86 protein-coding genes and 4 tRNA genes are annotated in these 111,699 nt (G+C 63.5%); 34 read left to right on the forward strand and 56 right to left on the reverse strand.

What is annotated here, in order from left to right; all coding sequences use genetic code 11:
* Positions 1 to 195: 195 nt before the first annotated feature.
* On the reverse strand, positions 196 to 1,260 hold the full coding sequence (gene rlmM, locus ACIPZB_RS24585; protein ID WP_400643119.1) for a 23S rRNA (cytidine(2498)-2'-O)-methyltransferase RlmM: 1,065 nt from the start codon (positions 1,258 to 1,260) through the stop codon (positions 196 to 198).
* A gap of 220 nt (positions 1,261 to 1,480) precedes the next feature.
* On the opposite strand from rlmM, the gene acnA reads away from it, so the two are divergent.
* Both acnA and ACIPZB_RS24595 read left to right on the forward strand, forming a co-directional pair.
* Positions 1,481 to 4,222, forward strand: a complete 2,742-nt coding sequence (gene acnA / locus ACIPZB_RS24590; RefSeq protein ID WP_400643120.1) for an aconitate hydratase AcnA — start codon at positions 1,481 to 1,483, stop codon at positions 4,220 to 4,222.
* A gap of 111 nt (positions 4,223 to 4,333) precedes the next feature.
* Entirely contained in the window at positions 4,334 to 5,899 is a 1,566-nt protein-coding gene (locus ACIPZB_RS24595) for a PAS domain-containing methyl-accepting chemotaxis protein (RefSeq protein ID WP_008097173.1), read from the forward strand.
* 202 nt (positions 5,900 to 6,101) lie between these two features.
* Here the strand turns inward: ACIPZB_RS24595 and ACIPZB_RS24600 are convergent, their stop codons facing one another.
* The 5 genes from ACIPZB_RS24600 to ACIPZB_RS24620 form a co-directional block, all read right to left on the reverse strand.
* On the reverse strand, positions 6,102 to 6,986 hold the full coding sequence (locus tag ACIPZB_RS24600; RefSeq protein ID WP_400643121.1) for a pseudouridine synthase: 885 nt from the start codon (positions 6,984 to 6,986) through the stop codon (positions 6,102 to 6,104).
* Positions 6,987 to 7,016: 30 nt separating this feature from the next.
* The gene (locus tag ACIPZB_RS24605; protein WP_400643122.1) at positions 7,017 to 7,346 is read right to left on the reverse strand and encodes a transcriptional regulator; all 330 of its coding nucleotides are present in this window, start codon (positions 7,344 to 7,346) and stop codon (positions 7,017 to 7,019) included.
* Positions 7,347 to 7,411: 65 nt separating this feature from the next.
* The gene (locus ACIPZB_RS24610; RefSeq protein ID WP_400643123.1) at positions 7,412 to 7,843 is read right to left on the reverse strand and encodes a D-Ala-D-Ala carboxypeptidase family metallohydrolase; all 432 of its coding nucleotides are present in this window, start codon (positions 7,841 to 7,843) and stop codon (positions 7,412 to 7,414) included.
* Between the two features lie 108 nt (positions 7,844 to 7,951).
* Positions 7,952 to 8,191: a glutaredoxin family protein gene (locus tag ACIPZB_RS24615; RefSeq protein ID WP_008097177.1), complete on the reverse strand. Its 240-nt coding sequence runs from the start codon at positions 8,189 to 8,191 to the stop codon at positions 7,952 to 7,954.
* A 73-nt stretch (positions 8,192 to 8,264) separates the two neighbouring features.
* Complete coding sequence (locus tag ACIPZB_RS24620) at positions 8,265 to 9,473, reverse strand: ammonium transporter (protein WP_400643124.1); 1,209 nt, start codon at positions 9,471 to 9,473, stop codon at positions 8,265 to 8,267.
* 324 nt (positions 9,474 to 9,797) lie between these two features.
* On the opposite strand from ACIPZB_RS24620, the gene ACIPZB_RS24625 reads away from it, so the two are divergent.
* From ACIPZB_RS24625 to ACIPZB_RS24650, 6 genes are all read left to right on the forward strand, one after another.
* A complete protein-coding gene (locus ACIPZB_RS24625) occupies positions 9,798 to 10,112 on the forward strand; it encodes a YqjD family protein (RefSeq protein WP_008097180.1) in 315 nt (104 codons plus the stop codon).
* Between the two features lie 9 nt (positions 10,113 to 10,121).
* Positions 10,122 to 10,496: a phage holin family protein gene (locus tag ACIPZB_RS24630; RefSeq protein ID WP_400643125.1), complete on the forward strand. Its 375-nt coding sequence runs from the start codon at positions 10,122 to 10,124 to the stop codon at positions 10,494 to 10,496.
* Positions 10,493 to 10,822, forward strand: coding sequence for a hypothetical protein (locus ACIPZB_RS24635; protein WP_008097183.1), 330 nt, complete (start codon positions 10,493 to 10,495; stop codon positions 10,820 to 10,822). The genes ACIPZB_RS24630 and ACIPZB_RS24635 overlap by 4 nt, the downstream gene beginning before the upstream one ends.
* Before the next feature lie 99 nt (positions 10,823 to 10,921).
* Positions 10,922 to 12,253, forward strand: coding sequence for a deoxyguanosinetriphosphate triphosphohydrolase (locus tag ACIPZB_RS24640; RefSeq protein WP_400643126.1), 1,332 nt, complete (start codon positions 10,922 to 10,924; stop codon positions 12,251 to 12,253).
* A 279-nt stretch (positions 12,254 to 12,532) separates the two neighbouring features.
* Positions 12,533 to 13,153 carry a response regulator transcription factor gene (locus tag ACIPZB_RS24645; protein ID WP_008097187.1) on the forward strand — a complete coding sequence of 207 codons (621 nt, stop codon included), beginning with the start codon at positions 12,533 to 12,535 and terminating at the stop codon, positions 13,151 to 13,153.
* 8 nt (positions 13,154 to 13,161) lie between these two features.
* Positions 13,162 to 16,761 (forward strand): transporter substrate-binding domain-containing protein, encoded by a 3,600-nt coding sequence (locus ACIPZB_RS24650; protein ID WP_400643127.1) that lies wholly within the window; start codon positions 13,162 to 13,164, stop codon positions 16,759 to 16,761.
* Positions 16,762 to 16,799: 38 nt separating this feature from the next.
* Here ACIPZB_RS24650 and ACIPZB_RS24655 read toward each other — a convergent pair whose 3' ends face one another.
* On the reverse strand, positions 16,800 to 17,144 hold the full coding sequence (locus ACIPZB_RS24655) for a YggL family protein (RefSeq protein WP_008097195.1): 345 nt from the start codon (positions 17,142 to 17,144) through the stop codon (positions 16,800 to 16,802).
* Positions 17,145 to 17,334: 190 nt separating this feature from the next.
* Here ACIPZB_RS24655 and dacB point away from each other — a divergent pair, with 190 nt between their 5' ends.
* Positions 17,335 to 18,798 (forward strand): D-alanyl-D-alanine carboxypeptidase/D-alanyl-D-alanine-endopeptidase, encoded by a 1,464-nt coding sequence (gene dacB, locus ACIPZB_RS24660; protein ID WP_400643128.1) that lies wholly within the window; start codon positions 17,335 to 17,337, stop codon positions 18,796 to 18,798.
* A 125-nt stretch (positions 18,799 to 18,923) separates the two neighbouring features.
* Here the strand turns inward: dacB and ACIPZB_RS24665 are convergent, their stop codons facing one another.
* Positions 18,924 to 21,341 carry a diguanylate cyclase gene (locus ACIPZB_RS24665; protein ID WP_400643129.1) on the reverse strand — a complete coding sequence of 806 codons (2,418 nt, stop codon included), beginning with the start codon at positions 21,339 to 21,341 and terminating at the stop codon, positions 18,924 to 18,926.
* Positions 21,342 to 21,434: 93 nt separating this feature from the next.
* A complete protein-coding gene (gene rlmKL, locus ACIPZB_RS24670) occupies positions 21,435 to 23,627 on the reverse strand; it encodes a bifunctional 23S rRNA (guanine(2069)-N(7))-methyltransferase RlmK/23S rRNA (guanine(2445)-N(2))-methyltransferase RlmL (RefSeq protein ID WP_400643130.1) in 2,193 nt (730 codons plus the stop codon).
* Between the two features lie 563 nt (positions 23,628 to 24,190).
* Here rlmKL and rmf point away from each other — a divergent pair.
* Positions 24,191 to 24,406: a ribosome modulation factor gene (gene rmf / locus ACIPZB_RS24675; RefSeq protein WP_003248687.1), complete on the forward strand. Its 216-nt coding sequence runs from the start codon at positions 24,191 to 24,193 to the stop codon at positions 24,404 to 24,406.
* Positions 24,407 to 24,503: 97 nt separating this feature from the next.
* Here rmf and ACIPZB_RS24680 read toward each other — a convergent pair whose 3' ends face one another.
* Positions 24,504 to 25,529: a quinone-dependent dihydroorotate dehydrogenase gene (locus ACIPZB_RS24680; RefSeq protein ID WP_400643131.1), complete on the reverse strand. Its 1,026-nt coding sequence runs from the start codon at positions 25,527 to 25,529 to the stop codon at positions 24,504 to 24,506.
* Positions 25,530 to 25,656: 127 nt separating this feature from the next.
* Here ACIPZB_RS24680 and ACIPZB_RS24685 point away from each other — a divergent pair, with 127 nt between their 5' ends.
* The 5 genes from ACIPZB_RS24685 (at position 25,657) to cobA (ending at position 31,316) form a co-directional block, all read left to right on the forward strand.
* Positions 25,657 to 26,859 carry a CmpA/NrtA family ABC transporter substrate-binding protein gene (locus tag ACIPZB_RS24685; RefSeq protein ID WP_400643132.1) on the forward strand — a complete coding sequence of 401 codons (1,203 nt, stop codon included), beginning with the start codon at positions 25,657 to 25,659 and terminating at the stop codon, positions 26,857 to 26,859.
* Positions 26,860 to 26,870: 11 nt separating this feature from the next.
* Positions 26,871 to 27,446: an ANTAR domain-containing response regulator gene (locus ACIPZB_RS24690; RefSeq protein WP_400643133.1), complete on the forward strand. Its 576-nt coding sequence runs from the start codon at positions 26,871 to 26,873 to the stop codon at positions 27,444 to 27,446.
* Between the two features lie 209 nt (positions 27,447 to 27,655).
* A complete protein-coding gene (locus ACIPZB_RS24695; protein ID WP_400643134.1) occupies positions 27,656 to 28,867 on the forward strand; it encodes a nitrate/nitrite transporter in 1,212 nt (403 codons plus the stop codon).
* Between the two features lie 9 nt (positions 28,868 to 28,876).
* The gene (locus ACIPZB_RS24700; RefSeq protein ID WP_400643135.1) at positions 28,877 to 30,544 is read left to right on the forward strand and encodes a protein kinase; all 1,668 of its coding nucleotides are present in this window, start codon (positions 28,877 to 28,879) and stop codon (positions 30,542 to 30,544) included.
* Between the two features lie 28 nt (positions 30,545 to 30,572).
* Positions 30,573 to 31,316 (forward strand): uroporphyrinogen-III C-methyltransferase, encoded by a 744-nt coding sequence (gene cobA, locus ACIPZB_RS24705; protein WP_400643136.1) that lies wholly within the window; start codon positions 30,573 to 30,575, stop codon positions 31,314 to 31,316.
* Between the two features lie 183 nt (positions 31,317 to 31,499).
* Here cobA and ACIPZB_RS24710 read toward each other — a convergent pair whose 3' ends face one another.
* From ACIPZB_RS24710 to ppsA, 8 genes are all read right to left on the reverse strand, one after another.
* A complete protein-coding gene (locus ACIPZB_RS24710; protein WP_400643137.1) occupies positions 31,500 to 32,537 on the reverse strand; it encodes an OmpA family protein in 1,038 nt (345 codons plus the stop codon).
* Between the two features lie 110 nt (positions 32,538 to 32,647).
* Positions 32,648 to 33,214: an RNA polymerase sigma factor SigX gene (sigX, locus tag ACIPZB_RS24715; protein ID WP_008090893.1), complete on the reverse strand. Its 567-nt coding sequence runs from the start codon at positions 33,212 to 33,214 to the stop codon at positions 32,648 to 32,650.
* Positions 33,215 to 33,327: 113 nt separating this feature from the next.
* Positions 33,328 to 34,152, reverse strand: a complete 825-nt coding sequence (locus tag ACIPZB_RS24720; protein WP_400643138.1) for a mechanosensitive ion channel domain-containing protein — start codon at positions 34,150 to 34,152, stop codon at positions 33,328 to 33,330.
* A 2-nt stretch (positions 34,153 to 34,154) separates the two neighbouring features.
* Positions 34,155 to 34,406, reverse strand: coding sequence for a CrfX protein (locus ACIPZB_RS24725; RefSeq protein ID WP_317659016.1), 252 nt, complete (start codon positions 34,404 to 34,406; stop codon positions 34,155 to 34,157).
* Between the two features lie 165 nt (positions 34,407 to 34,571).
* On the reverse strand, positions 34,572 to 35,567 hold the full coding sequence (locus tag ACIPZB_RS24730; protein ID WP_400643139.1) for a zinc transporter ZntB: 996 nt from the start codon (positions 35,565 to 35,567) through the stop codon (positions 34,572 to 34,574).
* A 27-nt stretch (positions 35,568 to 35,594) separates the two neighbouring features.
* A complete protein-coding gene (gene rraA / locus ACIPZB_RS24735; protein WP_400643140.1) occupies positions 35,595 to 36,086 on the reverse strand; it encodes a ribonuclease E activity regulator RraA in 492 nt (163 codons plus the stop codon).
* A 211-nt stretch (positions 36,087 to 36,297) separates the two neighbouring features.
* The gene (locus tag ACIPZB_RS24740; protein WP_400643141.1) at positions 36,298 to 37,290 is read right to left on the reverse strand and encodes an alpha/beta fold hydrolase; all 993 of its coding nucleotides are present in this window, start codon (positions 37,288 to 37,290) and stop codon (positions 36,298 to 36,300) included.
* A 91-nt stretch (positions 37,291 to 37,381) separates the two neighbouring features.
* Entirely contained in the window at positions 37,382 to 39,757 is a 2,376-nt protein-coding gene (gene ppsA / locus ACIPZB_RS24745; protein ID WP_400643142.1) for a phosphoenolpyruvate synthase, read from the reverse strand.
* A gap of 178 nt (positions 39,758 to 39,935) precedes the next feature.
* Here ppsA and ACIPZB_RS24750 point away from each other — a divergent pair, with 178 nt between their 5' ends.
* The gene (locus ACIPZB_RS24750) at positions 39,936 to 40,754 is read left to right on the forward strand and encodes a pyruvate, water dikinase regulatory protein (protein WP_008100827.1); all 819 of its coding nucleotides are present in this window, start codon (positions 39,936 to 39,938) and stop codon (positions 40,752 to 40,754) included.
* 177 nt (positions 40,755 to 40,931) lie between these two features.
* On the opposite strand, the gene ACIPZB_RS24755 is transcribed toward ACIPZB_RS24750, so the two are convergent.
* Positions 40,932 to 45,797: an NAD-glutamate dehydrogenase gene (locus tag ACIPZB_RS24755; RefSeq protein WP_400643143.1), complete on the reverse strand. Its 4,866-nt coding sequence runs from the start codon at positions 45,795 to 45,797 to the stop codon at positions 40,932 to 40,934.
* A gap of 245 nt (positions 45,798 to 46,042) precedes the next feature.
* On the opposite strand from ACIPZB_RS24755, the gene ACIPZB_RS24760 reads away from it, so the two are divergent.
* From ACIPZB_RS24760 to lhgO, 3 genes are all read left to right on the forward strand, one after another.
* A complete protein-coding gene (locus tag ACIPZB_RS24760; protein ID WP_400643144.1) occupies positions 46,043 to 46,396 on the forward strand; it encodes a hypothetical protein in 354 nt (117 codons plus the stop codon).
* Between the two features lie 200 nt (positions 46,397 to 46,596).
* Complete coding sequence (locus ACIPZB_RS24765; protein ID WP_008092794.1) at positions 46,597 to 47,304, forward strand: FadR/GntR family transcriptional regulator; 708 nt, start codon at positions 46,597 to 46,599, stop codon at positions 47,302 to 47,304.
* 101 nt (positions 47,305 to 47,405) lie between these two features.
* Entirely contained in the window at positions 47,406 to 48,644 is a 1,239-nt protein-coding gene (gene lhgO / locus ACIPZB_RS24770; RefSeq protein WP_400643145.1) for an L-2-hydroxyglutarate oxidase, read from the forward strand.
* 64 nt (positions 48,645 to 48,708) lie between these two features.
* Here lhgO and ACIPZB_RS24775 read toward each other — a convergent pair whose 3' ends face one another.
* On the reverse strand, positions 48,709 to 49,992 hold the full coding sequence (locus ACIPZB_RS24775; RefSeq protein WP_400643146.1) for a DUF2235 domain-containing protein: 1,284 nt from the start codon (positions 49,990 to 49,992) through the stop codon (positions 48,709 to 48,711).
* A 186-nt stretch (positions 49,993 to 50,178) separates the two neighbouring features.
* Between ACIPZB_RS24775 and ACIPZB_RS24780 the strand changes: the two genes are divergently transcribed.
* Genes ACIPZB_RS24780 through ACIPZB_RS24805 form a run of 6 tightly spaced genes read left to right on the forward strand, consistent with a single transcriptional unit; the run spans position 50,179 to position 56,990 of the window.
* The gene (locus ACIPZB_RS24780) at positions 50,179 to 51,138 is read left to right on the forward strand and encodes a MoxR family ATPase (protein ID WP_008092799.1); all 960 of its coding nucleotides are present in this window, start codon (positions 50,179 to 50,181) and stop codon (positions 51,136 to 51,138) included.
* 4 nt (positions 51,139 to 51,142) lie between these two features.
* Positions 51,143 to 52,087, forward strand: coding sequence for a DUF58 domain-containing protein (locus tag ACIPZB_RS24785; protein WP_400643147.1), 945 nt, complete (start codon positions 51,143 to 51,145; stop codon positions 52,085 to 52,087).
* The gene (locus tag ACIPZB_RS24790; RefSeq protein ID WP_008092803.1) at positions 52,084 to 52,578 is read left to right on the forward strand and encodes a DUF4381 domain-containing protein; all 495 of its coding nucleotides are present in this window, start codon (positions 52,084 to 52,086) and stop codon (positions 52,576 to 52,578) included. Before ACIPZB_RS24785 ends, ACIPZB_RS24790 begins: the two co-directional genes overlap by 4 nt.
* On the forward strand, positions 52,571 to 53,647 hold the full coding sequence (locus ACIPZB_RS24795) for a vWA domain-containing protein (RefSeq protein ID WP_400643148.1): 1,077 nt from the start codon (positions 52,571 to 52,573) through the stop codon (positions 53,645 to 53,647). Before ACIPZB_RS24790 ends, ACIPZB_RS24795 begins: the two co-directional genes overlap by 8 nt.
* The gene (locus ACIPZB_RS24800) at positions 53,644 to 55,368 is read left to right on the forward strand and encodes a tetratricopeptide repeat protein (RefSeq protein ID WP_400643149.1); all 1,725 of its coding nucleotides are present in this window, start codon (positions 53,644 to 53,646) and stop codon (positions 55,366 to 55,368) included. Before ACIPZB_RS24795 ends, ACIPZB_RS24800 begins: the two co-directional genes overlap by 4 nt.
* A complete protein-coding gene (locus ACIPZB_RS24805; RefSeq protein WP_400643150.1) occupies positions 55,365 to 56,990 on the forward strand; it encodes a BatD family protein in 1,626 nt (541 codons plus the stop codon). The genes ACIPZB_RS24800 and ACIPZB_RS24805 overlap by 4 nt, the downstream gene beginning before the upstream one ends.
* A gap of 92 nt (positions 56,991 to 57,082) precedes the next feature.
* On the opposite strand, the gene ACIPZB_RS24810 is transcribed toward ACIPZB_RS24805, so the two are convergent.
* Genes ACIPZB_RS24810 through ACIPZB_RS24825 form a run of 4 tightly spaced genes read right to left on the reverse strand, consistent with a single transcriptional unit; the run spans position 57,083 to position 63,372 of the window.
* Entirely contained in the window at positions 57,083 to 57,502 is a 420-nt protein-coding gene (locus ACIPZB_RS24810) for a hypothetical protein (RefSeq protein WP_400643151.1), read from the reverse strand.
* Between the two features lie 60 nt (positions 57,503 to 57,562).
* Entirely contained in the window at positions 57,563 to 58,561 is a 999-nt protein-coding gene (locus ACIPZB_RS24815; protein WP_400643152.1) for a DUF6396 domain-containing protein, read from the reverse strand.
* A 2-nt stretch (positions 58,562 to 58,563) separates the two neighbouring features.
* Positions 58,564 to 60,483 (reverse strand): phosphatidylserine/phosphatidylglycerophosphate/cardiolipin synthase family protein, encoded by a 1,920-nt coding sequence (locus ACIPZB_RS24820; protein ID WP_400643153.1) that lies wholly within the window; start codon positions 60,481 to 60,483, stop codon positions 58,564 to 58,566.
* 12 nt (positions 60,484 to 60,495) lie between these two features.
* Entirely contained in the window at positions 60,496 to 63,372 is a 2,877-nt protein-coding gene (locus ACIPZB_RS24825) for a type VI secretion system Vgr family protein (protein WP_400643154.1), read from the reverse strand.
* A 537-nt stretch (positions 63,373 to 63,909) separates the two neighbouring features.
* Between ACIPZB_RS24825 and ACIPZB_RS24830 the strand changes: the two genes are divergently transcribed.
* From ACIPZB_RS24830 to ACIPZB_RS24840, 3 genes are read left to right on the forward strand one after another with little or no spacing between them, the layout of a single operon-like run.
* Positions 63,910 to 65,148, forward strand: coding sequence for an exonuclease SbcCD subunit D C-terminal domain-containing protein (locus tag ACIPZB_RS24830; RefSeq protein ID WP_400643155.1), 1,239 nt, complete (start codon positions 63,910 to 63,912; stop codon positions 65,146 to 65,148).
* The gene (locus ACIPZB_RS24835) at positions 65,145 to 68,789 is read left to right on the forward strand and encodes an AAA family ATPase (RefSeq protein WP_400643156.1); all 3,645 of its coding nucleotides are present in this window, start codon (positions 65,145 to 65,147) and stop codon (positions 68,787 to 68,789) included. The genes ACIPZB_RS24830 and ACIPZB_RS24835 overlap by 4 nt, the downstream gene beginning before the upstream one ends.
* Positions 68,786 to 69,379, forward strand: coding sequence for a glutathione S-transferase (locus ACIPZB_RS24840; RefSeq protein WP_400643157.1), 594 nt, complete (start codon positions 68,786 to 68,788; stop codon positions 69,377 to 69,379). Before ACIPZB_RS24835 ends, ACIPZB_RS24840 begins: the two co-directional genes overlap by 4 nt.
* A gap of 119 nt (positions 69,380 to 69,498) precedes the next feature.
* Here the strand turns inward: ACIPZB_RS24840 and ACIPZB_RS24845 are convergent, their stop codons facing one another.
* The 11 genes from ACIPZB_RS24845 to ACIPZB_RS24895 all read right to left on the reverse strand — a co-directional run bounded on the left by ACIPZB_RS24845 (position 69,499) and on the right by ACIPZB_RS24895 (position 81,568).
* Positions 69,499 to 69,678, reverse strand: a complete 180-nt coding sequence (locus ACIPZB_RS24845) for a hypothetical protein (RefSeq protein WP_008090046.1) — start codon at positions 69,676 to 69,678, stop codon at positions 69,499 to 69,501.
* 123 nt (positions 69,679 to 69,801) lie between these two features.
* A complete protein-coding gene (locus tag ACIPZB_RS24850) occupies positions 69,802 to 70,932 on the reverse strand; it encodes a lactonase family protein (protein WP_400643158.1) in 1,131 nt (376 codons plus the stop codon).
* Complete coding sequence (locus ACIPZB_RS24855; protein ID WP_400643159.1) at positions 70,898 to 71,188, reverse strand: DUF5629 family protein; 291 nt, start codon at positions 71,186 to 71,188, stop codon at positions 70,898 to 70,900. Before ACIPZB_RS24855 ends, ACIPZB_RS24850 begins: the two co-directional genes overlap by 35 nt.
* Before the next feature lie 155 nt (positions 71,189 to 71,343).
* On the reverse strand, positions 71,344 to 73,719 hold the full coding sequence (locus tag ACIPZB_RS24860; protein WP_400643185.1) for an RND family transporter: 2,376 nt from the start codon (positions 73,717 to 73,719) through the stop codon (positions 71,344 to 71,346).
* Between the two features lie 20 nt (positions 73,720 to 73,739).
* Complete coding sequence (locus tag ACIPZB_RS24865) at positions 73,740 to 74,780, reverse strand: YCF48-related protein (RefSeq protein WP_400643160.1); 1,041 nt, start codon at positions 74,778 to 74,780, stop codon at positions 73,740 to 73,742.
* A gap of 279 nt (positions 74,781 to 75,059) precedes the next feature.
* A complete protein-coding gene (pepN, locus tag ACIPZB_RS24870) occupies positions 75,060 to 77,717 on the reverse strand; it encodes an aminopeptidase N (protein WP_400643161.1) in 2,658 nt (885 codons plus the stop codon).
* A 13-nt stretch (positions 77,718 to 77,730) separates the two neighbouring features.
* The gene (locus ACIPZB_RS24875) at positions 77,731 to 78,561 is read right to left on the reverse strand and encodes a DUF2797 domain-containing protein (protein ID WP_400643162.1); all 831 of its coding nucleotides are present in this window, start codon (positions 78,559 to 78,561) and stop codon (positions 77,731 to 77,733) included.
* Positions 78,558 to 78,818, reverse strand: a complete 261-nt coding sequence (locus ACIPZB_RS24880; protein WP_008090060.1) for a YeaC family protein — start codon at positions 78,816 to 78,818, stop codon at positions 78,558 to 78,560. Before ACIPZB_RS24880 ends, ACIPZB_RS24875 begins: the two co-directional genes overlap by 4 nt.
* A 13-nt stretch (positions 78,819 to 78,831) precedes the next feature.
* Entirely contained in the window at positions 78,832 to 79,710 is an 879-nt protein-coding gene (locus tag ACIPZB_RS24885) for a rhomboid family intramembrane serine protease (RefSeq protein ID WP_400643163.1), read from the reverse strand.
* Positions 79,707 to 80,678 (reverse strand): metallophosphoesterase, encoded by a 972-nt coding sequence (locus tag ACIPZB_RS24890; protein ID WP_008090065.1) that lies wholly within the window; start codon positions 80,676 to 80,678, stop codon positions 79,707 to 79,709. The genes ACIPZB_RS24885 and ACIPZB_RS24890 overlap by 4 nt, the downstream gene beginning before the upstream one ends.
* Positions 80,678 to 81,568 (reverse strand): NAD(+) kinase, encoded by an 891-nt coding sequence (locus tag ACIPZB_RS24895; RefSeq protein ID WP_008090067.1) that lies wholly within the window; start codon positions 81,566 to 81,568, stop codon positions 80,678 to 80,680. Before ACIPZB_RS24895 ends, ACIPZB_RS24890 begins: the two co-directional genes overlap by 1 nt.
* A 44-nt stretch (positions 81,569 to 81,612) precedes the next feature.
* Between ACIPZB_RS24895 and ACIPZB_RS24900 the strand changes: the two genes are divergently transcribed.
* Both ACIPZB_RS24900 and ACIPZB_RS24905 read left to right on the forward strand, forming a co-directional pair.
* Entirely contained in the window at positions 81,613 to 82,596 is a 984-nt protein-coding gene (locus tag ACIPZB_RS24900) for a DUF1853 family protein (RefSeq protein WP_400643164.1), read from the forward strand.
* 227 nt (positions 82,597 to 82,823) lie between these two features.
* On the forward strand, positions 82,824 to 83,369 hold the full coding sequence (locus tag ACIPZB_RS24905) for a cytochrome b (protein WP_400643165.1): 546 nt from the start codon (positions 82,824 to 82,826) through the stop codon (positions 83,367 to 83,369).
* On the opposite strand, the gene ACIPZB_RS24910 is transcribed toward ACIPZB_RS24905, so the two are convergent.
* Both ACIPZB_RS24910 and ACIPZB_RS24915 read right to left on the reverse strand, forming a co-directional pair.
* On the reverse strand, positions 83,360 to 84,259 hold the full coding sequence (locus tag ACIPZB_RS24910) for a 1-aminocyclopropane-1-carboxylate deaminase/D-cysteine desulfhydrase (RefSeq protein WP_400643166.1): 900 nt from the start codon (positions 84,257 to 84,259) through the stop codon (positions 83,360 to 83,362). The two genes, ACIPZB_RS24905 and ACIPZB_RS24910, sit on opposite strands and share 10 nt — an antisense overlap.
* 173 nt (positions 84,260 to 84,432) lie before the next feature.
* Positions 84,433 to 86,469: an FAD-dependent oxidoreductase gene (locus ACIPZB_RS24915; RefSeq protein WP_400643167.1), complete on the reverse strand. Its 2,037-nt coding sequence runs from the start codon at positions 86,467 to 86,469 to the stop codon at positions 84,433 to 84,435.
* Between the two features lie 184 nt (positions 86,470 to 86,653).
* Here ACIPZB_RS24915 and ACIPZB_RS24920 point away from each other — a divergent pair, with 184 nt between their 5' ends.
* Positions 86,654 to 87,772 carry a nitrilase-related carbon-nitrogen hydrolase gene (locus tag ACIPZB_RS24920; RefSeq protein WP_400643168.1) on the forward strand — a complete coding sequence of 373 codons (1,119 nt, stop codon included), beginning with the start codon at positions 86,654 to 86,656 and terminating at the stop codon, positions 87,770 to 87,772.
* A 4-nt stretch (positions 87,773 to 87,776) separates the two neighbouring features.
* Complete coding sequence (locus ACIPZB_RS24925; RefSeq protein ID WP_400643169.1) at positions 87,777 to 88,817, forward strand: AraC family transcriptional regulator; 1,041 nt, start codon at positions 87,777 to 87,779, stop codon at positions 88,815 to 88,817.
* A gap of 298 nt (positions 88,818 to 89,115) precedes the next feature.
* Here ACIPZB_RS24925 and ACIPZB_RS24930 read toward each other — a convergent pair whose 3' ends face one another.
* From ACIPZB_RS24930 to ACIPZB_RS24940, 3 genes are all read right to left on the reverse strand, one after another.
* Complete coding sequence (locus ACIPZB_RS24930) at positions 89,116 to 90,486, reverse strand: MFS transporter (RefSeq protein WP_400643170.1); 1,371 nt, start codon at positions 90,484 to 90,486, stop codon at positions 89,116 to 89,118.
* A gap of 85 nt (positions 90,487 to 90,571) precedes the next feature.
* Positions 90,572 to 92,155: an aldehyde dehydrogenase (NADP(+)) gene (locus ACIPZB_RS24935; RefSeq protein WP_400643171.1), complete on the reverse strand. Its 1,584-nt coding sequence runs from the start codon at positions 92,153 to 92,155 to the stop codon at positions 90,572 to 90,574.
* A 100-nt stretch (positions 92,156 to 92,255) separates the two neighbouring features.
* The gene (locus ACIPZB_RS24940) at positions 92,256 to 93,200 is read right to left on the reverse strand and encodes a LysR family transcriptional regulator (RefSeq protein WP_400643172.1); all 945 of its coding nucleotides are present in this window, start codon (positions 93,198 to 93,200) and stop codon (positions 92,256 to 92,258) included.
* 115 nt (positions 93,201 to 93,315) lie between these two features.
* On the opposite strand from ACIPZB_RS24940, the gene ACIPZB_RS24945 reads away from it, so the two are divergent.
* Together ACIPZB_RS24945 and ACIPZB_RS24950 are read left to right on the forward strand one after the other, a co-directional pair.
* Positions 93,316 to 94,497 (forward strand): fumarylacetoacetate hydrolase family protein, encoded by a 1,182-nt coding sequence (locus ACIPZB_RS24945; RefSeq protein ID WP_400643173.1) that lies wholly within the window; start codon positions 93,316 to 93,318, stop codon positions 94,495 to 94,497.
* A 30-nt stretch (positions 94,498 to 94,527) separates the two neighbouring features.
* Complete coding sequence (locus tag ACIPZB_RS24950) at positions 94,528 to 96,315, forward strand: IlvD/Edd family dehydratase (protein ID WP_400643174.1); 1,788 nt, start codon at positions 94,528 to 94,530, stop codon at positions 96,313 to 96,315.
* Positions 96,316 to 96,405: 90 nt separating this feature from the next.
* On the opposite strand, the gene ACIPZB_RS24955 is transcribed toward ACIPZB_RS24950, so the two are convergent.
* The 16 genes from ACIPZB_RS24955 to ACIPZB_RS25030 form a co-directional block, all read right to left on the reverse strand.
* Entirely contained in the window at positions 96,406 to 97,227 is an 822-nt protein-coding gene (locus ACIPZB_RS24955) for a DUF2242 domain-containing protein (protein ID WP_400643175.1), read from the reverse strand.
* A 189-nt stretch (positions 97,228 to 97,416) separates the two neighbouring features.
* Positions 97,417 to 97,493: transfer RNA gene (locus ACIPZB_RS24960), tRNA-Asp, on the reverse strand.
* Positions 97,494 to 97,634: 141 nt separating this feature from the next.
* A tRNA-Asp gene (locus tag ACIPZB_RS24965) sits at positions 97,635 to 97,711 on the reverse strand.
* A 99-nt stretch (positions 97,712 to 97,810) separates the two neighbouring features.
* A tRNA-Asp gene (locus tag ACIPZB_RS24970) sits at positions 97,811 to 97,887 on the reverse strand.
* Between the two features lie 80 nt (positions 97,888 to 97,967).
* Positions 97,968 to 98,043: transfer RNA gene (locus ACIPZB_RS24975), tRNA-Val, on the reverse strand.
* A gap of 195 nt (positions 98,044 to 98,238) precedes the next feature.
* On the reverse strand, positions 98,239 to 99,012 hold the full coding sequence (locus ACIPZB_RS24980) for an SDR family oxidoreductase (protein ID WP_008090136.1): 774 nt from the start codon (positions 99,010 to 99,012) through the stop codon (positions 98,239 to 98,241).
* The gene (locus ACIPZB_RS24985; RefSeq protein WP_400643176.1) at positions 99,009 to 100,220 is read right to left on the reverse strand and encodes an O-succinylhomoserine sulfhydrylase; all 1,212 of its coding nucleotides are present in this window, start codon (positions 100,218 to 100,220) and stop codon (positions 99,009 to 99,011) included. The genes ACIPZB_RS24980 and ACIPZB_RS24985 overlap by 4 nt, the downstream gene beginning before the upstream one ends.
* 15 nt (positions 100,221 to 100,235) lie before the next feature.
* Entirely contained in the window at positions 100,236 to 101,741 is a 1,506-nt protein-coding gene (purF, locus tag ACIPZB_RS24990) for an amidophosphoribosyltransferase (protein ID WP_400643177.1), read from the reverse strand.
* Between the two features lie 42 nt (positions 101,742 to 101,783).
* On the reverse strand, positions 101,784 to 102,341 hold the full coding sequence (locus tag ACIPZB_RS24995) for a CvpA family protein (RefSeq protein ID WP_008090143.1): 558 nt from the start codon (positions 102,339 to 102,341) through the stop codon (positions 101,784 to 101,786).
* 183 nt (positions 102,342 to 102,524) lie between these two features.
* The gene (locus ACIPZB_RS25000) at positions 102,525 to 103,196 is read right to left on the reverse strand and encodes an SPOR domain-containing protein (protein ID WP_400643178.1); all 672 of its coding nucleotides are present in this window, start codon (positions 103,194 to 103,196) and stop codon (positions 102,525 to 102,527) included.
* 4 nt (positions 103,197 to 103,200) lie between these two features.
* Positions 103,201 to 104,487, reverse strand: coding sequence for a bifunctional tetrahydrofolate synthase/dihydrofolate synthase (folC, locus tag ACIPZB_RS25005; RefSeq protein WP_400643179.1), 1,287 nt, complete (start codon positions 104,485 to 104,487; stop codon positions 103,201 to 103,203).
* A complete protein-coding gene (gene accD, locus ACIPZB_RS25010; protein WP_400643180.1) occupies positions 104,487 to 105,380 on the reverse strand; it encodes an acetyl-CoA carboxylase, carboxyltransferase subunit beta in 894 nt (297 codons plus the stop codon). Before accD ends, folC begins: the two co-directional genes overlap by 1 nt.
* A 223-nt stretch (positions 105,381 to 105,603) precedes the next feature.
* Positions 105,604 to 106,224 (reverse strand): phosphoribosylanthranilate isomerase, encoded by a 621-nt coding sequence (locus ACIPZB_RS25015; protein ID WP_400643181.1) that lies wholly within the window; start codon positions 106,222 to 106,224, stop codon positions 105,604 to 105,606.
* Positions 106,225 to 106,284: 60 nt separating this feature from the next.
* Positions 106,285 to 107,145: a tRNA pseudouridine(38-40) synthase TruA gene (gene truA, locus ACIPZB_RS25020; RefSeq protein ID WP_400643182.1), complete on the reverse strand. Its 861-nt coding sequence runs from the start codon at positions 107,143 to 107,145 to the stop codon at positions 106,285 to 106,287.
* 90 nt (positions 107,146 to 107,235) lie between these two features.
* A complete protein-coding gene (locus tag ACIPZB_RS25025) occupies positions 107,236 to 109,923 on the reverse strand; it encodes a FimV/HubP family polar landmark protein (protein ID WP_400643183.1) in 2,688 nt (895 codons plus the stop codon).
* 71 nt (positions 109,924 to 109,994) lie between these two features.
* Positions 109,995 to 110,999 (reverse strand): aspartate-semialdehyde dehydrogenase, encoded by a 1,005-nt coding sequence (locus ACIPZB_RS25030; RefSeq protein ID WP_400643184.1) that lies wholly within the window; start codon positions 110,997 to 110,999, stop codon positions 109,995 to 109,997.
* Between the last annotated feature and the right edge of the window lie 700 nt (positions 111,000 to 111,699).

Raw genomic sequence — 111,699 nt, forward strand, 5'->3', positions numbered from 1 at the left:
GAGGACCGCGCTGCAGGCCCCATCCTGGGGCCCAGCGCTTGACGGGCATCCATGCCCGTCACCTCCCTCCGCAAGACCTCCGCTCGGCCTCCTGAAGTCGCAATTGGCGGCGCCTGAACTACCGCGCGCTTAGAAGCAGAAGCAGAAGCAGAAGCAAAGGCAAAGGCAAAGGCAAAGGCAAAGGCAACCGGCGTGCTATCGAGGTTTCAAGTCCAGCCTGCGCAGATGGCAAGTCACTTCCTCACGGTCGTGATACAGCTGCTTGCAGGCGATCGACACCTTGACCTTGCGCGCCTTGAACGTCGCTTCCATCCGATCCAGCAAACGCCTCACTTCGGCATATCGCTGCTTCATCGGCAACTTGAGGTTGACCACCGCCTCACGACACAGCCCCTCGCCCAGCCAAGTCTCGATCAACGCGGTGGTACGCGCCGGCTTCTCGACGATGTCGCACACCATCCAGTCCACCGGCTGCTTCGGCTGCCAGGTGAACCCGTCCGCCATCAGATGCTGGACCAGACCAGTGTCCATCAGACTTTCCGCCATCGGCCCGTTGTCGATGGCAGTGACCAGCATCCCGCGACGCACCAGCTGGTAAGTCCAGCCACCTGGCGAGGCACCCAGGTCGACGCCCGTCATGTCATCGCCCAGGCGCTGCTCCCAGTGCTCCCGCGGGATGAACTGGTGCCAGGCCTCTTCCAGCTTGAGCGTCGAGCGGCTGGGCGCCTCGCGCGGAAACTTCAGGCGCGGAATCCCCATCGGCCACAGCGCGCTGTTGTTCGCCTCGGCCATACCCACGAACACCCGCCGCCCACTGATGAAAGTCAGCAGCAGACGCGGCCGGCTGACGTCATCGACCAGACGCCCAGCCTTTTCCAGCGCCTTGCGCAGCGGCACCTCGAACTTGCGGCAGAAGGTCGACAACTCCTTGCCGTCGTTGCTGTCCAGCACTTCCAGCCACAGGCTGCCAAATACCGGCAACCCGGCCAGGTGCTCGAGCAGCACGCTGATGCGATCGCTCTCCGGCAGTTCGATGTAGCAGCCACGCGCCCACTGCCGCGGGAAGATCAGTTGGGCGAAGCGCAGCTGCGCCATCAACCGTTCGGCACCTTCGGCTTCGGCACAGACGAACTCGGCGCAAGCGCTGTGCGCCTTGCCTTTGGCATAGCCAGCAACCCCCAGGCGGGCGGCCTGCTCGCTGATCTCGGCGCAGACCTCACCCTCGAAACCGGGCCGGCAATGCATGAACAGGGTATTCATTTCTCACTCCACTACGGCTGGCGCACCACGGGCGCCGGCAGGGCGGCGATGATAAAGGAAGTTCGGAACCTGCGACACGCCCCGCCGGTCCAGAAAAGGGTCAGGGGTACCAAAGCGGTCTAACCTGACCTTTCAGCCAGGTCCGTGCCGTGCGGACCGAAACAGAGCGGTGACACCGGCCAACAGCACAGGCCGGGCACCGGTGCAGAAGGAGTTGGCAATGCCCTCGCTCGATAGCCTGAACACCCTCAAGACCTTGAAGGTAGCTGGCCACACCTACCATTACTACAGCCTCGCCGAGGCCGCACAACAGCTTGGCGACCTGCAGCGCCTGCCCATGTCGCTCAAGGTACTGCTGGAAAACCTGCTGCGCTGGGAAGACGGTGAAACCGTCGTCGGCGACGACCTGCGTGCCCTCGCCGGCTGGCTGCAGGAGCGCCGTTCCGATCGCGAGATCCAGTACCGCCCGGCGCGGGTACTGATGCAAGACTTCACCGGCGTGCCGGCGGTGGTCGACCTGGCCGCCATGCGCGCCGCCATGGCCAAGGCCGGTGGCGACCCACAGCGGATCAACCCACTGTCGCCGGTGGACCTGGTGATCGACCACTCGGTGATGGTCGACCGTTATGCCACGCCCCAGGCGTTCAGCGAGAACGTCGACATCGAGATGCAACGCAATGGCGAACGCTACGCCTTCCTGCGCTGGGGCCAGGACGCGTTCGACAACTTCCGCGTGGTACCACCTGGTACCGGCATCTGCCACCAGGTCAACCTGGAATACCTCGGGCGCACGGTCTGGACCCGTGAAGCGGATGGTCGCACCTACGCCTTCCCCGACACCCTGGTCGGCACCGACTCGCACACCACCATGATCAACGGCCTGGGCGTGCTCGGCTGGGGGGTAGGCGGCATTGAGGCGGAAGCCGCGATGCTCGGCCAGCCGGTGTCGATGCTGATCCCGGAGGTGATCGGTTTCAAGCTCACCGGCAAGCTGCGCGAAGGCATCACCGCCACCGACCTGGTGCTGACCGTGACGCAGATGCTGCGCAAGAAAGGCGTGGTCGGCAAGTTCGTCGAATTCTACGGTGACGGCCTGGCCGACCTGCCCCTGGCCGACCGTGCCACGCTCGCCAACATGGCGCCCGAGTATGGCGCCACCTGTGGCTTCTTCCCGGTCGATGAGGTCACCCTCGATTACCTGCGCCTGTCGGGCCGACCGAGCGAGGCGGTGCAACTGGTCGAGCAATACTGCAAGGCCCAGGGCCTGTGGCGCCTGCCCGGGCAGGAGCCGCTGTTCAGCGACACCCTGGCGCTGGACATGAATGAAGTCGAAGCCAGCCTGGCCGGGCCGAAACGGCCACAGGACCGGGTCGCCCTGGGTCAGGTCCGGCAGGCTTTCGACCACTTCATCGAACTGCAACCCAAGCCACTGGCCAAAGAGGTAGGCCGCCTGGAAAGCGAGGGCGGCGGCGGCGTGGCGGTGGGCAATGCCGACCAGGCCGGCGAGGTCGACTACAGCCACCAGGGCCAGACCTACACCCTGCGCGATGGCGCCGTGGTGATCGCAGCGATCACCTCATGCACCAACACCTCCAACCCCAGCGTGATGATGGCGGCCGGTCTGGTGGCGAAAAAAGCCTTGGAAAAAGGCCTGCAACGCAAACCATGGGTGAAGAGCTCTCTGGCACCCGGCTCCAAGGTCGTAACCGACTACTACAACGCCGCAGGGCTCACCGCCTACCTCGACGAGCTCGGCTTCGACCTGGTCGGTTACGGCTGCACCACCTGCATCGGCAACTCAGGCCCACTGGACGAGGCCATCGAGAAGGCCATCGCCAGCGCCGACCTCACGGTCGCCTCGGTGCTATCGGGTAACCGCAACTTCGAAGGCCGCGTGCATCCGCTGGTCAAGACCAACTGGCTGGCCTCGCCGCCGCTGGTGGTGGCCTATGCCCTGGCTGGCAGCGTACGCATCGATCTGACCTGCGACCCACTGGGCACCGGCAAGGATGGCCAACCGGTCTACCTGCGCGACATCTGGCCCAGCCAGCAGGAAATCGCCGCTGCCGTGGCCCAGGTCGACACTGCGATGTTCCACAAGGAGTACGCCGAGGTATTCGCCGGCGACGCCCAATGGCAGGCCATCGAAGTGCCACAAGCGGCCACCTATGTATGGCAGGACGATTCCACTTATATCCAGCATCCACCGTTCTTCGACGAAATCAGCGGCCCGCTGCCTGAGATCAAGGACATCCAGGGCGCACGCATCCTTGCCCTGCTCGGCGACTCGGTGACCACCGACCACATCTCCCCGGCCGGCAACATCAAGGCTGACAGCCCGGCCGGTCGCTACCTGCGCGGCAAGGGCGTGGAGCCGCGCGACTTCAACTCCTACGGTTCACGGCGCGGCAACCATGAGGTGATGATGCGCGGCACCTTCGCCAACATCCGCATCCGCAACGAGATGCTTGCGGGAGAAGAAGGCGGCAATACCCTGCATGTGCCCACGGGCGAGAAGTTGTCGATCTATGACGCCGCCATGCGCTACCAGGCCGAGGGCACTGCATTGGTGGTGATCGCCGGCCAGGAATATGGCACCGGCTCCAGCCGCGACTGGGCGGCCAAGGGCACCAACCTGCTGGGGGTCAAGGCGGTGCTGGCGGAGAGTTTCGAGCGCATCCACCGCTCCAACCTGGTGGGCATGGGCGTGCTGCCCCTGCAGTTCAAGGCTGGGCACGACCGCAAGCAGTTGGGGCTGACCGGCAAGGAGCAGATCGACGTACTGGGACTCGCTGACGCGCCTATCAAACCTGGCATGACCCTGCCCCTGCGCATCACCCGAGAGGATGGACAACAGCAACAGATCGAGGTGCTGTGCCGGATCGATACGCTCAATGAAGTGGAGTACTTCAAGGCGGGCGGCATTCTGCACTACGTGCTGCGCCAACTGATCGCGAGCTAGAGCGGTTGGGGCCGCCCTGCGGCCCCTTCCCCCCTGCGCCTGGCAAATATTCATTCAATAAAACCACCGGCCTGCCGATACCCATCGAAAGCCTTGCGGATTACTCGACCCATGCGTAACAACCAGCCGATTACCCAACGGGAACGGACCTTCCCTGCACAACAGCGGTTGATCTCCACCACCAACGCCAAGGGTGTGATCACCTACTGCAACGATGCCTTTATCGATATCAGCGGTTTCTCCCGCGAGGAGCTGACCGGTGCGCCACACAACCTGGTGCGCCACCCCGATGTACCGTCGGCGGTTTTTGCCCATATGTGGCAAACCCTCAAGCAAGGCTTGCCGTGGATGGGCATCGTCAAGAACCGCTGCAAATCCGGCGACCATTACTGGGTCAACGCTTACGTCACGCCGATTTTCGACAACAACCAGGTGGTCGGTTTCGAGTCGGTGCGGGTCAAGCCCAGCGCCGAGCAGATCCGCCGCGCCGAAGCGCTGTACCAACGCATCAACCAGGGCAAGACCGCGATCCCACGCCGTGACACATGGCTGCCGGTGCTGCAGGACTGGTTGCCGTTCATCCTGGTCAGCCAGGTCGGTTTCCTGATTGGCAACTGGCTGGGTCACTCCTGGGGCTTCGCGCTGGCCGCTGCCCTGTCGGTGCCACTCGGCCTGCTGGGCCTGGGCTGGCAGCAACGGGGCCTCAAGCGCTTGCTGCGTCTGGCCGAACAGACCACCTCCGACCCGCTGATCGCGCAGATGTTCACCGACAGCCGTGGCGTCCAGGCACGCCTGGAAATGGCCATGCTCAGCCAGGATGCGCGCCTGAAAACCTGCCTGACCCGCCTGCAGGACAGCGCCGAACACCTGAGCGACCAAGCACGCCAGTCCGATGACCTGGCCCACAAGAGTTCTTCGGGGCTTGAGCGCCAGCGGGTGGAGACCGAACAGGTCGCCACCGCCGTCAATCAGATGGCCGCCACCACCCAGGAAGTGGCCAACCATGTGCAGCGCACCGCTGACGCCACCCAGGAAGCCAACCGTTTGACTGCCCAGGGCCGACAGATCGCCGGGGAAACCCGCGACGCCATCGAGCGCCTGTCGAGCGCGGTGGGCGAAACCGGCGCGACCGTGACTCAGCTGGCCAAGGACAGCGACGAGATCGGCGGCGTGGTGGATGTGATCAAGGGGATCGCCGACCAGACCAACCTGCTGGCATTGAACGCTGCCATCGAGGCAGCCCGTGCCGGCGAAATGGGGCGTGGTTTTGCAGTGGTCGCCGATGAAGTGCGTCAACTGGCCCAGCGTACCGCCGAGTCCACCGGGCAGATCCACGGCCTGATTGCCAAACTGCAGCAAACCGCCAACAACGCCGTGCAGACCATGGAAAGCGGTCACCGCCAGGCCCAGGAAGGTGTCGAACGGGTCATGCAGGCCGACCAGGCACTGGTCGGCATCAGTGAGGCAGTGGCCAACATCACCGACATGGCCACCCAGATTGCTGCGGCTACCGAAGAACAGACCGCCGTGGCGGACGAGATCAGCCGCAACATCAGCACCATCGCCCAACTGGCCGACCAGACCGCCGAACAGGCGCAGCATTCGGCGTTGCTCAGTGAAGCGCTGAGCACCACGGCAGGCGGACAGTACTCGCTGGTGGAGCGCTTCAACCGCTAAGCTCGCGTGGCCCCATCGCCGGCAAGCCGGCTCCCACAGGTACAGCGCTGATCCCAAGAGCGCTGGTACCTCTGTGGGAGATAAAGCGCTGATCTCAAAGGCACTGATATCTCTGTGGGAGATACAGCGCTGATCTCAAAGGCACTGATATCTCTGTGGGAGCCGGCTTGCCGGCGATAGGGCCAGCACAGACTGCAAACGCCTACCAATCCAGCGTCAGACGGCTTTCAAAGTAACGCTCTTCGCCCGTCAACGGGTCGCTGAAGCGCAAGCTGTGCGCCAACAGCTTCAATGGCCGCTGATAATCGTCGTCTTCCTTGAGCAGCTCGGGATAGAACGGATCATTGCAGATGCCCGCCCCCAAGGCCGCCATGTGCACCCGCAACTGGTGGGTCTTGCCGGTCACCGGCGACAGGCCGTAGCGCCACAGCTCACCGTGCTTCTCCAGCACTTCGGCGTAGGTTTCGCTGTTGTCCGCCCCTTCCACCTCATGCATGCGGAAAAACGGCTCGCCATGCACCAGCCGACTTTTGTGAACCAAGGGAAAATCCCGTTGGGGCATGGCTGCGGCGATGGCCTGGTAGCGTTTGTCGATACGCCGCTCCGGGAACAGCCGCTGGTAGGCGCTGCGGGTTTGCGGGTTGGCTGAAAACAGCACCAAGCCTGCCGTATGCCGGTCGATCCGGTGCAGCGGCACCAGGTGCGGGTTATCAAGGCGGCGGATCAAGCGCCGCAGCAAGGTCTGCTCGACATACTCGCCGGTAGGTGTGACCGGCAAAAAATGCGGTTTGTCGGCCACCACCAGATGCTCGTCCACATGCAGGATGGTTTCCTCCACCGGGATCGGCCGCTCGTTGACCACCTCACGAAAATAATGCAACCGCATGCCGCGGCGGTAAGGCAGATCGGCAGCGACCGCCTGCCCTTCGGCGTCGAGCACACGGCCACGGGCAAAGCGGTCGAGCCATTGATCGCGGCCAATGGCCTTGAAGTGGTCGCACAGGCAATCGAGCACCGTGGCCCAGTTGCCAGGTGGCAGGCACACCGTGCTGGCTTGCTGACGGGCGGGGTCGAAAGGGCTGGACATGGCGGGACTCGAGTCGATCAAAGCCGGGCATTATCCCCCAAGCCCGGCAGCGCAACCAGCCTCGCCCCCTTGCTCGCTGCGTTCTTTCAGCCAGCGCAACACCTGCACGGGCTCCCAGCGGCCGGGGTCATAAAGCGCATACAGCAAGCCCTGGTAACCCACCACGTCCAGCCCGCGGTGGTAGCCGGCGCGTTGGAACAAGGCTTCAATCTCGGCGAAGCAGGTATTGAAGTGGACCTTGCCAAACGGCGTTCGGTCATCAGTAACCAGGCCTTCAAGGCGTAATTCCAGCACAGCGTCACACACCCGCTCTACCGGCATGCGGTTGACGCTGTACTTGAGTTGCTCGACGTTGAGCATGGATTCACCTCGATACTGTATTTATATACAGCATACGAATATCCCGCTGGTGCCGTCAATGCGGTTCATTGCAGCCCCGGCAGATAGCCGGTGCCTTTGCGAATGGTCAGCACCTGTCGCCGGGGCGCGGCATGCGCCACCGACAAGTGCACCCACTGGTCGAACTCGAGGATCAGTTGGTCGAAGGAAACGGCGCTTTCGCTGACGCGGCGCGCGACGTCGCGCGGGGTCAGCTTGACTACCGTGAAATCAGCCGCCAAGCCCTGCAAATGCTGGCTTATCGGCGAGCCGCCTAGACGCGCGTTGACTGCGGCACTGCGGTAGCCGCTGGAGATGATGATCGGCGCGTCGAACAGCTCGCGCACCTGTTCCAGCGCACTGCACAGCAACTGCAGATTGGCGCGCGCCTCAGGTGGCGGGGTGTTGTCGAGCCCTTCCCTGGCGGCGAGCTGCGAAGCGATCATTTCATTGAGCGTGAAATGGGGAGTGATGAGCATGGTTGAGCTCCTGATGACCCATGAGAAATGCCGGCGTCAGCGCGCCGGCACTCGATCATCGCGACGCAGCATTCCTCATGGCGCAGGGATGAAGCTCCACAAACGTCATCACTGCGCGAGAAACGCCACCACCTGTTCGGCATCGAACGGCCAGTGCAGCTCGGCACTCGTATCGCTACGACGTAACACCGGGATGATCAGGCCATAGCGCTCGAAAAGCGCCTCGTTATCGGCGATGTCGACCAGCTCGACCAGCAAGCCATGTTCGACAAATGGCATCAACACGGCTTCAGCCACTTCGCACAAGTGGCAGCCGACGGTGCCGAAGAGTTGGCATTCAGGCAGCATGGAGTAAGGCTCGGTTGGGATTGGAGAGATACCTATTCTAGGTCCGTCCCGCCCCCTGTGCACCTTGCCTCGCTCAATCCTGGCTGGTGGCCCCGATGCGGTGCAGCGACAGGTCAGCGCCCTGGAACTCCTGCTCATGGCTCAAGCGCAGCCCCAGCACGCTACGGATCAGGCCATACACGCCAAAGCCGCCCACCAGTGCGACCAGCACCCCAGCCAGGCTGCCGATTAGCTGACTGATCAGGCTGACACCCCCCATGCCACCCAGGACAGACTGCCCAAAGATGCCGCAGGCAATGCCGCCCCACAGCCCGCACAGCCCATGCAGCGGCCAGACACCCAGCACATCGTCGATCTTCCAGCGGTTCTGCGCAGCGGTGAAGCTCCACACGAACAGCACACCCGCCACCAGCCCGGTTGCCAGCGCACCGATCGGATGCATCAGGTCGGAGCCAGCGCAGATCGCCACCAGCCCGGCCAGCGGTCCATTGTGCAAGAAGCCCGGATCGTTTCGACCGGCCAGCAAGGCCGCCAAGGTGCCGCCGACCATGGCCATCAGCGAGTTGATCGCCACCAGGCCACTGACACCCTGCAGCGTCTGGGCACTCATCACGTTGAAGCCGAACCAGCCGATGATCAGGATCCACGAACCCAGCGCCAGGAACGGAATGCTCGACGGCGCAAACGCCACCAAGCGCCCCTCACGATAGCGTCCGCGCCGCGCACCCAGCAGCGACACCGCCGCCAGCGCCAGCCAGCCGCCCATGGCATGCACCACCACGGAACCTGCAAAGTCATGGAACGGCGCACCGAAGCGCGCCTGCAGCCAACCCTGGATACCCAGGTTGCCATTCCACACCACACCTTCGAAGAACGGGTAGATGAACGCCACGATCAACGCCGTGGCGCACAGCTGCGGGAGGAAGCGGGCCCGCTCGGCGATGCCTCCCGAAATGATCGCCGGGATCGCGGCAGCGAAGGTCAGCAGGAAGAAGCACTTGACCAGGGCATAGCCATGCTCCGCCGCCAGTTGCGCCGCCGGGTGCAGAAAGCTCACACCGTAGGCGATCCAGTAGCCGATGAAGAAATACACCAATGCCGAGATGGCGAAATCGCTGAGGATCTTCGACAAGGCATTGACCTGGTTCTTGTGGCGTACCGTGCCCACTTCGAGGAACGCGAAACCGGCATGCATGGCCAGCACCAAAATGGCGCCCATGAGGATGAACAGGGTGTTGGAACCGTGGACCAGTGAGTCCATTGCGCTGTGCATGTTTTCCATGAAAGAGGCAGACCTGCTGAAAAAGGCACCAGGACAGTTCAAGAACCTGCATCCATGCACCGAATCGGTGCCAGCTCCCTGCCCTGTTTTGCCCAACCGGGCGAAGCCTGCGTGGTTTTTTCTTGGGTTTGTCGAGGATTGGGTTAAGGTTTATCGGTATCCGCCGGGCGTGCTTGCCCTGGATCGGCGCACGGCCCGGGGCGAAGCCCCAGGTTGTGGCACGTTCCTTTGAGCAAGGCTTAGCAAGGCCCATACCAGCGCTACAGTGAACCTTCCGCGCACCGGCAAGCTCGAATGTTCAACACACCACACAGGGAGAGCCCCATGGCCAGCAAATCGGCAAAGACTGCACAAGACATACTGATGGCTGACTTCCAGGCCTTGGTCCGTGATACCGAGAAACTGCTGGCCGACACCGCCAACCTGGCAGGCGATCAGGCCGACGAACTGCGCGAGCAGATTCACGAGCGCCTGACCCAAGCCCGCGAAACACTGCAACTGACCCAGGATTCGGTGAGAGAACGCGGCCAGGCGGCGCTGGGCAGCGCCGAGCAATACGTCCAGGAAAACCCTTGGCAGGCGATTGGCATCGCCGCCGGTGTCGGCTTGTTGATCGGCCTGCTAGCCAATCGACGCTGAGGAGCCCCTATGGAGAATGACGCCATTGCCAGCGGCGCTTCGGGCAAGCGCCTGGGCGCAGCACTGCTGGGGCTGCTGCACAGCCACATCGAGCTGTTCGGCATCGAGTTGCAGGAGCAGAAGGCACGCACCCTGAGCTTGCTGCTGTTCGCAGGGCTGGCGCTGGTGTTCGCGCTGCTCTTGCTCACGGCCTTGTCGGGCCTGCTGCTGGTACTGCTGTGGGACAGCTACCGCCTGGCCGGCATCGTCGGCCTGTGCGTGTTCTATGGCATCGCCGCACTGTATTGCGCGCTACGGCTGAAGGCTGCGGTGTTCGACGAGTCGTCGCCCTTCGGCGCCACCCTCGAAGAACTTGCCAAGGACCGGGAGCGCCTGTTGCCATGAGCCTGCCTGAGCTGCCGAACACCCGAAACCCAAGGGAGCTGCGCAAGGCGCTGCTGCGCTTGCGCATGGAGATGCATCGCCAGGAAATCCGCCACGAATCGGGACAGTTGCTGCAACCGCTGCAGCGGCTGCGCGGCATGGGCGGGTCGCTGCACGAAGGGCTGGGCATCAAGCACGCCCCCCTCTGGGGCATTGGCGCCGTCGTGGCGCTGGGTTTCCTGACCGGCAAGGGCGTACGCAGCGGGAACCTGAGCCGCCTGGTGCGTTTGGGCAGCAGCCTGCTGCCGCTGATACGCCTCTACTTGCAAGCAGGGCGACGCCCCTGATCGTGGGTACCGCTGCCTCGGTAGCGGTGCCCCCCTGCCCCTTGCGCCGCCCCGCCTGACGCAGGATGCTATGCCCTTCGATCGACAGGAGACCGAGCCTTGGACTGGCATACCCTGCTCACCCGCGAACGTCTGGGCAAAGCCCTGTACAGCCCCGAGGAACTGGGGCGCAGCCCCTTCCACAAGGACCACGACCGGATCATCTTCTCAGGCGCATTTCGCCGCCTGGGGCGCAAGACCCAGGTCCATCCCGTTTCCAGCAACGACCATATCCACACACGCCTGACACACTCCCTGGAGGTCAGTTGCGTAGGCCGTTCTCTGGGGATGCGCGTGGGCGAAACACTGCGTGACAGCCTGCCTGTCTGGTGCGCTCCCAGCGATCTGGGCATGATCGTGCAGTCCGCCTGCCTGGCCCACGACATCGGCAACCCGCCGTTCGGCCACTCCGGTGAAGACGCCATCCGCCACTGGTTCCAGCAGGCCGCTGGACGTGGCTGGCTGGATGACATGAGCGACGACGAGCGCGGCGACTTTCTCAATTTCGAAGGCAATGCTCAAGGTTTTCGCGTACTGACCCAGCTTGAATATCACCAGTTCGACGGTGGCACCCGGCTGACCTACGCCACCCTTGGCACCTACCTGAAGTACCCGTGGACAGCACGGCACGCCGATGCCCTGGGCTACAAGAAGCACAAGTTCGGCTGCTACCAGAGCGAGCTGCCGCTGCTGGAACAGATCACCCGCAAACTGGGCCTGCCACTGCTGGAGCCGCAGCGTTGGGCTCGCCACCCGCTGGTGTACCTGATGGAGGCCGCGGACGACATCTGCTATGGGTTGATCGACCTGGAAGACGGCTTGGAGATGGGGCTGCTGGACTACGCCGAAGTCGAAGCACTGCTGCTTGACCTGGTCGGCGATGACCTGCCCGAAACCTATCGCCAGCTCGGGCCTTCGGACTCGCGGCGACGCAAACTGGCGATTCTGCGCGGCAAGGCCATCGAGCACCTGACCAACGCCGCCGCGCATGCTTTCGTCGAGCAACAGCAAGCACTGCTTGCCGGGCAGTTGAGCGGCGATCTGGTCGAGCACATGCACGGTCCGGCCAAGCGTTGCGTGCTGCAGGCCAAGGACATGGCGCGCAACAAGATCTTCCAGGATAAACGCAAGACGCTGCACGAGATTGGTGCCTACACCACCCTGGAAATCCTGCTCAACACGTTCTGCGCTGCCGCCCTCGAACAGCACGGCGGGCGCACGCCTTCGTTCAAGAGCCGGCGTGTCCTGGACCTGATCGGCAGTAATGCTCCCAGTCCGCATGACTCGCTGTACAGGTCCTTTCTGCGCATGATCGACTTCATCGCCGGGATGACCGACAGCTATGCAAGCGAAATGGCGCGGGAAATGACCGGACGGTCCAGCCCGACCTGAACTTGTGCGATGCCGCCTGGCGCAAACCAGCCAGCGGCATCTTTGTAGGACGCTTCCTACAATTGACGTTTAATCATTAAACATGCATGACGAGAACAACCCAACAGCCCCTAGAACTGCAGTGACAGAGAATCAATTTATTACACTTCGTAGCGTTAATTGATTTCTCTTGTAGGCAATTTCCCATAAGAACCTATTCGCCTCTCCTCGCACCCCCGGCGACTTGCAACTAGGTTAAGGTGCGCCCTGCCTTCGTCATCTGCCGCAGGGAACGTGAACATGTACACCGTATTCATAGTCGATGACCATCCAGTCATTCGCCTGGCTGTCCGTATGTTGCTCGAGAACCAGAACTACAAGATCGTTGGCGAATCAGACAATGGCGTCGATGCCATGCAGATGATTCGCGAAACCCTCCCAGACCTGGTGATTCTCGACATCAGCATTCCCAGGCTGGACGGCCTGGAGGTGCTCTCGCGCTTTCAGGCCATGGCCCTACCCTCCAAGGTGCTTGTTCTCACTGCGCAATCACCGGCACTGTTCGCCTTACGCTGCATGCACTCGGGAGCCGCAGGGTATGTGTGCAAACAAGAAGATCTGAGTGAACTGCTCAGTGCGATAAAAGCCGTACTTGCCGGATACAACTACTTCCCAAGCCAGGCCGTTCACCACGACCACGAAACAGCGGAAGCCGACCTCAGGCTGTTCCGCCAGGTCAATGATCGCGAACTCATGGTGCTGCAACTTTTTGCCCAAGGAAGAAGCAACAAGGAAATTGCTTCAGGCATGTTCTTGAGCAACAAGACTGTCAGCACCTACAAGAAACGCCTGATGCAGAAATTGCAGGTCGACACCTTGGTCGACCTCATAGAAATGGCCAAACGCAACGCACTGGTCTGAGGTAGCCGATGGCGCGATTCATTGGCATCCTGTTCGCCTGCCTGGCATTGGCTGCTGGCCGAACCCAAGCCTTGGAACAAGAGGCCGCGCCTTACTCCCTACTGGCCCGCTCTCCGGCTGCAGCGGTACGCCTGCAGCTGACACCGGCGCAACAGCAATGGCTGAGGGGAAGACAACAGCTCACGCTGGGTACATCAGCGCCTGATTACCCACCCTTCGATATCACCAGTGGAGGGCGCGACTACCAAGGCCTGACCGCCGAGTATGCCAACCTGATCGGCAAGGCCTTGCAGCTGCCGATCCAAGTGCTGCGCTACGCCAGCCGGCAAGAGGCAGTGGCTGCGCTCAAACGGGGCGATATCGACCTGCTCGGCAGTTCCAACGGTTATGAAGCCGCGACTGATGGCCTGGCGCTTTCGCACCCTTATGCCATCGACCAGCCGGTATTGGTCACCCGCGAGGATGAACACCGAGCACTCGGTCCCGACATGAACGGCATGCGCCTGGGCATGCTCTACCATTACCTGCCCATCCAGGACATTCTTGCCGCTTATCCAAAGGCTGAACTGCTGGCCTTCGGCTCCTCGTCCCAGGCCCTGAATGCCGTCGCTTTCGGGCAAGCCGACGTGTTCCTTGGCGATACCCTGTCTACCCACTATCAGCTCAACCGCGGCCACCTGCCACGCTTGCGCATGGCCAGTTTTGGCGAGCACGAAAGCGTTGGTTTCGGCTTCGCCATCCGGGCTCAGGATACGTTGCTCATCGAGTTGGTGAACGCCGCTATCGACCACCAACCTAGTGCCGTGCGCACCAGCCTGTTCAAGCGCTGGAGTGCCGGCGGCGAGCAGCTGTTGAGCAGTCGCAAACTGCACCTAACGGCGGTAGAAGCCCGATGGTTGCAGGAGCACCCGATCATGCAGGTGGCCATCGACGAGACAGCCGCCCCACTGTCCTATTTCGACGCCACGGGCCATTTCCGTGGGATAACCGCCGACCTGCTGGAGCTGATTCGCCTGCGCACTGGCCTGCGTTTCGAAGTGCAGCGCGCCAACGGTGTCGCCGACATGGTTGCTCGCCTTGAAGACGGGCGCGTGGACATGATTGCCGCCCTGGCTGTCGATGGCATGCGCGAAGAGCGCCTGCACCTGAGCCGGCCCTACCTCGAGAGCCCTCACGTGCTGGTGACCCGTAAGCAAGACACTGAGTACGCGTCGCTTGAGCAACTGCGTGGACGCCGTATCGCAATTACCCGCTACAGCGCCATGGCCGAGTTGCTGGCAAGCCACTATCCGCAAACCGGCTGGATCGAGACCGAAAGCCCCTTTTACTCCATGGCCTTGTTGAGCAGTGGCGCCGTCGATGCCGTAATCACCACGCTGATCGATGCCAACCACGCCCTGGCAGGCAACGCCGATCTGGTCATTCGCCGCACGGTTGGTAGTGAACCGGCGAATTTCGCCATGGCCACCACCGCCCAGGCCACCGCACTCGCCTCGATCCTGGAAAAGGCCTTGCTGAGCATCTCGCCGGAAGAGATGGGCGGCATCAATAACCGTTGGCGAGACTTCAGCCTGCATGACGACAACAATTGGGAAGAGTTTCGCCGCCTGGCCTTGCAAGTATTGCTGGGCACCAGCCTGCTGCTGGTGGCGCTAATCTGGAACGCCCGCTTGCGGCGCCAGATCAAGCAGCGCCAACGTGCCGAACGTGCCCTCAGCGATCAGCTGGAGTTCATGGGGGCGCTACTCAACGGCACGCCCCATCCCATGTACGTGCGTGATCGTGACGGTTGCCTGCAAAGCTGCAACGCCAGCTACCTGGAGGCGGTTCAGGCAAGCCTTGACGAGGTGCTGGGCAAACGCCTGGAAGACAGCCTGTTCGCCCCTGCGGAGCATACCCGGCAGATCCAGGCCGACTACCTGCAGGTCATGGCCGCAGGTGTGCCGTTGGTGGTGGACCGACCGCTGCGACTAAAGGAGCAGGAGATCACCATCTACCACTGGATCCTGCCTTACCGCGACTCGTTGGGTGAAGTGCAGGGCATCATCGGCGGCTGGATCGACATCAGCGAACGTCGCAAACTGGTCCAGGAACTTCGCGAGGCCAAGCAGCAGGCCGATGACGCCAACCGGGCCAAGAGCACCTTCCTGGCGACCATCAGTCACGAGATCCGCACCCCGATGAATGCGGTGATCGGCATGCTCGAACTGGCAGTGAAACGTGCCCATCAGGGCCAGGTTGACCTTACTTCGCTGGAGGTCGCCCACCATTCGGCGAAAGACCTGCTGGGGCTGATGGGCGATATCCTGGATATCGTGCGCATTGAGTCCGGCCATCTGAGCCTTTCACCGGAACCGGTCGAAGTGGCGGCACTGGTCGAGTCAGTGGGCCGCATCTTCGAAGGCCAGGCCCGGCAGAAAGGCCTGGCGCTGGAGGTCATCATCAGCCCTGGCGCCCGCTGCCATGCCCTGCTCGACCCCCTGCGCTTCAAGCAGATCCTGTCCAATCTGGTCAGCAATGCCATCAAGTTCACCGAGCATGGCCATGTGCGCATCTGCCTGAGCCTGCGCGACGCCAACCCAACGGCCACCGCAAGCCTGGCGCTTGAAGTGCGCGACAGCGGCATCGGCATTCATGACGATGACCTGCAGCGCCTGTTCAACCCCTTCGTCCAGGCCAACCCGCACAGCCAGGGAGCCCGCGCAGGCACAGGGCTGGGCTTGGCCATCTGCCGCAGCCTGTGCGAAATGATGGGTGGCAGGTTGAGTATCAAGAGCCTGCCGGATTTCGGTACCCAGGTTCGTCTGATCCTGCCACTGCATTGCGTCGGTGCGCCGCCACTGTCGCCACGAGTGGAAGAAGATGTCGACGTCCCGGACCCGCAACTGAATGTGCTGGTGATCGATGACCATCCAGCCAACCTGTTGTTGATGGCACAGCAGCTGGCCTACCTGGGCCTTAGCCAGACCACTGCCAGTGACGGCCGCGAAGGCCTCGAAAAATGGCGTGAAGGGCTGTTCGATGTACTGGTACTCGATTGCAACATGCCGCACATGAACGGCTATCAGCTCGCCGCCGCAGTTCGTGCCGAAGAGCGCCGCAGCAAGCGCCCACGCTGTGTGATTCTCGGCTACACCGCCAATGCCCAGCCAGAAGCCAGGCAGAAATGCTTGAGCGTCGGCATGGACGACTGCCTGCTCAAACCCATCAGCCTGCGCACACTCAGCCAGCGCCTGGCCGCCATTGTCCGACGCGAGCAGCAGGCAGTCATACCGCTGCCGTTCGACCTGCGGGGCCTGCGCAGCATCGTGGGAGACAACCTGGACGAGCGTGATCGGTTGCTCACAGCCTTGCACCAGAGCCTGCAAGAGGACTTGGCCGAACTGATGGCCCTGAACCCCGACAAAGAGGCCATTGCCCTTCGCGAGCAGGCGCACAAAATCCTCAGCGCGGCTCGAATGCTGGAAGCACGGGGCATGATGGCGGCCTGCGAGGCCATTAACGAAGAGAATCTGTCGCTGCCGCAGATGAAGCTGCGTCGGCAGGCATTGGCACGGCATATGCGCCGCATGGAGAAAGCCCTGGCCAAGGAGCTGGCCAGGGCTTGATCGAGCGCCGTCCGTGTGGACGGCCACTCAAGCGTGCATCAGGAAGCCGAGTTGATCGGCTTCTCTGGATACCAGGCATCCAGCAACGGGCTGACTTCGATCGAGGTCAGTTCGCTGCGGCCCTTGAGCCAGGCTTCGACGCTGGCGCGCTGCTCTTCGCTGACCGAACCACGCTTGGCCGAGCAGACCAGGCCGAAGTCATCGCCGCCGACATAATCCAGGCCATTGGCATCCATGGCTTCTGCCAGGAAAGCGTCGAGGAAGGCATCGATGGCTTCGTCAGACAGATCTTCCTTGAAACCCAGGTTCAGTTCGAAACCCAGCTCCTGGAATTCATCCACGCACAGCTTCTTGCGCAGACGACGGGAACGGTTGGTAGCCATGAAACAATCCTCTTGAGTAATTACGCGCGGCACTTTAACAGTTTCCGTGGTGCAACGGCGCTTTTCCGTCGAACGTGGCGCAATGAGCGCTGCGGTTGGGGCATAATGCGCACTATATTTCGTCCTGGGGGCCATCACCTCTTACAGCCCCCATTGTCATTTTCCCTCGTCCGTAGGGTATTAATCTCATATGATCAAAACGCTTCGTCCCCTCGTTCTCGCCGGCCTGCTGCTGCCGTTCGCATTGCCCAGCCAGGCCGCGACCGTCAATACCACCCTGCCACCCAAGGTGCAGCAGGCACTCAAGGCCAACAAGCTGCAGGACACTGCACTGTCCCTGGTCATGCTGCCACTGAACGGCCCCGGCACGGCCACCGTGTTCAACGCCGACGTGTCGGTCAACCCCGCTTCGACCATGAAACTGGTCACGACCTACGCCGCCCTCGAACTGCTCGGCCCGACCTTCCAGTGGAAGACCGAGTTTTACACCGACGGCACCCTGAGTAACGGCGTACTCAACGGCAACCTTTACCTCAAAGGGGGGGGCGACCCGAAGCTGAACATGGAGAAACTCTGGCTGCTGATGCGTGACCTGCGCGCCAACGGCGTGCGCACCGTTACCGGCGACCTGGTGCTGGATCGCAGCCATTTCGTGCAACCCAACCTGCCGCAGTTCAATGACGATGGCGGTGACGTCAACAAGCCGTTCCTGGTCAAGCCCGACTCCTTGCTGGTCAATCTCAAGGCCCTGCGCTTTGTCGCCCGCAACGACGGCGGCAAGGTAACCGTCGCCGTCGAGCCACCGATCGCCAGCATTCGCATCGACAACCAGGTCAAGGCCGTTGCCTCCAAGCAATGCAAGGGCGACGTGCGCTACAACCCGGTCGCCCAACCCGATGGCATCAGTGTGGTGGTCAGCGGTCAACTGGGCGACGGCTGCAATTCGCAGACCTACCTTTCGCTGCTCGATCACTCGACCTACGCCGCCGGCGCCGTGCGGGCGATCTGGAACGAACTGGGAGGCAGCATCCAGGGCCGTGACCGGGTCGAGAACGTGCCCAAGAGCGCCCGCCTGCTGGCCCGGGCCTTCTCGCCAGACCTGGTGGAAGTGATCCGCGACATCAACAAGTACAGCAACAACACCATGGCCCAGCAGCTGTTCCTGAGCCTTGGCGCACAGTTCCGTACGGACGCCGATGGTGACGACGCCCGCGCCGCCCAGCGCGTGGTGCGTCAGTGGCTGGCGAAGAAAGGCATCACTGCCCCGCACCTGGTGATGGAGAACGGTTCGGGCCTGTCGCGCGCGGAACGGGTCAGTACCCGTGAGATGGCAGCGCTGTTGCAGGCGGCGTGGAACAGCCCATACTCGGCCGAGTTCATCAGCTCGATGCCGCTGGTGGGCATGGACGGCACCATGCGCAAGCGCCTCAAGCGCACCGCCATGACCGGTGAGGGCCATATCAAGACCGGTACCTTGAACACCGTGCGCGCCATTGCCGGCTTCAGCCGTGACAGCAATGGCAATACCTGGGCGGTGGCGGCGATCCTCAACGATCCGAAGCCGTGGGGGGCTTCGCAGGTGCTGGATCAGGTGTTGCTGGACCTTTATCGCCAGCCGCAGGCGGGCAATAGCACGGTCTCTGCAGCGCCCTGATTTCTCTGGCGGCCTCATCGCCGGCAAGCCGGCTCCCACAGAAGCCCTGCTGCTGATTTCAGCGCAGTACCTGTGGGAGCCGGCTTGCCGGCGATGAGGCCGCAACTGACACCGAGGCGCTCAACTCAGCTCAGCTCCCCTTCCACCCGATCCCGCCCCGCCTGCTTGGCGGCATACACCCCTGCATCCGCGCGCAACAACAAGGCATCGGCGCCCTCCCCCGGCCGCCACCCCGCCACGCCAAAACTGGCGGTCACCTTGCCCACCCCCTCCACCGGCACACTGCGCACCCCCTGCCACAACTCCATGGCCAACACCTGCGCCTGCTCGGCATTGCTGCCTGGGCACAGCACCATGAACTCTTCACCCCCCAACCGACAGAACACATCGGTACGGCGCAAGCGCTGGCCAATGCGCTGGCACAAGCTGCGCAGCACATGATCACCCACCGCATGGCCAAACTGGTCGTTGATGCGCTTGAAGTGATCGATGTCGAGCATGATCACCGCCAGGTCCTGATCTTCGCGCTGGGCACGGTCCAGCTCGACCTTGATCCGCTCCTGGAAGTAACGGCGGTTGTGGATACCGGTGAGCGCATCGGTGACCGACAGGGTGCGCAGGTCTTCTTCCACGCCCTTGAGGTCGGAGATGTCAGTCAGGTAGCCATGCCATAGGGTGCAGCCCTCCTCCCCCACCTCCGGCGTCGCCTCACCGCGCACCCAGCGCAACCCGGCACGCGGCAGGCAGACGCGGTACTCCTCACGCCACGGCGTCAGGTGCTCGGCCGAGTAGCGGACCGAGCGGCGCACACGCTCCAGGTCTTCGGGATGAATACGCTCGAACACCGCCGTGGCGTCTTCTCGCAGCAGTTGCAGGTCGACTTCGTAGATATCGAAGAGCCCTTCACTGGCATACGGGAAACAGGAGTGGCCATCGGCATCCAACCGATACTGATAGATGCCCCCTGGCACTTCCGCACTGAGCTTTTCCAATAGCCGATCACGCAGTGCCAGCGCTTCATGCACCCGGCGTCGCTCGGTGACATCGATGCAGATCGCGAGATATCCGACCCACAGCCCCTGCTCGTCGAGCACAGCGGTGACCAGCATGTTGGCCAGCAGTTGGCTACCGTCCTTGCGCACCAGGGTCCACTCGCTGGGCTCGGCGCCACCCTCCTGCAGGGTATCGGCGAACATGGCCTGGCCACCGGCAATAGGACGACCGTAGCGCAGGCTCAGTGCATGGGCACGCTGGTTGAGTTCTTCAGGCAATACCAGGTTTTCCAGCCGAAGCTGCCCAACCGCCTCGGCGGCCAAATAGCCCAGCATGCGTTCGGCACCGGCATTGAAGGTACTGACCACGCCCTTGAGGCTGGTTGCAATGATGGCCACCTGGGTAGCGGCGTCGAGCACGCTGCGCAACTGGTTGTGGGTTTCGCGCAGCGACTGCTCGCTGACGCGCAGCTCCGAAGTGCGCTGTTCGACCAACCTCAAGGCCCGCTGCCGTTGACTGAACAGGTTGTAGAGCAAGGCACTGAGCAACAGGCTCAGCAAGCCACCCAGAAACCCCACCGCCAATGCTGCCGAGGAGCGATTGCCCTGCATGAACACCTGGCTCGGGCGGATATCGATCTGATAGTGGTGGTCGGCCAGGTGCAGCAACTGGCTGCTCACCAGCGCCAAGGATGCCGGCGGGTTCTGCGAGTCGAACAACACTTCACGGCCATCGCGCCCGCTGGAGTCGACGATGCGCACCACCAGGTTGTCCTCGCCGGTCGTCGGCAATCCATCGCTGATCAGTTGACTCAGGTTCAGCAACGCCATGACGTAGCCGACGGGGGCGCCTGGGGCCTCGCTATCGGGCTCCTTATCAGGCTCCTTGTCATAGAACACCGGCGCGACCATCAACAGCCCGCGACTGTAGCCCGCTGCGACATTGATCATGTCCAACGGCTCGGACACCGCCATGCTGCCAGGCAGCAGGGCTCGCTTGAGGGCCTGCTCACGTGCCGGCTGGCTGCGCAGGTCCAGCCCGTAGGGTTGCCCCTGCCGCTGGATGGCCTGGGTGTAGAGCACCGGGAAGTAATGGTCGCGAGGCGGCGCCGCCTGCCAGTTGCCCTGGCCATCCTGATCGCGGATTTCGTATGCCTGCCCCAGCCTGGCGCTGGCCTGGCGTTCGAACTCGCGACGCTGGGCATGCTCGACCCGCGGCGCCCAGGAGTAGGCCTGGGTGCGCCGCAACAAGGGTTGGGCGTAACCGTCGAATTCGCGGGGGGTAATTTCGTTTGAGAAACTGAAGAAACGCCGCAGACCATCGAGGCGCTGTTCCTGGTCGTCGAAGCGTTCGGCGATACGGCTATAGCGCTCGCTGGCCAGCAGCTCGAAGCGCTGGCGCAGTTGCTGCTTGTAGAAGGCCTGCGTGGCCAGTGCCAGGCCGGCCGACAGCAAGCCGCCAGCCACCAGCGCCACCAGCGCCACCGCCCAGGCGGCCATCGCCTCTCGGCACAGGCCCAGCACCTTCGCACGCACGCCATACTTCGACATAGATCGATCTCGTCACGTCAGCGTCCTGCGATTGTCTGGCCCTGTGCTGAGTTATAGCTATTGGCCATTAGCTATGCAATATCGCCTCTCGTATCAACGCAATTGCAGGCGCCAGGCCCGGTGAATGCGGCTGTTGCGGGCGAAGTCCGGGTCCAGGGTCTGAGCGCTGATTTCTTCCACCACATACCGCGCAGCCAGGTGCTCGTCGAGCTGGAACTTACGGAAGTTGTTGGAGAAATACAGCGCGCCACCGGGCGCCAGGCGCGCCATGGCCAGGTCGAGCAATTGCACGTGGTCGCGCTGTACGTCGAACACGCCTTCCATGCGCTTGGAGTTGGAGAAGGTCGGCGGGTCGATGAAGATCAGGTCATAGCTGTCGCGGTTGCCCTCCAGCCAGGCCATGACATCGCTCTGCTCGAGGCGGTTGCGCTCGGAGAAGCCGTTCAGCGCCAGGTTGCGACGTGCCCAGTCCAGGTAGGTCTTCGACAAGTCGACGCTGGTGGTGCTGCGCGCGCCACCCTTGGCGGCATGCACGGTGGCCGTGGCGGTGTAGCAGAACAGGTTGAGGAAGCGCTTGCCCTCGGCCTCGCGCTGGATGCGCATGCGCATTGGGCGGTGATCAAGGAACAGCCCGGTATCGAGGTAGTCGGTGAGGTTCACCAGCAACTTCACGCCGCCTTCCTTGACCTCCAGGAAACGCCCCTCGGTGGCCTGGCGCTCGTATTGACGAGTGCCGCTCTGCCGCTCGCGGCGCTTGAGCACCACGCGCTGCGGATCGATGCCCAGTGCCTGAGGAATCGCCGCCAGGGCGTCGAGCAGGCGCGCCTGGGCCTTTTCCGGGTCGACCGAACGCGGCGCGGCGTATTCCTGCACGTGCACCCATTCCTGATAGAGATCGACCGCCAGGGCGTACTCGGGCATGTCGGCATCGTACAGGCGGTAGCAGTCGACCTGTTCACGGCGTGCCCACTTGCCCAGCTGCTTGAGGTTCTTCTGCAGACGGTTGGCGAACATCTGCGCGCCTTCGGACAAGCGTGCCGGCTCGCTGGCCACCGCCAGCGGACGGCCGGATTCGCCGTTGTCGCTCTGGGCCTCGCGGCGCTCGCCAGTGACGAACTGGTCCGGTTGCACCTTGAACAGCAGCAGCTTGCAGGGCAGCGCGCCGTTCCAGAATGCGTATTGCTTGTGGCTGCGCAGGCCCATGCGCTTGCCCAGTTCCGGGGCACCGGTGAATACCGCCGCTTCCCAGCCCATGCACGCCTGACGCAGGCGCTCGCCGAGATTCTGGTAGAGGTACAGCAAGCTGGCCTCGTCGCCCAGGCGCTCGCCATACGGCGGGTTGCTGATGACCAGGCCTTTCTGGTTCTGGTCTGGACGCGGCTCGAAGCTGGCGACTTCGCCCTGGTAGATCTTGATCCAGTCACCGAGGCCTGCGCGCTCGACGTTGTTGCGCCCCGGCTGGATCAGCCGCGGGTCGGCTTCGTAGCCGCGAATCCACAGCGGCGGCTTGGCCAGCCCCGCCTGGGCACGGGCCTGCCCTTCCTCATGGACCTTGCGCCAGGTGGCCGGGACATGGCCGAGCCAGGCGCTGAAGCCCCAGCGCTCGCGCTTGAGGTTGGGGGCGATGTCGGCAGCGATCATCGCCGCTTCGACCAGGAAGGTACCCACACCACACATCGGGTCGGCCAACGCGCCGCCCTCGGCGGCGATGCGTGGCCAGCCGGCGCGGATCAGCACCGCCGCTGCCAGGTTTTCCTTCAGCGGCGCGGCGCCTTGCTGCAGGCGGTAACCACGCTGGTGCAAGCTGTGGCCGGAGAGGTCAAGGGACAGAATCGCCTCGCCCCGGTCCAGGCGCAGGTGTACCCGCACGTCCGGATCGACCTTCTCCACCGACGGGCGCAGGCCCTCACGGTTGCGCAGCTTGTCGACGATCGCATCCTTGACCTTGAGGGCGCCGAAGTGGGTGTTGTCGATGCCCGAACCATGGCCGCTGAACTCCACCGCCAAGGTGCCGTCGGCCGCCAGGTGGTCGGCCCAGTCGACCGCGTTCACGCCGTCGTACAGGTCGTCGGCGTTTTTCATGGAGAAGCGCTTGAGCACCAGCAACACGCGGTTGGCCAAACGCGACCAGAGGCACAGGCGGTAGGCGGTTTCCATGTCGGCGGTGCCGCGAATGGCCGAGGTGTGCTCACGCACTTCGTCCAGACCGAGGCCCTTGGCCTCTTCGGCAAGCAGGCCTTCCAGGCCTTTGGGGCAGGTGAGATAGAGTTCGAAACGGTCCGACATGAGGATTCCAGCGCCTTGGGCTATTTGACTGACGAGGCGACGCATCGCTTCGCCGATGTTTGCCCGAACGCCCTTCCAGCAAGCGTTCGAGTGGCCTTCGCCGACTGCATCAACGCAGTCGGCTGGCCAGGCCGCCTGATCGATCTGCTGCTCGCCGGCTGGCAAAAACAGCTTAGATCATCAGGCAGTACGAATAATTTCTATCGATGTGGGGGCCGATGTGACCCTTCGTCGCATTACTAAATATTTCTTTCATCACTGCGCCACGCTGGCGAAATGACGTCAAGGATCAGCAAACGCCGATCATAGCGGGCTCAAGGCCAAACAAGGTTGAGTCGCATTTATTTACTTATCCCTTCACCCTAGGAAACGTTACGTGCTTATGACAAATCGATCATTCACACCGTGACCCGCATTCGTTAGAACTGGTCTTAGGCCGCTTCGCAATGAGGCGGCACCTTCAGCCCGCCACGCCGGCAGCGGGCGCACACCGGCAGAAAGACTCTGCCCGGCCTCGGAGAGGCCGACGGGACATTACAGTCAACAAGTGAGGGCAACACCCTATGAGAAGACTTAAGCGTGATCCGTTGGAAAGAGCATATTCACGTGGCTACCAATACGGGGTCACCGGCAAATCCCGCGAACTTTGCCCCTTCAATCTTCCTTCAGTTCGCCAAGCCTGGATTAACGGCTGGCGCGAAGGTCGCGGTGATAACTGGGACGGAATGACTGGCACCGCTGGCATCCATAGACTCAACGAAAATCACGCCGTTGGCTGATCGAGGACACTGAATTCGAGTTACCATGCACGCCCCATCCGGGCGGCGGGCTACGGCCCAGGGGCCCCTAGATGGGGCCCTTTTTTATGGCTGCGTTTTACACCCGTGGCATGGCAGCGATGGCATCCACCGCTTCACGAATCAGCGCCGGCCCCTTGTAGATGAAGCCCGAGTAAATCTGCACCAGGCTCGCCCCAGCAGCGATTTTCTGTGCCGCATGCTGCCCTTCGGTGATGCCGCCGGCGGCGATGATCGGCATTTTGCCCCCCAGCTCGGCCGACAGCACCTTGACGATATGGGTGCTCTTCTCCAGCACCGGCGCGCCCGACAAGCCACCCGCTTCACCACCATGCGGCAGGCTTTCGACGCCTTCACGGCCCATCGTGGTGTTAGTGGCGATCACCGCATCCATACCCGATTCCAGCAGCGTTGCCGCCACCAGCGCGGTTTCTTCATCGCTCATGTCCGGCGCGATCTTGATCGCCAGCGGCACACGCTTGCCATGCTCGCCGGCCAACTGTTCACGGCGCTCGGCCAGCGCATCGAGCAGTTGCTTGAGCGAATCGCCGAACTGAAGGCTGCGCAGGCCCGGGGTATTCGGCGAGCTGATGTTGACGGTGATGTAACTGGCCTCGGTGTACACCTTGTTCAGGCAGATCAGGTAATCGTCGACCGCGCGCTCGACCGGGGTGTCGAAGTTCTTGCCGATGTTGATGCCCAGCACGCCGTCATAACGCGCCGCACGCACCCGCTGCAGCAGATGATCGACGCCCAGGTTGTTGAAGCCCATGCGGTTGATGATCGCTGTCGCTTCCGGCAGGCGGAACAAGCGCGGCTTGGGATTGCCCGGTTGCGGGCGCGGCGTCACGGTGCCGATCTCGACGAAACCGAAGCCCAGCTGGGCAAAGCCATCGATGGCCGCGCCATTCTTGTCCAGGCCCGCGGCCAGGCCCACCGGGTTGGCGAAGTTCAAACCCATCACCGTCACCGGCAACGCCGCTGGCTGCTTGCACAACGCGCCGTTGAGCCCGAGGCGGCCACCGGCGCCGATCAGGTCCAGGGACAGGTCATGGGAGGTTTCCGGGGAAAGCTTGAACAGCAGCTGGCGGGCCAGGGTATACATGGGCGGGCAAGACTCGGGGTGAGTGAGGGGGCGATTATAGCCAGCACGCGCTCGCCATGACAGGGCCTTGGCACATGCGTTGCAACATCGCCTGCACACTGCCTATTCAGTACAGGCGAGGATCTTCGTGAATACATCAGCCCTGGCATGGGTCAACGGCAGCGACACGCCGGAGAAACCCAGCCTCGACATCGGCTTCATGGCCCTGACCGACTGCGCATCGGTGGTGGTTGCCGCTACCCAAGGCTTCGCCCAGCAACACGGCCTGACCTTGAACCTCAAGCGCCAGGGCTCATGGGCTGGCTTGCGCGACAAGCTGGCCAGTGGCGAACTGGATGCCGCCCATTGCCTGTACGGCCTGGTCTACGCGGTGCACCTGGGCATCGGCGGCGTACCGACCAACGACATGGCCGTGCTCATGGGCCTGAACCAGAATGCCCAGGCACTCAACCTGTCCCCGGCCCTGCAGCGCAAAGGCGTGACCAGCCCTGAGGCACTGGCACGCCTGGTGCACCAGCATGGCGCACGCCTGACCTTCGCCCAGACCTTCCCCACCGGCACCCATGCCATGTGGTTGTACTACTGGCTGGCCAGCCAGGGCATTCACCCCTTGCACGATGTCGACAGCGTGGTGGTGCCACCCGCCCAGATGGCAGCGCACATCCAGGCCGGCCGCATCGACGGTTTCTGCGTCGGCGAACCCTGGGCCGCCGCGGCGGTGGCGCAGGGCCAGGGATTCACCCTGGCCACCAGCCAGTCGATCTGGCCCGATCACCCAGAGAAGGTGCTGGCCTGTGCCCGCACATTCGTCGAACAGTACCCCAACAGCGCCCGGGCACTGGTCAAGGCTGTCCTCGCCGCCAGCCGCTTCATCGAGCAGAGCCAGGAGAACCGCCGCAGCACCGCGCAGCTGCTTGGTGGCCGCGCTTACCTGGATACCCCCGTGGAAAACATCGAACCGCGTTTGCTCGGCACCTACCAGGACGGCCTCGGCAACCAGTGGCAGGACACACACCCCCTGCACCTGTTCGACCAGGGCCGCGCCAACCTGCCCTACCTGTCGGACGGCATGTGGTTCATGACCCAGTTCCGCCGCTGGGGCTTGCTGCGCGAAGACCCCGACTACCTCGGCGTGGCCCGCGAGGTCCAGCAACTGGCGCTGTACCGCGACGCCGCCGAAGCGCTCGGCGTGCCCTGCCAAGCCAAGCCCATGCGCAGCAGCCTGCTGATCGACGGCAGCCGCTGGGACGGCAGCGACCCGCACGGCTATGCCCGCAGCTTTCGCCTGCATGCCCTGGGCGATGCGGCCTGCACCCGCGTCGGTTTATGAGGGCCATCACCATGCTGCGCATCTTGCTGATCGACGATACCCAGAAGAAGATCGGCCGCCTCAAGGCGGCATTGAGCGAAGCCGGCTTCGAAGTGATCGAAGCGCCAGACCTGACCATCGACCTGCCCGCCTGCGTCGAAACGGTGCGGCCGGACGTGGTGCTGATCGATACCGAGTCACCCGACCGCGATGTGATGGAACAAGTGGTGATGGTCAGTCGCGACCAGCCACGGCCCATCGTGCTGTTTACCGACGAGCATGACCCGGGGGTGATGCGCCAGGCGATCCAGGCAGGCGTCAGCGCGTACATCGTCGAAGGCATTCACGCCGCCAGGCTGCAGCCGATCCTCGATGTCGCCATGGCCCGCTTCGAGAGCGACCAGGCCCTCAAGGCCCAGCTACTGGCGCGCGACCAGCAAATGGCCGAGCGCAAGCGCATCGAACAGGCCAAGGGTTTGCTGATGAAAATGAAGGATTGCAACGAAGAACAGGCCTACACCCTGATGCGTCGCCAGGCCATGAGCCGGCAGCAGAAGCTGATCCAGGTGGCCGAACAGATCATTGCCATGCACGAGATGCTGGGCTAGGGGCTGCAGGCCCTATCGCCGGCAAGCCGACTCCCACAAGAGCCAGTGCAGATCGATGAGTTGGCCCATCTCTTGCTGAAGATAATCCATCGGTAGCCAACGGCGGTTGCCCCTCGTAATCCCGACAAAGACGTCGCTCTCCCCTCCACGCCAGTGGACCGGGTAGCGGCGTCTTTTTGTTTCCGTTGCATTGCCGAGTGAGGTGTTCGATGAGTACCAGCTTCTGGAAATCCGGGCATGTGCCCACGCTGTTCGCCGCGTTCCTGTATTTCGACCTGAGCTTCATGGTCTGGTACCTGCTTGGCCCCCTGGCGGTGCAGATTGCCACCGACCTGCAGCTCAGCACTCAACAACGCGGCTTGATGGTGGCCACGCCGATTCTCGCGGGTGCCGTGCTGCGCTTTGTCATGGGTCTGCTGGTGGACCGGCTTTCACCCAAGACAGCCGGGCTGATCGGCCAGGTAATCGTCATCGTTGCGCTGGCCGGCGCCTGGTACCTGGGCGTGCACAGTTATGAGCAAGCGCTGCTGCTTGGCGTCTTCCTGGGCATCGCCGGCGCTTCGTTTGCCGTGTCCCTGCCGCTCGCCTCGCAATGGTATCCGCCTCAGCACCAAGGCAAAGCCATGGGCATCGCCGGCGCGGGCAACTCCGGCACCGTCTTCGCGGCCCTGCTAGCCCCGGTGCTGGCCGCAGCGTTCGGCTGGAACAACGTGTTCGGCTTTGCCGTGATCCCGCTGCTGCTGACCCTGATGCTGTTCGCCCTGCTCGCGCGCAATGCCCCGCAGCGGCCCAAACCCAAAGCCATGGCCGATTACCTCAAGGCCCTGGGAGACCGGGACAGCTGGTGGTTCATGTTCTTCTACAGCGTCACCTTTGGCGGCTTCATCGGCCTGGCCAGCGCCCTGCCCGGCTACTTCAGCGATCAGTACGGCCTGAGCCCGATCACCGCCGGCTACTACACCGCCGCCTGCGTCTTCGCCGGCAGCCTGATGCGCCCGCTCGGCGGCGCTCTGGCCGACCGCTTTGGCGGTATCCGCACCCTGCTGGGGATGTACAGCGTAGCGGCCATCTGCATCGCCGCCGTCGGTTTCAACTTGCCGAGCGCCGCCGCTGCCCTGGCCCTGTTCGTCAGCGCCATGCTCGGCCTGGGCGCCGGTAACGGCGCGGTGTTCCAACTGGTGCCGCAGCGCTTTCGCCAGGAAATCGGGGTGATGACCGGGTTGATTGGTATGGCCGGTGGCATCGGTGGTTTCCTGCTCGCGGCGGGCCTTGGCACCATCAAGCAACATACCGGTGACTATCAGATGGGTCTGTGGTTGTTCGCCAGCCTCGGCCTGCTGGCCTGGTTCGGGTTGCACGGGGTCAAGCAGCGCTGGCGCACCACCTGGGGCTCGGCAGCGGTTACCGCGGCACGGGTCTGAGGCACGTCGATGAGCCTGCAGCTGAGTTTCGCCCAAGCCAGCGCCACCGGCCCGCGCGAGGAGAACCAGGATGCCCTGCGCCTGGTGACGCCGGCGCCGGAACTTGCCGCCAGCAAAGGCTACCTGTTCGCCCTCGCCGACGGCGTCAGCCAGTGCGCCGACGGCGGCCTGGCAGCCCGCGCCAGCCTGCAGGCGCTGGCCATGGACTACTACGCCACACCTGCCACCTGGGGCGTGGCGCAAGCCCTGGATCGCCTGTTGCTGGCCCAGAATCGCTGGCTGCGCGCCCAGGGCAGCCAGCCGCTGCTGACCACCCTCAGCGCCCTGGTGCTGCGTGGGCGCCGCTTCACCCTGGCGCATGTCGGTGACTGCCGCGTTTACCGCTGGCACAACGACCGTCTGCAGTGCCTGAGCGAGGACCATGTGTGGGACCAGCCCGGCATGCAGCACGTGCTCAAACGCGCGCTGGGACTGGACCAGCACCTGCTGGTCGATTACCTGGACGGCGAGCTGCAGGCGGGCGAGTGCTACCTGCTGCTCAGCGATGGCGTCTGGGCCAGCCTGGGCGACCCGCACATCCAGGCCGTGCTGCGTGATCAGCCCGACCTGCAGCGGGCTGCCGACACTCTGGTTGCCAGCGCCCACCTCAATGGCAGCCAGGACAATGCCAGCGCCTTGTTGTTGCGGGTCGAGCAATTGGGCCCGGCCAACCTGGGCGACACCTTGGTGCAGCTGCAGCAGTGGCCACTGCCCGGCCCGCTGCGCGAGGGCCAGGCGCTGGATGGCTGGCAGGTCGACACGCGCCTGTCACACAGCCGCCAGTCGCTCCTTTACCGGGTCCGCGACAGCCAAGGCCAGCCGTGGCTGCTGAAGACTTTGCCCGCAGAACGTGAGCATGAGCCGGGTGCGGCCCAAGCCTTGTTGCTCGAAGAATGGTTCCTGCGGCGGGTCGCCGGTCGCCACTTCCCCGAGCTGCATGCGGCCAACCAGCGCCAGCACCTTTACTACGTCATGCGTGAACACAGCGGGCACACCCTCGCCGCCCAGCTCAGCGAACACGGCCCACTGCCTCTGGCCCAATGGCTGGAGGTGGCGCGCCAACTGCTGCAGGCCGTCGGTGTGCTGCACCGCCGCAACCTGCTGCACCGCGACATCAAGCCGGAGAATCTGCACCTGGGCGAAGACGGTCAGTTGCGCCTGCTGGACTTCGGCCTGGCGTACTGCCCGGGGCTGTCCACCGAGACACTGCACACGCTGCCCGGCACGCCCTCGTATCTTGCGCCAGAAGCCTTCGAAGGCCAGTCGCCAAGCCCCCGACAAGACCTCTATGCGGCGGGTGTAACGCTCTATCAGCTACTGACAGGGCATTACCCCTACGGTGAAGTCGAAGCATTCCAGCGCCCTCGCTTTGGCCAGCCGGTGAATGCCTCGCGCTACCGGCCCGACCTGCCGGAGTGGCTTCAACACAATCTGCAACAAGCCGTGGCAGCCGACCCCGCACAGCGCTTCGAAACCGCCGAGCAATGGTTGCTGTTGCTCGAACGCGGCGACCGCCAGGCGCCTGCCAGCCACCCTCGACCGCTGCTCGAACGTGAGCCGCTCAAGGTCTGGCGCACCTTGGCCCTGTTGTCTCTGTTACTCAACCTGATTCTGCTGTTCAGCCTGCTCAAGGGCTGAACAGCCCATGCCGATGAGGAAAATCCTGATGAACGCGAAAGTCTGGCTGGTCGGTGCGGGCCCCGGTGATCCTGAATTGCTGACCCTGAAGGCCGTGCGCGCCTTGCTGCAGGCGCAGGTGGTGATGATCGACGACCTGGTCAACCCCGCAGTACTGGAGCACTGCCCCCAAGCCCAGGTGATTGCCGTGGGCAAGCGTGGTGGCTGCCGTTCCACGCCCCAGGCCTTCATCCAGCGCCTGATGCTGCGCCATGCGCGGCAGGGGCGCTGCGTAGTGCGGCTCAAGGGTGGGGACCCCTGCATCTTCGGCCGTGGCGGTGAAGAGGCGGCGTGGCTACAGGGGCATGGCATCGAGGTGGAGGTGGTCAACGGCATCACCGCCGGCCTGGCTGGGGCGACCCAGTGCGGCATCTCGCTGACCTCACGTGGAGTCAGCCGCGGGGTGACACTGGTCACCGCGCACACGCAGGATGACAGCGAGCTGAACTGGGCCGCGTTGGCCCAGGGCGGGACCACGTTGGTGGTGTACATGGGCGTGGCGCGGTTGGCGCAGATCCGCCAAGGGCTGCTGGAGGGCGGCATGGCGCCGGGGACACCGGTGGCGATGATCGAAAATGCGTCGCTGCAAGCGCTGCGCGAATGCAGGAGCGATGTGCGAGCGATGCTGGAGGATGCACGGGCGTTTGGATTGCGCAGCCCGGCGATTCTGGTGATTGGCGAGGTGGTAGCTGGGGAGCTGAGGGGGCTTGAGGGGATGGCTGCTGCCGGATAATGCTTCGGCTGCTCGGGCCCTATCGCCGGCAAGCCGGCTCCCACAGGGACACCACAAGCCTTGAGAGGTGTGGGATACCTGTGGGAGCCGGCTTGCCGGCGATAGGGCCCGAGCAGGTGCACTAAATCGCAGGCAAAGAAAAACCCGGCCGAGGCCGGGTTTTTCATTGAAGCTTCAGACCAATTACTTGGACTGGGCTTCTACCTGAGCTTCAACGCGACGGTTGACAGCACGGCCTTCTTCGGTGGCGTTGTCGGCAACCGGACGGGTTTCGCCGTAGCCAACCGAGTCAACACGGGTGGATTCCACGCCGTACTGCTGGGTCAGAACCTGCTTGACAGCATTGGCACGACGCTCGGACAGCTTCTGGTTGTAAGCGTCTGGGCCGACGGAGTCAGTGTGACCTTCAACCACGGTGGTGGTTTGTGGGTACTGCTTCATGAAGTCAGCCAGGTTCTTGATGTCGCCGTAGCTGTTAGGCTTGACGACCGACTTGTCGAAGTCGAACTTGACGTCCAGCTCAACGCGAACGACTTCGGCAACAGCCGGGCAGCCATCGGCGTCAACGGTAACGTTGGCCGGGGTGTCTGGGCACTTGTCGACGTTGTCGCACACGCCATCGTTGTCGCTGTCGGAGCAGACTTCAGCAACTGGAGCCGGAGCAGCAGCAACTTTGCCACCGCTGCCACCGAAGTTCAGACCGACACCAACGGACGGGCCCCACTCGGTGTTGCCGTTGTCGATGTTGTACATGGCTTCAACGCCAGCACGGGCGAAGAACATGTCGGTGATGTACCACTTGGCGCCAGCGCCAACGTTGGCGAAGGTGGAGTGGTCGCGGCCGCTACGAGTGGCCTGGCCCAGGCTCTCGTGAGCGAAACCAGCGGAGACGTACGGACGCACTGCATCGCCTACGGTACCGAGGTGGTAGGTAGCGTCGAGCTTGGCTTTGGAACCTTTGATGTCTTTGTTGAAGACTTCGCCACGAGCGTTGTGAGTCTCGTTGTAGCCCAGGTCCAGGGAAACGTCGTCAGTCAGGAAGTAACCGAGGCGAACACCAGGATTGGTGCCGTCGTTCTTGAAGTTACGCTCGCTGTCGTAGTACTGCTTGGTAACGTTGCCTTCGATTTCGACAGCGCCTTGGCCTTGAGCCAGAACGCCAAACGAAGTAGCGGCTACGAGCGAGCCAATGGCCAAGCCCAAGGTGTTTTTCAATTTCATCCGTTAAATCCCCATCTGGTGATAGTTAAGCAGTCCCACCAACATCCGGGGGACAACTCGACGGCAAGTCTAGCAGAACTCGCCGGTAGGTTAGAGATATTTACAAGTGACTAAGTTTCATCAAGGCCTGAAAATTTCTCTCTAAGCTTGTCTAGCGCGCGCTTGTAGCGCATTTTCGTAGCGCTCAAGCCCATGTGCATGATATCGGCGATTTCCTGAAATTCCAGCTCTGCGACAAATCGAAGCACCAGAATTTCACGGTCAATCGGGTTCACATGCACCAGCCATTTGTCCAACCCGCCCTTTTCTTCCGGTTTCGGTGCCTTGTCTTCAGACGCCTCTTCAACAGGGTCAAGACTCAGGGCATCCATCAACCGGCGTTTACGACGCTCCTTGCGGTATTGGGTAATGCACTCGTTGTAGGTGATGCTGTAGAGCCAGGTCTTGAACTTGGACTTACCCTCGAAGTTCTTCAGCCCGTACAGCACCTTCAGCATCACTTCCTGACAGACATCGTCAGCATCCCGGTCGTTCCCCAAGTAACGCGCACAGACGTTGAACAGGGTCCGCTGGTAGCGCCGCATGAGTTCCTCATAGGCGCGGGTAACGTGATACAGCTCCTCATGCGAACGCGACACCAACTCCTCGTCGGTGAGCTCGCGGGGGTCATAACGCATAGGCGGCGAATGAACTTTATTCAAAACGGATCTGGCCGACAGTCAGGTCAATGTCGCCGCAGGGCCCCGTGGACCCATTTTCGCGGCGGCATACATTAACAGCTTTTGTGCGGTTAGCGGCTATTGACACGCTGCTCAAGCAACACACGGTTGGCAAGAGACACCAATTCGCCATCATCGGTCAACAGCGTCGTCTTCACCGTACCGATTTCCTCGATTTGCCCTTCGACCTCTCCAATCCGCACCTGCTGGCCGACCTGGTAAAGTTCGCGAACGTAGATCCCGGCCAGAATCTGCCCGGCAATTTCCCGGCTGCCGAGGCCCATCGCCAGGGCAACGGCCAGACCAACGGTAATCAATCCAATGACGATTACGTGGTTCAAAAGGTCGGTCTTGACCTCAAGCTGGCTGATGGCCACCGAGATGCTGATGATGATCACCAGGCCTTGGGTGATGCGCCCAAGACCTGCCGAATATTCAAGGCCGATGCCTTCGGCGGCACCGCGCACCAGCCCGTTGGCAACCTGCGCCAGCAGTACGCCGGCCAGCAGCACCAACGCGGCACCGAATACCTTGGGCAGGTACAGGGCAAGCATGTCGAGGGTCGCCGAGACCCGCTCCAGGCCAAGCGATTCCGCGGCAGAAACCAGGAAAATCAGCAACACGAACCAGTAGACGATCTTGCCGATCAGGGTCGAGATCGGCACCTGGATGCCGGCGCGGGCCAGCATCTTGGTCAACCCGGTACCGGCCATCAGGCGGTCCAGGCCGAACTTGGCGAGCAATTTCGACAGCAGCGTATCGAGCAGCTTGGCCACCACGAAACCGAGCAGCACCACCACCAGCGCGCCGAACAGGTTGGGGATGAAGTTCGCTACCTTGGTCCATAGTGCGGTCATCGCAGTGACCAGGCTCTGGGTCCAGAGATCGAGTTCCATATTCAATCGGCCTTATCAGCTTTGCTGCCAGCGGCAGCGTTACGACGTACAGGCGCAACATGCGCCGAGCCATTGTTCACGGCGATCAGCAGTGCCTGGCTCCAGCGGCCAAGCAGGCTGAACAGATCACCTGCGCCAACCTGGCGGTTGGCGGTCTTGAGCACGCGACCCAGGCACGCGGCATCGTCACGGTCTTCACCGGAGGGCGACGCCTTGAGCAGGTCACGCAGGGATTCTTCAAACGGATCGTGCATGGGCACCTCGCGCAGTATCAGTCAGAGACGAGAGCGCCGGGCGATGGGTCACACATCGCATGGACCTCATCGCCGGCAAGCCGGCTCCCACAGGGACACCACAAGCCTTGAGAGGTGTGGGATACCTGTGGGAGTCGGCTTGCCGGCGATGAGGCCCCTGCAAAACTAGACCCACCGCAAGCGTCGGAACAGCCACCACTGCCCCACCGCCATTGCGAGCACGACGACGCAGGCAAACAGGAAGCCATAGGGATTCTCGGCCCCCGGAATGCCGCCCACATTGATCCCCAGCAACCCGGTGATAAAGCTCATGGGCAAGAAGATGCACGTGATGATGCCGAAGCGGTACATGGTCCGGTTCATTCGCTCGCTGCGCCGGCGATCCTCGCTCTCCAGCACCAGCGCGGCTCGCTCACGGGTCAGTTCGAGCTCTTCTAGGTAGCGAATCAGGCTGTTGTTCAATTCGTTCCAGTAGTCGGCGTCGGCCTCGGCGAACCAGCTCCACTTGCTGCGCGAGAGCTGCGCATAGATCTCCCGCTGCGGCGCCAGAAAACGCCGCAGACCGGCGGCGCGTCGGCGGATCTGCTGCAGGCTGCCTTGCTCGGGGGTGTACCGTTCGTCGGACTCGACCTTTTCCTCTTCCAGGTCGACCAGCTCGGACAAGTCGCTGACCAGTCCCTGGACTTTCTCGGTGAGCAATTCGCCCATCAACAGCAACAGCTCCGACGCCGATTTCGGCCCCCTGCCCTCGTCCAGTTGCTGGAGCACTTCGTCACTGGCGCGCAACGGCCTCAGGCGCAGCGAAATGACCCGCTGCGCCTCGGCGAAGATGCGTACCGACACCATGTCTTCGGGCTCGGCGCCCGGGTTGAGGTTGACCCCGCGCAAGAACACCAGCAACTGCTCGGCCGCCAACGGCAGCAGGCGTGGCCGGGTGTTTTCTTCGAGCAGCAGGTCGCAGGCGAACTCGCTCAGGCCACTGTCATGCAGCAGCCAGGTGCGGGTCTGTGGATGGCTGCGATCCCAGTGCAGCCACAGGCTCTCCTGTGGCTGCAGGTGCAGGTCGTCCAGCTCGGTCCGAGCGATCGAGCGCGCGCCGCCTTTACCATCGAGCACCAGGGCATGTACCAGCCCCCACTGCGCGTTGTCTTCCTCGAACATCAAAGCTCCATCAGCGCGCGGGGCGCATCACTCCGGCATTTTCAGCGGGTTTGGCGAGACGATCACACCGTTGTTGTCGGCATACACGTATTCGCCCGGGCGGAAGGTCACGCCCGCGAAGGTCACGGCCACGTTGAGGTCGCCGATGCCACGCTTGTCGGTCTTCATCGGGTGACTGGCCAAGGCCTGCACGCCCACGTCGGTCTGGATCAGTACGTCCACATCACGTACGCAGCCGTAGATCACCAAACCTTCCCAACCGCTCTTGGCAGCCTTTTCGGCGAGCATGTCACCGAGCAGGGCACGGCGGAGCGAACCACCGCCGTCGACCACCAGGACCTTGCCCTTGCCGTCCAGTTCGACCTGTTCCTTGACCAGCGAGTTGTCTTCGAAGCACTTGATGGTGACGATCTGGCCGCCGAACGAATCGCGGCCACCGAAATTGCTGAACATCGGTTCCAGCACCTGGACCAGGTCTGGGTAGGCGTCACACAGGTCGGGCGTTACGTAATGCTGCATGGGAAGCTCCTGTCAGTCACAACGAAAGCGGGTGTAGGCCAAGGCTACACCGGCGAGGCTGTTGCAGTCATCCAGGACTGGGCAGTCAGTTATGAGCGACCTGCTCTGGCCCTATCGCCGGCAAGCCGGCTCCCACAGGCGTTCTGAAGGTCAGTGGTGTACCTGTGGGAGCCGGCTTGCCGGCGATAGGGGCAGAGCAGGCAACAGAAAATCAGTTGGCGGGCACAGGCTCGGCAACCCTCGTCGACGCATGCACAGGCTTCAACGGCCCACGCAACCAGCGCTCCACCAACGGCCACACCTGCGCTTGCGCAGCCTTGCTCACCAGCATGTCGACATGCCCGAAGGCCTCGAAGCCCTCCTCACGCCCCAGCCTGAGGAACTGCTTGCGCTCGCCACCGATTTGATCGAACAGCTTGCGACAGGCCCAGACCGGATCCTGGAAATCGCCTGCTCCGGCCACGGCCAGTACCGGCACATCCACATCGGCCAGCCCGGCCCACCAGTCATTGTCCTTGTCACCGAAGCGGCCGAACAGGCCATGCCAGCGCATGCTCTCCAAGGCCAGGCCGACAGGTTCATCCTCAGGCCCGCGCTTGAAGCGTGGCCCGGAAATCTGCCCCCAGCGCTTGAGCACCAGCTTCGCCCCCCAGGTCAACGGCGGCACCTTCAGCGGCCAATAGACCCGACTGATCTGGGTGCCGAAAAACGCAGCGCTGGCGACCTGTTCGGCGCGCAGGAAACCGCCACCGAGCGCCGCCGCCAGGGTAATCCCACCTAACGAATGGCCAACCCAGTGCGGCGCCTGGCCGGCTTGTTCCTGGACGAAGGCCGCGATCAGCGGCAGGTCGTCACGGGCATAGTCGGCCACCCGATTGTGCTTCCAGTTGCGATTGCGCGGCGACAAACCATGGCCACGCATCTCCGGGATCCACACATCGAATCCGGCTCGCGCCAGGTGGGCGCCCAGGCCGATGCCCTTGGGCGAATACCAGAAACGCCGGTTGGAAAAACTGCCATGCAGGAGAATGACCGGCACGCCCTGGGCACGGCCCTGGTCGGCCAGGCCCAGACGGGTCACCGCGATTTCGACGCTGGGGTCAGGGCTGTTGCCGGCCTTGATCCGGTACACGTCTTCGCTGAGGTCGCCGCGACGCTCGGCACTGAGCAAGGCGACGGGAAATAGAGTGCTGCTGCTTTGCATAGGTTGCTTGGTGCACAAAAAAGGGCGGGATCCATCGCTGGAACTCGCCCTGGATAAACCAGGCGGGGGCACGCCCCCGCATTTCACCGCATCAGGCTGCGCCCTGACCCTCAGCCAGGAAGAACCAGGTCTCGAGCACCGAGTCCGGGTTCAGCGACACGCTTTCGATGCCCTGTTCCATCAGCCACTTGGCCAGGTCCGGGTGGTCCGATGGGCCCTGGCCGCAGATGCCGATGTACTTGCCGGCCTTGTTGCACGCGGCAATGGCGTTGGCCAGCAGCTTCTTCACGGCCGGGTTACGCTCGTCGAACAGGTGGGCGATGATCCCCGAATCGCGGTCAAGGCCCAGGGTCAGCTGGGTCAGGTCGTTGGAGCCGATGGAGAAACCATCGAAGTACTCGAGGAACTCTTCGGCCAGGATGGCGTTGGACGGCAGCTCGCACATCATGATCACGCGCAGGCCGTTGTCGCCACGGGCCAGGCCGTTTTCAGCGAGCAGGTCGATGACCTGGCTGGCTTCGCCCAAGGTGCGCACGAACGGCACCATGATCTCGACGTTGGTCAGGCCCATTTCGTTGCGCACGCGCTTGAGTGCACGGCACTCGAGCTCGAAGCAGTCACGGAACGATTCGCTGATGTAACGCGAGGCGCCGCGGAAGCCCAGCATCGGGTTTTCTTCTTCCGGCTCGTACAGTTTGCCGCCGATCAGGTTGGCGTATTCGTTGGACTTGAAGTCCGACAGGCGCACGATGACCTTTTTCGGGTAGAAGGCCGCAGCCAGGGTGCTGATGCCTTCGACCAGCTTCTCGACGTAGAAACCGACCGGGTCGTTGTAGCCGGCGATGCGCTTGTCGACGCTTTCTTTCAGGTCGGCAGGCAGGCCGGCGTAGTTCAGCAGCGCCTTGGGATGCACACCGATCATGCGGTTGATGATGAACTCCAGGCGCGCCAGGCCGACACCGGCGTTGGGCAGCTGGGCGAAGTCGAAGGCGCGGTCCGGGTTGCCGACGTTCATCATGATCTTGAACGGCAGATCCGGCATGGCATCGACCGAGTTCTGCTTGACGTCGAAGCCCAGCTCGCCTTCGAAGATGAAACCGGTGTCGCCTTCGGCGCAGGACACGGTGACGCCCTGACCGTCCTTGAGGATCTGGGTGGCATTGCCGCAACCGACCACGGCCGGAATACCCAGTTCACGGGCAATGATCGCCGCGTGGCAAGTACGACCACCACGGTTGGTGACGATGGCGCTGGCGCGCTTCATCACCGGTTCCCAGTCAGGGTCGGTCATGTCGGAAACCAGCACGTCGCCCGGCTGCACCTTGTCCATCTCGGACACGTCGTTGATCACGCGAACCTTGCCGGCGCCGATGCGCTGGCCGATGGCACGGCCTTCGACCAGTACGGTGCCCTTCTCTTTGAGCAGGTAGCGTTCCATGACGTTGGCGCTGGAACGGCTCTTCACTGTCTCAGGGCGAGCCTGAACGATGTACAGCTTGCCGTCGTCACCGTCCTTGGCCCACTCGATGTCCATCGGGCGCTGGTAGTGCTGCTCGATGATCATGGCCTGCTTGGCCAGCTCGTTGACTTCCTCGTCGCTCAGGCAGAAACGTGCGCGCTCGGCACGGTCGACTTCGACGGTCTTGACCGAACGGCCGGCCTTGGCTTCGTCGCCATAGACCATCTTGATCGCCTTGCTGCCCAGGTTGCGGCGCAGGATGGCCGGGCGGCCGGCCTGCAGGGTCTGCTTGTGGACATAGAATTCGTCAGGGTTGACCGCACCCTGCACCACGGTTTCGCCCAGGCCATAGGCGCCGGTGATGAACACCACGTCGCGGAAGCCCGACTCGGTGTCGAGGGTGAACATCACGCCGGCGGTGCCGGTTTCCGAGCGGACCATGCGCTGCACGCCAGCCGACAGGGCCACCAGCTTGTGGTCGAAGCCCTGGTGCACGCGGTAGGCGATGGCACGGTCGTTGAACAGCGAGGCGAACACTTCCTTGGCCGCGCGGATCACGTTGTCGACGCCACGGATGTTGAGGAAGGTTTCCTGCTGGCCGGCGAACGAGGCGTCCGGCAGGTCTTCGGCAGTGGCCGAGGAACGCACGGCCACGGCCATGTTGTCGTTGCCGGCGGCCATTTCGGCGAAGGCCGTGCGGATCTGTGCATCCAGACGAGCCGGGAACTCGGCCTCCATGACCCACTGACGGATCTGCGCGCCAGTCTTGGTCAGGGCGTTGATGTCGTCCACGTCCAGCGCATCGAGCGCGGCGTGGATGCGATCGTTCAGGCCACTCTGTTCGAGGAAGTCGCGGTACGCCTGAGCCGTAGTGGCAAAGCCGCCCGGCACCGAAACGCCAGCACCTGCAAGGTTGCTGATCATCTCGCCCAGGGATGCGTTCTTGCCCCCCACATGCTCTACATCATGGACGCCGAGCTTTTCGAGGGAAACTACGTACTCTACCAAGGTGATCTCTCCACTAACTGTATTGGAAAAGCTCAAGGGCGCCCGCCTGTCTGCGTTGACTTGGCCGGGACGCTTGTGGCCTGTACCTGGAAAATAAGTGAGAATGCCGACAGCCGCGTTCGGCAAACCGAACTTATCATATCCAAGAATCGTCATCAGCTTAAGGCCCAGATCGCAAATGAAACGAACCGCGTTCTTCATCTCCGATGGCACCGGCATCACCGCCGAAACCCTGGGCCAAAGCCTGCTTGCGCAATTTGAAAGCATTCCGTTCAACAAATTCACGCGTCCGTACATCGATACGCCTGACAAGGCGCGGACCATGGTGCAGCAAATCAACGCAGCTGCCGAGCGCGATGGCATGCGCCCGATCATCTTCGACACCATCGTCAACCAGGACATCCGCGAGATCCTGGCCACGTCGAACGGCTTCATGATCGACATCTTTTCGACGTTTTTATCCCCGCTTGAGCAGGAATTGACCGCCCATTCGTCGTATTCCGTCGGAAAATCGCACTCGATCGGCGGTAATTCCAACTACATGGAGCGTATCGAGGCGGTGAATTTCGCCCTCGACAACGACGATGGCGCGCGCACTCATTACTACGACAAGGCCGATTTGATCCTGGTGGGTGTGTCGCGCTGCGGCAAGACCCCCACTTGCCTGTACATGGCCATGCAGTTCGGTATCCGCGCCGCCAACTACCCGCTGACCGAAGACGACATGGAGCGCTTGCAGTTGCCGCCCGTGCTCAGAAAGCACCAGAACAAGCTGTTCGGCCTGACCATCGACCCGGACCGCCTGACTGCCATCCGCCACGAACGCAAGCCCAACAGCCGCTATTCGAGCTTTGCCCAGTGCGAGTTCGAGGTGCGCGAGGTGGAGAACCTGTTCCGTCGGGAGAACATTCCCAACATCAACTCCACGCATTTTTCGGTGGAGGAGATTTCGGCGAAGATTCTCGTGGAGAAAGGGGTGGAGCGTAGATTCAAGTAAACCTGTACAGGCCCTATCGCCGGCAAGCCGGCTCCCACAGGGTCACCACCGGTTTCAAAAGTTGTGGAGCACCTATGGGAGCCGGCTTGTCGTGGCGACGAACCGCGGCGATAGGGCCGAAACACACAAAAAAAGCCCCGGCATCACTGCCGGGGCTTTTTCATTTCAGCTGACCGCTCAGGACGGCACTACCGCCGCCTGCCCGCTCATCGCCAGGTCGACCAGCTCGCGGTTGGCCACCGCATACATCGCATAGTCGGTACCGGTCGCATTACGCAGGTCGTCGAGCATGGCGCGCCAGCGCTCGACCATCACCCGGTGCTGCTCGGCCCACAGCGCCACCCGGGCGTCCATGTCCTGCGGCGCATCGGCCATTTGCAGCACGGAGATGGTGATAGCCCGCTGCTGCAGGTCGATGTCGTCGCGGAACGACTCGCGGGCCAGGGCCTGCCAGTTGTTCTCCACCGAAAGGTTACTGATTTCCTGCAGGTACCAGGTCAGGTCCAGGGCACTGCCCACAGCGAAGAACGCCTTGGCCACCTGGGCCGGCTCATGCCCAGTGACATCGGCCGCCTCGATGATCGGCAGCAGCGTGTACAGATGGCTGGTACCGGCGACCATGCGCGCCAGCAATTCCGGCACACCGGCATCGACGAAGCCCTGGTAGCGCACCATCCAGCGTTCGCGGGTCGGGCCTTCCAGCAGTTCGTCGAGCTTGAGCCCGAGCTGGGCGATTTTCGGCCCGAAGTGCGCGGTGTCGCGCCCGGCATCCTGCTCGTTGCGTCGGCTGCGCAGGAACCAGCGGGTGGCACGACGGCCCAGGCGCATCAGCTCGTCCATCAGGGTCAGCTGGACTTCCGCTGGCACCTGGTAGTCCAGCGCCTCGATCTGGCGGAACCAATGCGGCAGGTGGAAGATGTCGCGCACGATCACATAGGCACCGGCGACGTTGGCCGGGCTCATGCCGGTCGACTCCTTCAGGCGCTGGACGAAGGTGATGCCCATGTTGTTGACCAGGTCGTTGGCGATCTGGGTGCTGACGATTTCGCGCTTCAGGCGGTGGCGGCGCATGGCCTCGGCGAACTTGCTGACCAGCGACGGCGGGAAGGCGGTTTCCATGTCGCGGGTCAGGTAGTCGTCGTCCGGCACCAGCGACTTGAGCAATTGCTCCTTGAGGTCGATCTTGCTGTACGAAATCAGTACCGACAGCTCGGCACGGGTCAGGCCGTGACCTGCGGCCATACGCTCGGCCAGCTGCTCCTCGGACGGCAGGAACTCGATGGGCCGGTCCAGCTTGCCGCGGCCTTCAAGATCAGCCATCAGGCGCTTGTACTCGGCGATCCGCTCGCGGGCGCGGCGCGCCGCCAGCGACAGGGCCTGGGTCTGCTTGTAGTTGTTGCCCAGCACCAGGCCGGCCACTTCATCGGTCATGCTGCCCAGCAGCTGGTTGCGCTGCTTCTCGGTCATGTCGCCGCCCTGCACCACTTCATTGAGCAGGATCTTGATGTTGACCTCGTGGTCGGAGCAGTCCACGCCGCCGGCGTTGTCGATGAAGTCGGTGTTGGTGGCGCCGCCGTTCAGGCCGAACTCGACACGGCCCAGCTGGGTCATGCCGAGGTTGCCGCCCTCGCCCACCACTTTGCAGCGCAACTCGTTGCCGTTGACCCGCAGCGCGTCGTTGGCCTTGTCGCCGACATCGGCGTGGCTTTCGCTGCTGGCTTTCACGTAGGTGCCGATGCCGCCGTTCCACAGCAGGTCCACCGGCGCCTTGAGCAGTGCGTGCAGCAGCTCGGTCGGGGTCAGGCGATCGGCCTCGATGGCGAAGCGTTCCTTCATCTGCGGGCTGATGGCAATGCTCTTGGCACTGCGCGGGAAGATCCCGCCGCCTTCGGACATGATGCTGGTGTCGTAGTCGCTCCAGGCCGAGCGCGGCAGGTCGAACAGGCGCTTGCGCTCGACGAAGCTGGTGGCAGGGTCCGGGTTGGGGTCGATGAAGATGTGCAGGTGGTTGAACGCCGCCACAAGCTGCAGTTTTTCCGACATCAACAAGCCGTTGCCGAACACGTCGCCGGCCATGTCGCCGACACCGATCACGGTGATCGGGTCCTGCTGCACGTTGATGCCGCGCTCGCGGAAGTGGCGTTGTACGCCAACCCAGGCCCCACGGGCGGTGATGCCCATCTTCTTGTGGTCATAACCGGCCGAACCGCCCGAAGCGAACGCATCGCCGAGCCAGAAGCCGTAGTCGATGGCGATGCCGTTGGCGATATCGGAGAAGGTCGCGGTGCCTTTGTCGGCCGCCACCACCAGGTACGGGTCATCGTCATCGTGACGCACCACGTTGGCCGGCGGTACCACGCCCCCTTCCTTGAGGTTGTCGGTGATATCGAGCAGGCCCGAGATGAAGATGCGGTAGCAGGCCACGCCTTCGGCGGCGATTTCGTCACGCGTGCCGCCCAGCGGCAGGCGCCGCGGCAGGAAGCCGCCCTTGGCGCCGACCGGCACGATCACCGAGTTCTTCACCTGCTGGGCTTTCACCAGGCCCAGCACTTCGGTACGGAAGTCCTCTTCGCGGTCCGACCAGCGCAGGCCGCCACGGGCAACGTTGCCAAAGCGCAGGTGCACGCCCTCGACCCGTGGCGAGTAGACGAAGATTTCAAACTTCGGCACCGGCTTGGGCAGCTCGGGGATCAGCTTGGGGTTGAACTTGAAGCTGAAGTACGACTTGTTGTGGCCGTTGGCATCAGGCTGGTAGAAGTTGGTACGCAGGGTGGCCTTGATCAGGTCCAGGTAGCGACGCAGGATGCGGTCTTCGTTGAGCACCTGGACATCGTCCAGGGCGGTGAGGATCGCCTGCTCCAGGCGCAGCTGCTTGTCGTCCAGGTCTTCATTGGTGAGCTTGCGCGCCAGGTAGAAGCGGGTCTTGAACAACCGGGTCAGCTCGCGGGCGATGTCGGTGTGGTTGTTCAGGGTGCTGGCGATGTAGCCCAGGTCGAAGCCCAGGCGGATCTGCTTGAGGTAGCGGGCATAGGCACGCAGCAGCGCCACGTCACGCCACGGCAGCCCGGCGGTGAGCACCAGGCGGTTGAAGGCGTCGTTCTCGGCGTCGCCCTGGACGATATGGATGAAGGCGTCCTGAAGAATGTCGTTGAGCTGCTGGATGTCCAGGCTCAGGCCTTCGCTGTAGGTGAACGCGAAGTCGTGGATCCAGTACTCGCGACCGCTGGCGTGGCGCAGGCGGTAGGGGAACTCGCCGAGCACACGCAGGCCAAGGTTTTCGAGGATCGGCAGCACGTCCGACAGCGCCAGCGGAGTATCGGCGTGGTACAGCTTGCAGTGCAGCAGGCGTTCGCCCACGCGCGTCAGCGGCTGGTAGAAGCTCATCGCCAGCGGCTTGCTCTCGGACAGTGCCAGCACGTGCTGCAGGTCGACGACCGCCGAATGCGCGGCAAAGCGCTCGCGGTAGCCGGCCGGGAAGCCTTTGGGGAAGTCGCCGAGGATGTTGGTGCCCTGGGCCTCGCCGAAGTTTTCGATCACCAGCGCCGAATAGTCGTCATGCCACGAGCGGCACGCCTGGATCACTTCGTTTTCCAGCTGCTGGGGGTCGATGTCGATGCGGTTCTTCGGATCGACCCGCAAGATCAGCTGCACGCGCGCCAGCACCGACTCGGAGAAGAAGGTCCAGAACTCGCAGTCACTGGCCTTCAGGCGCTCCATCAGCACCTGCTGGATCTTCTGGCGCACCTCGGTGGAGTAGATTTCCCGCGGCACGTAGGCCAGGCAGTAGCAGAAGCGCCCGTAGGGGTCCTTGCGCAGGAACACGCGGATCTTGTTGCGTTCCTGGATCTGCACGATCGACATCACGGTGCTGAACAGCTCGTCGATCGGGGTCTGGAACAGGTCGTCGCGCGGCAGCACTTCGAGTACCTGGGCCAGCTCCTTGCCCAGGTGGGCTTTCGGGTCGAAGCCCGAACGGCGCTCGACTTCGGCCACCTTCACGCGGATGTAAGGGATGGAATGCACGCTCTCGCCGTACACCGAAGAGGTGTACAGGCCCATGAAGCGGTGCTCCTTGACGACCTTGCCGTCGGCGTCCAGCTGGCGGATCGACACGTAGTCCGGGTAGGCCGGGCGGTGCACGCGGCTGGGCAATGCGGCCTTGGCGAACGACAGCAGCAGCGGCTCGGCCAGATAGGCCACGGCGTAGTCTTCGATACGCAGCTCTTCGGGCGTCAGGCCTACGCGCAGGCGACGCGGCAGACCCAGGAAGGAGTGCTCGTCGTAGAGCATCTGGCCGCCGGCAGAACCGGCCTGCACGGTGAATTCTTCATAGCCGAGGAAGGTGAAATGGTTGTCCAGCAACCATTCGAGGAACGCCTTCACCTCGCCCTTCTCATGTTGAACCGGGGCAAACGGGGTTTGCTCCACCAGCGCCACAACTTCCCGCAGCTTGGCTTTCATCGGCTCGAAATCGGCCACGGCCACGCGCACTTCGGCCAGCACCTGCTCGATCTCGCGGGTCAGCACGTTCAGTTCGGCGGCGTTGGAGCAGCGGTCGATCTCCAGATACATCAGCGACTCGTGGCGCACACCCTCGCCCTGGGTGCCCTTGGGCAGCAGTTCGAGCAGCTCGCCCTTGGCCCCGCGGCGCACGCTCAGTACGGTGGTCTGCAGGGTGTGGATGCTGTAGCCGCGGCGGTTGAGCTCGGTGCGTACCGAGTCGACCAGAAATGGCAGGTCATGGTGCAGTACCTCGACCACGGTATGGGTCGATTGCCAACCGTTGCGCTCGTAGTCGGGGTTGTACACCCGCACCTGCGGCTGCTCGGGGTCGAAACGCTCGATGATGCTCCAGGCAGACAAGGTGCAGCCGGCAAGGTCCGACAGCCTGCGCTGGGTAAGTTCGTCCAGAGAGATGATGCCGAAGAACTGCTCGGCGAACAGCGCCACTTGTGGCAGTGACTGTTCGCTGATGTGCTGCGCCAGGGCCGCCTGCAGTTGATGCTGGAAGTCGGCTTTGCTGGCTGCGGTGAAGAACGCCATCTGTGGTACTCCGCTTGGGCTTTGTAATAGTTGAAGCGTCGCGTGCGTCCGACGTTTACGGATCAACGATAGCCAACCCGTGGCAAGCCGGACGTAAAGTTCAGGGCTCGCCGAAGCTTAACGACTGATCGGTCATTGCCGCTTGCAGCGCTGCGACAATTTCGGTCAAGGGGGGGTAACTTTACGTTTATGGATGCCGACAACACTGTCAGAATTCCCTTTCATTTCCTTGATCCGAGCCCGCCATGCAAATCAATACCGCCCTGCTCTTCGCCACCCCCTGCGACGACGAGGAAGACAACATGGCGACCTTGTGCTGCCACAGCGACAAGGGCCAGATGTTCCTGCTGACCCGTTATCCGGACGAGGACACCGTCGACCTGACCCTGGACGACGAGCCTTCGACACTGGATGGGTTGAAGGTGACCTTGAGTGCCCAGCGGTTGCTGATCGAGGTGGCGGCTGGGGATCGCGATGCGCTGAAGGGTGATGAAGCGCTGGAGATCGTGCTGACATCGGCGGGGACTGACCTGGGAGAGGTCGAGCTGACCCTGCGCAATATCCTCGATGGCACCGGGACCTTCGTCAGCGAGCTTTGAGTTTTGCCTGCGCCGGCCCTATCGCCGGCAAGCCGGCTCCCACAGGTGCACCACATAATCTGAATTGTGTGCCGTACCTGTGGGAGCCGGCTTGCCGGCGATAGGGCCCTGACAGACAACCTCACAACACCTTGAACCATTGACAGCCCACACCCACGACAGGCATTGTCTGACAACCTGACTACTAGGCAACCGCTTCCATGCTAGAGCTCCAGCGCCCCGACACCCTGGTCGAACGGGTTGTCAACGCCATCCGCGCCGAGATCGATTCCGGCCGCCTGGCCGCCGAATCGCGCCTGCCCACCGAACAGCAACTGGCCGAACAGCTCAATGTCAGCCGTTCGGTGGTGCGCGAGGCCGTGGCGCAGCTCAAGGCCGATGGCGTGCTGATCGCCCGTCGCGGGCTCGGCTCTTACATCTCGCAAACGCCCAACGGCACCGTATTCCGCTTCCCCGCCAGTCAAGGGCGCAAGCCGGACCTGGTGCAGATGTTCGAAATGCGCCTGTGGATCGAAACCCAGGCCGCCGCCATCGCCGCGCGCCGCCGCGACCCGCATGACCTGGCGAACATGGCCGAGGCCCTGCAGGCCATGCGCGACAAACGCAGCGACTTCGCCACTGCCTCGGCCGCAGACGTGGCCTTCCACCGGGCCATTGCCGAAGCCAGCAAGAACGATTACTTCGTGGCCTTCCACGACTTCCTCGGCGGCCAGCTGGCCAGCGCGCGACGCACCGCCTGGGAAAATTCCGCGCACTCGGCAGGCGGTTCGGCGGATGCCAGCCATGAGCACCAGGCGCTGTACCAGGCCATTGCCGACGGTGATCGCCAGGCAGCGGCGGCTTGCGCCGAAGCCCACCTGCGCGCCTCGGCCAAACGTCTGAAGATCGACCTTCCCGCCCTCGACTGACCCGGAGAATCCTTCGCGGCCTGGCGAGGCCTTGCGCACGCACTACTTAGTCTGACAACCTGATAAGCAGTCAACCGATAAAAACTTCAAGGTACTCCTGCATGACTTACGACTACTGCATCATCGGCGGCGGCATCGTCGGCCTCGCCACTGCGATGGCCCTGCTGCAACAGCGCCCCGGCGCGTCCTTGCTGATCCTGGAAAAGGAAACCAGCCTCGGCCGCCACCAGACCGGCCACAACAGCGGCGTAATCCATGCAGGTATCTACTACGCCCCGGGCAGCCTCAAGGCCGAGCTGTGCAAGCGCGGCGCCCAGGCCACCAAGGATTTCTGCCGCGAGCATGACATCGCCTTCGACGTCTGCGGCAAGCTGCTGGTGGCCTCCAACCCGCTGGAAATGCAGCGCATGCAGGCGCTGTACGAACGCTCGCAGCAGAACGGCCTGAAGGTCGAGCGCCTCGACGCCGCCGAGCTCGCGCGCCGCGAACCGAACATCGCCGGCCTCGGTGCGCTGTTCGTCGACGCCACCGGCATCGTCGACTACAAGCAGGTGTGCTACGCCATGGCCAAGGTCATCGAACAGGCCGGTGGCGAAGTGCGCCTGGGCACCACCGTGCAGGCCATCCGCGAGCTGGGTGAGCATGTCGAGATCCGCGACCAGAACCAGACCTGGTACGCCCGCCAGCTGGTCGCCTGCGCCGGCCTGCAATCCGACCGCCTGGCGCGCCTGGCCGGGGTCAAGATCGACCACCAGATCATCCCGTTCCGCGGCGAGTACTACCGCCTGCCGGCCAGCAAGAATCAGATCGTCAACCACCTGATCTACCCGATCCCCGACCCGGAGCTGCCGTTCCTCGGCGTGCACCTGACACGCATGATCGACGGCAGCGTCACCGTCGGCCCCAACGCCGTGCTGGGCTTTGGCCGGGAAAACTATCGCAAGTTCGGGGTCAACTGGCGCGATGTAGCCGAGTACGCGCGCTTCCCGGGGTTCTGGAAAACCATCTGGAACAACCTCGGCTCGGGCACCACCGAGATGAAGAACTCGCTGTTCAAGCGTGGCTACCTGGAGCAATGCCGCAAGTATTGCCCGTCGCTGCAAGTCGAGGACCTGCTGCCCTATGAAGCCGGCATTCGCGCCCAGGCGGTGATGCGCGACGGCACCCTGGTCCACGACTTCCTGTTCGCCGAGACCCCGCGCATGGTGCATGTCTGCAACGCCCCGTCGCCGGCTGCCACGTCGGCTATTCCGATCGGCGAGATGATCGCCGAGAAGATCCTCAAGCAGGACACCGCTACAAAGACTCAGGCGCGCAAGCGTTCGACCTCGAACAACTGAGGCGCTGCGGCGCTGTCGGTGCCTTCGCGGGTGTGAAGTCGCCGACAGCGCCAACCCTCACTGATCAGCTGGGCGGATTGTCATGCACTACCCTGCCACCCGCGGCGGGTCGGTCTATGTACAGCATGTCCAGCCCACTGTTGCGTAACCCCTTGAAGGCATTCCAGTGCGCCGACGTGTGCACGTACTTGCGGTGCAGCAAGGCGTGCTCAGCGGGCGTGAGCTGCGGTTGAAGGCAACGTCCAAGCGCAAAGTCATGCAGTTTGCGGCTGATCACCTGCAGCTCCTCAGGCAGCCGATGCGCTTCGTCCTCGCCCAACACTACGAACGGCACGCCACCCCTCACCGCCAGTTCACGCATGACGCTCAGGTACACCCGCGAGAGATGCCCGCTCACCTCACGCTCCCGGTACACCGCGGCGTACACCTGTTTTTCGGGGGCGTCCCGCCTGCCCCGGTGCCCGGCCAAGGGCTCCTCCCAGACCTGGACACGAGCCCGAGGTTCATCCAGCCCCGCGAACGCCGAGGCCAGCAAGGCATCGACGGCCCTATACGCCGGGGTGCGCTCGGCCGGGGTGGTCGCCAGCACCCGGCTCGATTGCGGCTTGCACAACAGCACCTGCTCGCGCAGGGAACGCGGATAGCCCCCGCCGATGTTCGAGTGAACCCCGGGCACGACAATATCGTTGTCGCTGCGTATCAGCGGGAAGTTGTGTCGCTGCTCATCGCCGGCCACCAGTTGCACCACCTGCCGTGCAATGCCTTGGCCAAGCCCCAGCTGCAGGCCATCGTAATCGTCATTGGCGGGGTCGAAGTTGCCCCGTAACGGCGCAACGATCGCCGCCACGGTGTCGAACAGGCCAATGAACTCAATCACCCTGAGGCCTTGCAACGCGGTCGGTAGACCCTGCCCGCCCTTGGCCAACCTGTTGGCCAGATGCCTGGCCGCTGCCGCGCCGCGGCTGAAACCGAACAGGTCGAACGCGATATACCCGGGCAACACCTGGGGAGAGCTCGCCAGGCATTGGCGCACTTGCTCCGCCACGTCGAGCAGTGCCTTTTCCACACGCGCCTGTACACCTGTATCCCCTCTGCCGGTTAACCCGTCAAAGACTGAGTCGGGCGCCCCTTCGACAGTGCCAACGCCCTCGACATAGCGCTTGAGGACGAACTGATCGCCTACCCGGCCACTGGGGTAAAGCGCGTGCAACAGACCGATGTTGCTCGGGGCATTTGCGTAACTGCCTGCTTCGCCGCCGCAAGGGTCCATGGCATTGGCCTGATTGTTGCCGGTGCCGTCAAAGAAGATGCCCACCCTTAGTCTGGCTTGGCCATGCTGCTTGTCCATCGTCACGCTCCTTCATGAATTGGAGCGAACAAGCAAGCGACGACTGACGCCGGCAAAACATCGGCGAATACCGCAATCATCCAGCGCAGATTTCGACGCAGCACCGCGGATAGATTAAAGTATCCCCCCTTGCCAGGTCAGTTGCGCTCCGCGCGCACCCTGGCCCCATTCCAGGAACCGTCATCGATGGAACACCGTGAAGCGCTGATCGCGCTGCGCACCTTTCTTTCCTCGCAGATTCTCGGCCAGGAAAAGCTTGTCGAACGTCTGTTGATCGTGCTGCTGGCCGACGGCCACATGCTGGTCGAAGGTGCGCCTGGCCTGGCCAAGACCAAGGCCATCAAGGAGTTGGCCGAGGGCATCGAGGCGCAGTTCCATCGCATCCAGTTCACCCCCGACCTGCTGCCGGCCGATATCACCGGCACCGAAATCTATCGCCCGGAAACCGGCAGCTTCGTGTTCCAGCAGGGGCCGATCTTCCACAACCTGGTGCTTGCCGACGAAATCAACCGCGCCCCGGCCAAGGTCCAGTCGGCCTTGCTCGAAGCCATGGGCGAGCGCCAGGTCAGCGTCGGGCGCAGCACGTATGACCTGTCGCCACTGTTCCTGGTCATGGCCACGCAGAACCCGATCGAGCAGGAAGGCACCTACCCGCTGCCCGAAGCGCAGCTCGACCGTTTCCTGATGCACGTGAAAATCGGCTTCCCCGACGCCGCCGTGGAGCGGCGCATTCTCGCCCAGGCCCGCGGCGAAGCCCTGGGCGGCGAGGTGAAGCCTGAGCGACGGGTCAGCCAGCTGGCGATCTTCGCCGCGCGCAAGGAAATCCTCGGCCTGTACATGGCCGACGCGGTGGAGGAGTACCTGGTGCAACTGATCATGGCCACCCGCACCCCCGGCAAGTTCGATACCGAAATGGCCGACTGGATCGCCTACGGCGCCAGTCCGCGCGGCTCCATCGCCCTGGACCGCTGCGCGCGTGCCCACGCCTGGCTAGCGGGGCGCGACTTCGTCAGCCCCGAAGATATCCAGGCCGTGCTGTTCGACGTGCTGCGCCACCGCATCATCCTGTCGTTCGAAGCCGAAGCCGCGGGGATCGACCAGGACCGCGTGGTCCAGCGCATCCTCGACGTCGTCGCTGTTGCCTGAGCCCATGCCCTGCGCGCAGCAAGCCGAACCCGGAATCCGCATCGGCCTCGCCGAGCTGATCGACATGCGCCACCGCGTGCGCGAGATCCAGCTGTTTTCCCGCCCTGGCCAGCGCAGCCCGCTGGTCGGCCTGCACCATTCCAAACTGCGCGGACGTGGCGTGGACTTCGACCAGGTGCGTGTCTACCAGGCCGGAGACGACGTGCGCAACATCGACTGGCGTGTCACCGCCCGTACCCAGGAGCCGCATACCAAGCTGTTTCACGAGGAGCGTGAACGACCCATCTTCATTCTCGTGGAGCAAAGCCAACGCTTGTTCTTCGGTTCGGGCCAGATGTTCAAGTCGGTGCTGGCTGCCGAGGCCGCCGCGCTGTTCGGCTGGGCTGCCCTGGGCCATAACGACCGCATCGGCGGGCTGGTGTTCGGCGACAACGAGCACCACGAGATCAAACCGCGGCGCAGCAAGCAAAGCCTGCTGCAATTGCTCAACCGCCTGGCCAAGGTCAACCAGGCGCTGCACACTGAGGCCGTGCCCCAGGCCGACAGCCTCGGCCTGGCCCTGCGCCGCGCCCGGGAAGTGCTGCGCCCCGGCAGCCTGGCCATCGTGATTTGCGACGAGCGCTCGCTCAGCCCCCAGGCCGAGCAACACCTGGCCATGCTCTCGCGCCACTGCGATTTGCTGTTGATGCCCGTTTCCGACCCGCTCGACCACGCCCTGCCCGCCGCCGGTCTGCTGCGCTTTGCCCAGCGCAGCGCGCAGCTGGAGCTCGACACCCTGGACGCCAACCTGCGCCAGGCCTACCGTCAACAGGCAGAAGCACGTATCGACCGCTGGGAGTTGATGGCGCAGAAGCTGCGTGTGGTGCTGATGCCGCTGAGCACCCAGAGCGAAATGATCGAGCAGTTGCGTGAATACCTGAACGCCCAGCGCCCAGGGAGCGGTCAATGAATCCGCTGGATCAACTGCAACCGTTGATTGCGCCGCCGGCGATCGGGCTGTGGCCACCGGCGCCTGGCTGGTGGCTGCTGCTCGCGCTGCTGCCCGCCCTGGCCTGGGGACTGTGGCGGCTGCGCCACTGGCGCCCGGGCAAGCGCCGCGTGGTACGGGCCGAACAACCGCTGGACCCAGTACGCGAGGAAGCCCTGGCCGAGCTCGCCCGCTTGCCACGCCCCTATGACGGCGCGCCGGCGGGCGCCTGGCTGCAGCAGATCAACGCGTTGCTCAAGCGTTTGTGCCGCAACCACTACCCCGGCGCCAACAGCCATACCCTCAATGGCCGCCAGTGGCTGGCCTTTCTCGACAACCGCTGCCCGGCCGCCGGCCTGACGCGCTGGATGGTGCTGGTCGAAGGCGCCTACAAGCCCGAGTGCAAGCTCGACGACAAGGCGATCGCCGGGCTCAGCCAGGCCGTCGAAACCTGGATCCGCAAACATGTTTGAACTGGCCTGGCCGTGGATCTTCCTGCTGCTGCCGCTGCCCTGGCTGGCGCGCCTGCTGCTGCCCGCTGCCGACAGCGGCGAGCCGGTGCTCAAGGTCGGCTTCCTTCATGAGCTGGAACGCCTGGCCGGACGCCGGGCGCGACTGAACCTGCCGACCTGGCGACAGCAGGCACCGTTCGTGCTGATCTGGTTGCTGCTGCTACTGGCCGCCGCCCGCCCGCAATGGCTCGGCGAACCGGTACCTGTCGCCGCCAGTGGCCGCGACCTGCTGGTGGCCGTGGATGTGTCAGGTTCCATGGACTTCCCCGACATGCAGTGGAAGGACGAAGAGATCAGCCGCCTGGAGCTGGTCAAGGCACTGCTTGGCGACTTTCTCCAGGACCGCGAAGGCGACCGCGTCGGCCTGATCCTGTTCGGCAGCCAGGCCTACCTGCAGGCACCGCTGACCTTCGACCGGCGCACCGTGCGCACCTTCCTCGACGAAGCGCAGATCGGCATCGCCGGCAAGAACACCGCCATCGGTGACGCCATTGGCCTTGCGGTCAAGCGCCTGCGCCAGCGCCCGGCACAAAGCCGGGTGCTGGTGCTGATCACCGACGGTGCCAACAACGGCGGGCAGATCCACCCGCTGACCGCCGCCCGCCTGGCTGCCCAGGAAGGCGTGCGCATCTACACCATCGGCATCGGCGCCAACCCCGAAGCCAGCGGCACCCCCGGTCTGCTGGGTCTGAACCCGAGCCTGGACCTGGACGAAGCCTCGCTCAAGGAAATCGCCGATCTGACCCATGGCGCCTACTTCCGCGCCCACGACGGCGCCGAACTGGACGCCATCGGCGATACCCTCGATGAATTGGAACCGGTGGCGCAACAGCCGACCCAGGCGCGCACCGCCACAGCCCTGTACGCCTGGCCATTGGCCCTGGCCCTGCTGCTCAGCGTATTGCTGGTGGTGGCCGTGCAATGGCCGGACAACCTGCTCCAGCGTGCGCTGCGCAGGCCGCGTTTCCTGCAGCCCCACCCGGAATGGCGTGAGCGCCTCAAACGGCTACGCCTGAGGAAGCGGCGATGATCGATCTCTGGCCGCAATGGCTACGCCCCCTCTGGCTGCTTGTCGTGCCGCTGCTCGCCTGGCTGCTGTTCAAGCTCTGGCACCGGCGCAAACGTGCCGGGCGCTGGCAGATGATCTTGCCGCCGGCGTTCCACCCCGTGCTGCTCGGCGGTGGCAAGGGCAGCAACAGCAAACTACCTTGGGTCGCCCTGGGCCTGGCCTGGTTGCTGGTGGTACTGGCCCTGCTCGGGCCAAGCTGGCAGCGCCTGGAAGAATCCCGCCAGCGCCCGGCCGACCCGCTGGTGATCCTGCTCGAACTGACCCCGCAGATGCTCGCCGAGGACACGGCCCCCAACCGCCTGGAACAGGCCCGGCGCAAGATCCTCGACCTGCTCGAACACCGCCGCGACAGCCAGACCGCGCTGATCGTCTATGCCGGCAGTGCGCACACCCTGGTGCCGCTGTCCGATGACCTGGGCACCACGCGCAACCTGCTCGAGGCCATCGACCCGTCGATCATGCCGCAACCCGGCCAGCGCGCCGACCTCGCCGTGCAGAAAGGCCTGGCATTGCTGGCCCAGAGCGGCCTGGGCCAGGGCCGCCTGCTGCTGATCGGCTCGGCGCTGAGCGCGCCGGAGCGCCAGGGCATCGTCCAGGCCCTGGGCCGCCAGGGCCCGAGCCTGTCGATGCTGGGCATCGGCAGTGCCGAGGGTGCACCGGTGCGCCAGGCCAATGGCGAATTTCTCAAGGATGAGCAAGGCGCGATCCTCGTGCCGCGCCTGGACACCCCGGGCCTCAAGGCGTTCATCAGCGGCACCGGTGGACGCTACCGCCATGCCCGCATCGATGACCTCGACCTGCGCGGCCTCGGCCTGTTCGACAACCCGCGCAGCCTGCGCAACGACGGCCACAACGTGCAACTCGACAGTTGGGCCGACCAAGGCTACTGGCTGCTGCTGCCCCTGTTGCTGCTGGCCGCCTGCGCCGGGCGTCGGGGCTGGCTGTTCTGCCTGCCGCTGCTGCTGGCCTTGCCGCAACCGAGCCAGGCGTTCGAACTCGATGACCTGTGGCTGCGCCCCGACCAGCAGGGCCAGCGCCTGCTCGAAGACAATCGCCCCGCCGAGGCCGCGCGCCACTTCCTGGACCCGCAGTGGCGCGGCATGGCCTTGTATCAGGCCGGCGACTATGCCGCTGCCGCCAAGGCCTTCGCCCAGGGTAACAACGCCGCGGCACACTACAATCGTGGCAATGCCCTGGCCCGCGGTGGTGAATTCGAAGCGGCGCTGGATGCCTACGATCAGGCCTTGGAACGCCAGCCCGATCTGCAGCCGGCCCTGGCCAACCAGGCACTGGTCCAGCAACTGCTGCAGCAACGCCAGGCGCAGGCCGAAGAACAACCGGCCAACAGCGATGCCCAAGACACGCCCGGCAGCGAAACCGAGGGCAACAGCAGCTCGGCCAGCAGCCAGGCCCAAGGCACACCTGGCCAGGAGCAACCCGCCAGCGCCGAACAAGCCGGCGATAGCAACAGCAACAGCAACAGCCAGGCAACCCCCGGTAACCAGGCAGGCGATGACGACGGCGTGACCCAGCCGCCCCAGCGGCCGATCTCGACCAGCCTCGATGCCGAGCAGCGCCAGGCCCTTGAACAATGGCTGCGGGAGATCCCCGACAACCCGGCGGAGCTGCTGCGGCGCAAATTCTGGTATGAACAGCAATTGCATCAGGAAACCCCACGATGAGTCGCCTCGGCGTCTTTCTTCTCAGCCTGTTGTGGGCCCTCCTCGCCCAGGCCGAACCGACCCTGCAGGCCAGCGTCGACCGCGCCCGCCTGGAAGCGGGCGAAACCCTGGAGCTGACCCTGGAAAGCCAGGACGTCACCCAGTTCGGCAAGCCCGACCTGCGCGCACTGGAGGGCGACTTCGAAGTGCGTGGCACACGCCAGTTGAACAGCCTGCACACCCTCGACGGCGAGACACGCGCCAGCACGCGCTGGATCATCACCCTGCTGCCACGGCGCAGCGGCAACCTGCGCATCCCCGAGTTGCAACTGGGCCAGTCGCAAAGCCAGCCCATCGAGCTGCAGGTGCTGCAGGCCGATGCCAACCGCCAGGGCACGGCGTCCCAGGTATTCGTTGAAGCCACCCTCGACAGCGATCAGGTGTACGTCCAGGCCCAGGCCGTGCTGACCTTGCGCATCTACCATTCGGTGTCGCTGTACGACGACAGCAGCCTGAGTCCGCTGGAGCTGGAAAACGCCAAGGTCGAACCACTGGGCGAATCACGCACCTACGAGAAGGAAATCAACGGCGTGCTCCACGGCGTGATCGAAACGCGCTATGCGGTCTATCCGCAGCAAAGCGGCGCGTTGGACATCCCACCGCTGACCTTCACCGCCACCGCCGCCGACAATGCGCCAGCGTCCAACGGCACCGCGCGGGCAGGTCGCCAGGTCCAGGTCAGTTCATTGCCACTGCACCTGGCGGTACGCCCTGTTCCAGCCGACTGGCCGGCCGACACGCCCTGGCTACCGGCCCGCAGCCTGAGCCTGGAAGAGCACTGGAACCCGGACCCAAGCAGCCAGCAGACGCAGATTGGCGACTCCCTGACCCGCAGCATCACCCTGCGCGCCGAGGGCCTGTCGAGCACTCAGCTGCCGCAATTGCCCGCCACCGAGATCGTCGGCCTGCGCCGCTACCCGGACCAGCCACTGCTGCGCAACGAGATCAGCGAACGCGGCATGACCGCCAACCGCGAGGAACGCGAGGCGCTGGTGCCGACCCACAGCGGTGAACTGGCCCTGCCGGCGCTGGAGGTCACCTGGTGGAACACCCGTGAAGACCACCTGGAACACAGCAGCCTGCCCGCGCGCACCCTGGACGTGCAGGACAACCCGGCCTTGAGCGCCGACACCCCGGCCAGTGATGCCAGCGGCAGCAGCGCGCTGCTGTGGCCCTGGCAGCTCGCCACGCTGGTGCTCGCCTTGACCACGGTGCTCGGCTTCGCCCTGTGGTGGCGCGCCCGTTCGCAGCCGGCCGTGCTGCGCGCCGCGCAGAACGGCCCAAGCCCGCGCACCTTGCTCGACGACCTCAAGCGCGCGTGCCAGGCCAACGACCCGCAGGCCACCCGCCAGGCGCTGGATGCCTGGGCCCGGCAGCAGCCGGAAACCCTGGCCGAGATGGCGGCGCGGTTCGTGCCGTTGTCGGATGCGCTGGATGGGTTGAATGGGGCGTTGTATAGCGAGAGTGGCCAGTATTGGCAGGGCGAGGATCTGTGGCGGGCGATCGGGACGATTCCGCCGGCGGAGCAGGTGTTGTTGCCTGCGGGCGAGAGTGGGAGCTTGCCGCCGTTGTATCCGAAGTGAGGGGTTTGGGTTGAGAAGGGAATGCCTCAGGCTCTTCAGCGCCTGTGAGATCTAGCGCCGCCCACGCGGCGCTTCGCGAGCTTTGATCGCGCCTATTTTGTTTCGGGCCAATCAGTCCCTTGGGATTTGCGCGCGAACTCTTTGGCGCTGGATTCGATATCGCGTGGTACAAAGGGGGCGTTATCAGGCAAGTGATCGGCCTCTAATGTGGGTGCCGATGCATTTGCTTTGAATGTGAATACAAGCATTAGGCAGGCCTGTATAAAAAGGTAGATAGAAAGATAGTAAAAGGCCTCATACCTGCCTTTACTGACCCCATAGAGCACGATTGAGTAATAAGCGCCAGGAAGCGACAGCGCACATGATATCAAGCACTGATATTTAGGAATGCGAGCCAAAGGTCTTTTCCCGCCAACTAAAAAAACCACTGCCTTGATGGGCGCATAAAACGCCCCGTAAACCGGGAGCGCTAATAACACTGCAGCAAGTGCATAAAACAAGTAATCTGGCATGTGCTGTCCCTTAGTCAAATAGAGATCTATGCTACCAGGGCAATTTGCGCCACTCACATTCTACAGCGCAAGCCCCGTCTCTGGGTCAAGACGTTTCTCCTCACACAACCGCTTAACTAAATCCTGGCTGGGCTTTACCGGGTCTTTTTTCGACGCACGCTCTTTCTGCCATTGAAACGAACCATCCCACTTGGGTAACTCGGCTGGCGGAAGAGGTACGATAGCGTCAATATCGGGCAGCTTTGCTCCAAGCTGCTCATTTTCCTCTAGAAATTTACTTATTTTCTTGTATCTTACAGAGCGCTCTTTATCGGCTCCCAATGCAATATAATAAAGACTGTCCTCTGGCGGACCGTCAAAAGCTTCTCCAAGTTTTCTGGCTGAAGCAGAATCTCCTGATTTTACGCCTTGCTGATAAATCGGCACTGCTTCTTTGTACTTGGCACTTACGCGTAGAGAAACAGCCAAATTCTCCGCAGCTCGCCTATGTCCTTGGAACGCGGCGCAACGACGCATCTCTGTCACTACGCTATGTGTTCCTATAACACGGCCTAGCATACTTGCGACATAGAACTGCGCATCAGGGCTTCCCAAGTCTGCCGCCTTACGGAAATAAGCGTTTGCTTTATCGCGATCCTGCTCGACGCCATACCCCATCTCAAGGTAATGTGCCATATCATAATAGGCGCCAGGTATGCCTTGAGCGATAGCGCTTTCAACGAGTTCAATCGTTTCCTTTTGTGGATCGGGAGAGCTAGCCAACCCCTGAGAGATGAGCACTTGCAAATTGGTAGAAGCTTTGTAGTGACCATGAGATGCAGCAATACGATAGTATTTTGCAACTTCATTATAATTTTTGGGCCCTTCCTGCTGCTCAAGGAAAAGACCGTATTTATAAAGTAGATCTGCGTCTAAATCCAAAGATGGAAGCACATCTGCTTCACGACGACATTCAAACGCCAAGTCGTCAGACGTTTTTAACGGATCCATTGCACTCGCCTCTGATGCTGTAGTTAAAGCAGTGAAAAAAAGGCATGTAGAAAATATATAGTTATGCATTTCTAGTCCAGGTTTTTACGTGCTGGGCTGTCGCGAAAGAATTCAATTAGCGAAGCGTAAGGCGCTTTTTTCTCATCGATTGATGGTGTTTTATTTTGTTCTTGACGTTGATTATTTTCCAACATGATATCGTTCCACTTGAGAAATGCTTCCGCTGCATCGTCTTGCGCGCCCATCCCCTTCGTATGTATATCCCAAAGCTGCTTGCGCAGAGGCTTTGACAAGGCTGGGCTTTCATGACAAATGTTCAGCTCGCTGTCGACCTCCATGCTGCGTATATTTATATTGGCAGAGCCTAACGTCGTGAATACATCATCAATTATCGCTAGCTTGCTATGAATGTAAACGGGCAGCCAGTTATCGGGTGGTGAATCAGGCGCGACCAATGTACATATGTGAACCTTGAGTCCCGGAATCTCTACCGGAACAATGGCTGCTGCTTTCTTGAGCGGAATTGAAGCCTCAAGCGCCTTCTGCCTGGCCTCTGCCGCTACGACTTTGGCTTCACGCTCATCTTTCATTTTTTGCAACAGCTTGGGATCCAAGCTTTGTGCAACATAGTTCAATGATAACAAGGATTGTCTGGCGCTAATCGTTTCTGAGCGCGCCTGCCTTAGTTGTTCATCGAGCTTGTCATTTCGCTCAAGCTTTGAAACGGTGGGCAGAACATCTTTCCGACCCAGACTGCTCAACATCCTGTAAGTATTCATTGTGCCGTCACCCATGCCTTCGTCGCTTGAGTTAGTCACGACAAACAGGTGAATTGCTCCGTGCTTCGCATGGCTTCTGCCCCACTCCAGCTGTTTTTGCGCAGCGTTTTTAATTGCCGTCGCAACAGGCTCCCATCTGAAATATTGATTCTCCATGTAAATATAATTTGTAACGTTGTTGGTCGCTTTCAGATAAAGCGCCTTGATATCATGCACACCTTCTTGCTGCTGCGTACGAAGTAGCTGCGCCATAATAGGCGTGCCTGCGTCGGATCGAACCTTTAACTTCGCTGCACTATTTTTTCGCTGCGACAGCAGGTCGACGCCGGTTCGACGCTTCCACGCTTGACAAAAATTATGGTTAAGGTGCTCAAGAATCGGCCCTGTTACTTTACTGGAGATATCCTGCCGCGGCGTGGCACCATTTCTACCAAACCGAGCGTGCATCCTCGCATAGCTGTGATCGTCTTTGTCCCAGTAGGCGTCTAACGTGTTGTGCCCCATGACAAAGCCTATGGCATTTTCGGGCTTTTCATAATCAATGAGAACCATCTTTTGATGGTGAGTAGGCGCAGCAGTCATCGCCCCAGTGGTCTGAAATTTATTGTTTTTTGTACCGTTCTTATCTTCACCGTTCACGAGAAGCTGCCATGCAATCTCCACGCGCTCAATAAACCCAAAATCCCGCGTCGCAAATTCGACATTTTTCAGGTAGTAGGGAGAAAACTTCATTATTGAGTTCTGATCGGCTACTCCGGTGAATCGCGCTTGATCATACCACTGCCTGTCATACTCTTCTTGCGCGTCATTACGATTTTGCTTACCTTTGGAAAAGCTACTAATTACATTGTTACCGGGCGTTGGGTTTTCAATGAATTGTGCCAGCGGCATATACCAGCATAGAATCCTGACCTTTACGCCTTCGGCCCCTTTTTTAACCAGTAAATCCCCTATACACAAATCACCCGCATTACCCGTACGTTTGAAATACATGGAAGGCTGGAAACCCCAGCAAATGTAATCGATACTTGTGGTGGCGGCCATGATCGCGTCATACAGTGCGCCAAACGCGCGCTCGCCGTTTACCAAGGGCTCAAATGTTGCCGGGACGGGGTGGTACTCTGTTTTTTGTAAAAACCACGGAAGCGTCAACGTGGTTGACGTTGTTTTACCCGTGGCGATCGGAGAAGTAATTGAGTTGGCGGATGTCATTTAATTCTCCTCTTAATCCGGGTTATTGAGCGATGCATAGCTGTCTCTGAAAACGCTACGCGTTCCGGGCTGATTGACATCCGGATGCGTCTTGCTTTCGTGACGATGGAACCCGCTGTTGGCCAGTTCGGCATTTTTCTGTTCTCCCTTGTACTGGCCGCCTACGGGTATGTCATAGCGGATGCCGTTTGCCAGTTCTACGGTATAGCCAGTTATCGTCGGGTGGTGATCGACATCGATCATTCCGGTCTTGTCCATCACCCCCTGCCCGATCATTGAGCCGCCAGCATAAAGTTTGTAAGGCATGCCGGCCCAAGCGCCTGAGCTTCCCGCATTTGTATTGCCGGCAAAAAATGACAGGCTCTGGGTCACAGACGATTCAGGCCAGGCTGGGTTCTCCCGGTTGAGCTGCGCCGGCCCGCTGAACGTCTTCTTCGCCCCCTTGATATCGATCGTGCCTGGCGCATGAATCTCGATGTTGCCGTCCTTGATCCGGATGTACCCGCCACCGCTGGTGAGCAGGATGCCGTCCTGTGCAGCGATTTCGATGCCGGCGGCGGTGGAAGTGATCTTCATGCCTTGTTTGGCAGTCAGCTCCATCGCATCGCTCTGTGCCTGCAGCTGGACCTTGCCCTTGGCCGCGAACAGTCGGGCTCCGGCGTTCTGCGCAAACAGGCTGATGCCCTGCGCTACGCTGGCGAGCAGCGACTTGCCGCTGGCGATGCTGACATCCTCACCGGTACTCACGGTCAGGTGCTTGCCGCTGTGCAGGTGGGTGTTCTGCGGGGTGGCGGTCGCAATGTCGGCTGGGGAGGAGGCGATCAGCAGTGGCTTCTGGTACCCCGGGGTCTTGCCGCGGCCGCCGCTGCGGATGGCCCAGGCGGTGTCGCCGCCGTTGCGTTGCTGCTCGCTCGGGCCCTGGCTCGGGCTGCTGTTGTCGCTGCCGTAGGTGACGTCGGCGTCGGCGTTGAGCTGGGTCAGGCTATCGAGGCCGGCTTGCAGGGCGTCGGCGTTATGCTGTTTGGCGGTGTCGGAGAGGGTCTTGAGCCGCTGCTCGCTGTTGCGCAGCTGCTGTTGGGCTTCGCTGACGTCGAGCTGGGCGCCCTGGGCATTGCTGCGCTTCCAGGTGCTCAGGTACAGGCCTTGCTGGGCGCGCAGGGCGCCGTAGGCGTCGGTGCGCAGCTCGAAACCGGTACCGCGCAGGGCGCCGCGGTTGTTGCCGCGCTGATCGATTAGGTAGCCGAGGTTGAGCTGGCTGTGGCCGTGGCTGCTGTGCAGCTGGGTGCGCACCTGGCCGGTGGAGTCGTCCATCACCCACTGGTTGAAGCCGCCGCCGCCGACTTCCTTGCTCTTGTAGCCGCTCATCAGACCGCTGGAGTGCCAGGCCGGCTTATGGCCGCCGTAGACCTGACCCATGATCAGCGGGCGGTCGATGTCGTTGTCGAGGAAGGTGACCACCACTTCTTCACCGGCACGCGGCACGTGCACGCTGCCCCAGTCGGGGCCGCTGCTGGGTTGCAGCATGCGCAGCCAGCACGAACTCAATTCACCGTCCTGGCTCAGGCGGTCCCAGTGGAAGCGCACGCACAGCCGGTTGAGGCTGTCGGTGAACACTTCGTGGCCGCTGGGGGTGACCACCACGGCGGTCTGTGGCCCGGGGTGGGCGGGTTTGGCATGCTCGGCGGGACTGCGAAACGGCACGCTGCGCAACTGGCCTTCGAAACGGTTGAGATAGAAGCCGTGGCTGTTGACGCCCAGCGTGCCGGCCGCGTCCTCCAAGGCGGAAGGCTCAGGGCGCACCGCCTTGAACAGCGGGGCCAGGCTACCCGGCGCCTCGCGCCGCTCGCGGGCCATGGGCAGGTTGCTCTGGGCAAAGAACTGCACCTCGATCAGCAGGAACTGACGCGCCTCGGCCGCCTTGCGGGCATAGAGCGGGTGGTCGGTCAGCTCGAACCAGCGTCCGGCCTGCATCTGGCGCACGCCACCCTGACCCTGTACACGCCGGGCCTGGGACTCGCGCTGCTCGATCTGCACCCGGCTGAGCCAGTCGCCCCGCTCCTGCTTCTGCCAACCGTACTGCCCCTGATACTCGTAACGCTCCAGCGCCTGCGGCGCAGAAGCGGCTTGCAGGGCCGGCATCACGGTTTCCCGGGGCTGGCCGTGGACCTGGTAATCGACGCTGCGCCAGTTCAGCTTGCAGCTGAGCAACTGTGAACCGCTGCTCCACTGGGTGATGCCGTCCTGCTTTTCAGTGGCACTCTGGGTATGGAAACGCACGCATTGCGGTGCCAGGGCGGGCAAGGTATCGACGGTGTCGGTAAAGACGATGCAGTGCTTGTCGGCCGTGTGCTCGACGTACCAGAAAATACCTTCCTGTTCGCACCAGCGCTGCACGAACTGGGCATCGCTCTCGTTGAACTGGGTGACGTAGGACAACGGGGCGTATTCGCGGCGCAGGTCCAGACGGAAGTTGCCCTTGGCCTGTTCGTACAAGGCAAAGACCGCTTCGAAAATGGCGGGCAGGGACTTGTCCTGCCAGATGCGGCAATCGGTGCGGTATTCGAGGAGACTGAACCAGGGCGCGAAGACCAGTTGCCAGTCGTGCAGGCCGCCGTCACTGCCCAGATAGCGCACGCTTTCGACCAGACCGTGGCGCTGGGCAGAGCTGCCGTCATCGCAGAGTATGGCGAGGCTGACGGGCTGCCCGATGAGCTGCTCGGGATCGTATTCGGTGTCCTGCACCAGCACATCGAGGGTGTAACGGGGCACACGGCCAAGCCGCTCGACGCCGTGGACGCGCTGGGCGTGCAGCTGATGCTCGCCCAAGGGCGTAGTGAGTTGCAGGAGACGGCCACTCTGACTGAGGGCGGTTGCGAAGGTCAGGTCCATTGAAAAAACTCCGTTCACTGGCAGCACACACCGAAAGCAGCTTAATGCTTCGCCAGGGCCAAGTGCGAAGTGCGATTACGCCAGCTGTGAACTTCATCGCACAGTGCATGAAGGCTTTCAGGATTGACTCAGAGAGGGTCTTGAGCAACGGCGCGATACCGCCAAAAGCACCGGCCCTGGGTGCTTGTCGCAGGCGCCAATGCTTTTTTCAACGCGGGCAGCCTTGGGGCTGTTGATAAACAAGCTGGGTACAGCCGCTCGGTCAGATCCTTGAGCATTGTTGCTTCCTTGAGGTTCAAAAATCGGAAACTAGGACACAGGAAATAGACCGTCAATAGACGAAATGTTCAATGCGAAAGCACATTCGTAGGACGCAAACCACAATGTGCCCAAGGCCGCTCCAGCCCAGCAACGCCGATTGCCGGCGCATGCACTTACCTGCCCTACCGCCCTGGCTTGGGTTACCATACCCGGCTGCGCAACGCCCATCATTCACGCCAAGCCCCGGCTTGCCGACTCGACACCAACAGGTCATCCATGCGTCTGTTTCACACCTCCGACTGGCACCTGGGCCAAAGCCTGCACGGCCAGGAACGCGACTTCGAACACGCCTGCTTCCTCGACTGGCTGCTCGGCCAGTTGCACCTGCGCCAGCCTGATGCGCTGCTGATCGCGGGCGATATCTTCGACACGGTCAACCCACCGGTCAAAGCCCAGGAGCGGCTCTACGACTTCATCGTCCAGGCCCACGAGCAGCAGCCGAAACTGGACATCGTGATGATCGCCGGCAACCACGACTCCGGCTCGCGCATCGAGCTGCCCGCCGCACTCATGCGCCGCCTGCGCACCCATGCGCTGGGCCGGGTGCACTGGCTCGACGAAGGCCAGCTGGATGCCGAGCGCCTGCTGATCCCGCTGACCAATGGCCGTGGCAAGGTCGCCGCCTGGTGCCTGGCCCTGCCCTTCCTGCGCCCGGCCGAAGTCACCGGCCCGCAGTTGGGCGACGACTACCTGCAAGGCATCACCCAGGTGCACCAGCAACTGATCGCCGCCGCCCAGAAGAAGCGCAAGAAGGACCAGGCGCTGATCGCCATCAGCCATGCGCACATGGCCGGTGGCGCGGTGTCCGAGGACTCCGAGCGCAGCCTGATCATTGGCAACGCCGAAGCCTTGCCGGCCAAGTTGTTCGACAAGGACATCAGCTACGTTGCCCTGGGCCACTTGCACAAGCCGCAGAAGGTCAACCGCGAAGCCCGTATCCGCTACAGCGGCTCGCCGATCCCGCTGTCGTTCGCCGAAATCAACTACCCACACCAGGTACTGGAAGTCGAACTGCAGGGCAGCGAACTGCTCAGCGTCGAACCACGACCTGTGCCACGCGCCGTGGCCCTGCAACGCTTGGGGCCTGCGCCGTTGGGCGAGCTGCTCAGCGCACTTGCCGAGCTGCCGGTGATTGACCTGCTGGAAGACCCCAACCGGCAACCCTGGCTGGAAGTGCGCGTGCAACTGGACGAGCCGCAACCGGACCTGCGCCAGCAGATCGAGGGTGCCCTGCACGGCAAGGCGGTGCGACTGGTGCGCATCAGCGCCGAATATGCCGGCAGTGGCGGTCAGGACGACGATGACCTGGCCTTCGTCGAGCTGTCACAGATGACCCCGCAGGATCTGTTCAGCCGCGCCTGGGAGCAGGCCTATGGCAACCCCGTCGACGAGCAGGCCCTGGCCGACTTCGCCCTGCTGCTGCAGGACGTCCAGCTGGAAGAGGAACAGCCATGAAGATTCTCGCCATCCGCCTGAAGAACCTGGCATCGCTGGCCGGCCCGGTAGACATCGACTTCACCGCCGAACCCCTGGCCAGCGCCGGCCTGTTCGCCATCACCGGGCCCACCGGGGCCGGCAAGAGCACCTTGCTCGACGCCCTGTGCCTGGCCCTGTTCGGTACCGTGCCGCGGCTCAATGACATCGGCCGTGAAGCCAAGGTGCCCGACGCCGACGGCGACATTCCCACCTCCGACCCGCGCAACCTGCTGCGCCGTGGCACCGGCAGCGGCTTTGCCGAAGTCGACTTCGTCGGCATCGACGGCCACCGCTACCGTGCGCGCTGGGAAGCCAATCGCGCCCGTGACAAGGCCAGCGGCAAGCTGCAGAACAGCCGCCAAAGCCTCTACGACCTGGACAGCGAACAGCTGCTGGGCAGCGGCAAGAACGAATACAAGCAACTGATCGAAGCCCGCCTGGGCCTGAACTTCGAGCAGTTCACCCGCGCGGTGATGCTGGCGCAAAGCGAATTCGGCGCCTTCCTCAAGGCCGACGACAAAGAGCGCAGCGAGCTGCTGGAAAAGCTCACCAACACCGCCATCTACACCCGCCTCGGCCAGCGCGCCTTCAGCAAGGCACGGGAAACCGCCGAGGCGCACAAAGCGCTCAATGACCGTGCCAGCCACCTGCTGCCGATGGCCGCCGAAGCCCGCGCGGAACTCGACCAGCGCCTGGAACAGGCGCAGCAGCAGTTCAAGGCTGACCAGGCTGGCGAGCGCCAGCTGGAACAGCAACGCAAATGGCTCGATGAACAGCGCCAGCTGCAGGCCCAACACGCCGAAGCCGGCACGGCCCTGCAGGCTGCCGAGCACAACTGGCAGCAACTGGCCGAACAGCGCCTCGACCTGCAACGCCTGGAGCGCCTGGCGCCACAGCGCCACCAGTTCCACCGCCAGCAGATGCTCGATGCGCAGTTGGCCCCCCTGGCCGCGACCCTCACCGAACAGCAACGCCAGCAAGCCGAACTGCACGTGCGCACCGGCGAGCTGGAACAGGCGCTGGATGCAGCACGCCAGGCCCTGGCACAACACCAGGCACAGCACAGCGAGGATGCACCGCGCCTGCGCCAGGCCTTTGCCGGGCAGGACAGCCTGGCTCGCCTGGAGCAAGAGCAGGTGGCTCAACGCAGCGCCAGCGAGCAGGCCGACCAAGCGCTCGCCGAAGGCCAGCAGCACCTGCAGCAACTGGAAGAACACCAGCAGCGCAGCCTGCAGCAACTGGCGCAGATCGACACAGCCCTGGCCGACAGTCAGCACCTGGAGGGTCTGGCCAATGCCTGGCAAGCCTACCTGCCGCAACTCAAGCAGGTGATGCTCACCGGCGGGCGCCTGGCCAAGGGGCGCGAAGAGCTGCCCGGCCTGCAAGCCCGGGTCAGCCAGGCCAACGCACAGTTGCAGGCCGAGCGCGACGCCTTCGACCTGTTGTTCCAGGAAGCCGGGGCCGAACCCCAGGCGCTGGCGGAACAGATCGACCTGCTCGGCGGCATGCTGCAGGACAACCGTAAACAACAGCGCGCCGTCGAGGAGCTGTCGCGGTTGCATGGCCGCGAACTGGAACTGCGCCAGCAGCTCGATGCACTGCGCGAGCGCCAGCAGCAGGCCATGCAGCAACGCCAGCAGCTGATCGGCGAAGGCACGGCGGCCAAGGCGGAACTGGAAGCGGCCGAGCAGGCGCTCACCCTCACCCGCCAATTGCTGGCGCGCCAGCGCCTGGCACGCAACACCAGCGTCGAGGAACTGCGCGGCCAGCTGCGAGACGGCGAGCCGTGCCCGGTCTGCGGCAGCGCCGAGCATCCGTTCCACCAGCCTGAAGCGCTGCTGCAGAGCCTGGGCCGTCACGACCAGGCCGAAGAGGAAGCCGCGCAGAAGCAGGTCGATGCCCTCAACGACAAGCTGGTGGATTTGCGCACCCGACTGGGCGTGGTCAATGCCCAGCTCAAGGACTACCAACAGCAACAGGCCCAGCTGGGCGAGCTGTTGCAGCCGTTGCAGGCCCAGGTCCAGGCCCACAGCCTGTGGCCAGCCCTTGCACCCCAGGATGACAAGGCCCGCAGTGCCTGGCTCGACAGCCAGCTGCGCCGGCTCAACGATGAAATCAACCAGGACGAGAAGCGCCAAAGCGCCCTGCTCACCCTGCAAAAGGAATCCGCCCGCCTCAACCAGCAACTGCAGGCGGCGCAGCACGCCCAGCAGCAGGCGCAGCACCAGCTGGATCACCAGCACCAGGCCCTGGCCAACGATGAACAGCAACTGCAGCAAGGGCTGGACGACCTTGCCAGCGTCCTGCCACAGGAGGTGCTCAAGGCCCTGAGCGACGACCCGGCCCACGCCTTCCTCGCCCTCGACCAGCAGATCGCCCAGCGCTTGCAGCACCTGGAACAGCGCAAGGACGAGCAGCACGAGCAGCAAGCGCGCCAAGTGCAACTGGACAAACTGCGCGACCAGCAGCAGGTGCGGCTGCAGTCGCTGCAGCAACTGCAGCACAAGCTCGCCGCGCTGGACGAACAGCGTCAGCAGGCCCGGGCGTCCCTCGACCAACTGCTCGGTCAACACGCCAGCGCCGAAGCCTGGCAGCAGCATATGGACGCGCAGCTGGAGCAGGCCCGCGTGCTTGACGCCGACACCGCCCAGCGCCTGCAGGACCTGCGCACCCAAGGCGTGCAACTGGCCAGCGAACTCAAGGCCAATATCCAGCGGCAGCAGGCGCTGGACAGTGAATGCCAGCAGTTGCAGGGCGACATCGCCCAGTGGCGCGCGGCGCACCCGGAACTGGACGATGCCGGCCTGGACCGCCTGCTGGCCGTGGACGATGCCCAGCTCAACGAACTGCGCCAGCGTCTGCAAGGTGCCGAACGGGCCATCGAACAAGGCCGTGTGCTGCTGCAGGAGCGCGAGCAGCGCCTGCAGCAGCACAGCGCACAGATGACCGTGGAAACTTCGGCCCAAGCCCTGGAACAGGCGCTGGGCGAATTGCGCGAGCGCCTGTCCGGTCACGAACAGCAATGCGCCGAACTACGCGCCCAGCAGGCTGACGACCAGCGCCGGCAACAGGCGCACCAGGCCCTTGCAGGCGAGATCGAGCAGGCGTACCAGCAATGGCAGCGCTGGGCACGCCTCAACGCCCTGATCGGCTCGGCCTCCGGCGATGTATTCCGCAAGATCGCCCAGGGCTACAATCTCGACCTGCTGCTGCACCACGCCAACGCCCAGTTGCGCCAGCTGGCACGCCGCTACCGCCTCAAGCGCGGCGGCAGTGCCCTGGGCCTGCTGGTAATGGACACCGAAATGGGTGACGAACTGCGTTCGGTGCATTCGTTGTCCGGTGGCGAGACCTTCCTGGTTTCGCTGGCCCTGGCCCTGGGCCTGGCGTCGATGGCATCGAGCACGCTGCGGATCGAATCGCTGTTCATCGACGAAGGTTTCGGCAGCCTCGACCCCGAGTCGCTGCAACTGGCCATGGATGCCCTGGACGGCCTGCAGGCGCAGGGCCGCAAGGTGGCGGTGATTTCCCACGTGCAGGAAATGCATGAGCGCATTCCGGTGCAGATCCAGGTGCGCCGCCAGGGCAATGGCTTGAGTGACGTGGAGGTGTGCGGGTGATTCTCTACTCGTTCCGCCGCTGCCCTTGGGCCATGCGCGCGCGTCTGGCCCTGCGCTATGCCGGGTGTGAACTGGAGATCCGCGAGGTGGCGATGAAGCACAAGCCGGTCGAGTTGCTGGCCTTGTCGCCCAAGGGTACGGTGCCGGTGCTCGACACCGGTCACGGGGTGCTGGAAGAGAGCCTGGACATCATGCGCTGGGCGCTTGAACAGAACGACCCGCAGGACTGGCGCCTGCAGGCCGACCCCGCCGCCGCGCAGCAGGCCGACGCGCTGATTGCCCGCAACGACAGCGCGTTCAAGGCACAGGTGAATCTGTACAAGTATGCCGAGCGCTACCCTGAGCATTCACGGGAACATTATCGCCAGCAGGCCGAGCCTTGGCTGGCGACCCTGGAACAACTGCTCGAAGGCCGGTCGTACCTGCTGGCCGAGCATCCGAGCCTGGCCGATGCCGCCTTGCTGCCCCTGATGCGCCAGTTTGCCGGGGTCGAACCGCAGTGGTTCGCCGAGGCGGCTTATCCGCGCGTGCGGAGCTGGCTGGAGGGGTGGTTGGCGTCCGAGCTGTTCAAGGCCGTGATGGCACGCTGAACGCTGTTTTCTGTACTGGCCCTATCGCCGGCAAGCCGGCTCCCACAGGTAGCACGATGTTCAAGACCTGTGGTGTACCTGTGGGAACCGGCTTGCCGGCGATAGGGCCAGTACAGGTTTCAATGGTTATGCTTGCCGCTCAACGCCGCATGGTAATGGGCGCTCTGGCGCAGGTACTGCTCGGTGTAGCTGTGGGTACTGGACGCCTTGGGGCTGTTGTCGGCATGGGCGTGGGCTGGCAGCACCACGGATGCGGAAATGGCGGATGCGGCGATGACCGGGAAGAGATTGAAGTTCATCTGGGCTGACCTCGACTGCGGTGGTTTGACGGTAGCCCTTATGGGCCTTGAGCCAAACTTACGCCGCTGAGGTCGCCGGCAGAAATTCATTGCACTGGTAGGGATTATCACGCGTATCGATAGTCACTCGATAAACTTCAGGTCCGATGGCGCCTCCTGCGGCATCGTCTGTACCGTCTTACCCAGCTTGCCGCTACGCGGATCGCGGCGCATGACCACGATCTGGTTGCTCTTCTGGTTGGCCACCAGCAGGAAGTTGTCACTCGGGTCCAGGGCAAATTCACGGGGGTGATCGCCCTCCACCGAGCGGCGCTGCAGGAACGCCAGCCGGCCATCGTCCTTGCCCACGCCGAACACCACGATCTCGTTGGCCGTACCGCGATTGCTGACGTACAGGAAGCGCCCATCCGCCGACAGGTGCAGCCCGCCGGCCGCCTTGGCCGCAGCCTCCTGCTGATCGGTCAGGGGCAAGCGCTGGCGTTCGAGCAAGGCATCGTCCTGGACATCGAACATGACCACCTCGGCGCTCATTTCCAGAGTCAGGTAGGCGTGCCGCCCCTTGGCATCGAACAGCAGATGGCGCGGGCCGCTGCCGGGCGGCAGGTCGACCGCGGCCGGAATCGCCGGGGTGAGCGGCTCATTCGGGCTGGCGCCGTCGTAACGGTAGATGAAGACCTTGTCGGCCCCCAGGTCGCAGGCATACACGTGCAAGCCATCGGGCGACAGCACCAGCGAATGCACATGGGCACCGGCCTGGCGCTCGGGGTTCACACCACTGGGCTTGTGCCGCACTTGCTGCACCACGTCCTTGAGCTTGCCGTCCTTGGCCACCGGGATCACCACCAGGCTGCCCCCAGGATCCGGGGCGACAGCGTAATTGGCGACGAACAGGTAGCGCTGGTCGCGGCTGAGGCTGGCGTGGGTCGGTTCGTCGCCGCGCGTGGCCACCTGGTTGAGCGGCTTGATCTCACCTTTGCTGCTGACGCTGAAACTGCTGGCGTGGCCTTGCACCGTTTCGTTGACCGCGAACAGCTGTCGCTGATCGGCCGAGAGCACCAGCCACGACGGGCTGACGCTTTTCACCACTTGCAACGGCTTGGGGGTGATCTGCCCGCTCTTGCTGTCGAACGCGTAGCGGTAGATGCCCTGGCTGGCGCCGTCGGTGTAACTGCCGACCAACAGCGTGGCGGCATTGGCATTGAGGGGCAGGCTCATCAGGCTAGCGGTCAGCAGGCTCGTCCAGATCCGGTTCATCGTTCTCTTCATCCGGGGCGCGAAAGGCACTCATACAGACTAGACGATGCTCGCCCTGGGCATCGTTGACGAGCCACTCGTCACCGACGCCGACAGCGGTAGCGATCTGCTCGGTGGTGAAGGTCCAGCGGCGGTGCTGGCGGCCGTCCATGCATTCAACCATGAGGCCGGATTCGTCGAAGGTGAAGTCGAAGGCGTGCAGGCCGTCGATCAGGAGCATGTCGCAGGATGCGAGGGCGGTGGGGAGGGAAGACATGGGGGTATCCAACTGAAGTGAGCCGGCATTATAGCCTTGGGGCTGCTCTGCAGCCCAAATCGCCGGCAAGCCGGCTCCCACAGAGACCCCACTGACTTCGAGTTCAGTGCTGTACCTGTGGGAGCCGGCTTGCCGGCGATTGGGCACACCACCACTCAGTGAGCGAAGATCGAGCCACCCTCCTTGCCCACCATCTTCTCCGGCTTGATCAGGAACCGCGCCAATGCCGGCAGCAGCCACAGCGCACCGAACATGTTCCACAGCAACATGAAGGTCAGCATCAGCCCCATGTCGGCCTGGAACTTGATCGCCGAGAAGATCCAGGTGCACACGCCAATGGCCAGGCACAGGCCGGTGAACAGCACGGCCTTGCCGGTCGAGCGCAGGGTTTCGTAGTACGCCTCCTGCAACGGCAGGCCAGCACGCAGGAAGCTTTCCAGGCGGCTGTAGATGTAGATGCCGTAGTCCACGCCGATGCCCACACCCAGCGCCACCACCGGCAAGGTGGCGACCTTCACGCCAATGCCCATGAACGCCATCAGCGCATTGCCCAGTACCGAGGTCAGCACCAGCGGCAGCACGATGCACAAGGTGGCGGCGAAGGAGCGGAAGGTAATCAGGCACATCACCGCCACGCAGATGTACACCAGCACCAGGATGGTCAGCTCGGCCGACTTGATCACTTCGTTGGTGGCCGCCTCGATCCCGGCATTACCGGCCGCCAGCAGGAACTGCAGGCCTTCCTTGTTGTGGCTGTCGGCGAACGCCTGGGCCACCTGGGTGACGCGCTCCAGGGTCTCGGCCTTGTGGTCGTTGAGGAACACCAGCACCGGCGCCAGCGAGCAATCGGCGTTGTACAGGCCGTCGGCACGGGCGATGGAGTTGTTGAGGATGTCCGGGTTGCGCGACAGGGTTTCCCATTTCAGGCTGCCCTCGTTCATGCCCTTGATCACCTGCTTGGACACGGTGACCAGGGAAATCGCCGACTGCACGCCCGGGGTGTTCTCCATGGTCCACATCAGCTCGTCGATCGGCGCCATGGTCGAGTGGATCGAACAGCTCTCCGCCGGTGTCTTGACCATGATCACCAGCACGTCCGAACTGGTCGAGTAGTTACTGATGATGAAGTTGTTGTCCTGGTTGTAGCGCGAGTCGGGGCGCAGTTCAGGCGCGCCCTGGTCGAGGTCGCCGATCTTCAGGTTCTGGCTGTACCACAGGCCACCTGCGAAGGCCACCAGGGCCAGGGCGATGGACACCGGCGCCACCTTGGCACTGGCAAAGTTCGACAACAGGCGCCAGAACGGGTGCTCGCGGGTGGCGTCCTTCTTGCTGCGCTCGACGGCCTTCTTGCTGATGCCGACGTAGGAGATCGCCACCGGCAACAGGATCAGGTTGGTGAAGACGATGACGGCCACGCCGATCGAGGCGCCGATAGCCAGTTCACGGATCACGCCGATGTCGATGATCAGCAAGGTGATGAAGCCCACCGCGTCGGCGAGAATGGCGATCATCCCCGGCAGGAACAACTGGCGGAAGGTGCGCCGGGCAGCGGTCAGGGCGTTGTCGGCGCCACTCGATTGCAAGGCGATGCCGTTGATCTTCTGCACCCCGTGGGAGATGCCGATGGCGAAGATCAGGAACGGCACCAGCATCGAATACGGATCCAGGCCGAAGCCCACCGCATGCATGAGCCCCAGCTGCCAGACCACCGCCACCAGGGTGGTGATGAGCACGGCGATGGTGCTGCGGATGCACCAGGTGAACCAGTACAGCAGGATCCAGGTGATGACCAGGGCCACACCGAAGAACATCGCCACCATCACCAGGCCGTCGATCAGGTCGCCAACCTTCTTGGCGAAGCCGACGATGTGGATCTTCACATTGGGGTTCTGCGCCTGGAACTTGTCGCGGATCTGCGCTTCGAGCTGGTGGGAGAATTTCTGATAGTCGAGCTTGACCTGCTTGCCCGGGTCCTGTGGGTCTGGGAAGCTTTCCAGCAAGGGGATATCGACGATGCTGGACTTGAAGTTGTTACCCACCAGGCGCCCGACCTGGCCGGACTTGAGCACGTTGTCGCGCAGGGTGTCGAGGCTCTCGGCCGAGCCATTGTAGGTATTGGGGATCACCTCGCCACCGGAGAAGCCCTCCTCGGTGACCTCGCTCCAGCGCACGCTGGGGCTCCACAGCGACTTGAGGCCGGCGCGGTCGACACCCGGGATGTAGAACACCTCGTCATGGATTTGCCGCAGGGTCTCCATGTAGTCCTTGTCGAAGATATCGCCGTTGACTGCCTCGACCGAGATGCGCACGGTGTTGCCCAGGTTGGCCAGGTCGTTGCGGTGCTCCATCATCTGTTCGATGAAGGGGTGCTGCAGCGGGATCATCTTCTCGAAACTGGTCGAGGGCCGGATCTGCGTGGCCTGCCAGAACAGGAAGATGCTGACCAGCAGACACAGGGCGATGACCACAGGACGGTTGTTGAAGATCAGGCGCTCAAGCAGCGTGGCCTTGTCCTGGTGGTGCGGGTGCATGGTGATGCTCTCCCTGCTGGTCATGGGCGCGGCTCCTTGTCGGTTTGGTCGGCACCTTCAGCGGTGGCCAGATGCACACCCCCCTGCCCCACCAGCAGCAGGCCACCATTGGCCAGGCCACTGGCACCGGCCAAGGCGATACGGTCGGCGCGGTTGTAGACACTGAAGGTCTGCCCGTCGTCCTGGCTGCGCAGCACGCTGCCGCCATTGCCGACCAATACCAGGCTGCCATCATCGAGAAGCGTAGCGCTTGCCAGGCCGAATTCGAGGGTGCCGCGCGCGGCCTTGAGTGCGATCGGCTGCCAGCTATCGCCAAAGTCGGTGGAACGGAACAGGTTGCCGCGCAGGCCGTAGGCCAGCAGCGTGTGGGCATGGGCGGTGCCGATCACACCGAACAGCGAGCCCTCGTAGGGGCCTTCGAGCTTGGCCCAGGTCTGGCCGTTGTCGCTGGAGCGGTACATGCTGCCTTGCTCGCCGACGATGAACAGCCCGGCGTCCTTGACCACGGCAATGCCATTGAGGTGGAGCTGGTCAGGGTTGTCCAGGCGCTCGCCGACCTCCTGCCAGTGCTGGCCGCCATCGGCGGTTTCCAGCAACGCACCATAGGCGCCGACGGCAAAGCCGTGCTGGGCGTCGAGGAAGGTGATATCGAGCAACGGTGCTTCGCGGGAGAGGTCTTCGAACTGTCTGGTCCAGGTCGCGCCGCCATCGGTGCTGACGAGGATCTGCGCATCATGGCCGACTGCCCAGCCGCGCTTGTCGTCGAGGAAGAACACGGCGGTGAGCAGTTGACGGGTGGGCACTCGGGCTTGGGTCCAGGTCTTGCCCTGGTCGTCGGAGAACAGGATGTGGCCGCGATCGCCGACAACCACCAGGCGTTGCCCCGCGTGGGCGGCATCGATCAGCAGGCTCTGGCTGGCCTTGGCCGATTCGCTCGAGTACTCGTCGGCAGTGGCCGCTTGCGCGCTGTCTGCCCATATGCCCATCGCCAGCGCCAGCATCGCGCCTGCCGCCAACGGCCAGGCGCTGCGCCTGGCCTGCGTCATTACCCGCTCTCTCATGACCGCCCCCAATTTATTCTTGTTAGTGGGTCTGTGTTACTGCGAAAAGCCTGTGGTAGAGGCCTGCAATAGCTTGGGGCCATCGTATCGGGGATGTTTGCGGGAATACAACGAACGGGACGTTATGTTTTGTTAACCAAAAAAATGGGGCCGCGTTGCGGCCCATCGCCGGCAAGCCGGCTCCCACAGGTATCCCACTGGCTTTGAGTGCAGTGCTATTCCTGTGGGAGCCGGCTTGCCGGCGATGGGCTGCACAGCAGCCCCAAGCGCTACCCGGACTTAAGCCAGGCTCTTGCTCACAACCTCATACACATCACTGGACAGCGCACCGGAGGCCAGAATCCGCTCCAGCTCACCCTTCATCAGCGCCTGACGCGCATCGTCATACTTGCGCCAGCGGGTCAGCGGTGCCAGTTGACGCGAAGCAATCTGCGGGTTCAGCGCATTCAGTTCGATCACCAGGTCCGCCAGGAAGCGATACCCCGAACCATCGGCAGCATGGAAGTTGACCAGGTTCTGCCCGGCAAAGGCACCGATCAATGCCCGCACCTTGTTCGGGTTCTTCAAGGTGAACGCGGGGTGCTGCATCAGCGCCTTGACCCGCGCCAGCCCGCCCGGCAAGGCACTGGCGGCCTGCACGCTGAACCACTGGTCCATGACCAGCGGGTTGTCCTTGAAGTGCTCGGCGAAGCTTTCCAGCGCCTTGGCCCGCTCGGCTTCGAACGGCGAGTTGACCAGCACAGCCAGCGCCGTCAGGCGTTCGGTCATGTTGTCGCACTGGTCGAACTGCTCCAGGGTCGCTTCCAGCACCTGCGGCTTGCCGCTCTGCATCAGATACGACAGGGCGATGTTCTGCAGGCTGCGGCGGGCAAAGTGCTCGGCTGCGGCCACGTAGGCGGTGTTGCGTGACACCTCGCGGTTGGCCTGGTAGCGCGCCCACAGGGCATCGAACAGTTGCGCGGCGATCTGCTGGCGGGCGAACTCGCGAGCCGCGTGGATGGCATCGACGTCAGCCACTTGGCTGATCTCGGTGAGGTACGCCTCGCCCGGCAGCGAGAGCATCTCGGCAACCATGGCAGCGTCCAGCGCTTCGTTGGCCAGCACGGTGCCCAGGGCGGTGATCAGGCGCTGGTCGAGCTTCAGTGCTTCGCCGCGCTGGTGTTGACCGATCAGTTCCTGCAGGACCTGCACCGACAGTTGCTGGCCGGCTTCCCAACGGTTGAAACCGTCGCTGTCGTGCTGCATGAGGAACATCAGCTGGTCACGATCGTACGGGAAGCTCAACTTCACCGGCGCACTGAAACCGCGCAGCAACGATGGCAGCGGCTTGGCCGAAATGCCCTCGAAGGTGAAGGTTTGCTCGGCCTCGGTCACCGACAGCACGCGGCGGGTGCCGGCGGCAGCCGACTCACCCACCAGGCGCAGCGGCAGGTCGTTGCCCTGGGCATCCAGCAGGCCCAGCTCCACCGGGATCACGAACGGCTGTTTTTCGGCCTTGTCCGGGGTGGCCGGGCAGCTCTGGCGGAACGTCAGGCTGTAGGTTTGCGCGGCGCTATCATAGGCCTCGCTGACCTCAAGGCGCGGCGTACCGGCCTGGCTGTACCAGCGCTTGAACTGGCTCAGGTCGACGCCGTTGGCGTCTTCCATGGCCTTGATGAAATCGTCGGTGGTCACCGCCTGACCATCGTGGCGCTCGAAGTACAGGTCGCTGCCCTTGCGGAAGCCTTCGGTCCCCAGCAGGGTACGGACCATGCGCACCACTTCGGCACCCTTTTCGTACACGGTCAGGGTGTAGAAGTTGGAGATCTCGATGAAGCTGTCCGGGCGCACCGGGTGCGCCATGGGGCCGGCGTCCTCGGCGAACTGGTGGGTGCGCAGGTAGGCCACGTCCTCGATACGCTTGACCGTGCGCGAATTCATGTCGGCGCTGAACTCGGCGTCACGGAACACTGTGAAGCCTTCCTTGAGCGACAGCTGGAACCAGTCACGGCAGGTCACGCGGTTGCCCGACCAGTTGTGGAAGTACTCGTGGGCCACCACACCTTCGACCCGCTGGTGGGCGGCATCGGTGGCGGTTTCGGCGCGGGCCAGCACACAGCTGGAGTTGAAGATGTTCAGGCCCTTGTTTTCCATGGCGCCCATGTTGAAGTCGTTGACCGCGACGATCATGAAGATGTCCAGGTCGTATTCACGGCCGTAGACCTCTTCGTCCCAACGCATGGACTTCTTCAGGCTGACCATGGCGTGGTCGCACTTGTCGATGTTCTCGGGCTCGACGTAGATACGCAGGGTGACGTCGCGGCCGGACTGGCGCACGAACTTGTCTTCCACGCACCACAGGTCACCGGCCACCAGGGCGAACAGGTAGGCCGGTTTCATGAACGGGTCTTCCCAGGTCGCCCAGTGGCGGCCGTCTTCGGCCGGCCCACTACCAATCGGGTTGCCGTTCGACAACAGCACCGGGTAGCGATGCTGCTCGGCGATCACCGTGGTGGTGAAGGTGCTCATCACGTCCGGGCGGTCGAGGTAATAGGTGATCTTGCGGAAGCCCTCGGCTTCGCACTGGGTGCAGAACATCTTGCCGGACTTGTACAGGCCTTCCAGCGCGGTGTTGCTCTCCGGGTGGATCTTCACGCTGGTGTCGAGGGTGAAGCGCTCGGTCCTGGGCTGCACGGTCAGGCTGTCGGCTTCGAGCTGATATTCGCCAGCTGCCAGGGTCTGGTCATCCAGCTGCACGCTCTGCAATTCCAGCTGCTGGCCGTCGAGCACCAGTGGCGGCAGGCCGGCACCGCGTGCCGGGTTGCGGCGCATGACCAGTTGCGCATGGACCAGGGTGTGGTCCTCGAACAGCTCGAAGGTCAGGTGCGTCTCGTCGATCAGGTACTCGGGCGCCTGATAGTCCTTGAGGTAGATCACTCGCGGTTGTTCGGTACGCATGTGCAGGTCCTTTTTACTGGAGCACGGCCAACTGGTAGGCCGTGTACTTGCGAATGTTGATCACGCCGGTGTCGAAGATCAGGTACTGGCCCTTGATGCCCAGCAGCGTGCCCTCCACCACCGGGTCCTTGTCGAGGTTGAAGCTGACGATCTTTTTCGGGTAGGCCTCGACCGGGTATTTCATCTCGACCACTTCGGCGTCGGGCAATGCCTGGATCGCCTGCAGGCCAAAGCGCCCTTGCAGCTCGCGCAGGCCATCGGCGCAGGCATCGAATATCTGTTCGCGAACGGCCACCAGGTCGAGCACTTCGGCGTCGCCCTTGAGCAGGGTTCGCCAGTTCGTGCGGTCCGGCACCTGGGTGCGCAGCACGTCTTCGACCAGGCCTGACTGCTGGCGGGTGGCCACGCGCATGATCGGCAATGCCTGGCTGGCGCCCTGGTCGAGCCAACGGGTGGGCAACTGGGTGGCGCGGGTGATGCCGACCTTGATCCCCGACGAGTTGGCCAGGTAGACCACATGGTCGGTCATGCAGAACTGTTCGCCCCAGGACGGCTCACGGCAGGTGCCGGCGTCGTAGTGGCAACGTTCCGGGGCCATGATGCAGACGTCGCACTGGGCCAGCTTGGTCATGCACGGGTAGCAGTAACCCTGGCTGAAGCTGGTCTTGGTGCGCTTGCCGCAATGGGTGCAGTGGATGGCACCGAGGTACTCAAGGCGCAGGCGCTGACCGATCAACGGGTTGACCGGTACCTGCGTGTCATCCAGGCGGAAGCTGTACTGCACCAGCGGTGCTTCCAGGCGTACTGCCATCTTGCTCAAAGAGCCACGAGCGAGTTCGATCAATGTACCGAGTCCGACTTGAACAGAATGTTGGCGATCGGTGCGGATTTCGACGCGCACTCCTGCGGGCCCATGTAACCGGTGCGCTGGTCTTCGGGCAGGTTTTTCATCTCCCAGGCGATCACGGCCTGCAGCGACAGCTCTTTCTGCTCGGGGGTGAGCTTGCGGCCATCGGACCATTTGCCGATTTCCACCGCCGTTTTCAGGCTTTGGTAGATTTCCGGGGTGATGTTTTCGATCATTTGCGTGAACGTGGACATAGCGTCTCCTAAATCAAGCGGACAGTTTACGCCGGGCCAGCGCCCCGCCCAAGAGGCCCGTCAGGCATCCGATGAGCAACCCGCCGACGTGGGCGGCGTTGGCGATCTGGCCGAAGCCGAGCTGGCCGACCACACCGGTCAGGCAGATGACCAGCCAGACGAGCATCATCACCAGCACGCCCTTGGGCAGGCTGAAGAAGCGGTTGGGCGCTAGCCACTGGTACAGCCAGACATGGCCGAGCAGGCCGTACAGCACGCCGGACAGGCCGCCGAACAGGCTCGGGCCACTGGTGTAATGCTGGGCAAGGTTCGACACCAGGCTGAACAGCAGGGTCAGGCCCAGCAGCAGCCAGGGGCCCTGGCGCAGTTCGATGCGCTTGCCCAGCTCCCAGTACCACAGGCCGTTCATGGCCAGGTGCAGCACGCCGAAGTGCAGCAGCATCGGCGACACCAGGCGCCACCATTGGCCTTCGGCCAGGCCCTGGGCCAGCGGAGTGAAGTGCAGGTATTCGCCCTGCACGCGGAAGTCGAGGAAGGTGAACCAGCTGATGGTGACGAGGTTGTCGCCCAGGCCGGTGAGGCCGGCGACGATCAGGCACAGGAACAGGATGAAGGCGGTGACCTTGCAGGCTTTTGCCTGCTCGGCCAGGGTTGGGCCTTTCGCCGGCAAGCCGGCTCCCACAGAGGGCGCGGCGGCTTCGATGTCGGCGTTGCCATCGGGGTAGCGCTGGTAGAGCTGGAGGACGTCCGCGGCAATCGTGTCCGGGGCCCAGAGCACCTGGACTTCGCCCTCTTCGCTGACCCGATGCGGCACCTGCAGGCGCTGCAGCAGATGGACGAAGCCGCTGAGGTCGACCGACAACGGCAGGCGCATCACTTCGACGATATTCATTGGTTGGCCTGCGGTCGGTCGACGTCGACCCACACGAACTTGTGCGGGTCGATCCGGGTTTCATCATCCAGCCGATAGGCCGCCAGCTTGCCGTACAGCACCGCGCTGTAGTCGAGGCAGGCCAGGTTGCCGCGGATCGGTGCCGGGCGGCCGCTGCGCCAGTAATGGCCGACGAACAGCATCGGCTCGTCCTCGGCATAGCGTAGCAAGGCGTTCTTCTCGGTGTGGCTCAGGGGTGTGCGGGCCACATCGTCGGGCAGCGCATCGGGCTGGAAGACGATGTCGCCGTAGGTTTGCGGGTCTTCCTCCCAGAACTTGGTGCGGAAGAAGGCGCGGGTCAGGCCGTCGCCGCCGGTCAGCGTCAGACCGTCTGGCAGGCGCATGTCGGTGCCGCGCAGCAGGCGGTTGCACACGGTGGCGGCGAAGCTGCCGGACACTGCCGAGGCCTGGATGAAATGTTCGTCGATGCGCCCATCGGGGTATTGCTGGCGCAACGGTTCGATCAGGCGAGGGTCCCAGCAGGCATGCACCAGGCGGAAGCGCCCGGCGTCGACGAACAGCGGCAGGTCGTAGAACCACTGGATGAAGTCGTGCCAGTCGCCGGGGTGCTGGGCGAACTGGGTCAGGGTCTCGTCGATCAGGCGGGCGTGGCGTGGCGTGTGCTCGCGCACGAAGGCCTTGCCGCTGCCGGGCAAAGCCGGGGTGACCCAGCCCAGGGCGTTGTATTCGTGGTTGCCCATGATGCAGAACGCCTGGCCGGCTTCGACCATGTCGTGGACGATGTGCAACGCCTCGCGGATGCGCGGGCCGCGGTCGACGATGTCGCCGAGGAACAGCGCCTGGCGTCGCGGATGGCGCCACACGCCGCTGACGCGCTTGTAGCCGAGGGCATCGAGCAACCGTTCGAGGGTCAGTGCACAGCCGTGCACGTCACCGATGATGTCGAAACTTCGCGCCGGATCGAGCATCAGTCGTCCCTGCTTCCGAGGCGGCTGCCCCAGCCGAGCTTGGTGCGGCAAACCTCATAGTAGTTGTGGTCGAGCGGGTGGATCAGGCGCAGCTTCTGCGGTTTCTTGCTCACCGTGATGGTGTCGCCGGGGGCGCAGGTGAAGTGGTTCTGGCCGTCACAGGACACCTGCGGATAGATCTGCAGGTCCTTGGACACGACGATCTTCAGCTCGCTGTTGCCATCCACCACGATCGGCCGGCCCGACAGGGTGTGCGGGTACATCGGCACGATGACGATGGCATCGAGCTTGGGGTGCATGATCGGGCCACCGGCCGACAGCGCGTAGGCGGTCGAGCCGGTCGGGGTGGCGACGATCAGGCCGTCGGCCTTCTGGCTGCAGACGAACTGGCCGTCGATATAGATCTCGAACTCGATCATCCGCGTCGACTTGCCCGGGTGCAGGACCACGTCGTTGAGCGCATCGCCCTGGCCGATCGCCTCGTGATGGCGGCGCACCTCGGCCTGCAGCAGGAAGCGGTTTTCCACCAGGTAGTGGCCGTCGAGCACTTCGGCGACCTTTTCTTCCAGCTCATCGGGGCGGATATCGGTGAGGAAACCCAGGTTGCCGCGGTTGATGCCCAGTACCGGGATATTGTGCCGGGCCAGGGCGCGGGCGGCGCCGAGCAGGCTGCCGTCACCGCCGACCACGATGACCAGGTCGCAGACCTCGCCCAGCAGCTTGCGCGTCGACGTCTGCAGGCCATGGCCTGGCAGGACTTCGGCGATGGTGTCCTCGAGAATCACGTGCAGGTGGCGCTCGAGGAGGAATTTTTTCAGTCGGCGAATGGTGTCGAGCACCTGGGAGCTGCCAAGGCGGCCGATGATACCGATATTGCGAAATTGCTCCATGGGGCTCCTGCGAGGCTCTGCGGCGGGGTGACGATGCCGGGATTATGGGCGAAACGACCGGCCAGCGGCAAACCGGCTATGCTCGCAGCATGATGCCTTTCGCCGAGCTGCACGCGCTGCCCCGTCAATTGCGCCGCCCTGCCGTGCGCGACCTGGCCTGGGCCCTGCTGTCGCCACCGCTGCTGAGCGCCCCGCCCTGCCCCCAGCGCCATCCGCTGGCGGGCAGCGCCTGGGCGGCTGATCCGCAGCGCCTGAAGGAGTGGTTGCAGGCGCTGGACGCCGACGACCAGCCCCTGCGCGCGTGGCTGGCGAAACTCACCAGCCGGCGCCTGGGCCTGTACTACGAATGTCTGTGGCAATTTGCCCTGGGCCAGGCGCCGGGCATCGCGTTGCTGGCCGCCAACCTGGCGATCCGCGACCACAGCCGAACATTGGGCGAGCTGGACATCCTGCTGCGCGACCGCGACGGCACCCATCACCTGGAACTGGCCATCAAGCTCTACCTGGGGCCTGCCGACGGCGATGGCCGTGACCCGGCGCAGTGGCTGGGGCCCGGCTGCCATGACCGGCTGGGCAACAAGTTGGCGCATCTGGCTGGCCATCAGTTGCCGATGTCGGGTCAAGCACACAGCCGTGAGGCGCTGGCCGAGCTTGGCGTGGAGCAGGTGCAGGCGCATCTGTGGCTAGCAGGTTATCTGTTCCACCCGTGGCCTGGGCATGCTGAACCGCCTGAGGGGGCCAACCCGGAGCATCTGCGTGGGCGTTGGGTACGGCGCCGGGATTGGCCGATGAGCGCGAGCGAACGCTGGCAGCCGCTGCCCCGCCAAGCCTGGCTGGCGCCGGCACGGGTCGAGGCGAATGAGTGCTGGGCGCCCCTGCAGTTCGCCGCTTGGCTGGCGGAATTGGACCTGCAGGCACCGGCGCAGATGCTGGTCAGGCTGGAGCCAGGCTCAGAGGGTGTGTGGCATGAGGTCGAGCGGGTGTTCCTGGTGTCCGATAGCTGGCCAGAATTGCCCGTGTTCAGGTGACCTGTACCGGCCCTATCGCCGGCAAGCCGGCTCCCACAGGTACACCACTGCTCTCAAGTTCAGTGGTGTGCCTGTGGGAGCCGGCTTGCCGGCGATAGGGCCAGCGCAGACAACTGACCATTCAGCGACCCAGCGCAAAGCTTTATTCCATCCAGGCAGTTACAGTTGATAGCGAGCGCCGCCAAGAGCGCCACTTTTGACCATTGACCTGATGACGAGGACCGCCCATGGTTTCATCCACCCCCGCGAGCCACTATTCGCGCCTGTCCATCGCCCTGCACTGGCTGATGCTGGTGCTGCTGGCCGCCGTCTATGCCTTCATCGAGTTCCGCGGCCTGTTCCCCAAGGACAGCGTCGAACGCAACCTGATGAAAGACCTGCACTTCATGCTTGGCCTGAGCGTGTTCGTGCTGGTCTGGCTACGCCTGGCCATGCGCCTGGTGCGCCCTGCCCCGCCCATCGTGCCCAAACCACCGGCCTGGCAGACCGGCCTGGCGCACCTGATGCATCTGGCGCTGTACCTGCTGATGATCGGTTTGCCCCTGGCCGGCTGGCTGATTCTCAGCGCCGCCGACAAGCCGGTACCCTTCTATGGCCTGGAACTGCCGCACCTGATCGGACCGGACCCGGACCAGGCCAAGTTCATCAAGGGCTGGCATGAACGTGTGGCCACCTGGGGTTACTGGCTGATCGGTCTGCATGCGCTGGCCGGGCTGTACCATCACTACGTGCAGCGCGACAACACACTGCTGCGCATGCTGCCCTACAAGTAACCACGCCGGCCCTGCAGGCCACCTGTGTGCAGGAAGATCAGGCGAGTGCCGGGCGCGAACCGTCCGGCCTCGACCTGATCACGCAGGGCCAGCAGGGCCTTTGCCGTGTAGAGGGCTTCCAGAGGAACGCCTGTGCGGCCTTCGGTTTCGTCGATGAATGCCAGCAGCTCATCATCGATCCTGGCGAAACCGCCACGGCAGGCCGCGTGCAGCTGATAACCGCGATTACCCGCCAACGCCGCCACCGCCTCGGGCACACCATGATCCCACGGCACTGCCAGGGCGCCATGCACCTCATGCGCACCCGCCTCGGCCAACACCAGGCCCGCCAGGGTGGTGCCCGTGCCGGCTGCCAGCCACCAGACGTGGTAGTCCGGCCAGCCCAGGGCGGCCAATTGCGCCCGGGCCTGCTCGACGATCAATGCGCACCCCTGCGCCCCAGCCAGCCCGCCACCGCCTTCGGGAATGCAGTGCCAATCGGGATACCGCGCCTGCCAGGGCGCCCAGAACCCGGCCTCGTGGCGCGCTCGGTAGCCGCCGTAGCTAAGCCAGTGAAGTTCCATGCCGAGCGCCTGCAGGTCCCGCACCGTGGGGGTGTCCTGGGGGTGGCCGCGCAGCAGGCCAACGGTCGCGAAGCCGAAACGCTTGCCCGCGGCGGCCAGGGCGTGAAGGTGGTTGGAGTGGTTACCGCCGAGGCTGATCAGCCCAGGGGCGTTGGCTTGCTGGGCCTGCAGCAGGTGGTGACGCAGCTTGAACCATTTGTTGCCGCTGATCAGCGGGTCGATCAGGTCCAGGCGCAGGATGGCGGCTTCGACCTGGGCTGCGTGTAGCCAGGGCAGGTGCAAGGGCTGCAGTGGGGCTTGGGGGAGGTCAAGAAAACGGCTGGGCATGGATCGGGGCCTGATGTGAGGGCATCAGTCTATCAGCGAAACTGGGGCCGCTTCGCGCCCCATCGCCGGCAAGCCGGCTCCCACAGGGAGAGCAGCGCTTTCGAGGCTTGCGCTGTACCTGTGGGAGCCGGCTTGCCGGCGATTGGAACGCGTAGCGGTCCCCAACCCCTACCTCAAAGTTCGGCAGCCAACCGCGACCCTTGGTTGATCGCTCGCTTGGCATCCAGCTCGGCCGCCACATCCGCGCCACCAATCAGGTGCACCGACTGCCCCGCCGCCAGCAGCCCTTCATGCAGCTCCCGCAGCGGCTCCTGCCCGGCGCAGATCACCACGTTGTCCACCGCCAACACCTGCGGCTCGCCCTCGCCGACACGAATGTGCAGGCCCGCGTCATCGATCCCCAGGTACTCGACGCTGTTGAGCATCTGCACCTGCTTGTTCTTCAACCCGGCGCGGTGGATCCAGCCGGTGGTCTTGCCCAGACCATCACCGACCTTGGACTTCTTGCGCTGCAGCAAATACACCTGACGGGCCGGCGCATGCGGCTGGGCCTTTACCCCTGCCACGCCGCCACGCGCCTCCAGCTGGGTGTCGATCCCCCACTCCTTCCAGAAGGCGTCGCGGTCCTGGCTGCTTGCCACACCCTGGTGCACCAGATACTCGGAAACATCGAAGCCGATACCACCGGCACCGATCACCGCGACCGCCTCGCCGACCGGCTTGCGTTCGAGCAGCACGTCAAGGTAGCTGAGCACCTTGGCATGCTCGACGCCCGGAATGGCCGGGGTACGCGGGGCAATGCCGGTGGCCAGGATGACTTCGTTATAACGTCCGTCGACCAGAGACTGCACATCGACCCGGGTGTTCAGGCGAAGCTCGACGCCGGTGCTCTCCACCTTGTTGCGGAAGTAGCGCAAGGTCTCGAAAAACTCCTCCTTGCCGGGCACTCGCTTGGCGACATTGAACTGGCCGCCGATTTCACTTGCTGCGTCGAACAGTGTCACCGCGTGTCCACGCTCGGCAGCCACGGTAGCCGCCGCCAGGCCGGCAGGTCCGGCGCCAACCACGGCGATTCGCTTGACGGTGCGCACGGGCAGGTAGTTGAGTTCCGTTTCATGGCAGGCACGCGGGTTGACCAGGCAGCTGGTCAGCTTGCCGCCAAAGGTGTGGTCCAAACAGGCCTGGTTGCAGCCGATGCAGGTGTTGATCGCATCGCTGCGCCCTGCAGCTGCCTTGTTGACGAAGTCTGGATCGGCCAGGAATGGCCGGGCCATCGAAACCATATCGGCATCGCCCTCTGCCAGCACCGCCTCGGCCACTTCAGGGGTGTTGATGCGGTTGGTGGTGATCAGCGGGATCTTCACCACCCCGCGCAGCTTGGCGGTGACCTTGCTGAAGGCTGCGCGCGGCACCTTGGTGGCGATGGTCGGAATACGCGCTTCGTGCCAGCCGATGCCGGTGTTGATCAGCGTCGCGCCTGCCTGCTCGATAGCCTTGGCCAGCTGTTCGATTTCGTCCCAGGTGCTACCGCCCTCGATCAGGTCGAGCATCGACAAACGGAAAATGATGATGAAGTTCGGCCCGACTGCATCGCGCACCCGACTGACGATCTCCACCGCCAGGCGCATGCGGTTTTCAAAACTGCCACCCCAGCGGTCGGTACGGTGATTGGTATGGGCGGCGAGGAACTGGTTGATGAAGTAGCCTTCCGAACCCATGACCTCGACACCGTCATAACCAGCGCGCTGCGCCAGCACGGCGCAATTGACGAAGTCGGCGATCTGTTTTTCGATACCGGCCTCGTCCAGTGCCTTGGGCTTGAACGGGTTGATCGGCGCCTGGATCGCGCTCGGCGCGACCTGCCGCGGGCTGTAGGCGTAGCGCCCGGCATGCAGGATCTGCAGGCAGATCTTGCCACCGGCGGCATGCACTGCTTCGGTGACAATGCGGTGCTTGTCGGCCTCTTCCTCGGTGCTCAGCTTGGCCGCGCCGGAGTACACCCCACCCTCGTCGTTGGGCGCGATACCGCCGGTGACCATCAGGCCGACACCACCGCGGGCACGTTCGGCAAAATATGCCGCCATGCGCTCGAAGCCGCCCGGGCGCTCTTCGAGGCCGGTGTGCATCGAGCCCATCAAGGTGCGGTTGCGCAAGGTGGTGAAGCCCAGGTCGAGCGGGGCCAGCAAGTGCGGATAGCGGTCGGCAGCCATGGAACGGTTCCCCAGGTGGCGTGATCACGGAATGCGGGTGCCTCGGCGGGCCCCGTCGTTTATGCCAACGACATTAAACAGCCGTTTGAATGCGCTCAATGATCGAAACTGACAACTTATTGATCCTGCTGCACAGCAGGACTACCCTAGAAAACCTTTGTTCTTAAAAGCGCTTTACCGCCGCATGCGAAAACTCCTGGCAGGCGCCTTGGCGCTGGTAATGATCACCGCTCTGTGCGGCTACGGTTTCTGGACCCAACAGCGCCCGGAAGGCCATTATTTGTCCGACTTGCGCATCGAGCTGGCGCTCAACCATGGCGTACCCGGTGAACGTGGCAATCTGCTGGGCGTCGAACCCCTGCTCTACCCCAGCGACTACCAGAACCTGCAGCGCTTGCACCGCAAGCTCGCGGCCTACCTGGAGCAAGCCCGTGCCCAGGGCCTGATCGGCCCGCGCACGGTCGTGGTGCTGCCGGAACACATCGGCACCTGGCTGTGGGCCCGCGGCGAGAAGAACGAGCTGTATCAGGTGACCCACGGCCGCGAGGCGCAGCAATGGCTGGAGCTGAGCAACCCGTTGCGCTACGGGTTGGCCATGTTGCGGGCCGATGGAGATGATCGCCGCGCCGACGCGCACTTGCGCATGAAAGCCACGCAGATGGCCAGCGACTACCAGCAACTGTTCGGCGGCCTGGCCCGGGAGTTCGGCGTAACCCTGGTGGCCGGCTCGATCGTGTTGCCCGCGCCCTATGTCGAGCGCGGCATATTGCACGTCGGCAACGGCCCGCTGTTCAACAGCAGCCTGGTGTTCGCAGCCGATGGTTCATTGCTGGGCCAGCCTCAGCGGCAGCAATACCCTGACAGCGAAGTGCGGCGCTACATCCATCATGGTCGGCATTTCCCGCTGCAAGTGTTGCAAACACCAGCTGGGCGCCTGGGCGTGTTGATCGGCAGTGACAGCTGGTACCCAGAGAACCAGCACCAGCTGGAGCAACAACAGGTACAACTGGTCGCCAACCCCGTCTTTCTCAGCGGCAAAGGCAGTTGGGAAGCGCCATGGCGTGGCAACCGGCACCAGGAGGCCGCGACCGAGCTGGCCCTGCAACGTGGCGAGGTCAGCGAGCAAGTGGCCTGGCAGCGCCTGACCCAGGCTGCAGGCGCCCAGGTCAGCAGCATGAGCGTGTTCATGCGTGGGCAGTTCTGGGAACAGAGCAGTGATGGCCAGGGCTTTGCCCATCAGGCCGGCGAGTTGCTGGCAGGCCCGCCCAGCCATGGCGCGCGCCTGCTGAATTTGTGGTTGTAAGGCGATGCCTCGCCTGCGCGTGCGCCTGGGTGAAGTCTCGGTAGGCTTTGTCCAGCCCCTGGCCCAAGCCCTGCTCGACCTTGGCCATGATCCGGTCCCCTTGCTGCACCGATACGGGCTCGACGCCACACGCCTTGCCGAAGCCGGCGCTCGTTTGTCGATCCCCCGCTACATGCACCTTGGTCATGCCGCCATCGCGCTGTGCAAGCAGCCAGCGCTGGGCTTGCACATGGGGCGCCTGAGCCATCTGGCCCAGGCCGGCCTGGCAGGTGTCACGGCAGCCCAGGCCCCTACCCTGGGCGAAGCCGCACGCACCCTGCTGCGCTTCGAGCCTCTGTATGCCGCCAATTACCGTGGCCATTCAAGTTTTCAGGAAGACCCCCAGGGGGCATGGCTGCGCTTCTATTCGATCAGCCCCTACAACGCCTACAACCGCTTCGTGGTCGATTCACTGATGGCCGGCTGGCTGGCCCAACTGGGCGCACTGGTTGGCGTCCCGTTGCAGGCCGAGCGGCTGGAAATGGAATTTGAAGCACCCGATTACGCCAGCCAGTACCAGCCGCTGTGCAGCAGCACCGTGCAGTTTGGCGCCAGTGGTAACCAACTGCGCTTGAACCGCGCCACTCTTGAGTTGCCCAACCCACAGCACTGCCCGAGCACCTGGCAGCACCTGCTGCAATTGTGCGAAGCGGAGATGATTCAGCGCACCCGGGTGCGGGGCCTGGGCGAACGCATCATCCATCTGCTTGGCCCGCTGCTCAATGGCGGCCGTGAACCGGACCTGGAAGAAGTGGCGCTGCACCTGCAACTGCCCACCTGGACCTTGCGGCGCAAACTGGCCGAAGAAGGCACGTGCTTTCGCAGCCTGCTCAACGACACCCGGCGCGACCTGGCCGAGACCTACATCCGCGACACGGAACTGGCCTTTGGCGAGATCGCCTACCTGTTGGGGTTTGCATCGGCCGAAGCCTTCCAGCGCGCATTCAAGCGCTGGACGGGCGTCACGCCGGGGGAGTTTCGCCGCAGCCAGCGGCGGGTGGGCTAGAGCTCGGTGGCGTCTTCGGCAGGTTCCGGGGTGTCCAGCTCATAGGCCTGGTATTCGAGCAGCTCTTCCTGATAGTCATCCATTGCCTGCGTCCTCTTCACGCGTTGTCTTCGTTGGTCTTGCCTTCACCTTAAGCGAGCGCGATGAAGGCATGATGACAAGCCTATGATCCGATGCTATTAGCAGGGTAGACGTTTTTGCGGGGGCTGGAAGGCAGCGGCGTGGGCCCGAAGCAGAAATCTCGGATCACAGCACCTGGTCAGCCCCTTGCGCGGCTGACCAGACCTGCTGCCGCCGCTCAGGCTGCCTTGAGCTCCATGCGTGCACGGGTTTCGGCCTCGGACCGCTGCAACATCGCAGCCGGAATCGCCAGGATCAGCAAGCCACTGATGAACAGGCACAGGCCCAGCACGTAAGTGCCATTGTTGATATTGCCGGTCATCTCCTCCGCCACGGCGGTGATCATCGAGCCGGTGAAGCCCGACAGGTTGCCGATGGCGTTGATCATGCCGATGCCCGCCGCCGCCGCGACACCCGAGAGCACGGTGCCCGGCAGCGTCCAGAAGATTGGCATGAGACTCAGCACGCCCGAAGCCGCAACGGTCAGGAAGACGATCGACAGCACCACGTCATGGGCGAAGGCGGCACTGAGGATCAAGCCGCAACCGCCGATGAACGCAGGAATTGCAGCATGGAAGCGGCGCTCGCCGGTGCGGTTGGAGTGACGGGCGTTCAGGAACATCGCGATGACCGCCACGCCGTAGGGGATGGCGGTCAGCAGGCCGATCTCCAGGGTGCTGGTCACGCCCGCGCTCTTGATGATCGACGGCATCCAGAAGGCCAGCCCGTAGAAGCCGGTGTTGAAGGTCAACAGGATGAACACCAGCAGCCATACCCGCGGGTTGAAGAAGACCTCGGCCAGTCGGGAAACCTTGCCGTGCCCGTCCTCTTGCAGGTTGGCCTTGAGCATCAGCTTCTCCTTGTCGGACAGCCAGTTGGCCTTGTCGATGTTGTCGCACAGGCAGGTGAAGACCACGACGGCCATGATCACCGAAGGCACGCCTTCGACCAGCAGCATCCACTGCCACCCCGCCATGCCGTGCCAGCCGTCCATGCTGGTCATCAACCAACCCGAGAGCATGCCGCCCAGCGTCAGGCTTACCGGCATCGCCATGAGGAAACCGGACATCACCCGGCTCTGCCGATGGGTCGGGAACCAGTAGTTGAGGTACAGGATCACCCCTGGGAAGAAGCCGGCCTCACAGACGCCCAGGAGAAAACGCAGCACGTAGAACATGGTGCTGGATTCGACATGCATCAGCGCGGCCAGCGGCTGGGTGAAGGCTACCGCCATCGAAATGATCGCCCAGCTGAGCATGATGCGGGCAATCCAGAAACGGGCGCCATAGCGGTGCAGCAGCAGGTTGCTCGGCACCTCGAACAGGAAGTAGCCCCAGAAGAACACGCTGGCACCCAAGGCATACACCGTGTTGCTGAACTGCAGGTCCTCGAGCATGCTCAATTTGGCAAAGCCGATATTGACCCGGTCGAGATAGGCCGCCATGTAGCACAGCAGCAGGACCGGCAGGATCCGCAAGATCACCTTGCGGTAGGTGCGATCTTCGAAAGCCTGATCGCGAACGGCGTCGACAGTGTGTTGTTGGTCCATAACCCAGCCTCTTGGCATGTCGGGCATGCCTGATTGTTGTTATCGAAAGCGCACCGGGCGCGACCGCGCCCGTTGGTAAAGCCAGTCAGCAGATCGGGTCGCGGGTCGGCTGGCCATCGACCAGTCGCAGCAGGCCCAGCGGGTTGGCGTCGCGCAACGCCTCCGGCAGCAGGGCGTCGGGGAAGTTCTGGTAGCACACCGGGCGCAGGAAACGGTCGATCGACAGGGTGCCAACCGAGGTGCCGCGGCTGTCGGAGGTGGCCGGGTACGGGCCGCCATGGACCATGGCATCACACACCTCGACGCCGGTCGGGTAACCGTTGACCAGCACCCGGCCGACCTTCTGCTCGAGTATCGCCACCAACGCTGCAGCCTCGGCCAGGTCGCCCGGTTCGCCGATCAGGGTGGCTGTCAGTTGCCCGCCCAGCGCTTGCAGCGCGGCCAGCAACTGGGCCTGGTCGGCCAGTTCGACCACGACCGTGGCCGGCCCGAAGACTTCCTCTTGCAGCAGCGGCTCAGCGTCCAGCAACAGCTGGGCATCGGCCTGGAACAGCTGCGGCCAGGCCTGGTTGCCCTGCTGCTCGGCGCCGGCCAGGTGGCGAATGCGCGGATGCGCCTTGAGCCTGGTCACACCGTGGGCATAGTTGCCGAGGGTGGCGCTGTTGAGCATGGTCTGCGCTGGCTGGTCGGCCATTTGCGCACGCAGGTGTTCGACGAAGGCACTGAATTCAAGGGAGCGCACACCCAGCACCAGACCGGGATTGGTGCAGAACTGCCCACAGCCCATTACCACCGAAGCCGCCAGCTCACGTGCCACGGCCTCGCCACGTACCGCCAGCGCCTGCGGCAGCACCAGCACAGGGTTGATGCTACTCATTTCGGCGAACACCGGGATCGGCTGTGGCCGCGCCGCGGCCATGTCGCACAGGGCTCGACCACCCCTGAGCGAGCCGGTGAAGCCGACGGCCTGGATGGCCGGGTGCTTGACCAGTGCTTCGCCGACCGATCCGCCGAAGATCATGTTGAACACCCCGGCCGGCATGGCGCAGCGTTCGGCGGCAGCGACGATGGCTTCGGCCACCCACTGCGCCGTGGCCATATGGCCGCTGTGCGCCTTGAACACCACCGGGCAGCCTGCGGCCAACGCCGCAGCGGTGTCACCGCCGGCAGTGGAGAACGCCAGGGGAAAGTTGCTGGCACCGAACACCGCGACCGGCCCCAGGCCCAAACGGCACTGGCGGATGTCGAAGCGCGGCAGCGGCGTGCGCAGGGGTTGCGCACGGTCGATGCGGGCGCCGCAGAAGTCGCCACGGCGCAGCACCGAGGCGAACAGGCGCAGCTGGCCGCTGGTACGCCCCCGCTCGCCCTGGATGCGCGCCGCCGGCAAGGCCGTTTCGCGGCAGACGGTGGCGATGAAGTCATCGCCCAGAGCGTCCAGCGCCTCGGCGATGGCGTCGAGGAATTCGGCCCGGCGCGCTGCGGACAATGCCCGGTAGGTCGGGTAGGCAGCCGCCGCCGCCCGTGCAGCCGCGTCGACTTCTTCTTCCGTGGCCTGATGGAACGCCTCGGGCAGCGCCTGCCCGGTGCGCGCATCGATACTCTGCAAGGTCGCCTGGCCGGTAGCGCGGCGAACGCCGCCAATAAATTGCTGGCCTGCGTGTGAAGTCATGGGTAGTTCCTCGCCATTGCATAAACAGTGGTCGCTAATCTAGGCGGCCCTGCGATTCTTGCCCAATGGCTTTTCGGGATCATCCGATAACAAGCCGTTATCACTCAGCCTGCGCTTGTCGCGCATTGGCCAGGAGAATGTCGGCGAATTCCAGGGCCGCGCCGCTCAAGGGCTCGCCTTTGCGGGTGAGGATGCCGTAGTCCTGAGGCGTGAGGTGCAGTGGCGTGTCGAGGTTGACCAGCACACCGCTGGTCAGGTGCGGCTCGACCATCGCCTGGGGCAGCATCCCGATCATCGGGCCGCCCAGCAACACCTTGAGGAAGGTCTGCATGGAAATGGTGTCGATGGTATTGCGCGGCACCGCCACCCCCGCCTCGGCGAACGCCCGCTCCATGCGCCCGCGGATTGGCGTGCCCTTGGGGTAGAGGATCCACGGCCATTCCAGCAACTGCGGCAAGGTCACCGGCCCTGCCCCGCTCAACGGGTGCTGGTCGTTGACCACGAAGCAGAACGGCTCCGGTGCCAACGGCTGGAAGTCGAAACGCTGCTGCTGCGAGGCATCGGTAAAACGCGCCACAGCCAGGTGCAGATGCTTGTCTTCGAGCATGGCCATCAGGTGGTCGCTGGTCTGCTCCACCACCTCGATCGACAGCAACGGCTTGCGCTGCTTGATCGCAACGATGGCATCGGGCAGCGCCACGGCGGTGGCGGCGAAGATGCCGCCGACCTTCAGGTGGCCATGGCCGCCCTGGCGCAGGTTGTCGATCTGCTCGACGAAATTGCGCGCGTCGTTCAGCGCGACCTGGGCATAGCGCACCACCTGCTCGCCCAGCGCGGTGGGCGGCATGCTGCGCGGCAGGCGCTGGAACAGGGCGAAGCCCAGCAGGTGCTCGATCTCCTTGAGCATCTTGCTGATCGCCGGCTGGCTCAGGTTCATCTGCTGCGCCGCCAGGTGCATGTTGTGGGTGCGCCCGAGGGTCTCGATCAGCAGCAGGTGGCGGAACTTGAGCCAGTTGCAGACATGGGAGAAAGACAGGTCCGACATGGAATCCACCTTTGGGTGCAATAACCTGTTGTTATCGAATAGTGAAAAGATGCCATTGGAGTTTATCGCGGGACCTGCCTAGCGTGCATCTCTCCAGATCCAAGAGATTTTTGCCATGCCGATTTCGCTTACCCCCAGCAACACCCTGCCCGAGGACGGCCTGACCGGAACCCTGATCGGCCGCGCCTGGACGCCCGGCGAACCCGGCGGCCCGTCGCCGATCGCCCTGCGTGCCGACGGCGTGTTCGACCTGTCCGAGCGCTTTGCCACCCTCAGCCAGCTGCTTGAAAGCGAAGACCCCTTGCACGCTGTACGCAGCACCCCGGGCCGCTTCCTGTGCAGCCTCGAGGCGTTGCTGGGCAACAGCGGCGACGCGTTCGACGCCCGCCAGCCCTACCTGCTGGCCCCGGTCGACCTGCAAGTGATCAAGGCCGCGGGCGTGACCTTCGCCGCCAGCATGATCGAGCGGGTGATCGAGGAGCAGGCCGGCGGCGATGCGAGCAAGGCCGAGGCCGTGCGTGCCTCGGTGCGGTCGGTGATCGGCGACAACCTGCGTGCGGTCCGCCCAGGCTCGGCACAGGCCATGGCGCTCAAGGCGCTGCTGATCGAACAGGGCATGTGGTCGCAATACCTGGAAGTGGGCATCGGCCCGGATGCCGAAGTGTTCACCAAAGCCCCGGTGCTGGCAGCGGTCGGCAGCGGCAGCAAGATCGGCGTGCACCCGCATTCGGCATGGAACAACCCCGAACCCGAGGTGGTGCTGGCCGTCGACAGCCGTGGCCGGATTCATGGTGCGACCCTGGGCAACGACGTCAACCTGCGCGACTTCGAGGGCCGCAGCGCCCTGCTGCTAAGCAAGGCCAAGGACAACAACGCCTCCTGCGCAATCGGCCCGTTCATTCGCCTGTTCGACGAGACCTTCGACCTCGACCTCGTGCGCCACTGCGTCGTCGACCTGGAAGTCCAGGGCACCGACGACTACCGCCTGGTCGGCCGAAGCTCGATGGACCAGATCAGCCGCGACCCTGAAGACCTGGTCCGGCAGACCCTCAACGAAAACCACCAATACCCCGACGGTTTTCTGCTATTCCTCGGTACCCTGTTCGCCCCCACCGACGACCGGGACGAGCCAGGCGCCGGGTTCACCCACAAGCTCGGCGACCAGGTGCGCATCGCCAGCCCTCTGCTGGGCCAGCTGCGCAACCAGGTGACCACCAGCGATCAAGCCACCCCCTGGAGCTTCGGCCTTGGTGCGATGATGAGCAACCTAGCCGCCCGAGGGCTCCTGAAGCGCTGATCGGCACCACTGAAAACAAGAGAACATGACATGACCGATACTCCGAAACGCCCGCTGCGCAGCCAGCAATGGTTCGACGACCCGAGCCACGCCGACATGACCGCGCTGTATGTCGAGCGCTACATGAACTACGGCCTGACCCGCGACGAACTGCAGTCCGGGCGGCCGATCATCGGTATTGCCCAGACCGGTAGCGACCTCACCCCCTGCAACCGCCACCATATCGAGCTGGCCCAGCGGGTGAAGGCCGGCATCCGTGATGCGGGCGGGATTCCCATGGAGTTCCCGGTCCACCCGATCGCCGAGCAGAGCCGCCGGCCAACCGCCGCACTGGACCGCAACCTGGCCTACCTGGGCCTGGTCGAGATCCTCCACGGCTACCCGCTGGACGGCGTGGTGCTGACCACCGGCTGCGACAAGACCACGCCTGCCTGTCTGATGGCCGCGGCCACCACCGACCTGCCGGCCATCGTACTGTCTGGCGGGCCGATGCTCGACGGCCACCACAAGGGCCAGCTGATTGGCTCGGGCACGGTGCTGTGGCATGCGCGCAACCTGATGGCGGCGGGCGAGATCGACTACGAAGGCTTCATGGAGATGACCACCGCCGCGTCGCCTTCGGTAGGCCACTGCAACACCATGGGGACCGCGTTGTCGATGAACGCTCTGGCCGAAGCCCTGGGCATGTCGCTGCCCGGTTGCGCCAGTATCCCGGCCCCTTACCGCGAGCGTGGGCAGATGGCGTATGCCACCGGCCGGCGCATCTGCGAGCTGGTGATGCAGGACGTGCGGCCGTCTTCGATCATGACCCGCGAGGCCTTCGAGAACGCCATCGCCGTGGCGTCGGCGCTGGGCGCCTCAAGCAATTGCCCGCCGCACCTGATTGCCATCGCCCGGCACATGGGCATCGAACTGTCGCTGGATGACTGGCAGCGTATGGGTGAGAGCGTACCGCTGCTGGTGAATTGCATGCCGGCGGGCAAATACCTGGGCGAAGGCTTCCACCGCGCCGGCGGTGTGCCGGCGGTCATGCACGAGCTGCGCAAGGCTGGCCGCCTGCACGAAAACTGCGCCACGGTGAGCGGCAGGACCATTGGCGAAGTGGTCAGCGATACCGTCAGCAGCAACCGCGACGTGATCCTGCCGTTCGACGAGCCGCTCAAGCACAATGCCGGCTTCATTGTGCTCAGCGGCAATTTCTTCGACAGCGCAATCATGAAGATGTCGGTGGTCGGCGAGGCGTTTCGCAAGACCTACCTGGCCGAGCCGGGCCAGGAAAACAGCTTCCAGGCGCGGGCAATCGTGTTCGAGGGGCCGGAGGATTACCACGCCCGCATCGACGACCCGACGCTGGACATCGACGAGCGTTGCATCCTGGTGATCCGTGGCGCAGGTACCGTGGGTTACCCAGGCAGTGCCGAGGTGGTCAACATGGCGCCGCCAGCGGCGCTGATCAAGCAAGGCATCGACTCCCTGCCCTGCCTGGGCGATGGCCGCCAGAGCGGCACTTCAGCCAGCCCTTCGATCCTCAACATGTCGCCGGAAGCGGCGGTGGGTGGTGGCCTGGCGTTGTTGCAGACCAATGACTGGCTGCGGGTGGACCTGAATCAGCGGCGTGTGGATTTGCTGGTGGACGACGAGGAAGTGGCGCGTCGCCGGGCGGCCTGGAAGCCGAGCATTCCGGCTTCGCAGACGCCGTGGCAGGAATTGTATCGCCAGTTGGTGGGGCAGCTTTCGACCGGGGGCTGCCTGGAGCCGGCGACCTTGCATATGCGCGTCATTGCGCGTGAGGGTGGGATGCCGCGACATTCTCATTGAGTGGCGCCGCTCAGGGGTAACGCTGCAAGCACCTCGCTGCAACCGGCGGCTGTCTCAGCTGAAACTGAGGGCTGCCGGTCTTGACGCCTTTCACGGCGAGGGTGGCGTGGCCTCGGCAGGCTGGGGATCCTGCTGTACCTGAATCGGCGTGGCGTCCGAAGGCGGTGCAACCGGCTGCGAGCCCTGGCTGTCATCCAACGCTGGCGCAGCGGCCGCCTCGCTCACCGCAGCGGCTGGCGCAGCAGTGGGCGCAGGCGCTTCAGGCGCCACTGCGGCCGGTGCCGGCGCCACCGAAGCCTGCTCTGGCAGCCCCAGGTCAGGCGCCGGCTTCTCGGCCTTCGGCGCAGGCGCCTCGGCCTTGTCCTTGGCCTTGCTGACTTTCTTCGGCTTGGGCAGGTAGCTCTCCACCAGCGCGAAATAGCGTTCGTAGAACTGTGGAGCGGTTACCGTCTCGCTGGCGACCTTGACCATCGAGTCGTCGCTGGAGCCGATTGGCATCGACACCGAACCCAGAATTCCGACGCCCAGGCTGGCCGAGGTATTCGACTTCTTGAGCGCATAACGATCCTGCAGGGCATTGGCGAACACCGTCGAGCGCTGCTCGTCGCTGCTGTCAGGCGCGCACGTCACGCTGAAGCTGATCTGCAGGTGGTTTTCGTTGTTCTGCTGGAAGCTTTTGTTGCCCGCAATCTGATTGGGGCCACTGCTGGTGATGATGTATCCCTGGCTCAGCAGCGCACGCCGGGCAGCCTCGCAGGAGCCTGCCTCGCTGACTTGGAAGCTGCGCGAGTAAGTGCCCGAGTCATCGAAGTTCTCGTGCTCGTAGATCGCGGTTTTTTTCGAAGAGCAACCGGTCATGCCCGCCAGCACCAGGGCCAGCCCGAGCGCACCAAAGACGGATGATCTGGTCATTGCGAATTCCGGGTATGTCGAGAGAGCTCTATTGTGCATCACTGCACCGGGTCACTGAAACCGTTCATCAGTGAAGAGTCAGTCAGCTTCGTGTAAATGTTGACTGCATGGGGCCGGAAACGAAAAAAGCGACCCTAAGGTCGCTTTCTCGTTTTGCTTCAAGGCGTTCAAGGGGCCTTGAGGCGAAGATGGCGCAGCGGACGGGACTCGAACCCGCGACCCCCGGCGTGACAGGCCGGTATTCTAACCGACTGAACTACCGCTGCGTATCATCCAGGCTTGCGCCCGGTTGAAACCTGGGTCTACCCTTCCGGCTCGAAGGCCTCAGGGCAGGCACAAAAAAAGCGAATGGTCATTCGCTTGCTTTGTGTTTGCATCGAGGCGTTCATGGGGCCTCGAAGCGAAGATGGCGCAGCGGACGGGACTCGAACCCGCGACCCCCGGCGTGACAGGCCGGTATTCTAACCGACTGAACTACCGCTGCGTATCGTTCAGGCTTGCGCCCGATTGAAACTGGGATCAGCCTCAGGCATCTCTGCCTTTTGGCTCAGACCGGTGAAAAGCACCCATCTGTTACTGAAAATGGCGCAGCGGACGGGACTCGAACCCGCGACCCCCGGCGTGACAGGCCGGTATTCTAACCGACTGAACTACCGCTGCGCAGTGTGGACTTGCGTCCTGTTCCTCTCTGGCATTCAGCTTCTTTCGAAACCGCCTGCGCCAGGAACAACCTCAGGAAGTGGTGGGTGATGACGGGATCGAACCGCCGACCCTCTGCTTGTAAGGCAGATGCTCTCCCGGCTGAGCTAATCACCCCCGCGATGTTGCTTGTTGCGTTTACTTCGCTGAGGCCGCGAAATTTACGCAGGTGGCGGAGCTAAGTCAATAGCCCCATTGAATTTTTTTCAAAAAAACGAAAAAGAGGGTTTGTCGTTGCTGGCCCCGCGAAAGGCCCGCTACAGACAAAAACAAGAAAGGGACCTCTCGGTCCCTTTCATGACAACTGGCAGCTCAGGTGTAGATCATCTTGCGGGTCATGCCACCATCGACCACGAACTCCTGGCCGGTGACGAACGCCGCCTGGCGCGACAGCAACCAGGCCACCATGGCCGCAACATCTTCCACGGTCCCTACCCTGCCCGTCGGGTGCTGGGCATGGTCGGCTTCGGTCAAGGGTTCGGCGCGGCGCTGCGAGGGGTCGCGGGCATCGATCCAGCCCGGGCTCACCGCATTGACGCGAATCTCCGGGCCCAGGCTCATGGCCAGGGCGTGGGTCAACGCCATCAGGCCACCCTTGCTCGCCGCGTAAGCTTCGGTGTCCGGTTCGGACTGCCGGGCCCGGGTCGAGGTCAGATTGACGATCGCCCCATTGTGCGCTCGCAGGTACGGCGCACAGTGCTTGGCCAACAGCATCGGGCCATTGAGGTTGACGGCCAGCACTCGATTCCATTGCGCCAGACTCAGGCTTTCCAGGGTCTGGTTGTGCGGATTGGCAATGGCCGCGTTGCACACCAGCGCGTCCAATCGCCCAAACTGCCCGAGCACTTGCGAAACACCGGCACTGACCTGGGCTTCGTCGGCCACGTCCATGGTGATGAACCAGGCATTGTCGCCCAGGGCCTTGGCCACCTTGGCACCGCGCGGGCGGTCAAGGTCGCTGAGCACCACTTGCCAACCTTCGCAGATCAGCCAGGCAGCGATGCCCAGGCCGATGCCGCGTGCGGCACCGGTCACCAGGGCTACCCGGCCGTTATGGCCTGGCCCGCCACCCTTCCAGTCGATCACAATGCCGCCAACCCGCGCGCCAGGTCCGCCTTGAGGTCGGCCACGTCTTCCAGGCCGACGGCAACACGGACCAGGCTGTCGCGAATACCCGCAGCCTCACGCTCCTGCGGCGTCAGACGGCCGTGGGAAGTGGTGGCCGGGTGGGCGATGGTCGTCTTGCTGTCACCCAGGTTGGTGGTGATCGAGATCACCCGCGTGGCATCGATGAAGCGCCAGGCGCCCTCTTTGCCGCCTTTGACCTCGAAGCTTACCACCGCACCGAAGCCGCTCATCTGGCGCTTGGCCAATTCATGCTGCGGGTGGCTAGGCAGGCCGGCGTAATGCACCTTCTCCACGCCCTCCTGCTGCTCCAGCCATTCGGCCAGCAGCTGGGCGCTCTCGCAGTGTGCACGCATGCGCAGCTTGAGGGTTTCCAGGCCCTTGGTGAAGATCCAGGCGTTGAACGGGCTCAGGGTCGGGCCAGCGGTGCGCAGGAAGCCCACCACTTCTTTCATCTGCTCGCTGCGCCCTGCGACCACACCGCCCATGCAACGGCCCTGGCCATCGATGAACTTGGTGGCCGAGTGGAACACGATGTCAGCGCCGAGCTTGAGCGGTTGCTGCAAGGCCGGGGTGCTGAAGCAGTTGTCCACCACCAGCATGGCGCCGCGGGCATGAGCGATTTCACTGAGTGCAGTGATATCGACCAGCTCGGCCAGCGGGTTGGACGGCGATTCGACGATCAGCAGCTTGGTATTGGCCTTGATGGCCTTTTCCCAACCGCTGAGGTCGACCAGCGGCACATAATCCACCTGCAGGCCGAAGCGCTTGAAGTACTTCTCGAACAGGCTGATGGTCGAACCGAACACGCTCTGCGACACCAGCACATGGTCGCCGGCACTGCACAGCGACATGACCACCGCGAGGATCGCCGCCATACCGGTGGAGGTACCCACGGCCTGCTCGGCACCTTCCATGGCCGCCAGGCGCTCTTCGAACACTCGCACCGACGGGTTGGTGTAACGCGAATAGACATTGCCCGGCGTTTCGCCGGCAAAGCGCGCGGCCGCATCGGCGGCCGTGCGGAACACATAGCTGGAGGTCAGGAACAGCGCTTCGCTGTGCTCTGCCTCTGGTGAACGGCTCTGACCGGCGCGCACCGCCAGGGTGTCGAAACCGACACCCTCGAGGTCACTGTCCAGTCGCCCGGCATCCCATTGATCCGTCATGCCGCTGCTCCCTGATCAGTTGTTGTAGAGGTCGATGATCGCGCTGACGGCCTGGGTCTTCACCTTGGCCAGGTCGTTACGGGCCTGCTCGATGCGATCCAGGTAGGCTTCGTCGATGTCGCCGGTGACATATTCACCATTGAACACCGCGCAATCGAAGTGCTCGATCTTGATCTTGCCACCACCGACCGAATCGATCAGGTCCGGCAGGTCCTGGTAGACCAGCCAGTCGGCGCCGATCAACTCGGCCACCTGTTCGGTGGTACGGTTGTGGGCGATCAGTTCGTGAGCGCTCGGCATGTCGATGCCGTAGACGTTGGGGTAGCGCACCGCAGGGGCTGCGGAGCAGAAGTAGACATTCTTGGCCCCGGCTTCGCGGGCCATCTGGATGATCTGCTTGCAGGTGGTGCCGCGCACGATCGAGTCGTCGACCAGCATCACGTTCTTGCCGCGGAACTCCAGCTCGATGGCATTGAGCTTCTGGCGTACCGATTTCTTGCGTGCGGCCTGGCCGGGCATGATGAAGGTACGGCCGATGTAGCGGTTCTTGACGAAGCCTTCGCGGAACTTCACGCCCAACCGGTTGGCCAGCTCAAGTGCGGCAGTACGGCTGGTGTCCGGGATCGGGATGACCACGTCGATGTCGTGTTCCGGGCGCTCACGCATGATCTTGTCGGCGAGTTTCTCACCCATGCGCAGACGTGCCTTGTACACCGAGATACCGTCGATGATCGAATCAGGGCGGGCCAGGTAAACGTGCTCGAAGATGCACGGCTGCAGTTTCGGGCTTTGCGCACACTGCTTGGTGTACAGCTGGCCTTCCTCGGTGATGTAGACCGCTTCGCCCGGCGCCAGGTCGCGGATCAAGGTGAACCCGAGCACGTCCAGGGCCACGCTTTCCGAGGCGATCATGTATTCCACACCTTCATCGGTGTGGCGCTGGCCGAAGACCACCGGGCGGATGCCGTTGGGGTCACGGAAGCCGACGATGCCGTAACCGGTGATCATCGCCACCACCGCGTAACCGCCAACGCAGCGGCTGTGCACGTGGGACACCGCAGCGAACACGTCTTCTTCGGTTGGCTGCAGCTTGCCACGCACGGCCAGTTCATGGGCGAACACGTTCAGCAGCACTTCGGAGTCAGAGTTGGTGTTGACGTGGCGCAGGTCGGACTCGTAGATCTCCTTGGCCAGCTGCTCGACGTTGGTCAGGTTGCCGTTGTGCGCCAGGGTGATGCCGTAGGGCGAGTTGACATAGAACGGCTGGGCCTCGGCCGAGGTGGAGCTGCCCGCGGTCGGGTAGCGCACGTGGCCTATACCCATGTGGCCCACCAGGCGCTGCATGTGGCGCTGCTGGAAGACGTCGCGCACCAGGCCATTATCCTTGCGCAGGAACAACCGGCCGTCGTGGCTGGTCACGATACCGGCAGCGTCCTGGCCGCGGTGCTGGAGGACCGTAAGCGCGTCATACAGCGCCTGATTGACGTTCGACTTACCGACGATACCGACGATGCCACACATGCGACGCAACCCCTACATTGATGAAACTTGCACGAAAGGCGCTCAAGGCTTTGCGGGCCCGAGCAACTGTTCCTTGAACGGAAGATCAGCCGGAGTGCTGATCATTCCACTGGACATCCACTGACTGCTGAAACCCAGGATCAGGTTCTTCGACCAGTCAGCGACCAATAGAAATTGTGGTATCAGGCGCGATTCCTGCCACCAGGAATCTTGCTGCACCGGCCCCAGGCTGAGCAGGCCGATGGCCACCACCACCAGCAAGGCCCCGCGCGCAGCGCCGAAGGCCATGCCGAGGAAACGATCGGTGCCGGACAGGCCGGTCACGCGGATCAACTCGCCGACCAGGAAATTGACCATGGCCCCTACCAGCAAGGTAGCGACGAACAGAATGGCGCAACCGGCGATGATGCGCATCGACGGGGTCTGGATATAGCTTTCAAGGTACACCGAGAGCGACCCGCCGAACATCCAGGCAACCGCACCGGCAATGATCCAGATGAGCAGCGACAAGGCTTCCTTGACGAAGCCGCGTTTGAGACTGATCAGTGTGGAAACGGCGATGATCGCGATGATCGCCCAATCAACCCAGGTAAATGCCACGGTGCTGCCTACAGACGTTTGAGGCGGCGCATTTTACCAGAGCGCGGGGCTGGGGGTAAGCGGAATGTCAGGTCGTTTGACAGAGGCCGGTTTGCGGCGCGAGCCCGCTCCCACGGGCTTTTCGTGGACTTTGAAGTCAAGAAAAACCACTGGGAGCGACGCCGCGGCGATCCGCCTTGGGCTTCAGCCACGCTCCGGCTGGAAGCGCACCACGAAACCTTTCAGGTTCTGCTTGCGGTTGATCGCATCGCGCACCCGCTCGGCCTCGGCGCGCTCGATCAACGGTCCGACATACACCCGGTTCATGCCGCCGGCCGAACGGATATAGGCGTTGTAACCCTGACTGCGCAGGGTGTTCTGCAAACTTTCGGCGCCCGCACGGTTGGACAGGCTGGCCAGCTGGATCGACCAGCTCACCGGCAAGCCGTTGGCATCGATCTTCGAAGGCGCGCTGGCGGTGGCCGCCGGCGCAGGCGTCGCAGCCGGCCGCGATTCGACCTTGGGCGCAGGCGCAGGGGTTGGCACCGGCGTCTGCGGCTTGGGCTGAACCTGTGCCTGAGTCTGCGGCGACGGGGTGATTGGCTGGCTCGGCGTGGCCACTGGCGCTGTGGACTCGTTCACCACCACGGGTGGCTGTTGCGGTTCTTCCGGCAGCGCTTGCGGCTCGGGCACTGCAACCGGCTCCACCTTGACCTCAGGCAGGCTGGGCATCGCCGGGGCCTGCGGGGCCTCGACACGCACCTGGCGCATCTCGTCCTCGCGGGTGAACAGCATCGGCAGGAAGATCACCGCCAGCGCCACCAGCACCAACGCACCCACCATGCGCTGTTTCATCCCTTTATCCAGCACTGCCATCTATTCACCCCTCCAGGGCCTGCCGCTCCAGCCACTCCAGGGCTTGGGCGACACAGAAAAACGAACCGAACAGCAGGATCTGGTCATCCGCCGTCGCCTGCGCGCATTGCCCTTCGAGGGCGGCGTCGACGCTGGCATAAGACTTCACCGTGGCACCGCAGTTCGTCAAGGCACTGGCAAGCTCGGCGGCCGGACGGCTGCGGGGCGTATCCAGCGGTGCGACCGCCCACTCGTCGACCAGCGCCTGCAATGGCGCGATGACGCCAGCCAGATCCTTGTCGGCGAGCAGACCGAAGACTGCCAGACGGCGACCTTGCAGTGGGCGCGCCGACAGGCGGCGGGCCAGATACTCCGCGGCGTGGGGGTTGTGCCCCACATCCAGCAGCAGCTCCACCCGCTTGCCCTGCCAGTGCACCACACGCCGATCCAGACGCCCGGTGATGCGGGTGGCGAGCAGCGCCTGGCGGATCTGCCCGGCATCCCATGGCAGGCCCATCAACAGGTAGGCCTGAAGCGCCAGCGTGGCGTTTTCCATCGGCAAGTCGAGCAGGGGCAAGTCGCGCAACTGCACCGCGGTACCGCCCTGGGTGACGCCACGCCAGTGCCAGACGCCCTCAGCGCTTTCCAGGTCGAAATCACGCCCCCGCAGGAACAACGGCGCAGCCAGCTCGCGCGCCTTGTCCAGCAGCGGCTGCGGCGGATCGAGGTCACCGCACAGCGCCGGCTTGCCCTGGCGGAAGATGCCGGCCTTCTCGAAAGCCACCCGCTCACGGGTATCGCCCAGGTAGTCGACATGGTCGACACCGATGCTGGTCACCAGGGCCAGGTCGGCATCCACCACATTGACGGTGTCCAGGCGACCGCCAAGCCCCACTTCGAGCACCACGGCATCCAGACGGGACTGCTGGAACAACCAGAACGCCGCCAGGGTACCCATTTCGAAGTAGGTCAGGGAAATCTCGCCCCGCGCCGCTTCTACGGCAGCAAAGGCCTCGCACAAGCGCTCATCGCTGGCCTCCTGGCCATCGATCAGCACGCGCTCGTTGTAGCGCAGCAGGTGGGGCGAACTGTAAACCCCCACCTTGAGGCCCTGGGCCCGCAGCATCGATGCCACGAAGGCGCAGGTCGAGCCCTTGCCGTTGGTGCCGGTGACGGTCACCACGCGCGGTGCCAACTTGCCCAGCTGCAGCCGGGCAAGCACCTTTTGCGAACGTTCCAGGCCCATGTCGATGGCCGAAGGATGCAATTGTTCGAGGTAGGCGAGCCACTCGCCCAGGCTGCGCTTCGTCATCACGCGACCGCAGCCGCCTCACGCGCCTGTTCTGGCGTTTCCTGGCCGGTCATCTGCGCCAGCAGGCGGGCCAGGCGTGGGCGCAGGTCGCCACGCGAGATGATCAGGTCGATGGCGCCATGCTCCAGCAGGAACTCGCTGCGCTGGAAGCCTTCCGGCAGTTTTTCGCGCACGGTCTGCTCGATCACGCGCGGACCGGCGAAGCCGATCAGCGCCTTCGGCTCACCGACGATGACATCGCCCAGCATCGCCAGGCTGGCAGAAACACCACCGTAGACCGGGTCGGTCAGTACGGAGATGAACGGAATGCCTTCTTCACGCAGGCGCGCCAGCACGGCCGAGGTCTTGGCCATCTGCATCAGCGAGATCAGCGCTTCCTGCATGCGCGCACCGCCGGAGGCCGAGAAGCAGACCATCGGGCAGCGGTTTTCCAGGGCGTAGTTGGCGGCGCGAACGAAACGTTCACCGACGACGGCGCCCATGGAGCCGCCCATGAACGAGAACTCGAAGGCGCTGACCACGATCGGCATGCCCATGAGGGTACCGCTCATGGAGATCAGGGCGTCTTTCTCGCCGGTCTGCTTCTGCGCACCGGTCAGGCGGTCCTTGTACTTCTTGCCGTCACGGAACTTCAGGCGGTCAACCGGCTCCAGCTCGGCGCCGAGCTCCGCACGGCCTTCCGGGTCGAGGAAGATATCGATACGTGCACGTGCACCGATACGCATGTGGTGGTTGCACTTGGGGCAGACATCCAGGGTCTTTTCCAGCTCCGGACGATACAGCACGGCCTCGCAGGCTGGGCACTTGTGCCACAGGCCTTCTGGCACCGAGCTCTTCTTCACCTCGGAACGCATGATCGAAGGGATCAGTTTGTCGACTAACCAGTTGCTCATGCTTTATTTCTCCAGTATTGGCGGGCGGGGACCGGTCTGGCCGGCCATGCCCTGCCCTTTGAGCTCAAATTCTTCTATGAAACGATGACGGCCCGGCCGCAAGGGCTGCCTGCGCAGCGCGCCGTCTTCAATGTGTGCGTCGGCTGCCCGGCATGCCGGCAGCCACCCCGCAGGGCTGCGATAGCTATGGACGATGGCGCGCAGCCAGCCGTCACATCTGGCATCACGCCTGTTTCACCGCGCGCATGAACGCCTCGATTTTGGCAGCATCCTTGATGCCCTTGGCCTGTTCCACGCCACCGCTGACATCCACCGCGTAAGGTTGTACCTGGGCAATCGCCTGTCCTACGTTATCCGCCGACAAGCCGCCGGCAAGAATGATCGGCTTGCTCAGCCGCGCCGGCACCAGCGACCAGTCGAAGGCCTCGCCGGTACCACCAGGCACACCGGCCACATAGGTGTCGAGCAAGATGCCGCGGGCACCGGCATAGTGCTGGCAAGCGGCTTCCAGGTCATCACCGGGGCGCACGCGCAGTGCCTTGATCCAGGGGCGATGATAGCCCTCGCAATCGTCCGGGGTTTCGTCGCCGTGGAACTGTAGCAGGTCCAACTGCACGGCTTCGAGAATCTCGTTGAGCTCGCAGCGCGAGGCATTGACGAACAGGCCGACGGTGGTCACGAAGGGCGGCAGCTCGGCGATGATCGCCCGCGCCTGGCGCACGTCCACGGCGCGCGGGCTCTTGGCATAGAAGACCAGGCCGATGGCATCGGCCCCGGCCTCGGCGGCGGCCAGCGCGTCTTCAATACGGGTGATCCCGCAGATCTTGCTGCGAACGTTGCTCATGGACTGCGAACCCTGAGTGGATAGTGAAAGGCCCGATGGTAGCAAATGACTTTTCGCCCGTCAGTCCGCCAACGCCTCATAACCGGTCAGAAAGTGTGGGCCAATGTAACGCTGTGGCAGCTGGAATTCCTCTGGGTATTCCACCTGCACCAGGTAAAGGCCATAGGGATGCGCCGTGACCCCGCCTTCACGGCGGTTGCGCCCCTCCAGCACCTCGCGGGCCCAGCTGGCAGGACGCTCACCGGCACCGATAGTCATCAGCACCCCGGCGATATTGCGCACCATGTGATGCAGGAACGCGGTGGCGCGTACGTCCAGCACGATCATCTGGCCATGGCGCGTGACGCGCAGGTGATGAATGTGCTTGATCGGCGACTTGGCCTGGCACTGGCTGGCACGGAAAGCGCTGAAGTCGTGGGTGCCGAGCAGGTACTGCGCCGCCTCGGCCATGCGTTCGACATCCAGCGGACGGTGGTTCCAGGTGACTTCTTCGGCCAGGTGTGCCGGGCGGATCGGGTCGTTGTAGATGACGTAGCGGTAGCGCCGGGCGCAGGCCTTGAAGCGGGCATGGAAGTCCGCCGGCATCGGCCGCGACCAGACCACGCTGATGTCGTGGGGCAGGTTGAAGTTGGTACCCAGGGTCCAGGCGCGCTCGTCGCGCACGGCGCAGGTGTCGAAGTGCACGATCTGGCCGCAGCCATGCACGCCGGCATCGGTGCGTCCGGCACACACGACGCTGATCGGTTCATTGGCGACTTTCGACAGCGCTTGCTCCAGCGCCTGCTGGACGCTGGGCACGCCGCTGGCCTGGCGCTGCCAGCCGCGGTAGCGCGAGCCCTTGTATTCCACGCCCAGGGCGATGCGGGTGAAGCCTTCGGCGGCAGATTCGGAGGCGGCGGTGTCGATGATGTCCAAGCGCATGAAACCTGTGGGGTAATACGGAATGGCGGGATTATAACGACAACGGCAGCCTTGTTGGGCTGCCGTCGGTTTTGTGTTGCCAGTGCGGCCTCAGACCAATCGGGAAAGCATCTCCTCGGCTTCCTGGCGCTGGCCGTCATCGCCATCCTTGACCACTTCATCGAGGATGTCGCGCGCACCCTGGTGGTCGCCCATGTCGATGTAGGCGCGCGCCAGGTCGAGCTTGGTCGCCACTTCGTCGCTTCCGGAGAAGAAATCGAAGTCCAGGTCGTCCAGCGGCTCCGGCTCCTGGGCGGCATCGGCGGCCGTGAAGTGCGGCTCCAGCGATGGCGACTCGAGGCTCTGCGACAGCTTGTCCAGCTCGGCGTTGACGTCGCTCAGTTCCGAGGCAAAGCTCTTGGCCGCCGGCGACTCGTCATCCAGCGACAGTGACAGGTCGAAGTCCTCCGGCAGCTCCAGCTCGGAAATCGGATCGAATTCCGGAATCGCATCGAAGGCTGCCAGTTCGGCGGCGACGTCCACCGGCTCCTCGGGCGCCGCAGCCGGGCTGATCGCCTCGCCCATGTCCAGGTCGAAATCGGCCAGATCATCGATGCTTTGTGGCTCGGCCTGAGCCTGCGCCAGCAAGGCTTCGAAATCTTCATCGGCATCGGTTTGCACTGCAACGTCAGCGTCGGCCTGCGGCTCCGGCAATGGCGCTTCATCCAGCAGTGGGGTCTCGAGCGGGTCGATCTCCGGCAGCTCGTCGCCCAGGCTCAGGTCGAAGGCGCTGTCCAGGTCGTTGTCATCAAGGACCGAAGTCTCGACGAACGCCTCGGCAGCTGCATCGAGGTCCGCCTCAGGTGCCTCCACATCCAGCTCAGGCGCCTCCAGATTCAGCTCAGGCGCCTCGACAGGGGTCGGCTCGGTTTCGGCCACGGCTTGCGCCTGAGGCTCGTTTTCAACCGCTGTTTCAGGTTCGTCCTGCAGCAGCTCCTGAACATACTGCTCGTCCATTTCAGCCGCCAGCGCCGCCGCGCCCAGCCCTGCGGCAGCGACGCCGAGCATGGCCGGGAAGCGCTCTTTCAGCGCACCGACTTGAGCCGTGTTCTCTTCGCTACCCGCAAGCTTGCGCTCCTGCTCGACGAAAGCGCTGTGATCGCCCTGGCGGGCATAGACTTCCATCAACTTCAGGCGCAAGCCGTCTTGCTCAGGCTGCGCGGCGACTGCTGTTTCCAGCAGGTCGGCAGCGTGATTGAGACGGCCACGGGCCAGGCTTTGATCGACCTCGGCCAGCAGCTCGGCATTGGCATCCTGCGTTGGGGCCACGGGGGCCGGCGCGGCCACTTTCTCGGCGGCAACCGCCGCTGCAGCCGAAGCCGCCACCACAGCCGGCGACAAGGTAACGCTCGGAGTGGAAACGTCCAGCTCATCGAAGCTGCTCGATGGCAGGTCGAGGTCCGGGTTACGCTCGCCCTCCTCGGCCAGCGCACGCGCCATGCGCAGGTGCTTTTCAGCCTCCTGCTGGGCTTTGCGCTTGCGTGCCAGCAGCAGCAACAAAAGCAGCAGGACCAGGAACGCGGAACCGGCGACCAGACCAAGCACTACCGGGTTGCCCAGCATCTCGTCCAGCGCGCTCGGCTGTTGGACGGCAGGCACAGGCTCGCTGGCCGGAGCGGTTTCAGGTGCGGTATCGACAGCGGCGGGAGCCGGAGCAACAACAGGCTCTGCCGATTGTGCCGGAGCATTCTCAGCCGGCAAGGCAGCCGTTGCCGGCGCCTCATCGGCGGCGCCCTGTGCTTCCAGGCGCGCCAGCTGATCGTTCTTCAACTGGATCAACTTCTGCAGCTTGTCGAGCTGGCTCTGCAGGTCGGTCATCCGGCCCTTGAGTTCATCATTGTCACGGCGGCTGGTGTCGAGGCTTTCCTGGGCCACGGCCAACTTGTCGTTGATCGCCTTGGCTTTACTGGCGCCCGCCTGGTTGCCAGGGCTGACCAGGCGCAGGTTGTCGCCCTGGGCAATCCGCTCGGGTGCTGCATCGGCGGCACCGCGGCGGGTGGCATCGAGCTGCCGCGCGCGCGGCCCCAGGCGCCGGCCTTCACGCCAGGCCGCATACTGTTCGGCCACTTCGCGATTGGCCTCCCCCTGGGGGATGCTCTGGATCTGTTGCTGGTCGGGCAGGCGCAATACCTGGCCCACCTTCAACAGGTTGATGTTGTTGCCGATGAAAGCGTCCGGGTTCAGCGCCTGGATGGCGATCATGGTCTGCTGCACCGAACCGCCACCCTGGGTATTGCGCTCGGCAATCTGCCACAAGGTATCGCGGCGCTTGGTGGTGTAGCTGCCGGCACTGCTGACTGCCGGGGTGACGTTCGCCGCGGCAGGCTCCTGACCCTGGGCCTTGGCCTGGTCGAGCAGCACACTGTAGTCACGCAGCAGGCGGCCCTGGGGCCACATCACCTGAACCAGGAACTTGACCACGGTACCGGGCAGCGGCTGGCTGGAAGTGACCCGCAGCACGCTCTTGCCATTGGGGTTGATCACCGGGGTAAAGGTCAGGTCTTCGAGGTAGGTCGGATAGGCCACCCCAGCCTTGCTGAACTCTTCCGGCGGCGCCAGGCTCGGCGCCACTTCGGCAGCGGTCAGGTCGCGCACATCGAGCAATTCGATCTCGGCGTCCAGCGGCTGGTTCTGCGCCGACTTGAGCGTCAGCTCACCCAACCCCAGGGCATTCGCCATGCCAGACGACAGCGCCGACGCTGCCGCCATAGCCAGAACCAGTTTGCGAATTCGAAGCATGACCTCTTCCCTTGTATGAATCGTCCCGAAACCCGCAGGCGGAGCGGGACAAAAGTGCTCGCCAGTATCTTTTACGCCATGTGTTTAATCAACAATTGCGCCACCTGGACGGCATTGAGCGCGGCGCCCTTGCGCAGGTTGTCGGTGGTCAGCCAGAGGTTGAGCTGTTGCTGCTCGTCTATTCCATGGCGCACACGACCAACATAGACCACGTCTTGCCCGACTGCGTCACCGACCGGCGTCGGATAATCATCGCGCTCGACCAGCTCGATGCTGTCGGCTGCCTCGAGCGTCTGGTTGACGGCGTCCAGGTCCACCGGCGCGCGAGTCTGTACGGCCACACTGAAGCTATCGCCGAAAAACACCGGGACTTGAACGCAGGTCACGGAAATCTTCAGTTCGGGCAATCCGAGCAATACGCGCAACTCGCCAACCAGGCGCTGCTCCAGGGCTGTATGGCCGTGCGCATCGGCGGCACCGACCTGGGCCAACAGGTTGAAGGCGACCTGGCGGTCGAAGAAGCGTGGCTCCAGCGGGCGGGCGTTGAGCAGCTCGGCAGTCTGCCGGGCCAGTTCGTTGACGGCTTCACGCCCTTGGGCGGACACCGCCAGCGCGGCCATGACCTGTACACGTTCGATATCCAGCTGGCCTTTGAGCGGCGCCAGGGCGACGGCCAGAGCAACGGCTGCGGAGCTTGGGCTGGCCAGGCGCGCGGGCAGTTCGAGGCCGGCGATGCGCTCAGCATTGGCTTCCGGCACCACAACCAAGGCGTCGTCCAGGCCGCCGGACAGGTCGATGACCGTGCAACCTGCCTGCTGGGCCTTGCTGGCGAAGCTGCGGCTGACGGCTGGGCTGGCAGCGAAAAAGGCCAGTTTGACCTGAGCGAAGTCGAAGCTGTCCACTTCCCGGACTTTGACCTTCTTGCCGGCGAACATCACGCTGCTGCCCGCCGACTCCATGCTGGCCAGCAGGTGCAGCGTCGCGACCGGGAATTGCAGTTCTTCGAGGATCTGAACGAGGGTTTCACCGACGCTACCGGTAGCGCCGACGACGGCGATGTCCAAGGGTTGGGTCATGGTGGGGATCCTTTTGCTGAAACGGCGGGGGGCGGCACTTTACTTGGATTGTAGAGTTTTGTCTGTGCTGACCCTAAAGCTGTTGATCTTGATCTTGATCTTGATCTTGATCTTGATCTTGCTTTTAAGCGCGCGGTAGCTCAGTCACAGCCAATTGCGACGTCAGAAGGCCGAGCGGAGGTCTTGCGGAGGGAGGTGACGGGCATGGATGCCCGTCAAGCGCTGGGCCCCAGGATGGGGCCTGCAGCGCGGTCCTCCCGGGAGCAAGACCGGAGCGAGGGAACCCCGGAGCGAAGCGTAGGGGCCGGATGTAGGAGCCAGCCTTTTTTGGTTACTTTTTGGGGCGTTTGCCAAAAAGTGACCCGCCGTAAGGGCGGAAAGGTGACTTGGCGTCGCCCTGGCAAAAGGAGATGTCCAAGCACATCAGAACCACCGCCTGAGCTTTTGGCTTTTGGCTTTTGGCTTTCAAATCAGGTGAATATCCATTTGCCAAGGTGGCGCTGATTCACCTTTCCGCCCTTACGGCGGGTTACTTTTTGTCTTGGCAAAAAGTAACCAAAAACCGCCTGCTCCTACATCCGGCCCCTACGCTTCGCTCCGGGGTTCCCTCGCTCCGGTCTTGCTCCCGGGAGGACCGCGCTGCAGGCCCCATCCTGGGGCCCAGCGCTCGACGGGCATCCATGCCCGTCGCCTCCCTCCG

This window comes from Pseudomonas sp. NPDC089396 (assembly GCF_044749545.1).
GTDB lineage: Bacteria > Pseudomonadota > Gammaproteobacteria > Pseudomonadales > Pseudomonadaceae > Aquipseudomonas.

What these genes read in the sequence shown, in the direction of transcription:
- ACIPZB_RS24850 (WP_400643158.1), bottom strand. Translation starts at nt 70,932, where the DNA reads ATGAACCGGATCTGGACGAGCCTGCTGACCGCTAGCCTGATGAGCCTG.
- ACIPZB_RS24900 (WP_400643164.1), top strand. Translation starts at nt 81,613, where the DNA reads ATGGGCGAAACGACCGGCCAGCGGCAAACCGGCTATGCTCGCAGCATG.
- ACIPZB_RS24780 (WP_008092799.1), top strand. Translation starts at nt 50,179, where the DNA reads ATGGAACACCGTGAAGCGCTGATCGCGCTGCGCACCTTTCTTTCCTCG.
- ACIPZB_RS24950 (WP_400643174.1), top strand. Translation starts at nt 94,528, where the DNA reads ATGACCGATACTCCGAAACGCCCGCTGCGCAGCCAGCAATGGTTCGAC.
- ACIPZB_RS24820 (WP_400643153.1), bottom strand. Translation starts at nt 60,483, where the DNA reads ATGACATCCGCCAACTCAATTACTTCTCCGATCGCCACGGGTAAAACA.
- ACIPZB_RS24680 (WP_400643131.1), bottom strand. Translation starts at nt 25,529, where the DNA reads ATGTATACCCTGGCCCGCCAGCTGCTGTTCAAGCTTTCCCCGGAAACC.
- ACIPZB_RS24930 (WP_400643170.1), bottom strand. Translation starts at nt 90,486, where the DNA reads ATGGACCAACAACACACTGTCGACGCCGTTCGCGATCAGGCTTTCGAA.
- ACIPZB_RS24795 (WP_400643148.1), top strand. Translation starts at nt 52,571, where the DNA reads ATGTTTGAACTGGCCTGGCCGTGGATCTTCCTGCTGCTGCCGCTGCCC.
- ACIPZB_RS24650 (WP_400643127.1), top strand. Translation starts at nt 13,162, where the DNA reads ATGGCGCGATTCATTGGCATCCTGTTCGCCTGCCTGGCATTGGCTGCT.
- ACIPZB_RS24760 (WP_400643144.1), top strand. Translation starts at nt 46,043, where the DNA reads ATGCAAATCAATACCGCCCTGCTCTTCGCCACCCCCTGCGACGACGAG.
- ACIPZB_RS24775 (WP_400643146.1), bottom strand. Translation starts at nt 49,992, where the DNA reads ATGGACAAGCAGCATGGCCAAGCCAGACTAAGGGTGGGCATCTTCTTT.
- ACIPZB_RS24815 (WP_400643152.1), bottom strand. Translation starts at nt 58,561, where the DNA reads ATGCATAACTATATATTTTCTACATGCCTTTTTTTCACTGCTTTAACT.
- ACIPZB_RS24810 (WP_400643151.1), bottom strand. Translation starts at nt 57,502, where the DNA reads ATGCCAGATTACTTGTTTTATGCACTTGCTGCAGTGTTATTAGCGCTC.
- ACIPZB_RS24595 (WP_008097173.1), top strand. Translation starts at nt 4,334, where the DNA reads ATGCGTAACAACCAGCCGATTACCCAACGGGAACGGACCTTCCCTGCA.
- rlmM (WP_400643119.1), bottom strand. Translation starts at nt 1,260, where the DNA reads ATGAATACCCTGTTCATGCATTGCCGGCCCGGTTTCGAGGGTGAGGTC.
- ACIPZB_RS24805 (WP_400643150.1), top strand. Translation starts at nt 55,365, where the DNA reads ATGAGTCGCCTCGGCGTCTTTCTTCTCAGCCTGTTGTGGGCCCTCCTC.
- ACIPZB_RS24730 (WP_400643139.1), bottom strand. Translation starts at nt 35,567, where the DNA reads ATGTTCGAGGAAGACAACGCGCAGTGGGGGCTGGTACATGCCCTGGTG.
- rmf (WP_003248687.1), top strand. Translation starts at nt 24,191, where the DNA reads ATGAGAAGACTTAAGCGTGATCCGTTGGAAAGAGCATATTCACGTGGC.
- ACIPZB_RS24700 (WP_400643135.1), top strand. Translation starts at nt 28,877, where the DNA reads ATGAGCCTGCAGCTGAGTTTCGCCCAAGCCAGCGCCACCGGCCCGCGC.
- ACIPZB_RS24945 (WP_400643173.1), top strand. Translation starts at nt 93,316, where the DNA reads ATGCCGATTTCGCTTACCCCCAGCAACACCCTGCCCGAGGACGGCCTG.
- ACIPZB_RS25000 (WP_400643178.1), bottom strand. Translation starts at nt 103,196, where the DNA reads ATGGCAGTGCTGGATAAAGGGATGAAACAGCGCATGGTGGGTGCGTTG.
- accD (WP_400643180.1), bottom strand. Translation starts at nt 105,380, where the DNA reads ATGAGCAACTGGTTAGTCGACAAACTGATCCCTTCGATCATGCGTTCC.
- ACIPZB_RS24925 (WP_400643169.1), top strand. Translation starts at nt 87,777, where the DNA reads ATGCCTCGCCTGCGCGTGCGCCTGGGTGAAGTCTCGGTAGGCTTTGTC.
- truA (WP_400643182.1), bottom strand. Translation starts at nt 107,145, where the DNA reads ATGCGCTTGGACATCATCGACACCGCCGCCTCCGAATCTGCCGCCGAA.
- rlmKL (WP_400643130.1), bottom strand. Translation starts at nt 23,627, where the DNA reads ATGTCGGACCGTTTCGAACTCTATCTCACCTGCCCCAAAGGCCTGGAA.
- ACIPZB_RS24835 (WP_400643156.1), top strand. Translation starts at nt 65,145, where the DNA reads ATGAAGATTCTCGCCATCCGCCTGAAGAACCTGGCATCGCTGGCCGGC.
- ACIPZB_RS24605 (WP_400643122.1), bottom strand. Translation starts at nt 7,346, where the DNA reads ATGCTCAACGTCGAGCAACTCAAGTACAGCGTCAACCGCATGCCGGTA.
- ACIPZB_RS24905 (WP_400643165.1), top strand. Translation starts at nt 82,824, where the DNA reads ATGGTTTCATCCACCCCCGCGAGCCACTATTCGCGCCTGTCCATCGCC.
- acnA (WP_400643120.1), top strand. Translation starts at nt 1,481, where the DNA reads ATGCCCTCGCTCGATAGCCTGAACACCCTCAAGACCTTGAAGGTAGCT.
- ACIPZB_RS25030 (WP_400643184.1), bottom strand. Translation starts at nt 110,999, where the DNA reads ATGACCCAACCCTTGGACATCGCCGTCGTCGGCGCTACCGGTAGCGTC.
- ACIPZB_RS24860 (WP_400643185.1), bottom strand. Translation starts at nt 73,719, where the DNA reads ATGCACCCGCACCACCAGGACAAGGCCACGCTGCTTGAGCGCCTGATC.
- ACIPZB_RS24935 (WP_400643171.1), bottom strand. Translation starts at nt 92,155, where the DNA reads ATGACTTCACACGCAGGCCAGCAATTTATTGGCGGCGTTCGCCGCGCT.
- ACIPZB_RS24985 (WP_400643176.1), bottom strand. Translation starts at nt 100,220, where the DNA reads ATGACGGATCAATGGGATGCCGGGCGACTGGACAGTGACCTCGAGGGT.
- ACIPZB_RS24785 (WP_400643147.1), top strand. Translation starts at nt 51,143, where the DNA reads ATGCCCTGCGCGCAGCAAGCCGAACCCGGAATCCGCATCGGCCTCGCC.
- ACIPZB_RS24940 (WP_400643172.1), bottom strand. Translation starts at nt 93,200, where the DNA reads ATGTCGGACCTGTCTTTCTCCCATGTCTGCAACTGGCTCAAGTTCCGC.
- ACIPZB_RS24790 (WP_008092803.1), top strand. Translation starts at nt 52,084, where the DNA reads ATGAATCCGCTGGATCAACTGCAACCGTTGATTGCGCCGCCGGCGATC.
- ACIPZB_RS24880 (WP_008090060.1), bottom strand. Translation starts at nt 78,818, where the DNA reads ATGTCCACGTTCACGCAAATGATCGAAAACATCACCCCGGAAATCTAC.
- ACIPZB_RS24725 (WP_317659016.1), bottom strand. Translation starts at nt 34,406, where the DNA reads ATGCACGATCCGTTTGAAGAATCCCTGCGTGACCTGCTCAAGGCGTCG.
- rraA (WP_400643140.1), bottom strand. Translation starts at nt 36,086, where the DNA reads ATGCAGCATTACGTAACGCCCGACCTGTGTGACGCCTACCCAGACCTG.
- dacB (WP_400643128.1), top strand. Translation starts at nt 17,335, where the DNA reads ATGATCAAAACGCTTCGTCCCCTCGTTCTCGCCGGCCTGCTGCTGCCG.
- ACIPZB_RS25015 (WP_400643181.1), bottom strand. Translation starts at nt 106,224, where the DNA reads ATGAGCAACGTTCGCAGCAAGATCTGCGGGATCACCCGTATTGAAGAC.
- ACIPZB_RS24755 (WP_400643143.1), bottom strand. Translation starts at nt 45,797, where the DNA reads ATGGCGTTCTTCACCGCAGCCAGCAAAGCCGACTTCCAGCATCAACTG.
- ACIPZB_RS24885 (WP_400643163.1), bottom strand. Translation starts at nt 79,710, where the DNA reads ATGAATATCGTCGAAGTGATGCGCCTGCCGTTGTCGGTCGACCTCAGC.
- ACIPZB_RS24610 (WP_400643123.1), bottom strand. Translation starts at nt 7,843, where the DNA reads ATGCTCATCACTCCCCATTTCACGCTCAATGAAATGATCGCTTCGCAG.
- ACIPZB_RS24750 (WP_008100827.1), top strand. Translation starts at nt 39,936, where the DNA reads ATGAAACGAACCGCGTTCTTCATCTCCGATGGCACCGGCATCACCGCC.
- ACIPZB_RS24695 (WP_400643134.1), top strand. Translation starts at nt 27,656, where the DNA reads ATGAGTACCAGCTTCTGGAAATCCGGGCATGTGCCCACGCTGTTCGCC.
- ACIPZB_RS24615 (WP_008097177.1), bottom strand. Translation starts at nt 8,191, where the DNA reads ATGCTGCCTGAATGCCAACTCTTCGGCACCGTCGGCTGCCACTTGTGC.
- ACIPZB_RS24645 (WP_008097187.1), top strand. Translation starts at nt 12,533, where the DNA reads ATGTACACCGTATTCATAGTCGATGACCATCCAGTCATTCGCCTGGCT.
- ACIPZB_RS24630 (WP_400643125.1), top strand. Translation starts at nt 10,122, where the DNA reads ATGGAGAATGACGCCATTGCCAGCGGCGCTTCGGGCAAGCGCCTGGGC.
- ACIPZB_RS24765 (WP_008092794.1), top strand. Translation starts at nt 46,597, where the DNA reads ATGCTAGAGCTCCAGCGCCCCGACACCCTGGTCGAACGGGTTGTCAAC.
- sigX (WP_008090893.1), bottom strand. Translation starts at nt 33,214, where the DNA reads ATGCGTTATGACCCCCGCGAGCTCACCGACGAGGAGTTGGTGTCGCGT.
- ACIPZB_RS24890 (WP_008090065.1), bottom strand. Translation starts at nt 80,678, where the DNA reads ATGCTCGATCCGGCGCGAAGTTTCGACATCATCGGTGACGTGCACGGC.
- ACIPZB_RS24625 (WP_008097180.1), top strand. Translation starts at nt 9,798, where the DNA reads ATGGCCAGCAAATCGGCAAAGACTGCACAAGACATACTGATGGCTGAC.
- ACIPZB_RS24920 (WP_400643168.1), top strand. Translation starts at nt 86,654, where the DNA reads ATGCGAAAACTCCTGGCAGGCGCCTTGGCGCTGGTAATGATCACCGCT.
- pepN (WP_400643161.1), bottom strand. Translation starts at nt 77,717, where the DNA reads ATGCGTACCGAACAACCGCGAGTGATCTACCTCAAGGACTATCAGGCG.
- ACIPZB_RS24955 (WP_400643175.1), bottom strand. Translation starts at nt 97,227, where the DNA reads ATGACCAGATCATCCGTCTTTGGTGCGCTCGGGCTGGCCCTGGTGCTG.
- ACIPZB_RS24865 (WP_400643160.1), bottom strand. Translation starts at nt 74,780, where the DNA reads ATGAGAGAGCGGGTAATGACGCAGGCCAGGCGCAGCGCCTGGCCGTTG.
- ACIPZB_RS24720 (WP_400643138.1), bottom strand. Translation starts at nt 34,152, where the DNA reads ATGGAACTCGATCTCTGGACCCAGAGCCTGGTCACTGCGATGACCGCA.
- purF (WP_400643177.1), bottom strand. Translation starts at nt 101,741, where the DNA reads ATGTGTGGCATCGTCGGTATCGTCGGTAAGTCGAACGTCAATCAGGCG.
- ACIPZB_RS24830 (WP_400643155.1), top strand. Translation starts at nt 63,910, where the DNA reads ATGCGTCTGTTTCACACCTCCGACTGGCACCTGGGCCAAAGCCTGCAC.
- lhgO (WP_400643145.1), top strand. Translation starts at nt 47,406, where the DNA reads ATGACTTACGACTACTGCATCATCGGCGGCGGCATCGTCGGCCTCGCC.
- ACIPZB_RS24800 (WP_400643149.1), top strand. Translation starts at nt 53,644, where the DNA reads ATGATCGATCTCTGGCCGCAATGGCTACGCCCCCTCTGGCTGCTTGTC.
- ACIPZB_RS24855 (WP_400643159.1), bottom strand. Translation starts at nt 71,188, where the DNA reads ATGTCTTCCCTCCCCACCGCCCTCGCATCCTGCGACATGCTCCTGATC.
- ACIPZB_RS24845 (WP_008090046.1), bottom strand. Translation starts at nt 69,678, where the DNA reads ATGAACTTCAATCTCTTCCCGGTCATCGCCGCATCCGCCATTTCCGCA.
- ACIPZB_RS24690 (WP_400643133.1), top strand. Translation starts at nt 26,871, where the DNA reads ATGCTGCGCATCTTGCTGATCGACGATACCCAGAAGAAGATCGGCCGC.
- cobA (WP_400643136.1), top strand. Translation starts at nt 30,573, where the DNA reads ATGAACGCGAAAGTCTGGCTGGTCGGTGCGGGCCCCGGTGATCCTGAA.
- folC (WP_400643179.1), bottom strand. Translation starts at nt 104,487, where the DNA reads ATGACGAAGCGCAGCCTGGGCGAGTGGCTCGCCTACCTCGAACAATTG.
- ACIPZB_RS24655 (WP_008097195.1), bottom strand. Translation starts at nt 17,144, where the DNA reads ATGGCTACCAACCGTTCCCGTCGTCTGCGCAAGAAGCTGTGCGTGGAT.
- ACIPZB_RS24825 (WP_400643154.1), bottom strand. Translation starts at nt 63,372, where the DNA reads ATGGACCTGACCTTCGCAACCGCCCTCAGTCAGAGTGGCCGTCTCCTG.
- ACIPZB_RS25025 (WP_400643183.1), bottom strand. Translation starts at nt 109,923, where the DNA reads ATGCTTCGAATTCGCAAACTGGTTCTGGCTATGGCGGCAGCGTCGGCG.
- ACIPZB_RS24740 (WP_400643141.1), bottom strand. Translation starts at nt 37,290, where the DNA reads ATGCAAAGCAGCAGCACTCTATTTCCCGTCGCCTTGCTCAGTGCCGAG.
- ACIPZB_RS24915 (WP_400643167.1), bottom strand. Translation starts at nt 86,469, where the DNA reads ATGGCTGCCGACCGCTATCCGCACTTGCTGGCCCCGCTCGACCTGGGC.
- ACIPZB_RS24710 (WP_400643137.1), bottom strand. Translation starts at nt 32,537, where the DNA reads ATGAAATTGAAAAACACCTTGGGCTTGGCCATTGGCTCGCTCGTAGCC.
- ACIPZB_RS24665 (WP_400643129.1), bottom strand. Translation starts at nt 21,341, where the DNA reads ATGTCGAAGTATGGCGTGCGTGCGAAGGTGCTGGGCCTGTGCCGAGAG.
- ACIPZB_RS24635 (WP_008097183.1), top strand. Translation starts at nt 10,493, where the DNA reads ATGAGCCTGCCTGAGCTGCCGAACACCCGAAACCCAAGGGAGCTGCGC.
- ACIPZB_RS24910 (WP_400643166.1), bottom strand. Translation starts at nt 84,259, where the DNA reads ATGCCCAGCCGTTTTCTTGACCTCCCCCAAGCCCCACTGCAGCCCTTG.
- ACIPZB_RS24620 (WP_400643124.1), bottom strand. Translation starts at nt 9,473, where the DNA reads ATGGAAAACATGCACAGCGCAATGGACTCACTGGTCCACGGTTCCAAC.
- ACIPZB_RS24895 (WP_008090067.1), bottom strand. Translation starts at nt 81,568, where the DNA reads ATGGAGCAATTTCGCAATATCGGTATCATCGGCCGCCTTGGCAGCTCC.
- ACIPZB_RS24600 (WP_400643121.1), bottom strand. Translation starts at nt 6,986, where the DNA reads ATGTCCAGCCCTTTCGACCCCGCCCGTCAGCAAGCCAGCACGGTGTGC.